We start from the raw sequence: 113,483 nt of genomic DNA on the forward strand, positions 1-113,483 counted from the left end.
CGGGGGGGGGGGTGTGCGGGCCGCGACCTCCACTTCGCTTCGCTCGTTACGGGCGCCGCCACGTCCGGACACCCCCACCCCCGCGCCGCCCCCCTTCTCGCCGTCGCCGTGTGCCGCTTCGGGCGTCTTTCCGTACTCGCCCGCCCTGCGGTTCGTGCGGACCGCTTTCCAGCGGGCCAGGGTGCCGAGGGTGAAGACGGTGAGGACGGCCAGGATCATGGCCTGGCCGATCGCCAGGCCCCAGAACAGGCCGTAGCCGGGGAGGGCGGTGGGTGGGGTGTCGGGCCAGGCGGCGGGGAGGTCGGTGGGGGCCGACATCAGGGAGCGGAGGGCCTGGGGGGTGTGGGTGAAGGTGACGCCCGGGGGCCAGCTGCCGTGGGTGAAGAGGGCGGAGAGGCCTGTGGCCGTCCAGATGAGGACGGCCAGGCTGAGGAGGAGGGCCAGGAGTCCCACCACCAGGCCGTCGGGGATGCCGCCGCCGGCCTGGTGTCGTTCCTTCTGCATGTCTTAGGCCACCGTCGACTGTGGGTCGTTCATCTGCTGTTCGATGAGGATCGCGCGCTGCTCGGTCTCCCATTCGAGTTCCGGGTCGTTGGTGGACGACTCGGTCATCGCGCGGTCGGTGTAGACGAGGGGGCGTTCTCGTTCGGTGATGAGGTGTTTCACCACTTGGACGTTGCCGTTGACGTCCCAGACCGCGATGCCGGGGGTGAGGGTCGGGATGATCTCCACCGCCCAGCGGGGCAGGCCCAGGACGCGGCCGGTGTTGCGGGCCTCGTCGGCTTTCTGGGCGTAGATGGTGCGGGTGGAGGCCATCTTGAGGATGGCCGCGGCTTCCTTCGCCGCCGCGCCGTCGACGACGTCGGAGAGGTGGTGGACCACGGCGACGAAGGACAGGCCGAGGCGGCGGCCGAACTTCAGGAGGCGCTGGAACAGCTGGGCCACGAAGGGGCTGTTGATGATGTGCCAGGCCTCCTCGACGAGGAAGATGCGCTTCTTCCGGTCGGGGCGGATCCAGGTGTGTTCCAGCCACACTCCGACGATCGCCATGAGGATGGGCATGGCGATGGAGTTGCGGTCGATGTGGGACAGGTCGAAGACGATGAGGGGGGCGTCCAGGTCGATGCCGACCGTGGTGGGGCCGTCGAACATGCCGCGCAGGTCGCCGTCGACCAGGCGGTCGAGGACGAGGGCGACGTCCAGGCCCCAGGCCCGTACGTCGTCTATGTCGACGTTCATCGCCTCGGCGGACTCCGCCTCGGGGTGGCGCAGTTGCTCGACGATGTCCGTGAGGATCGGCTGGCGGTCGGTGATGTGCTCGTTGACGTAGGCGTGGGCCACCTTGAGCGCGAAGCCGCTGCGCTCGTCGAGGCCGTGGCCCATGGCCACCTCGATGATGGTGCGGAGGAGGGCGAGCTGGCCGGTGGTGGTGATGGACGGGTCGAGCGGGTTGAGGCGGATGCCGTCGTCGTTGGCGACCGTCGGGTCCAGGCGGATGGGAGTTATCCCCAGCTCCTGGGCGATGAGGTTCCATTCGCCGACGCCGTCCTCGCCCTGGGCGTCGAGGACGACGACCTGCCGGTCGCGGAAGCGGAGCTGGCGCAGGACGTAGGTCTTCTCCAGGGCCGACTTGCCGTTTCCGGATTCGCCCAGGACGAGCCAGTGGGGGGCCGGGAGCTGCTGGCCGTACAGCTGGAAGGGGTCGTAGATGTACCCCTTGCCGCTGTAGACCTCGCGGCCGATGATCACGCCTGAGTCGCCGAGGCCGGGGGCCGCGGTCGGCAGGTAGACGGCCTGGGCCTGGCCCGTGGAGGTGCGGACGGGCAGGCGGGTCGTCTCGACCTTGCCGAAGAGGAAGGCGGTGAAGGCTTCGGTGAGGACGGACAGCGGATCTCGCATCGGTCTGTGCCCCTTCGGCCCTAGCGGCGGATGCCGGTCGCGAACGGCAAGGTGTTCACAAAGGCCCGGTGGTGCTCGCGGTCGCACCACTCCAGCTTCAGGTACGACTTGCCGGCGGAGGCCCTGATCGTGCGCTTGTCCCGGGCCAGGGCCTCGGGGGAGCGCGACGATACGGTGATGTACCCGACGAGGTTGACGCCCGCCGCGCCACTGGCGAGATCTTCACCCCGCTGGTCGAGCCGGCCGTGGGCGGCGAGGTCGCGGGGGTCGACGGTGCGGTTCATCTTGGCCTGCCGGGAGGCCTCCGCCTCGTCGTTGGTCTTCTCCGTCAGCATCCGCTCGATGGCGACCTCCGTGGGCTCCAGGTCCATGGTGACGGCGACCGTGCGGATGACGTCGGGGGTGTGGACCAGGAGCGGGGCGAGGAAGTTGACGCCGACGGGGGTCATCGGCCACTCCTTGACCCAGGCGGTGGCGTGGCACCAGGGGGCGCGGGTGGCGGACTCGCGGGTCTTGGCCTGGAGGTAGGTGGCCTCCATCGCGTCCAGCTCGGCCGGCCAAGCGTTTCGTTTCGTCATGGCCTGGATGTGGTCGATCGGGTGGTCCGGGTCGTACATGGAGTGCACGAGGGACGCGAGGCGGGACTGGCCGAGGGGCTGGCGGACGCGGATGTCGGCCTCGGCGAGGCGGGCGCAGATGTCGGTGAGCTCGCGGGCCATGACGACGGCGAGGCCGGCGTCGCGGTCCAGCTTGCGGGCGCCGGAGGCGTGCCGGGCGGCGCGGGCCATGGCGTTGGCCTCGGCGGCGAGTTCGCGGGTGTAGTGCATGCAGGCGACGAGGTAGGCGCGGTGCTGCTCGCTGGAGGTGGAGACCATCGACTGGAGCTGCTCGTACGACTCCTGGAGCCAGCCGGGGGCGTGGTGGTCGCCGCGCTGGGCGACGTCCTTGGCGTGGGCGTCGGGGTCGGCGGGGAGGGTGCGGGCGAGCATCTGGAGGCGGGTGACGAAGCCGTCCCCGTTGGCGACGTGCTTGAGCAGGGTGCCGAAGCGGTCGACGAGGGCTTCCTGGTCCTCCGAGTCGCGCAGGCCCACGCCCGGGCCCTCGATCTCGATGGCGGCGGTGACGGTGCGCCGGTCGGCGTGCAGCAGGACGGCGATCTCGTCGGGGCCGAAGGGGGCGGCGAGCCAGCCGATGCGGCCGATGCCGGGGGGCGGGCCGACCTCGACCTCGCGGCCGTCGAGGCGGGTGCCTGCCTCGACGGTGCCGGAGCGGTAGGCGGTGCCCCGCTTGAGCATGCGCTTGTAGCTGCGGTTGATCTCGAACCACTTGTAGAAGGTGCGGTGTCTGTACGGGACGTAGACCGCGGCCAGCGCGAGCATCGGGAAGCCCGTGAGGAGGGCGATCCGCAGGGACAGGACGGGGACGATCAGTCCGCTCATCATGCCGAGGAAGGCACCGGCGATGATCAGCGCGATCTCGCCGGTCTCGCGGTTCTTGCCGACGATCGCGTTCGGCCGGGCGCGGCCGATGAGATACGTGCGGCGGGGCGAGACCGGCTGGGACTGGGTCGTCAACGCCCTCCACCTCCTGAGTTCTTGCTGTTGCTGCTACGGCTGGTGTGCGGGGTGCCCGCGGTGGGGCTGCCGCTGCGGGGCGGGGGCGGCGGCGTGGCGGAGCCGCCCGAGGAACCGCCCGTCGAGCCGCCGCGGCTGCTGTGGGCGGCGACGCCTCCGGCGAGCGGGTTGGCGGGGCGGGGCGCGCCGCCGCTCTGGCCGCCGCCGCCGGCGTCGCGGGTGCTGTGGGTCTTGATGCCCTGGGAGACGAGGGAGGCGGGGGAGGAGATGACGGCGGCCGCCGTGTTCTCGCCGGCGCGGTGGAGGCGGTTGTCGCGGGAGGCGACGATCTCGTCGCCGAAGCCGGGGACGAAGCGGTAGATCATGCCCGAGGCGAAGATCGCCAGCAGGATGATCGCGAGGCCGGAGACGACGGCCGAGAAGGCGTTCGGGCCGGTGCCGGAGGACAGGGCGCCGGCGAGTCCGAGGACGATGACGATGACCGGCTTGACCAGGATCACCGCGATCATGATCCCGGCCCAGCGGCGGACGTGGCCCCACATGTTCTTGTCGACGAGCCCCGCGTAGACGACGACGCCGAGCAGCGCGCCGACGTAGAGCAGCACGGCGCGCAGGACGAGTTCGAGGTAGAGCACGCCGGCGGCGAGGACGGTCACCAGGGAGACGATGATCAGCATGATCGGCCCGCCGCCGATGCTGTCGCCCTTCTCCAGGGCCTGTTTGAAGCTGCCGAAGAAGACATCGGTCTGCTGGCCGGTGCCGGAGGCGATGACCTCGGTGATGGCGTCGGTGGCGTTGACGACCGTGTAGAGGATGAGCGGGGTGAAGGCGGACGCGAGGACGGTCAGCCAGAGGAACCCGATGGCCTCGGAGAACGCGGTGGTCAGCGGTACGCCGCGGATGGCGCGCTTGGCGACGGCGAGCAGCCACAGGAGCAGGGTGAGGAAGGTGGCGGCGGCGAAGACGATGGCGTAGCGGCCGAGGAACTGGGTGTTGGTGAAGTCGACTTCGGCGGTCTGCTTGACGGCGCCCGAGAGGGTTTCCACGACCCAGGCGGCGGCGCTGGCGCAGCCGCGGGCGAGGGAGCTCAGGGGGTCGAGCGCGGACGTGGGATCGGTGACCGAGGGGGAGCCGGTGCCGCCCGGGGCCTGGCCCTTCTCGCACAGTTCGCGGGCCTGGCCCACGATGAGCCCGCACGGATTGTTGCTCGCCCCCGGCGAAGGCGTCCCGCTCGGCGTGCTCGTGGGCGTCGGGGTCGGCGCCGCGTACGCGCGGGAGGCGAGGAGGACGAGAGTGGCGGGGACGGCGGCCACGCCCGCGCCCAGTGCGCGGAGCGGGAAGCGTCGGCTAGCGGGCATAGGTGAAGCCTCCGTAACCCTCGACGGCCTTGGCGATGTCGTCCGCGAGCGAGGCGCGGTTGTCGCCGTTGACGGGTGTGGGGCCCTCGACCTGCTCCGAGCCGGTGATCTTCCAGTCGTCGCCGACCCAGCGGAGCTTCTCGGTGAGGGTGAACCACGTCGATGTGACCGGCTTGGTGGAGCCCTCGCCGGCGAGTCCCACGAGCCCGGTGGACCAGACCTCGACGGTGGCGGTGTCGCCGGTGAAGTCCTTGACCTTCGTGCCGACCGGGATGGTGCGGGAGACGAAGGTCAGCCCGCTGGGGGCGGTGCCGTTGGCGTCGAGGCCGACCTCGGTCAGGAACGCGGTGGAGTACGAGGTGTCGAGGTCGCGCACCAGGGCGTCGGCGACCGCCGGGTCGTGGGTGGCCCGGACGATGCTCTCGCGCGGCCCGCGCTGGAACATGTCCACCGAGCCGAGGGCGACGGCGTAGTTCGCCGCCGCGCTCTGCGCGCCCTGCTCGTCGTGTGCGAAGCCCTTCGGGATGTCGCCGTTGCGGCCGGTCACCGGGCGGACGCCGGTGGCCGCGGTGGGGGCGCCGGAGCGTGCGGGGGCGTCGGGGGAGCCGGACTTGGTGTCCGCCGGGTCGCCGTCGCCGCGGTTGGCGAGGGCGATGGCGGCGATCAGGAGGACCACGACGCCGACGACCGCGATGAGCGAGCGGGAGCTGCGGGCGGGCGGGCGGGGGGCGCCGGACTCGGGGAGGCGGGTGCGGGTCTGGCCGTCGTGTTCGTCGCCGAGGCTCATGCGGGGTACGCCCCTTCAGCCGTTCGCGGGTACGACAAAGGCCGTGCTGGCTGCCGCTCGGGTGCGGCGTGGTGACTGGACATCAGGGGACGCGACCTCGGTGGTGAGAAACGGGTTAGACGGCCATCCCGTACACGATGGTGAAGAGCGTCCCCAGGGACCCGATGATGAAGACGCCGGTGAGACCGGCCACGATCAGGCCCTTGCCCTGTTCCGCGCTGAAGGTGTCGCGCAGCGCGGTCGCACCGATGCGCTGCTTGGCGGCTCCCCAGATGGCGATGCCGAGGCAGAGCAGGATGGCCACGGCCATCACGACCTCGATCATCACCTTGGCCTCGGCTCCCAGGCTCCCGAAAGGCCCCCAGTTCGGGGCGATTCCACCGATGATGGTGGTGATGTCGCCCTTCTCGGCCGCCAGGTACATGTAACTCACCGCCCCTGTTGGGTAGTTCGTCGCCCGCGCCGGACGGCATGGGTCGTCGACCTATCTTCGCTGATGAAACCGCTCGCGTGTGACGGCTTGACGGCTCTCTTTACCCGATCACCGCACATCTGACCGATCTGACCGTCTTGACCTGCGACGGTGCGGCCGGTTTGTATGCGGAGACGCGTATGGTCACTCTGTGTATCACGGAGGGTGACTCCGGGCAATGATTGTCGTTGTGGCACCTTTGGGGGCGGCGCCGGAAGGCGCGGGGTCGCCGGAGGGGCCGGAGCGAGGGGGCCGCGCCTAGACTGGCGTGGCGGGGCGTACTGCCAAGATCCGAGGGGTGGTTGACGGTGCGTAAGGCGCGCGGAGCGTGGCTGGTGGCCGGTGGGGCGTTCGGTGTCTGCCTCAGCTTTGTCGCCCTGATCGTCGTCGGGACGTACTCCGCCGCCGCCGGGCTCGTCGGCGGGGCCGGGAACGGCCGGAACGGGACGGTCGCCCTCGCGAAGGGGGCCGTGCCCGCGGCGTACCAGGGTCTGGTGCAGAAGTGGGGCAACCTCTGTCCGGCCATCAATCCCGCGCTGCTGGCCGCGCAGCTCTATCAGGAGAGCGGCTGGAATCCGACCATCGTCTCGCCAGCGAACGCCCGGGGCATCGCCCAGTTCATCCCCGGCACCTGGGCCGGCCACGGCATCGACGGGGACGGCGACGGCGACCGCGACGTGTGGGACCCGGCGGACGCGATCCCCTCGGCCGCCTCGTACGACTGCGAGCTCGCCGGGTACGTGAAGGACGTGCCGGGGGACCCCACGAACAACATGCTCGCCGCGTACAACGCCGGGGCCTACCGGGTCATCAGGTCCGGCGGGGTGCCGCGGATCAGCGAGACGCAGAACTACGTGCGGATCATCCGCTCGCTGGAGAAGAGCTTCGCCCGCCCGGTGGGCCGGGTCGACCCCTCGCGGCAGGCGGCCGGGGCGATCTACTGGGCGCAGCAGAAGCTGGGCACGCCGTATCTGTGGGGCGGTACGGGCACGGCGGCGCAGAACGGCCGGTTCGACTGCTCGGGGCTGACCCAGGCCGCGTACCTGGAGGTCGGGATCGAGCTGCCGCGGGTGGCCAACGACCAGTACAACGCGGGGCCGCACCCCGGGCGGGACGAGCTGCTGCCGGGGGACCTGGTCTTCTTCTCCGACGACCTGAGCAATTCGCGTGCGATCCGGCACGTCGGGATCTACGTGGGCGGCGGCTACATGATCGACGCCCCGCGGACCGGGGCGGTGATCCGCTTCGACCGGATCGACACGCCCGACTACTTCGGGGCGACCCGGGTGACGAAGGACGGGGCGGCCGCGCTGCCGACCGGACTTCCGCAGTAGCCCGGGGCGGCCGGCCTGGCCGGAACTCTCCGTAGGGCCGCGGCCCTGGGCTGCGACGACCCGTCACCTTTCGATAACGTCCTCATGATCTTGGGCGGAGAGCGGAACGCTGCCTTCGGGCGGATCGTTCACCGATCCGACCACTCCGACCACGGGGGCTGGACACCACCCACACACAGCAAGGGGCGGCAGCAGATGGCTGGACTCGCATCGGACGGTTCGAACCCCGATGTCAGCCTGCTCTACGACATCAACGGGCTGGCGAAGGCCGCCCCGCCGTGGTTCGACCGCGTCATGGGCTTCGTGGGCGAGTACGGCATCATGCTCGGCCTCGTCCTCGTCGCGCTCGGCTGCTGGTGGAGCGTCCGCCGCCGCGGCACGCCCGCCGACTCGGTCGCCGGGCTCGCCGCGCTGATCTGGGCCCCGCTCGCGGCCGGCGTCGCGCTGCTGGTGAACATCCCGATCCGCGGGTTCGTCGAACGGCCCCGGCCGTTCAACGACCACCAGGGGCTCGAAGTCCTCGTCGACGGCAAGACCGACTACTCCTTCGTCAGCGACCACGCCACCATGGCGATGGCCGTCGCCGTCGGGATCTTCGTCGCCCACCGCAGGTTCGGCCTCGCCGCCATCGGCCTCGCGCTCACCGAGGCCTTCTGCCGCGTCTACATGGGCGTCCACTACCCGACCGACGTGGTCGGCGGCCTCGCCCTCGGCACCGCCGTCGCGCTGCTCCTCGCGCCGCCCGCGCTCGCCCTGCTCACCCCGGTCGTCTCCGCCGTCGCCCGCTCCCCGCGCGGTGCCCGCCTGGTCCGCTCGCGGCGTGCCGCCGAGCGTCTGGCGGTGGCCGAAACCGTCGGTATGCCGGAGTCACGGCTCGGTTCCGGGGAACGGGACCTCGCCGCCTAGGGCCCCTCAGGATCCGGCGGACGCCAGGTGTTCCGTGGCGTCCGTACGGGCCCGCTCACGTGATCTGCGGGCCGGGCCCGTCCAGCCGCAGCTGCACCGGGCCGTCGCGAACGATCCGCGTTCCGTGGTCTGCGTGTGATGCACGCTCTCCACCGTACTGCGCGTGACGAGCCGCCCCGACCGTCGTTATTCGGACGGGTGGGACCCGGGCGGACCACGGTACGGCGTTGGGGGTTGGCAGGCGATGGCGGTGCGGAACGGATGCTCGGGCGGCGCGTGGGCCGTCGCCGCGGCCCTGCTGGGAACGGTGGCCGCCGGCGGCTGCGCGGCCCCCCAGGACGACGCCGAGCCGGGCGGTGATCCGGCGCGGACGGTACGGGGCGCCGCCGAGGCGCTGGCCCGCGCGGGGTCGTCCCGGACCAGCACCTCCATGGAGATGGCCTCCGGCGGCACCCGCGTCACCATCCGCGGCGAGGGCGGCTACGACTTCCGCCGCCGCACCGGCACGCTCCAGGTGATCCTCCCCAAGGACGCCGCGGGCGAGAGCGAGCACCGGCCCATCACGGAACTCCTGGCGCCCGGCGCGCTCTACATGAAGAACCGGGGCGCCGGCGTCCCCGCCGACAAGTGGGTACGGGTCGACACCACCGCCCTCGACGACGGCAACCTCGTCACCGGCGGCGCCACCGACCCGGCCGCCGCCGCCGAGCTGCTGCGCGGCGCCCGCACGGTGGCGTACCTGGGCGTGGTCGACCTCGCGGGGGTGAAGGTGCGGCACTACCGGGGCGTCACCGACATCGCCGAGGCAGCCCGGCACGCCTCCCCGCAGGTGCGCGGAGCGCTCGCCGCCGCGGCGAAAGGGTTCACCACGGACACGGTGCCCTTCGACGCGTATCTGGACGGGGAGGGGCTGCTGCGGAAGGTCCGCCACCAGTTCAGCTTCAGCAACCAGGGGCGCACGGTCGCGGTCGCGTCGACCACGCTGCTGTACGGGTTCGGCGCGCGGGTGACGGTGACGCTGCCGGACCACGAGGACATCTACGCCGGGAAGATCAAGGTCTGACCGGCCCCGGGGCCGGGCCCCACCGTGGCCATCGCCAAATGGTCCGGACGTGTCATGTGCGGTCCGTAGGGCGCTCCCTACGCTGGGAGACCGACGCCGGCAGGAAGAGGTGAATGCGCATGGCTCCGCCGCCCGCCACCGCGACCACGCTCAGCGATCCCGAGCGCATCGCCCTGGCCGAGATCGAACTGTGCGGTGAGCTGATCATCGCCGCCTCGGCGGCCGCCGAGGAGCGGCTGAGCGCCGACCGCATCGACGAGGTGCTGCGGGTCGGCGCCGGGCGCGCGCACTAGCCCGCGACCGGCGCGCGCCGGACCCCGCGCCCCGCGCCCGTGCTCAGGTGCGCATCATGCGGGCGATGGCCTTGGTGGCCTCCTCGACCTTCGCCTCGATCTCGTCGCCGCCCTTGGTCGCCGCGTCCGCCACGCAGTGGCGCAGGTGCTCCTCCAGGAGCTGGAGCGCGAAGGACTGGAGGGCCTTCGTGGAGGCCGAGACCTGGGTGAGGATGTCGATGCAGTAGACGTCCTCGTCGACCATGCGCTGGAGCCCGCGGATCTGCCCCTCGATGCGGCGCAGCCGCTTGAGGTGCTCGTCCTTCTGCTGGTGGTAGCCGTGCACGCCGTGGTCGTGGTCCGTGCCGGCTGCGGCGCCGACCGAGGGGTCGCCTGCCGGGTCGGTGGTGGCGGCCTCGGGGGTGAGCTGGTCCGCCTCGGTGGTCGTCATCGCGTCCTCCCGTTGTCCAGAAAGGGTGGGTATACCCCTCGTGGGTATATGGTACCGATCGTCGGGGAAACCGTGCGGGCCCCGTGCAGATCACTGTGCCTGATGGAGGACACTGAAGGGACGCCGGTTAGCCGTGGCCGGATGATGCGCCTAGCATCAGCCTGACCGAAACCCAGCACCCCGAGGACCCCACGTGCGATTTCGTCTGACCCCCAGGGAGACGAGCTTCTATGACATGTTCGCCGCGTCCGCGGACAACATCGTCACGGGCGCCAAGCTCCTGATGGAACTGCTCGGAGCGGACGCCTCCGCCCGGGCCGAGATCGCGGAACGGATGCGGGCAGCGGAGCACGCCGGCGACGACGCGACCCACGCCATCTTCCACCAGCTGAACTCCTCGTTCATCACGCCGTTCGACCGCGAGGACATCTACAACCTCGCGTCCTCCCTCGACGACATCATGGACTTCATGGAGGAGGCCGTCGATCTGGTCGTCCTCTACAACGTCGAGGAGCTCCCCAAGGGTGTCGAGCAGCAGATCGAGGTGCTGGCCCGGGCCGCGGAGCTGACCGCCGAGGCGATGCCGAACCTGCGGACGATGGCCAACCTGACCGAGTACTGGATCGAGGTCAACCGGCTGGAGAACCAGGCGGACCAGATCCACCGCAAGCTGCTGGCGACGCTCTTCAACGGCAAGTACGACGCGATCGAGGTGCTGAAGCTCAAGCAGATCGTGGATGTGCTGGAAGAGGCGGCCGACGCCTTCGAGCACGTGGCCAACACCGTGGAGACCATCGCGGTCAAGGAGTCCTGAGCTTCGTGGACACCTTCGCCCTGATCGTGACCATCGGTGTCGCGCTCGGCTTCACGTATACGAACGGCTTCCACGACTCCGCCAACGCCATCGCCACCTCGGTGTCGACCCGGGCGCTGACGCCGCGGGCCGCGCTCGCGATGGCCGCGGTCATGAACCTGGCGGGTGCGTTCCTCGGCAGCGGGGTCGCCAAGACCGTCAGCGAGGGCCTGATCGAGACGCCGCAGGGCGACAAGGGGATGGGCATCCTCTTCGCCGCGCTGGTCGGCGCGATCATCTGGAACCTCGTCACCTGGTACTTCGGTCTGCCGTCCTCCTCCTCGCACGCCCTCTTCGGTGGCATGGTGGGCGCGGCGCTCGCGGGCGGCACGGAGGTGATCTGGTCGGGTGTGCTCGACAAGGTCGTCATCCCCATGTTCGTCTCGCCGGTGATCGGTCTCCTCGCCGGTTACCTGGTCATGTGCGTGATCCTGTGGCTCTTCCGCAAGGCCAACCCGCACAAGGCCAAGCGCGGCTTCCGTATCGCGCAGACCGTCTCGGCGGCCGGCATGGCCCTCGGCCACGGTCTGCAGGACGCGCAGAAGACCATGGGCATCGTGGTGATGGCCCTGGTCATCGCCGATGTGCAGCAGCAGGGCGACGACATCCCGGTCTGGGTGAAGATCGTCTGCGCCATGATGCTCTCGCTCGGCACCTACGCCGGCGGCTGGCGGATCATGCGGACCCTCGGCCGCAAGATCATCGAGCTGGACCCGCCGCAGGGCTTCGCCGCGGAGACCACCGGCGCCTCGATCATGTTCGGCTCGGCGTTCCTCTTCCACGCGCCGATCTCCACCACCCACGTCATCACCTCGGCGATCATGGGTGTGGGCGCCACCAAGCGCGTGAACGCGGTCCGCTGGGGCGTCGCCAAGAACATCGTGCTCGGCTGGTTCATCACCATGCCGGCGGCGGGTCTGGTGGCCGCGCTGAGCTACTACGTCGTGGCGCTGTTCTTCGGCTAGGAACCGCGCGGCACGTGGTTGGGCCCGGCTCCCCTGTGGGGGAGCCGGGCCCTTGTGCGTCATACGGCGGCACCGCCATGCAGCGCCGTACGACGGTCTGTGGGCCGGTCCGGACGCGTGGTCCGGACCGGGTCTGCCCGGAGGCCTATCCGAAGCGGCCGGAGATGTAGTCCTCGGTCGCCTGGACGCTCGGGTTGGAGAAGATGCGCTCGGTGTCGTCCAGCTCGATCAGCTTGCCGGGCTGGCCCACGGCCGCCAGGTTGAAGAAGGCCGTACGGTCCGAGACGCGGGCGGCCTGCTGCATGTTGTGCGTCACGATGACGATCGTGAAGCGCTCCTTGAGCTCGCCGATGAGGTCCTCGATCGCCAGCGTGGAGATCGGGTCGAGCGCCGAGCAGGGCTCGTCCATGAGCAGGACGTCCGGCTCGACCGCGATGGCGCGGGCGATGCACAGGCGCTGCTGCTGGCCGCCGGAGAGGCCGGAGCCCGGCTTGTTGAGGCGGTCCTTGACCTCGTTCCAGAGGTTGGCGCCCTTGAGGGAGCGCTCGACGATCTCGGCGAGTTCGGACTTCTTGTAGCTGCCGTTGAGGCGCAGGCCCGCCGCCACGTTGTCGAAGATCGACATGGTGGGGAAGGGGTTGGGGCGCTGGAAGACCATGCCGACCGTGCGGCGCACCGCGACCGGGTCGACGTTGGCGCCGTACAGGTTCTCGTCGTCCAGCATCACCTTGCCCTCGACGCGGCCGCCGGGGGTGACCTCGTGCATGCGGTTCAGGGTGCGCAGGAAGGTGGACTTGCCGCAGCCGGACGGGCCGATGAAGGCCGTCACGGAGCGGGGCTCGACGGTCATGGAGATGTCGTCGATCGCCTTGTGGTTGCCGTAGTAGGCGGAGAGGCCGCTGACGTCGATTCGCTTGGCCATATCAGTTCACTTCCAGGGTAGCCGCGGTCAGCGGCCGGTCTTGGGGGCCTTCCAGCGGGCGATGCCGCGGGCCACCATGTTGAGGATCATGACGAAGGCGATCAGGACGAGCGCGGCGGCCCAGGCGCGGGCCACGGCGGCGTCGGTGCCGACCGCGTACTGCTCGTACACGTAGAGCGGCAGGGAGGACTGGGCACCTTCGAAGGGGTTCGGGTTGATGAGCTTCGTACCGAACACGAGGAGCAGCACGGGGGCCGTCTCACCGGTGATGCGGGCGACCGCGAGCATGACGCCCGTGGTGATGCCGCCGATCGCGGTGGGCAGGACCACCTTCAGGATCGTGCGCCACTTGGGGACACCGAGGGCGAGGGAGGCCTCGCGCAGCTCGTTGGGGACCAGCTTCAGCATCTCTTCGGTGGAGCGGACGACGACCGGCATCATCAGGATCGCGAGGGCCATCGCGCCGGCGAACCCGGAGGGCCCGAAGCCCAGCATCAGGTTCCAGGTGGCGAGGATGAACAGACCCGCGACGATCGAGGGGATGCCCGTCATGACGTCGACGAAGAAGGTGACGGCCTGGGCCAGCTTCCCGCCGCCGTACTCGACGAGGTAGACCGCGGTCAGCAGCCCGATGGGCGCGGCGATCACCGTCGCGATGGCGACCTGCTCGATGGTGCCGAGCAGCGCGTGGTAGAGACCGCCACCGGCCTCGGCGTCGAGGACGCCGTTCATCGAGTGGCTGAGGAAGTACGGGTCGAGGACTTCCAGGCCCTTGCTGATGGTGACCCAGCCGAGCGAGACCAGCGGGACCACGGCGAGGACGAAGCAGACCCAGACGAGGCTGGTCGCGACGCGGTCCTTGGCCTGGCGGGAGCCCTCCACCTTGGTGGTGATCGCGTAGGTGGCGAGGACGAAGAGCAGAGCGGCGATCAGGCCCCACTGGACCTTGCTGTGCCAGCCGGCGGCGAGGCCGATGCCGCAGCCCGCGGCGATCGAGCCGACGGCGACGGCGGCGGGGGTCCAGCGCGGGAGCCGGGCGTGGGAGAGGGAGCGGCGCGGGCCGACCGCGGCGACCGGACGTTCCTGTATGGCGTGGCTCATGCGTTCGCCCCCGAGTACTCCTTGCGGCGCGCGATGATCATGCGGGCGGCGCCGTTGACCAGCAGGGTGATGACGAAGAGGACGAGACCCGAGGCGATCAGGGCGTCCCGGCCGAACTCGTTGGCCTCGTTGAACTTCGCGGCGATGTTCTGCGCGAAGGTGCCGCCGCCCGGGTCGAGCAGATGGCCCGAGAGGACGAAGCTGGGCGAGAGGACGACGGCCACGGCCATCGTCTCGCCGAGGGCGCGGCCGAGGCCGAGCATCGAGGCGGAGATGATGCCGGAGCGGCCGAAGGGCAGCACCGACATGCGGATGACCTCCCAGCGCGTGGCGCCGAGGGCGAGTGCGGCCTCCTCGTGCATCCGCGGGACCTGGAGGAAGACCTCGCGGGTCACGTTGGTGATGATCGGGAGGATCATGATCGCCAGCAGGATGCCGACGGTGAACAGGTTGCGGGCGACGCCGTCGGCGGACTTGTCGAAGATGTACGTCCAGCCCAGGTACTGGTCGAGCCACTGGTTCAGGCCGCCGAGGTACGGGACGAGGAAGATCGCGCCCCACAGGCCGTAGATGATGCTGGGGACGGCGGCGAGCAGGTCGACCACGTACGCGAGCGGCTTGGCCAGCTTGCGCGGGGCGTAGTGCGAGATGAAGAGCGCGATGCCGATCGCGACGGGCACGGCGATCGCCATGGCGATCACCGAGGACACGACCGTGCCGAAGGCGAGGACCGCGATGCCGAAGACCGGCGGGTTCGCGGCGGGGTTCCACTCGAAGGTCGTGAAGAAGTTGGTGCTGTCCTGCGAGATCGCGAGGACGGCGCGGTACGTGAGGAAGACCGCGATCGCGGCCATGATCACGAGGAGGGTGATGCCGGAGCCGCGGGACAGACCGCTGAAGACGCGGTCCCCGGCGCGGCCCACGCTCTTGGCGCGGCGGCTGCTCCGTATGTCAGGTGTTTCGGGTGATGTGGTGGCCATCTGCTTCTCCGGTCTGCGGGGCCGGTACGGGGGGCGTACGGGCTCCTGGCGGCGGTGCACCGGATGCCGGGTCCGGCCCCTCCACGGGAGGTGAGGGGCCGGACCCGGCCGGGGGTCAGGACAGGGTGGGGACGATCTCGCGGACCTTGGCCGCGATCTCGGCCGGGAGCGGGGCGTAGCCGGCGTCGGAGAGGACCTTCTGGCCCTCCTCGCTGGCGGTGTAGTTCAGGAAGGCCTTCAGGGTCGGCAGGGTCTCCGCCTTGTTGCCCTTGTCGCAGGCGATCTCGTACGTGACCAGGGTGATCGGGTAGGCGCCCTCGGCCTTGGTCGTGTAGTCGAGGGAGAGCGACAGGTCGCTGCCGGTGCCCTTGATCTTGGCGGCGGCGATGGCCTTGGAGGCGTTCTCCGTGGTGGCCGCGACCGGGGCGGCGGCGCCGGTGTTGATGCTGACCGTGGAGATCTTGTTGGCGGTGGCGTAGGAGAGCTCGAAGTAGCCGATGGAGCCCTCGGCGTCCTTGACCGCGGTGGCGACACCGGAGGAGCCGTTGGCGGCCTGGCCACCGGGGGCGGGCCACGACTTCGTCTTCGGGTCGTACTTCCAGTCGGCCTTCGCGGTGGCCGAGAGGTACTTGCCCAGGTTCTGGGTGGTGCCCGACTCGTCCGAGCGGTGGAAGGCCTGGATGGTGGAGTCCGGCAGCTTGGCGCCCGGGTTCAGCTTGGCGATCGCCGGGTCGTTCCACTTGGTGATCTTCGTGTCGAAGATCTTGGCCAGGGTGGGGGCGTCCAGGACGAGGTTGTCCACGCCGTCCAGCTTGTAGCCGATGGCGATGGGGCCGCCGACCATGGGCAGGTTGATGCCCTTGCCGCCCTTGCAGATCTTCTGCGACTCGGCGACCTCTTCGTCCTTGAGGGCGGAGTCGGAGCCGGCGAAGGTGACCTGGCCCTGGTTGAACTTGGTGATGCCACCACCCGAGCCGATGGCCTGGTAGTTGACCTCGACGCCCGAGCAGGCGGCCTGGAAGTTCTTGACCCACAGGTCCATCGCGTTCTTCTGCGCGCTGGAGCCGGCGGCCAGGAGCTGGCCCTTCGCACCCTCGCACTTGACGTTCGACGCGGCGGCGGAGGTCTTGCCACCGTCCTTGGTGGGCTCGTTGTTGTTGTCCGAACCACACGCCGAGAGAACGAGCGCGCCGGAGACGACGAGGGCACCGATCGCGGAGGCGCGAAGCCCGTTTCGCGAAAGCTTCACTTTCGGGTGTTCCTTCCAGAAGCCGCCTGCCTGGACCTTGCTGTCCTGGACGTTGTACGGCGGCGCGTGTCGGAGTGGTGGGTGCGGCACTGTGCTGTGCACCTTGTACGGCCGAAATTAGGCAGAACAGGTGAAGCGGTCGACGGGGGAGGGTGAACGGGAAGTGAACCGTGCCGGAAGTGCGGGTGCGAGATCTCCGGCGGGGCGGCGCCCGCCGCTGTCGATCTTGCCCGGCGGCCCGTGTCGCGCGGCGCCCGTGCCCTTTCGGTGACACCGGCCGTTGCTCCAGTGTCATCGACGGTGCAGGGGAGAACATGATCGACACGCGTGACCCGGAGCGGCGGTCCAGGACGTTCTCTCGCTGCTACATCACCCCGGAGCTCCAGGTGTGGCTCGACACGGGTGGTACGACGGCGGGCTGGCTGCGTGGACGCGTCCCCCTGATCTCGTACGCCCGGATCTCCGCCGACAGACTGGGCGGCGATGCCATCGGCGTCCTCCGCCAGCACCGGAACAACGCCAAGAGCGCGGAGGCACGGGGCTGCGCCGTGGTCCTGCGGTACGAGGACAACAACCTCACGGCGGCGAAGGAGACGGTCCTTCGTCCCGCGTTCCGCCGTATGTGCCAGGACATCGCTCACGGCGCCGAGCGGGAGACGGGGATCCCTGTGCGGGGGTGTGTCAGTGTCGAGCGGGAGCGCGTGTACCGCCTTCGCCCGGACTTCCTCGCCTTCCAGGATGCCCTGGCTCTGGCCGGCGGAGCGGTCTTCATCGAGGGCGGGAACGTACTCGATCTCACCGAGGACGGCGGTCCGGTCCCGGGGACGTCGGAAGGGGACCGGGTCCGCGCTCGTGCGGCCATGAGCCGCGCCGACCGCGCCGAGGAAGGCCGGGTCTACGCGGGACCCCGTCGGTTCGGCTGGCTCGGAGCGTCCGCGACCCCCTACCGGATCGGCAACATGCACCGGGACGCCGAGGAGTGGCCGCACCTGCTGGCCATGATCAAGGCGCGTGCGGCGGGTGGGTCGTGGCGGGGGATCGCCGCCGAGATGAACCGGCGAGGCGTCAGGACCGCAAGGGGAGGCCGGTGGTCCGAGCAGGGAGTGAAGGGGCTGGTCGCCAACCCGGCGTGGTGGGGCGGGCGCATTCTCGACGGTGCGCTTGTCATGGGTGCCGCGACAGGCGAACCCGTGATCGGGGAGTGGGACCACGCCGACGAAGCGCGGGACGGAATCGGCTTCCAGACCTGGAGCGGCATCATGCGAGGGGTGCGCGCGGCGCGCCTCCACCGGGGCGTGGAACGCCCCGGAGAAGCGTCTCGGCAGGCGGTCGGCACGTCCCGGACCTACCTGTTCTCCGGGGTTCTCCGGTGCGGCCGCCGCAACGAATTCGGGGAGGTCTGCCGGTCCAGGCTCTGCGGTAACAAGGCGACCGGCAGGAATCAGAAGTACGGGGACTACTACCGATGTGGCGACCCCAACTGCAAGGGCATCGGCCGACGCGTGGCCCCTGTGGACGAGTTCCTGGTGGGGCTGCTCCTCGACCGTCTCGACGAGCACTTCGCGGACGGAGCGGCCGAGCCGCCCGCATGGCGCGGCACGACGAAGCTGGCCGGGCTTCTTCGGACGCGCGAGGAGGTCGAGTCCGCCGTCGCCACGGGGGAAGCGTCCTGGGGTGATGTTCAGGACCTGCTCCTGCGGCTCGGCCGGAACATCGCGGGCCTGGATGCGGAACGGCAGGAGTACGAGGAAACGTGGGCGAAGGAGAACCTCCTCCGCGGGTGGCGACGCGAACGGTGGGGGCGGATGGGCATGCGCGAGAGGCGTGAGGTGATCGCCCAGGTGTTCGCGTCGGTGCTCGTCCTTCCCGTGCCGGAGGGGACCAGCGACAAGGCCCCCTTCAATCCCTCGCTGCTCATCCCCTCATGGCGCCGGGGGACAACCGGCCCGCTGCCTTCAGAGCCGTGAGGAGCGCGTCGACGAGTTCCTTGTCCCTGTCCCGGGTAAGACGGGCGCGCGCGTCCCGTGGGGAGAGCCAGAGCAACCGTGTGACTTCCCGGTTGGGCTCGAACGAACCGCCGGTGGCCTCGGCTGCCCAGTAGCGGACCTCCTTGCCGTGCTCCTGGACCGTGTAGCGCACGGTGGGCAGTTCGGCACCTAGAACGCATGACCTGCCGGTCTCTTCCCGCACCTCCCGTACGGCTGCCGCTCGCGCTTCCTCTCCGTGCTTCAGCTTCCCTTTCGGATGGGACCAGTCGTTCCACTTCGGACGGAAGATCACCGCGATCTCGACCCCCCGCCCCGACGCCGCCGGGCGCCAGAGGACGCAGCCCGCGGCGAGGATCACGGGACGCCTGCCGTGGTGCGGGACCAGGCGCGCTGGAAGGCGAAGCGGGAGGCTTCGACGTCGTGGCGTTGGTCGGCGTGGAGGACGCCGAGGGCGTAGGCGGTGGCCGGGGCGATGCGGGGGGTGCGGGCGGCGGTGGCGGCGGCCGCGGCGGCTTCGGCGGCGTCGCGGTGGCGGTCGAGGGCGCGGCCGGCTTCGTAGAGGAGCGGGTCGGGTTCGGCGCCGGCGTGCAGGACCTCGCCGGCGTAGCGGTGCAGGCGGAGCAGGGCGCGGGTGTGGTGCCAGGGCGCGTCCTGGTTCTCGCCGGCGGCGAGGGCGAGGGCCTCGGCGTTGTACGGGTGGGCGGCGCGGGTGAGGGGGAGGGCGGCGACCGCGTCGAGGAGGCGGTGTTCGAGGCCGAGGGCGGGGGCGTCCAGGACGTCGAGGGCGGGGGCGGCGCCGGCCGGGCCGAGCGGGACCTCGGAGGCGAGCAGGGCGACGGAGTCCGCGACGGCGTGGAAGCGGGCGGAGCCGAGGGCCTGGAGGGCGGCGGAGTGGGCGCGGGTGCGGGCGAGGGTGAGCTGGCGTTCGAGGAGGGCGCCGGCGCGGGCGGCGCCGACGGTGAGGCCGGGGCCGGTGCTCTCGGTGCGGCGGGCGGCGGGGACCGTCAGGCCGGCGCCGCCGCTCGACAGGCGGGACAGGGCGTCCACGAGCCGGACGAGGCGGGAGGTGCAGGCGTGCTCCAGGGCGAGGGTGCCGGAGAGCCAGGCGAGCTCGGTGCGGAGCTGGTCGGCCCAGGCGGTGTCGAGGAGCGGCCGGAAGGTGTGGAGGGTTCCGCTGATGCGGCGGGCGGCGGCCCGCAGCGTCCGGGTGGCCTCTTCGGCGCCCGCGGTGTCGGCGCCGCTGTCGCCGTGCAGGCGCAGGCCGCGGAGGAAGTCCGCGGCCCGCGCGTGCAGGTAGGGGGTGAGCACCTCGCCGGCCGAGACCTCGGAGGTGATGTCAGGGTTGTGCACGCCGGCGCCTCCGCGCGTCGATGAGCATCTCCTGGACGTGCCGCAGTGGCTGGCCTTCGGGGTCGGTCGCGTGCCGCGTCCAGTTCCCGTCCGGGCCGAGGTGCCAGGAGGAGGTGGTGTCGGACATCCCGGTCTCCATGAGCCGGGTGAGTGCGGCCCGGTGGGCGGGGTCGGAGACCCGTACGAGGGCCTCGATCCGCCGGTCCAGGTTGCGGTGCATCATGTCGGCGCTGCCGAGCCAGACCTCGGGTTCGCCGCCGTTGCCGAAGGCGAAGACCCGGGAGTGTTCCAGGAAGCGCCCGAGGATCGAGCGGACCCGGATGTTGTCGGAGAGGCCTTCGACGCCGGGGCGTACGGCGCAGATGCCGCGGACCCAGATGTCGATGGGGACGCCGGCCTGGGAGGCCCGGTAGCAGGCGTCGATGACGGCTTCGTCGACGAGCGAGTTGACCTTGATCTTGACGTAGGCGGGCCGCCCGGCGCGGTGGTGGGCGACTTCCTTGTTGATGCGGGAGACCAGGCCGTCGCGGAGTGACTTGGGGGCGGTGAGCAGGCGCCGGTAGGTCTCGCGGCGGGAGTAGCCGGAGAGCCGGTTGAACAGGTCGGAGAGGTCGGCGCCGACCTGGGGGTCGGCGGTGAGCAGGCCGAGGTCCTCGTAGAGCCGGGCGGTCTTGGGGTGGTAGTTGCCGGTGCCGACGTGCGAGTAGCGGCGCAGGACCTCGCCCTCCTGGCGTACCACGAGGGACAGCTTGCAGTGGGTCTTGAGGCCGACGAGGCCGTAGACGACGTGGCAGCCGGACTCCTCCAGCTTGCGGGCCCACTTGATGTTGGCCTGTTCGTCGAAGCGGGCCTTGATCTCGACGAGGACGAGGACCTGCTTGCCGGATTCGGCGGCGTCTATGAGGGCGTCGACGATCGGGGAGTCGCCGGAGGTGCGGTACAGCGTCTGCTTGATCGCGAGGACGTCCGGGTCGGCCGCCGCCTGTTCCAGGAAGGCCTGGACGGAGGTGGAGAACGAGTCGTACGGGTGGTGCAGGAGCACGTCACGTTCGCGGACCGCGGCGAAGATGTCGGGCGCGGAGGCGGACTCGACCTCGGCGAGGTCGCGGTGGGTGCCGGCGACGAACTTGGGGTACTTGAGCTCGGGCCGGTCGAGGGAGGCGATGCCGAAGAGGCCGGTGAGGTCGAGCGGGCCGGGCAGCGGGTAGACCTCGGCGTCGGAGATCTTCAGTTCGCGTACGAGGAGGTCGAGGACGTAGGGGTCGATGGACTCCTCGACCTCCAGGCGCACCGGCGGGCCGAAGCGGCGGCGCATGAGTTCCTTCTCCAGGGCCTGGAGCAGGTTCTCGGTGTCGTCCTCCTCGACTTCGAGGTCCTCGTTGCGGGTGACCCGGAACATGTGGTGGGCGAGCACCTCCATGCCGGGGAAGAGCTCCTCCAGGTGCGCGGCGATGACGTCCTCCAGCGGGACGTACCGCTCGGGGGAGGCCTCCAGGAAGCGGGAGAGCAGCGGCGGGACCTTGACGCGGGCGAAGTGGCGGTGGCCGCTGACGGGGTTGCGGACGACGACCGCGAGGTTGAGGGAGAGCCCGGAGATGTACGGGAAGGGGTGCGCGGGGTCCACGGCCAGCGGGGTGAGGACGGGGAAGATCTGCTGCCGGAACAGGGTGAAGAGGCGGGCCTGCTCCTTCTCCGTGAGTTCGGGCCAGCGGATGAGGTGGATGCCCTCGTCGGCGAGGGTGGGGGCGACGTCCTGCTGGTAGCAGGCGGCGTGCCGGGCCATGAGCTCGCGCGAGCGGGTCCAGATGAGGTCGAGGACCTCGCGGGGCTGGAGCCCGGAGGCGGAGCGGGTGGCGACTCCGGTGGCGATGCGGCGCTTGAGGCCGGCGACGCGGACCATGAAGAACTCGTCGAGGTTCGACGCGAAGATCGCGAGGAAGTTCGCCCGTTCGAGGAGGGGGGTCTGGGGGTCCTCGGCGAGTTCGAGCACCCGCTCGTTGAACGCGAGCCAGCTGCGCTCCCGGTCGAGGAAGCGGCCCTGGGGGAGTTCCCCGGCGCTGTCGTCGTCCTCGTACGCGTCGAGGTCGGCGTCCAGATCGGGTTCGAGCTCGCTGGTGGCCGCGCCGTTGACGGCGTGCGGCCGGTGAGCGGCTATGGACCCCAGGGACGGCTGGGCGGATTTCGCGGACGCCTTCGCGGACGGCTGGACCGGGACCTCGGCGGGCTGCTGGCTCATGGTCCCATTCTTCCGCGCGAAGGGCTGGTGGGGCGCGTCGGAGCGGGCCGTGGGGGAGGGAAGTCTCCCTTTGGGAAGAGCGGGCACGGAGCGCTTCATTGCGTGAGCGTCGCAAGCGCGTCTGAATGGCCGGTAACGGGGACGTGTCCTCCGGGAATCGGGGGCGGGGCCGCATGGGCCCCGCCACCTGCGTTTCTGTGGGCGCCGGGGCGCCGCTCGACCGGGGGGCCGGGGCTACGTGTGCCGGGGCTACGGGTGCCGGGTGCGCAGGACGCGGAAGGCGGCCGGGAGCGCGACGGCGGTGACCGTGGCGGTGACGGCCTTGGTGCGCAGCCAGGCCGCCGGGGTGACCGACTGGGTGAGGCCGAGCCGGTAGGTGCCGGACTCGAACGCGCGGGCGACCAGCGGGCCGGCCACGAAGGCGCCGACGAGCAGCGGCAGGAGGACCAGGCCGGTGCCCGCGTACTCCATGGCGATGCGCAGGCGGAGAGAAGGGGGCGGTGTCAACCGCCCCCTTCTTGATTGGAGTTCAGGACTCCGTGCGGTACATCAGGTCGACCTCGTGGGTCCGGAAGCCGAGGCGCTCGTAGACCGTCACGGCGGCCGTGTTGTCGGCGTCCACGTACAGCATCGCCGTCGGCAGGGTCTGGGCCGCGAGGTGCCGCAGGCCGGTCGCGGTCAGGGCCTTGCCGAGGCCGCCGCCCTGCGCGTCGGGCAGCACGCCGACGACGTACACCTCGCCCAGCTGCTCCTCCGCGTGGACCTTGGTCCAGTGGAAGCCGACCAGCCGCCCGTCCTTCTCCGCGAGGAAGAAGCCCTTCGGGTCGAACCACGGCTCGGCCATCCGGTCGTCCAGGTCCCGCTGGGTCAGCGAGCCCTGTTCGGGGTGGTGGGCGAAGGCGGCCGCGTTGACCGCGAGCCAGGCGGTGTCGTCCTGGCCGGGCACGAAGGTGCGGATGGTGACGCCCTCGGGCAGCACCGGCTCCGGGATGTCCAGCGGCACCAGCGGGCGGCGCAGCTGGCGCAGCTCGCGGAACAGGGTCAGGCCGAGGACCTGCGCGAGGTGGCGGGCGGCCGACTTGCCGCCGTGCGCCCACACCCGCAGCCGCTTGCCGGAGGCGTCGAGCAGGGCGCTGCCCAGGGCCCGGCCGTGGCCGCGGCCGCGGTGCGAGGGGTGCACGACCAGCTCGGCCGCGGGGGCCTCGACCGGGTCGGTCTCCTCCAACTGGGCGTAGCCGTACAGCGCGGAGCCGACCGTGAGGAGGAAGTGCCGGACGCCCTCGCGGCGCCCGTGGCGCAGATAGAGCCGGCCCTGCTCGGACACGGCGTGCATGCCGTCGGCGCGGTCGGCGGCCTCCAGGAGGTCGAGGACCGCCGTGACCTGCTCGGGGTTCAGTTCTTCGTAACTGTTGATCTGCCGTCCCGGTTCAAGGGCCGGCGCCGCGTCGGAAGTCATGTGACGAGCCTACGGCGGGTGGGTGTCCCCCCGGGGCAGATCAATGGCAACCAGCTCGTAACCAGCCAACCCCTGTTGCGCTACGCGCGTTGACTCTAGGCTGCGGCTCGCAGGACAGATCGGGATTCAAGGGGAGCGGATGGCAGCGAAGCGGTCGAAGCAGAACAGGGCGGGGCGGCGGATTCTCGTCGCCGGGGCGGGGCTGGCCACCATCGGTGCGCTCGTCGCCGCGATGCCGGCCGGCGCGTCGCAGGACGACGTGAGCGCCTCGGGCGCGTCGTACGGCACCAACGGCAAGGGCTGGGGGCGGATGGTCGATGTCCAGCTGCTCTCCTTCAACGACCTGCACGGCAACCTGGAGCCCCCGGCCGGTTCCTCGGGCCAGGTCGTCCGGACCAACCCGGACGGCACGACCGAGAAGATCGACGCCGGTGGTGTCGAGTACCTGGCGACCCACCTGCGCCAGGCCCGTCAGGGGAATCGTTACTCCATCACGGCCGCGGCCGGTGACCTGATCGGCGCCTCGCCGCTGCTCTCGGGCCTCTTCCACGACGAGCCCACCATCGGCGCGCTCAACAAGCTGGACCTCGACGTCACCTCGGTCGGCAACCACGAGTTCGACGAGGGCGCGCGCGAGCTGGCCCGCATGCAGAACGGCGGCTGTCACCCGACCGCCGGCTGTTTCGTCGAGGGCAAGAAGTTCCAGGGCGCCGACTTCCCGTACCTCGCGGCCAACGTGACGGACGAGAAGACCGGCAAGCCGCTGCTCGACCCGTACTTCATCTGGGAGAAGGACGGCGTCCGGATCGGCTTCATCGGTGTGACCCTGGAGGGCACCCCGAACGTCGTCACCGCCGAGGGCGTCAAGGGCCTGAAGTTCGGCGACGAGGTCGAGACGATCAACAAGTACACGAAGGTCCTGGAGCGCCAGGGCGTCAAGTCCATCGTCGCCCTGGTCCACGAGGGCGGCATGCCGGCCTCGTCCTCGTACAACTACAACTGCGACGGGGACGGCGACGGGGACGGCGAGGGCGTCTCCGGCGCGATCGTCGACATCGCGAAGAACGTCTCGCCGCAGGTCGACGCGCTGGTCACCGGCCACACCCACCAGGCGTACGTGTGCAGCATCCCCGACCCGTCGGGCAAGCCGCGCCTGGTCACCTCCGCGTCCTCGTTCGGCAAGCTGTACACCGACACCACGCTGACCTACGACCGCCGCACCAAGGACATCGTCCGCACCGCGGTCGCCTCGGCCAACCACGTCGTCTCGCGTGACGTCCCGAAGGCCGCGGACATCACCCGGCTGATCGAGGACTGGAAGACGCTGGCCGCCCCGGTCGCCAACCGCCCGCAGGGCTACATCGCCGCCGACATCAACGGCCGCGGCTCCACGGCGTACGAGAAGCCGCTCGGCGACCTGATCGCCGACGCGCAGCTCCAGGGCCTGGCCCCCGCGGACAAGGGCGGCGCCCAGGTCGCCCTCATGAACCCGGGCGGCATCCGCTCCGACCTCGTGTACAAGGCGTCCGGCGCCGAGGGCGACGGCGTGGTGACCTACGGCGAGTCGTTCACCGTGCAGCCGTTCACCAACATGATGAACGTGGTCGACCTGTCCGGCGCGAACCTGATCGCCGCGCTGAAGCAGCAGGTCAGCGGCTCGAACCTGAACTCGGTGAAGATCCTCCAGGTCTCGAAGGGCCTGACGTACACGCTCGACATGACCAAGACGGGCGCGGACCGCGTCGTCGACGGCACGATCAAGCTGAACGGTGCGGCGATCGACCCCGCGAAGACCTACCGCGTCGCGATGAACGAGTTCCTCGCGGGCGGCGGCGACGGCTTCGCGGCGCTCGCGACGGGCACCAACAAGCTGGTCGGCGCGTCGGACCTGGACGTCTTCAACGCCTACCTGGCGGCGAACTCCTCGGCCTCCGCCCCGCTGGCGGTGCCGGCGGCGGACCGGATCACGGTCGTGAAGTAAGCCTGTGCTTTAGGCAGTTGTACGAGAGGGGCGGTGTCCGCTGCGGCGGGCGCCGCCCCTCGGCGTTACCGCTGAACATGTTCGAACCCCCTGTTAGGCTCGTTCGATTCGGAACTTCTGGGGAGGGGTTCAGCACATGGGAACAGGGTGGGGAAGACGGCGGAGAGGCGCGCTCGCGCTCGCCGCGGCGACGGCGGCGCTGGTCGCGCTGACGCCGGTGGGGGCGGGGGTCGCGTACGCCGCGGGCGACGGCCCTCCGGCCGAGCTGGTGATCCCGGCGGAGGAGAAGGCGGATCCGTACGCGTCGATCGTGCGGCCCGGAACGACGGGCTTCCTGCAGGGCGACGCGGCCGGTGAGTTCCGCTGGTACTCCTACGCCGACGGCGGCTCCACGGCGTTCGCGGACGGCGGCGCCCAGATCCACGGCAACGGCACGGACACCTTCGCCCGCGTGGACGAGCGGCTGGGCAAGGTCGTCCTCCAGGACGCCGCCGGCGGCCCCGAGGAGACCCTCGCCATCGGGGCGGGCCGGCACGTCCTCGGACTGGCCGGCCGCACGGTCGTCGCCGAGTCGACGGCGGGCGACGGCACCCTGCACACCTACGCGCTGGTGAACGGCGCCCCGGTCGACCGCCCGGTCACCGGACTGCCGTCCGGCGCCGGGGAGTTCGTGGTGCAGGGAACCGCCCCGAGCGGCTTCCTGCTCTCGTACCGGGTCGACCAGGTGAGCGCCCTCGCGTGGGTCGACCTGTCCGGCGGCACCCCGCGGGTGCGCGAGCTCGGCGACGACCTGAGGTCCGCCTTCGTGCAGGGCGACGACCTGCTCACGGTGACCGCGGGCGGGAAGCTGCGCGTACGGGACCTCGCGGGCGACTGGTCCGCGCCCGCCCGCGAGACCGACTGGACCGGCGACGCCTACCCGGTGGCCGTCCGGGGCGACCGGATCCTGAGCGCGCGCGACGACGCCGACGGGCGCCTGACGCTGCAGTCCCGCCCCTTCGAGGGCGGCGCCCAGACGAAGGTGCTCGACGGCGTGACCCTCATGCCGAGGAGCGGCGGCGGCCCCGTGCTCGCCGTCGTCGACGACAAGCCGGCACTCGCGCGCCCGGTCTACCGCGTCGCGGTGGGTGCCGACGGCGAGTTCGCGGCCACGAAGGTGGCCGTCGTCCCGGCCCGGCGCACGCTCACGCTCGGGGTCACCGCCGCGCAGGGCGTCCTGAACGCCGTCGACGAGGTGCCCCAGGGCGGTGAGCACCGGCTGCGCTCCCTCGCGCTGACGACCGGCGGGCCGCTCGCCGCGGGAGACCGGGTCGACCGGGGTACGGACCCCGAGCGCGACCGGCACTTCGGCGTGCCCACGGGCGACGGGCGGACCGTCTTCCCCAGTGGCTTCAGCCTGTACGCCCTGGAGGCCGGGGCGCAGCTGCCCCCCGTCTACACGGGCGCCTGGGACGTGGGCCCCGGCCCGGCCGTCGGAGCCTCCGGCCGCTATGCCGCCTACACCGACGTGGCCGGTGCGCGACGGGTCTTCGACCTGGACGCCCGGGCGGACGCGACCCCGCCCGGCCTCGTCAAGGGAGCCGCGACCGCCCTGAACGGCGGCACCCTGTGGGCCGCGAACGCCACCCCTGGCGCGCTCGCCGCGATCGACGTCCGCACCAGGGCCACCACCCGGAAGCTGACCGTCGCCGACTGCGTCCTGAAGGACGTCCAGGCGGTCGGCGCCGACGTCTACTGGAAGTGCGACGCGAAGTCCGGTGTCCTGAACACCGTGACCCAGGTGAACACCGCCCTGCCCGCGCACACCTCGGCGCGGCTCGGCGACGGCTACGTCACCCACGAGAAGGACGGGCTGCTCTCCCTGACGCCGCTGCGCGGCGGCGCGACCCGGGAGCTCGGCCGGCCGGCCGACGAGCGGCCCGAGCGCGGCTGGAGCGTCGACCGGTTCGGCGGCCACACCGTCTTCGCCGACGCCCAGCAGCGCCTGCACGTCGTCCCGAGCGGTGTCCCGGCCTCGGACCTGTCCGTGCTCGACTCCGCGCTGCCCGGCGAGGTCTTCGACGTCGAGACCGGCGCCCCCTGGACCGCGAAGTGGTGGCTGTCCAAGCCCGCCGCCTCCTGGACGCTGAGCGTCAAGGACAAGGCCGGGAAGGTCGTCCGGACCCTGCGCGGCGGTGAGACCCGTGGTCTCGTCAAGGCGGTCTGGGACGGGAAGGACGACACCGGGGCGGGGGCGGTCGACGGCTGGTACGCGTACGAGCTCGCCGTCGTGCCCGCCGACGGGGCCGGGAGCGAGCTGCGCCGTGGCGGCGAGACGCTCCTGACGCACGGCGGGCTCGGCGCGTACGAGCCGGTGACGCCGACCCGGATCCTCGACACCCGCAGCGGGCTCGGCGCCCGCAAGGCCCCGCTCTACACCGGCGACACGCTGACCCTCCAGGTCGCGGGCCGTGCCGGGGTGCCGGCGCGCGGGGTCTCGGCGGTCGTGCTGAACGTGACGGCGACGAACGCCTCGGCGTCGACGTACGTGTCGGTGTACCCGTACGGCACGCAGCGCTCCACCGCGTCGAACCTGAACGTGACGGCCGGGCGGACCGCGTCCAACCTGGTGACCGTGCCCGTCAAGGACGGCAAGGTGACGCTGTACAACTTCCGCGGCTCGGTCGACCTGCTCGCGGACGTCGCCGGCTCGTACACGATGAGCGGCCCGGGCGACCGGTTCGCGCCGGTGGCCCCGGCGCGGGTCCTCGACACCCGGAGCGGGCTCGGCGCGCCGAGGGCCAAGGTGGGGCCGGCGAGGACGGTGGACGTGCGGGTCGCGGGCCGGGGCGGGGTGCCGGCGGCCGGGGTGTCGGCGGTGGTCCTGAACGTGACCGCGACCGGGCCCACGGCGGCCGGCTTCGTGTCGGTGTACCCGTACGGGACCCAGCGGACCAGCGCGTCCAACCTGAACACGGCGGCGGGGCAGACCGTCGCCAACGCGGTGATCGTCCCCGTGAGGGACGGCAGGATCACGCTCTACAACCACGCGGGCTCGGTCGACCTGCTGGCCGACGTCTCCGGCTACTTCGGCGCCGGTGCGCAGGGCGCGCTGTTCCACCCGCTGGCTCCGGCCCGGCTCGTGGACACCCGGAAGGCCCTGGGCGGGCGGACGCTCGGTCCGGCGCAGAGCCTGATGCTGCCGGTCGCGGGGATCGGCGGGGTGCCGGCGAGCGGGGCCTCGGCGGTGGTCCTGAACCTGACGGGGACCGGTGCGACGAGGTCGACGTACCTGGCGGCCACGACGGTGCCGGGGACCCCGAAGGTCTCCAGCGTCAACCTGCTGCCGGGGCGGACCGTGCCGAACCTGGTGGTCGTGCCGGTCGTCGACGGGAAGCTGTACCTGTACAACCACGCGGGTTCGACGGACGTGATCGTGGACGTCTTCGGGTACTTCACCGGCTGACGGAGGACCGAGCCGACGGGGTCCGGGAGACGACGGACCCTCACGGGCTATGGCAGGGGCACGTCAACCCCTGCCATAGTGCCGTCCCATGGACCGACGACTGGACCGACGACCGGACCGACTGGACCGGCGACGCTTTCTCGCGGGCGCCGCCGCGGCCTCCGGAGCCCTGCTCCTGGGTGCCCCCTCCGCCCGGGCGGCCACCGCCCTCGGGACGCAGGACTGGATGGCCGCCCACGGCGACCCCACCCCGCTCCAGAGGCTCACGATCCCCGGCACCCACGACTCGGGGGCGCGCTACGGCGGACCCTGGACCGAGTGCCAGAACACCACCATCGCCCAGCAACTGGACAGCGGCATCCGGTTCCTGGACGTACGGTGCCGGGTGACCGGCGGATCGTTCGCGATCCACCACGCGGCCTCCTACCAGAACCTCATGTTCGGCGACGTCCTCGGCGCCTGCTGGGACTTCCTCGCCGCGCACCCCACCGAGACCGTCCTGATGCGGGTCAAGCAGGAGTACTCGTCCGAGTCCGACGCCACCTTCCGCGCGGTCTTCGACGACTACCTCGACAACCGCGGCTGGCGGCCCCTCTTCCGCATCGGGAACGGCGTCCCCACGCTCGGCGAGGCCCGCGGCCGGGTCGTGCTCCTCGCCGACAACGGCGGACTGCCCGGCCTGCGCTGGGCCGACGGCACGTACTTCGACGTGCAGGACGACTACCAGTCCGAACCCTTCGGCAAGTGGCCCAAGGTGCAGGCGCAGTTCCGGAAGGCGGCCACCCAGCCCGGCCGCTTCTACGTCAACTTCGTCTCCACCGCGGCCGGCCTCCCGCCGCGGTGGAACGCCGACCGGCTCAACCCGCAGGTCCACGCCCTGCTCGACGGCGAGGGCGCGGCCTGGAAGGGGCTGGGGATCGTCCCGCTGGACTACCCCAACACCCGCTCAGGACTGGTCGAGTCCCTCATCCGGCACAACTGATCCCTCCGCCGCCGGGGGCGACGGCGGCGGCGGTGTCGGGGCGCCCGGCAGCCGCACCGTCGCCACCGTGCCGCCGCCCTCCGCCGGGGTGAGCGCGACCGTGCCGCCGGCCTGCCCGACCGTGCGGGCCACGATCGACAGGCCGAGCCCCGACCCCGGCAGGCTGCGCGCCGAGGGCGAGCGCCAGAAACGGTCGAAGACGTGCGGCAGCTCGTCCGCCGGGATGCCGGGTCCGTGGTCCCGGACCGTCAGCTCGCCCCGCATCAGGGTCACCTCGACCGTCCCGCGCGGCGGCGAGAACTTCACCGCGTTGTCCAGGACGTTCACCAGCGCCCGCTCCAGAGCCGCCTGCTCCGCCCGTACGTACCAGGGCGCCAGGTCCGTCACGAAGGTCAGCTCCGGGCCCCGCAGCCGCGCCCGGTCCAGCGCCGCGCGCAGGATCGTGTGCAGCGGCACCACCTCCAGCGGGCCGCGGGCCGCCGCGTCCGGCCGGGACAGCTCCTGGAGGTCGCCGATCAGCGCCGCCAGCTCCGCCATCTGCGCCTTCACCGAGGCCATCAGGGCCCGCCGGTCCTCCGGCGGCAGCGGCCGGCCGGTCTGCTCGCTGCGGGCCAGCAGCTCGACGTTGGTCCGCAGCGAGGTCAGCGGCGTGCGCAGCTCGTGGCCGGCGTCCGCGATCAGCTGGGCCTGCCGGTCGCGGGAGGTCGCGAGCGCGGCCGTCATCGCGTTGAAGGACCGGGAGAGCCGTGCGATCTCGTCCTCGCCCTCGACCGGGATCCGGACCGTCAGGTCCTCGGTCGCCGCCACGTGCTCGACCGCCCCGGTCAGCCGGTGCACCGGCTCCAGACCGGTCCGCGCCACCCACAGGCCGGCCGCCCCGGCCCCGACGACGCCGATGCCGGAGACGAGCAGCAGCACCCAGGCCAGCGTGGACATCGAGTTGTCGATCTCGTACGTGGGGCGGGCGACGGAGACCGCGACCGGCTGCGAGATCGGCTGCCGGATCAGGTTCATGGGGTACGTGTAGACCCGCATCTCCGTGCCGTCCGCGGCGTTCGTCGTGTGCAGCGCGGAGGCGAGGTGGCCCTGGGCCACCGCCGTGTCCGCGGCCTGCGCCGGGATCACCGAGCGGCCCGTGGAGCAGAGCACCTCGCCGTCCGTCGACACGATCTGCAGCGTCTGCCCGCCGCGCGGCGCCGGCAGCGGCTGGTTCTGCGTGGTCGTCCCGCAGGAGCTCAGCAGCTTCTGGGCGTCCTGCGGGGTGAGCTGCGCCGAGCGCAGCGAGTCGTCCAGTTCCGCCTCCAGCTGGGCCCGGGTCACGAACCAGCAGGCCACCGAGACCGCCGCGACCGCGACCGCCACCGCGAGCGCGGTGAGGAGCGCGAGCCGGGAACGCAGCGGCCGCGAGCGGAACCAGGTCACCGGGCTGGTCACTCCGCGCCTCCGCCGCGCAGCACGTAGCCGACCCCGCGCACGGTGTGCACGAGGCGCGGCTCGCCGCCCGCCTCGGTCTTGCGGCGCAGGTACATCACGTACACGTCGAGCGAGTTGGAGCTCGGCTCGAAGTCGAAGCCCCACACGGCCTTCAGGATCTGCTCGCGGGTCAGCACCTGCCGCGGGTGCGCGAGGAACAGCTCCAGGAGCGTGAACTCGGTACGGGTCAGCTCCACCGGCCGCCCGCCCCGGCTCACCTCGCGCGTGGTCAGGTCCATCCGCAGGTCCTCGAAGGACAGCACGTCGCCGTCGGGCCGCGGCCCGGCCTGCGGAGCCGCGTACGAGCTGCGGCGCAGCAGGGCGCGGATCCGGGCGAACAGCTCGTCCAGCTCGAAGGGCTTCACCAGGTAGTCGTCGGCGCCCGCGTCGAGCCCGGTGACCCGGTCGCCGACGGTGTCGCGGGCGGTGAGCATGAGGATCGGCACGGTCGAGCCGGACGCCCGGATGCGGCGGGCGGCGGTCAGGCCGTCCATGCGGGGCATCTGGACGTCGAGGACGACGAGATCGGGGGCGTACGTGTTCATCTTGGCGAGCGCGTCGAGCCCGTCGACGGCGTCCTCGGTCGCGTACCCCTCGAACGCGAGGCTGCGGCGCAGCGCCTCCCGCACGGCGGGCTCGTCGTCCACGATGAGGATGCGTTCGGCGCGTTCGGCTTCGTTCTGCTGGCCAGTCATGGGGTCAGCGTCCCATGTGTTCAGGCGGCACCGCCCGAGCGCAGGCTGTCCAGGTCGGCCTTGAGGGTGTCGACCGGGATCGCGAATCCGAGGCCGACGCTGCCGGCCGTGGAACCGCCCGAGGAACTGGGCGAATACATGGCCGAATTGATTCCGATGATCTCGCCGTTCATATTGATCAGCGCGCCGCCGGAATTACCGGGATTGAGCGAGGCGTCGGTCTGGATCGCCTTGTACGTGGTCTTCGAGGAGCCGGTGTCGCCGTTGAACTGCTGCCCGCCGAACTCGAACGGCCACCCCTGGCGCGGGTCCCACTGCTGGCCCTGGCCGCCTTGGCCCTGCCCCTGACCCTGGTCCTGGCCCTGCCCCTGGCCGTCCTCCTTGGCGACGGTCACGTCGCGGTCGAGGGCGGAGACGATGCCGCTGGTGACGGTGCCGGTCAGGCCCTCGGGGGAGCCGATCGCCACGACCTCGTCGCCGACCCGCACCTTGGACGAGTCGCCGAGCGTCGCCGTCTTGAGGCCGGACGCGCCCTCCAGCTTGATCAGCGCCAGGTCCTTGTCCGGGTCCGTGCCGACGACCTTGGCGTCGTAGCTCTTGCCGTCGGAGGTCTGCACCTTGATCGACGAGGCGCCGGAGATGACGTGGTTGTTGGTGACGATCTCGCCGTCGCCGGTGATGATCACGCCGGAGCCGGTGGACTTGCCGGAGGTCGAGCTCGCGGAGATCTCCACGATCGACGGGGAGACGGCCTGGGCGACCCCGGCGACCGTGCCCTTGCTGCTCGCCGACACGTTCGTGCCGCTCACGGAGCCGGCCGCAGAGGCGGTGCCGTCGGAGGTCCAGCGCTCGACGAGGGTCGCGGTGCCGCCGCCGACCGCCGCGGCGGCGATGGCCACGGCCGCCAGCAGGCCGACCCCGCGCTTGGCCCGACGGTGCGGGCCGGGGGCGGGCGCCGGGGAGGCGAACGCGGGCTGCCGCGGGGGCGGCGGCGTGGTGTACCCGCCGGCCGGGGTGTGCCCGCCGGACGGCCAGACGGTGGTGCCCGGCTCGGTGCTGAGGGGCTCCGTCGGGTCGTACGGCGGCCGCGGCGGGTAGTACGGCTGCTGCTGGGGCTGCTGGTTGTCCGTCATGGCTATGACTCTCGGAGCCGTACATGAGAACGGCCTGAGGGCGGGGTGAGAAGCCCGACAGAAGTGTGTATGCCCGATATAAAGACCCGGCGGCGGAGACCGGCGGGTCCGGCTGGGTCCCGTTCGTCCGGGTCCCGTTCGTCCGGGACCTGTTCCTCCGGGACCTGTTCCTCCGGGTCAGGCGCAGCCGCAGGAGCGGCGGACGATCAGCGCCGACGGGAACTGCTTCACCCGCTCGCGGCGCGAGCCCGAGACCCGGATGGAGTCGTCGAGCACCAGGTCCACCGCGGCCCGGGCCATCGCCGGCCGGTCCGAGTAGACCGTGGTCAGCGGCGGGTCGGTCAGCGCCGCCTCCTTGACGTCGTCGAAGCCCGCCACGGCGAGCTCGGTCGGCACGTCGATGCGCAGCTCGCGGGCGGCCCGCAGCACGCCGAAGGCCTGGTCGTCGGTGGAGCAGAAGATGGCCGGCGGCCGGTCGGGACCGGCGAGCAGCTTCAGCGCCACCTGGTAGGCGTCGTAGCGGTTGTACGGCGCCTGGAAGAGCCGGCCCTCGACGGAGAGCCCGGCCTCCTGCATGGCACGCCGCCAGCCCTCCTCGTGGTCGGCGACCGGGTCGCCGACGGCGGGGGTGTTCGGGACGCCGCCCATGCAGGCCACGTACGGGTGCCCGTGCTCCAGGAGGTGCCGGGTGGCGAGCTGGGCGCCGCCGATGTCGTCGGTGACGACGGCGACGTCGTCGATCGCCTCGGGCCGCTCGTGCAGCAGCACCACGCGCGCGTCCCAGGCCTCGATCTCGCTCGCGGCCTGCTCGCTCATGCCCTGGCTGACCAGGATCAGACCGGAGACCCGCATGCCGAGGAAGGCCCGCAGGTAGTGGATCTCGCGCTCGGTGCGGTAGTCGGAGTTGCCGACGAGCACCATCTTCCCGCGCTCGGCGGCGGCCTGCTCGACCGCGTGCGCCATCTCCGCGAAGAAGGGCTGGCGGGCGTCGGGGACGACCATGCCTATGAGATCCGTGCGCCGGGACGCCATCGCCTGGGCCACCCGGTCGGGGCGGTAGCCCAGCTCCTTGATGGCGGCGAGGACACGCTCGCGCGTGGCCGGGGCGACCGGCCGGGGTCCGTTGTTGATGACGTAACTCACGACCGCGGTCGAAGTACCCGCCAGTCGCGCTACGTCATCCCGCGTCACCTTGGCCACGCGCGGCAGTCTACGCGGGGTGACCTACCTACCGGCAGGTCGCGTTGTGGCATACGCCACGTTAACGGTCCTCCACAGGAGTGAGTTCCCGCGCGGCTTCCTTGACGGGTGTCCCGGCCCGGCCCCGGTTCCGGGTGTCCTGCCGGCCCCGGGGGTCCTCGGCGGCGGGGCGTTCCGCCTTCTCGGGGGTGACGAAGCGGTAGCCGACGTTGCGGACGGTGCCGATCAGCGACTCGTGCTCGGGGCCCAGCTTCGCCCGCAGCCGCCGTACGTGGACGTCCACCGTCCGGGTGCCGCCGAAGTAGTCGTAGCCCCAGACCTCCTGGAGGAGCTGGGCGCGGGTGAAGACCCGGCCCGGGTGCTGGGCCAGGTACTTGAGGAGCTCGAACTCCTTGAAGGTCAGGTCCAGGACCCGGCCCTTCAGCTTGGCGCTGTACGTCGCCTCGTCCACCGACAGGTCGCCGTTGCGGATCTCCATCGGGGAGTCGTCCGCGACGATCTGCCGACGGCCCGTCGCGAGCCGCAGCCGGGCCTCGACCTCGGCCGGGCCCGCGGTGTCCAGGAGCACGTCGTCGATGCCCCAGTCGGCGGTGACGGCCGCGAGACCGCCCTCGGTCACGACCAGGATCAGCGGACAGCCGAGCCCCGTGGAGCGCAGCAGCTGGCAGAGCGAGCGGATCTGCGGGAGATCGCGCCGCCCGTCGACGAGGATCACGTCGGCGCCGGGGGTGTCCACCAGCGCGGGGCCCTCGGCGGGGGCCACGCGCACGTTGTGCAGCAGCAGGCCGAGGGCGGGCAGCACCTCGGTCGACGGCTGGAGGGCATTGGTCAGGAGCAGCAGTGAGCTCATCGCGCCCCACCTGCCCGGGTCGTCGTCTTCCGGTCGTGCTGGCTTAGCTCGTCCATGACGTCGGTTCCTCCTCGGTCCCTGCGAGGACGTCTGCGGCACTGCTTTCTGTTCTCACCTGCGGCTCTCGCGCCCTGAGAGCTTTCGGTAATCCATCCGTAACAACGGTCGGAAAACACAAAAGGACCCGGGGGCTGCGTTGCCCGGATCCTCTGGCAAGCAGAATAGCTCACATGAGTTCCGAGGCAGAGGGCCGATTTCACATGGTGGATGTTTCCTCGCTCACTTCCGTCCATGACCGTGAAGCCCGCCGCGTGATGTTGCGTACCGATGACGGTGTCCGGATCGAGGCGTTTTACGAACCGGCCACGGCAAGTGTCACCGATACGGCGGTCGTCGTCGCGCACGGGTTCACCGGCGCGGTCGACCGTCCCGCGCTCCGGCGCGCCGCCCTCGCCCTGCGGGACCACGCGAACGTCGTCACCTTCTCCTTCCGCGGCCACGGCGGCTCCGGCGGCCGCTCGACCGTCGGCGACCGCGAGGTCCTCGACCTGGCGGCGGCCGTCCGCTGGGCCCGTGAGCTCGGGCACACCCGGGTGGTGACGGTCGGCTTCTCCATGGGCGGCTCGGTCGTCCTGCGGCACGCCGCCCTGGAGCGCGGCACCGGCGCGCACACCGACGCCGTCGCCGCCGTCAGCGCCCCCGCCCGCTGGTACTACCGGGGGACGCCCTCGATGCGGCGGGTGCACTGGGTGGTGACCCGGCCGGTCGGCCGGCTCGTCGGGCGCTACGGCCTCGGCACCCGCATCGACAGCGAGGGCTGGGACCCCGTCCCGCTCTCCCCGGTGGAGGCGGTGCCGCTGATCGCGCCGACCCCGCTGCTCATCGTGCACGGCGACCGCGACGCGTACTTCCCGCTCGACCACCCCCGCAGCCTCGTCGCCGCGGCGCCCGAGGGCGCGGCCGAGCTGTGGGTGGAGCGGGGCATGGGCCACGCGGAGAACGCGGCCGGCGAGGAGCTGCTCGCCCGGCTCGGCGGCTGGCTCGCCCGGCCATAGCCCATCATGGGGGGCGGCGCGCACACGAACGAAGGGAGAGCCGCTATGGCAGCGGGAACCATCCGCTACTGGGCCGCGGCCAAGGCGGCCGCCGGTGTGGCCGAGGAGCCGTACGCCGCGCGGACCCTGGCCGAGGCGCTCGACGCGGCCCGCGAGAGGCACCCCGGCGAGCTGGTCCGGGTCCTCCAGCGCTGCTCGTTCCTCATCGACGGCGACCCCGTCGGGACCCGCGCCCACGAGACGGTACGGCTGGCGGAGGGCGGCACGGTCGAGGTGCTCCCCCCGTTCGCAGGAGGGTGAACCGCACACCATGAGCAGTGACCAGCACTATCCGTACGAGCCGCAGCCTCAGCCGCAGGACGGCCAGGGCGGTCAGCCGTACGACCCGCACGTCACCCAGACGTGGGAGGGGCAGACCTGGGACACCCAGTACCAGCCGACGGTGCGGCCCCAGGAGCCCCAGCGGCCCCAGGAGGCGCAGCAGCCCGAGGCTCCCGCGTACGAGACGCCGTACGGGTACGAGTACGCGTACACCTCGGGCGGGCACCCGCTGCCGCCCGAGAGCCCGGCCGGGTACCAGCCGGCGTACGAGGCACCCGTACCCGCGTATGAGGCACCCGTGCCCGCGTACGCGGCGTACGAGGCCGCTCCGGTCCCGGAGGTGATTCCGGTCCCGGTCCCGGACCTCGTCCCGGCCCCCGTCCCGGACGTGCTCTCCGCCGGGCCCGAGGGCCCCGCGTACTCCACCCCCACCATGGGCGGCAACAGCCGGGTCACCGACGCCCAGCGGGCCCGTGCCGAGGGCCGTTCGCCGGTCATCGAGCCCGGGACGCAGCCCGCCGCGCTGACCGCCGTCCTCGGCGTCCTGCTCGCCGTCGGCGCCTCCGTCGGCTCGTACGCGCTGCTCGTCCCGCTGATCCTGCTCCAGGCGGTCACGGCGGCCGGCTGGTTCCGGCTCAACGGCATGTGGCCGGCCCGGCAGGGCATCGCCCTCGCCTTCCTGGGCGGCGTCACCGCCGACGTCGCGCTGCTCGCCGCCGGCCGGGAGAACGCCCCCGCCGCGATCCTCGGCACGCTCGGCGTATGGGTACTGCTCACGCTCGTGCTCCAGCTGCGCAGCCACGCCGATCCGGACGAGCGGATGTACGGCCTGATGGCGACGGTCACCTCGGCGGCCCTCGCGGTCCTGGCCGCCGGGCACCTCGGCGCCGAGCCGGACGCGGTGGTCGTCGGCGGGGCCGCCGTCGCCGCCGCGGTCCTCGCCCGCGCGGTGCCGCTGCCCGGACCGGTCTCCGTGGTCGTGGCGCTGCTCGCGGCGGCCGGTGCCGGCATCGCCGCGGGCGGGCTCACCGACCTCGGCGCCTCGGGCGCGCTGCTCGGCCTGGCGGCCGGGGTGTGCGCGCTGATCGGACTGCGGGTGGCCAGCTACGACTACCCCTCGCGCTTCGTGCACATGACGGCCGGTGTCGCGCTGCCGCTGACGGCCGCCGCGCCCGCCGTCTACCTGCTGGGACGTGCCCTGGCGTAACCGCCGACACAGCCCCGTGGGGGAACCACTCGGCCCCCCGACACGTCGATCTTCGTGTCGGGGGGCCGAAGTCGTCCCGGAACGCCTCAGAGGGAAGGAACACCATGCGAGCACTGCGGATTGTGCTGATCCTGGCCGTCGTGCTCGGAGGCGTCCTGGTCGGAGTGGACCGCCTGGCCGTGTCCTACGCGGAGTCGGAGGCGGCCGACCGGGTGCGCCTCGGGGCCGTGCGGGCGGAGTCCACCGACGTCGACATCAAGGGCTTCCCGTTCCTGACCCAGGCGGCCGGCAAGCGCTTCGACGAGGTCGAGGTGCGGCTGACCGGCGTCCGGGCGACCGCGGGGGGCCACCCGGTGCGCATCGGCGAGCTGACCGCCGACCTGCGCGACGTCACCCTGAACGACGGCTACACGAGCGCCCGCGCGGCCTCCGCCAGCGGCACCGCGCTGATCTCCTACGCGGACCTGGGCGCCGCGTCCGGCCGGGACGTCAAGGTCGCCTACGGCGGCGACGGCAAGCTGAAGGTCACCGGCGGGGTGCGCGTCCTCGGCCGCACGCTCACCCGCAGCGTGCTGTCCACGGTGACCCTGGTGAACGCCGACACCCTCCGGGTGCGGGCCGACGAGGTGCCCGGCGAGGGCATCCCCGGCCTGGAGGACCTGGTGCGCGCCCGCACGGACTTCGACCGCCGGATCGAGGGGCTGCCGCAGGGCATGAAGCTGGCGAAGGTGGAGGCCCGGGCGGACGGCCTCGCGGTGACGGTGACGGGCAAGGACGTGGTCCTGGCAGGCTGAACAGCCACCAAGCCGCACACCACCCCAAACCCCCCGCCTCCCCCCGAATCCCACCCTCCCCGCGACCCGGTGATCACATACTGAGACACCGCTGTCCGATCCGCAGATGGTCAACCGGGACACGTCACCCCACACGTGCCCCGGCCTCTCGTCGCCCTCCTGGCATCCCACATCCCGGACGATCGCGTCTCAAAATACGACACGGCGGTGACACGGCCGCCTGTCCGTCCCTACGATCGAGGGCATGAAGCGACAGGCGGATCTCACGAAGCGGCGGGCAGTAGACCTGTGCCGCGTCGCCGCCATGCTCTGTCGCTCCGTCTGAGCGGGACGCACTGCTCCCGTATTCCTCAGGCCCTACGACGTGACGTCGGGGCCACCCTTGCGCAGCAGCACCACCATCGCCCGCATGCGATGGCGCGTACCCGCACAAACTGCACGAACCGCCGCACACTGCCCCGGAGGAGAACAGCATGGCTCGCAGCGACGTCCTGGTCGACGCCGACTGGGTCGAGGCCCACCTCGACGACCCGCAGGTCGCTCTCGTCGAGGTCGACGAGGACACCTCGGCCTACGAGAAGAACCACATCCGCAACGCCATCCGGATCGACTGGACCAAGGACCTCCAGGACCCGGTCCGCCGTGACTTCATCGACCAGGAGGGCTTCGAGAAGCTCCTCTCGGCCAAGGGCATCGGCAACGACACCACGGTCGTCCTCTACGGCGGCAACAACAACTGGTTCGCCTCGTACGCCTACTGGTACTTCAAGCTCTACGGCCACCAGGACGTGAAGCTCCTCGACGGCGGCCGCAAGAAGTGGGAGCTCGACTCCCGCGACCTGGTCGACGGCTCCGAGGTCCCGAACCGCCCGGCCACCGCGTACAAGGCCCAGCCCCAGGACGCCTCGATCCGCGCCTTCCGCGACGACGTCGTGGCCGCGATCGGCACCCAGAACCTCGTCGACGTACGGTCGCCCGACGAGTTCTCCGGCAAGCTGCTCGCCCCGGCCCACCTCCCGCAGGAGCAGTCGCAGCGCCCGGGCCACGTCCCGTCCGCCCGCAACATCCCGTGGTCGAAGAACGCCAACGACGACGGCACCTTCAAGTCGGACGCGGACCTGAAGGCCCTCTACGAGGCCGAGCAGGTCGACCTGGCGAAGGACACCGTCGCCTACTGCCGCATCGGCGAGCGCTCCGCGCTCACCTGGTTCGTCCTGCACGAGCTGCTCGAGGTCCCGAACGTCAAGAACTACGACGGCTCGTGGACCGAGTACGGCTCCCTCGTCGGCGTGCCGATCGAGCTCGGCGCCAACAAGTAACCCTCCCCAGGACCCCTCGACCGTAAGGATTCCCACCATGTGTGGAGCGCAGCCCGGCGGCCCCGACGCCTCGACGATCAAGCCCGGTGAGACCACCATCCAGGGCTTCGTGACCAAGGACGGCCAGCCCGTCACCGGTTACGTCCGCCTCCTGGACTCGACCGGCGAGTTCACGGCCGAGGTCCCGACCTCCGCCACCGGCCAGTTCCGCTTCTACGCGGCCGAGGGCACCTGGACCGTCCGCGCCCTGGTCCCCGGCGGCACCGCCGACCGCCAGGTCGTGGCCCAGAAGGGCGGCCTCGCCGAGGTCGCGATCGCGGTCTGATCCGCACGCTGAACGGCCGGAGGGCCGTGCCTCCTGGGGGGGTTGGACGCCATCACCAGGACCCGAGGCACGGCCCTTCGGCTTGCCTTCAGGCGTATTCTGAAGGTGTGTACGCACGGCGTCGGCGCGTCTATTTCTGGATGATGGGTGCCTGCCTGGTCCTCTTCGTGGGCGCCTGGGCAGTCGTGCGCCTGTTCTCGATTCCCGTGGCCATCGGCATGTGCGTGGTCGCGATGCTCATCCCCCCGGTCGCCGCGATGACGGCGAACCGGAGAGGGCCCGAGGACCGCTGGTGGGACGATCCCTCGGGGGACAAGAAGTCCGATGAGTGGTGGGACGAGCTGGACGGGAAGAAGAAGGACCCCGATTAAGCCGGGTGGCTTTCGTCAGTAGACGAGGGCCTGCGTCTCGTCCGCCATCGCTTCCTTGACGAAGACCTGCGCGCCCGCGATGCGGATGCCCTTCAGGACGTCCTGTTCCGTGATGTCGCGGCGGGTCGCGCACTGGGTGCACAGGGTGATGCTGCCGGCTGCCAGGATCGAGTCGATCAGGTCCGGCAGGGGGGCGGCGTGCGGGAGGTCGAACTCGGCCGCGCGGCCCGGGAGGGCGAACCACGACGATTCGCCGGTCAGCCAGAGGGAGACCTCCACCCCGCTGGCGACGGCGACGGCCGCCACGGTGAAGGCCTGGGAGCAGCGCTCGGGGGCGTCGGCCCCGGCGGTCACCTTGATCACGAGCTTCTTCGCCATATACCGAACTGTAATGCGAGGTTCCGCAACCTCGGGCGGGTCTCACGTGTCAGCTGGGTGCGCGGGTAACGGAATCCGCGCTTCTAGTCTCGTGGGGGGACTGTTTTGGAAGCGACAGAAGCGGTGGAATCCGCCCAAGAGGGTGGGGCGGTCGCTGCGGACCCGGCGCCCGACCGTGCGCCGGTGCCGGTTTCCGGCGCGACCGTACGGCCGCCGCGCCGTACCGGCCGTACGGTCGCGCTGATCGCCGTCGCCGCCGTCCTCGGCATCGTCGGCGGCACCGCCGTCGGCTACGGCGTCCAGGCCCAGCGCGAGCCCACCGCGCTGCCCGCCCTCAACCAGCCGGACCTCGTCTACCCGGCGAAGCCGCTGCCGAAGGGGCAGGAGCCGGAGCCGCTGTCGGCGGCGCGGGACCGGGGGCTGAGGACGGAGGGCGACCTGCGGAAACTGCTGCTGGCGAGTCCGGCGGGGGCGAAGCGGACCGAGTGGACACCGGCCGACGGCTGGCTCTCGGTCATGGCGTACGCCGAGGACTTCGAGCAGCCCTCGGACGCCTTCGAGTACCTGGTGCGCAACGAGGTCCGCAGGATCGCCAGCACCTCCTGGCGCACCGGCCGGTACAAGACGACGCAGATCAACCTGGTGCAGTTCCGGGACGACAGCGGCCTGTCCGCCGCCGAGCACGCCGACGGCCAGCGCCGGTTCCGGACCGAGGACTCCGGCTACGGGCAGCCGATCAAGGGCAGCGCCGAGGGGCGCACCTACCTCCTGCCCGTGGACCGCAAGGCGGGCTACCTCGACTTCTACGAGGCCCGCGCGGTCTTCCACCGGGGCGACGTCATGGTCGAGATCTTCGTGTCCGACACCAAGAAGATCAGCCAGAAGGAGATCACCTCACTGGCCGAGCGACAGCTGGAGCGCCTGTGAGCGGGGACGAGAACGTGACGGACAGGGTGGAGTCGGTGGAGTCGGTCGACTCGGTCGACTCCGGGGAAGAGGGGAGTGCGCCCGTTCGGCGGAAGCGGGGGCTCTTTCCGTACGTCCTCGGCGGCGTGCTCGTGCTGGGCGTCGCCGGGGCCGGGGTCTACACCGGGGTCACCGTCTCGGCGGCCGAGCGGCACGCGCCCACGATCGGCTGGGAGGCGCCGCAGGCGGCGAGCAAGGACCCCGCGGGCAACACCCGCGACGGGAAGGCGTCGACCCCGCTGAGCAAGCTCCTGCTGCCGGTGCCCGGCGACTACTCCCTCGGCCCCGACATCGACCGCTACGGCAACGACGGCGAACTCGGCGCGACCGACGCCGTCGCCCTGCTGAAGCAGCAGGGCAAGGGGCTCTCCGGCAAGAAGCGCCGGGAGTACGACCGGCGGATCGAGAAGCTGGGCGTCCAGGGCATCGCCGTCCGCTCCTACACCTCGATCGACTCCGACCTCGTGATCGAGGTGCAGGTCATCCGGATGAAGGACAGGCGGTTCGTCAACGAGCTGCACAAGCTGCGCGGCGAGATCGCCGGCCTCCTGGACTTCGCCAAGGGGCCGAAGGTCGAGGGCCACAAGAACGCGGCCTGCTACGTCCTGCCGAGGGACAAGGACGAGGACGACGAGGAGCGCGAGTTCCGGATGGAGGGCATGAGCTGCTCCGCGTACGACTCCGAGTACTTCGTCAGCGCGTTTGCCTACGGCGGCCCGTCCCTCGACCAGTCCGCCGTCGCCGAGCTGGTGAAGAACCAGCTCGACCACATCAAGTCCCCGGGGGAGTACGTATGACCGAGCAGCAGACGGAGGCGCCGGTGCCCACGCCGGAGCCGTCCGCCCCCGAGCCGTCCGCCCCTGAGCCGTCCGCCCCCGCGAAGCCGCGTCGCGTGCTCGCCGCCGTCGCCCGCTGGACCGCCGCCGTCGTGGTGTGCGGCGGGCTCGGTGCCGGGGTCGTCGCCGGGATCACCGCGATGGAGCGCACCGACGTGCCCGGTCTCGCGACCGAGAGTGACGGCCGCTGGGCGTACCCCGCGCTGAGCCTGCCCGCGCTCCCCGAGGGCTCTCCGCGCCCCTTCACCGTCGGGAACGACGCCGAGACCCACCACGCCGACCCGCGCCGGCTGCTCCTGCCCGCTCCGGCGGGCGCCACGGTCGACCCGAAGCTGGACGGGGCCTGGGTGGGCGTGGACCAGTACCTGGCCCTGTACCCGAAGGAGCAGCGCGCGGAGCTCCGGCAGGCCGTCGACGACTCCGCGCTGCGGAACATCGTCGCGCGGGCCTGGACCATGCCGGACGGCACGAGGAGCGCCGTCTACCTGCTGCGGTTCAAGTCCGTGGGCTTCTCCGAGGACTTCAAGGACAACGCGATCGACGCCGGATCGGCGGAGGCCGTTCCCCTGGACGGGGCGCGGGACGTGGAGACCGATCCGCTCGCGACGGAGATCGAGGTCCCGGACACGACGGTGTACGCCGTCGCCGAGAAGAAGCCGTACGGTCCCGAGCAGACCCGCTGGGCGTACATCCAGGCCGGGGACACGCTCGCGCTCGTCGTGCAGTCGCACCAGGGCGGGGCGGCGCACGTGCCCTTCCAGCAGACGGTCACCCTGCAGAACCAGCTCCTCGGCTGATCGCCGCTCCGGGACGGCCGAGACCCACCTCACCGAGAGGGCCGGGCCCCCGCCTACTAAGCTGGGGTCCGGCCCGTTCCGCCTTCACCGCTCATTCGAGGAGCACCAAAGTGATCGTTTTCTTCGAAGTCCTGCTGGCGCTCGTCTGCGTTGCGGTCCTCGCCTTCGCCGGGCTGACCGTGAAGAAGCTGTACCAGGGCCAGCGTTAACCACTCCTTCACAGATCGCCTGAGCTGCTCATGATCGAGATTCCGTCCGACCTCAACCCGGGCCTCGTCCCCCTCGCGTTCCTCCTCGGTACGTGGGAAGGCGCGGGTGTCTCCGACTTCCCCGGCGCCGAGAAGTGCAACTTCGGTCAGTCCGTGACGTTCAGCCACGACGGCCGAGACTTCCTCGAGTACCACTCGCACAGCTGGGTCCTGGACGCGGACGGCAACAAGGTCCGCCCCCTGGAGAGCGAGAGCGGTTACTGGCGCATCGACAAGGACCGCAAGGTCGAGATCGTCATGGTCCGCGACCAGGGCATCGTCGAGGTCTGGTACGGCGAGCTCGCCGACCAGAAGCCGCAGATCGACCTCGCGACCGACGCCGTCGCGCGGACCGCCGCCTCGGGCCCGTACAGCGGTGGCAAGCGTCTGTACGGCTACGTGAAGAGCGACCTCATGTGGGTGGGCGAGAAGGCCACCCCCGAGGTCCCGCTGCGTCCGTACATGTCGGCGCACCTGAAGAAGGTCGTCACCCCCGAGGAGGTCGCCGAGATGGCGCGCAACCTCCCCGACATGCCCGACGACGGCATCGCCTTCTTCAAGTAGGAGTGCCGTGGTGTGCCGCGCCCTCCTACACTGGGGGGCGTGGTGAGCACCGACTGGAAGAGCGACCTGCGGCAGCGCGGCTACCGGCTGACGCCGCAGCGCCAGCTTGTCCTGGAGGCCGTGGACGTGCTGGAGCACGCGACCCCGGACGACATCCTCGTCGAGGTCCGCAGGACCGCCTCCGGCGTCAACATCTCCACCGTCTACCGGACCCTGGAGCTTCTGGAGGAGCTCGGTCTGGTCAGCCACGCCCATCTGGGGCACGGCGCGCCGACCTACCACCTCGCCGACCGGCACCACCATCTGCACCTGGTCTGCCGGGACTGCACCGAGGTCATCGAGGCCGACGTCGAGGTGGCCGCCGACTTCACCGCGAAGCTGCGCGACACCTTCGGTTTCACCACCGACATGAAGCACTTCGCGATCTTCGGGCGGTGCCGGGACTGCACCCGGAAGGCCGCCGACGCCGAGTCGTAGTCTTGGGGGCATGAAGAGCCCCCTGCTGTCCCTGCCCGGCGCGGTCCCCGCCGAGGGCCGTGACGAAGGCGTCGCCGCCCACTACGGCGACCTGTTCCGCGAGCAGCGGACCCTCGCCGACGGCACCGGTTTCGTGGACCTCTCCCACCACGGCGTCATCACCGTCACCGGCGACGACCGGCTGAGCTGGCTGCACCTGCTGCTCACCCAGCACGTCAGCGACCTGCCGCCCGGCCAGGCCACCGAGGCGCTGATCCTCTCCGCGAACGGGCACATCGAGCACGCCCTGTACCTCGTCGACGACGGCGAGACGGTGTGGGCGCACGTCGAGCCCGGCACCCGCGCCGAGCTCGTCGCCTACCTGGAGTCGATGAAGTTCTTCTACCGGGTCGAGGTCGCCGACCGCACCGAGGACTTCGCCGTCGTCCACCTCCCCGCCGGCTCCATCGCCCCCCTCCCCGAGGGCGTGGCCGTGCGCGAGACCGCGTACGGGCGGGACGTCTTCCTGCCCCGCGCCGACCTGGAGGCCTTCGCCGGCTCCCACGGCCCGGCCGCCGGCATCCTCGCGTACGAGGCGCTGCGGGTCGAGGCGCACCGGCCGCGGCTCGGCTTCGAGACCGACCACCGGACCATTCCGCACGAGCTCGGCCTGATCGGCAGCGCCGTCCACCTCCAGAAGGGCTGCTACCGCGGCCAGGAGACCGTCGCCCGCGTGCAGAACCTGGGCAAGCCGCCGCGCCGCCTGGTCTTCCTGCACCTGGACGGCAGCGAGGTGCTGCTGCCCGGGCACGGCACCCCGGTCCGGCTCGCCGCGGACGGCGAGGAGGGCCGCCAGCTGGGCTTCGTCACCAGCTCGGCGCGCCACCACGAGCTGGGGCCGATCGCGCTGGCCCTGGTGAAGCGGAACGTGCCGGTGGATGCCGACCTCGTGGTGGGGACGACGGCGGCGGCGCAGGAGACGGTCGTCGAGCCGTAGCCGCCGGAGCCGGGCGGTCACCCGGGCCGGGCGGTCACCCGGGCCGCGTAGCCGCCGGAGTCGTAGCCGTAGCCGTAGCCGCCGGAGTCGTGACCGTCAGACCTCGATCAGCACCGTGAACGGGCCCTGGTTCGTGAGCGACACGCGCATGTCCGCTCCGAACCTGCCCGTCTCCACGTGGGCGCCCAGCTCCCTCAGCCGGGCCACCACCTCGTCGACGAGGGGCTCGGCGACCGGGCCGGGTGCCGCCGCGTTCCAGGTGGGGCGGCGGCCCTTGCGGGCGTCTCCGTACAGGGTGAACTGGGAGATGACGAGCAGCGGCGCGTTCACGTCGGAGCAGGACTTCTCGTCCTCCAGTACCCGGACGGACCAGAGCTTTCTGGCCAATTGCGCCGCCTTCTCCGGGGTGTCGTCATGGGTCACCCCGACCAGGACGCACAGCCCCTCGCCGACGATCTCTCCGACGGTCTCCCCTGCGACGACGACGTTCGCGCCGTCCACCCTCTGCACCACTGCTCGCATGCGCACCAACCTACCGACCGGCCCGGCGGCCGAAGGATCGAGGGCCGAACGGGTGCAGACCGCCTGCGTCGGCCGGGTCCCGAGTGGCACCATGCGTGTCAGGCGGTGCGGCTCCGCACCGGTCGAGGGGACGAATCTCATGACTGCACCTGGCACCGGGCACACGCCGTCCGGTCCCGTTCCGCTGTTCCGAACCGGCGGCGCCGTCGGGCGACCGCCCGTGCAGCGGAGCGCCGAGCCCGATCTGCCGGAGCGGCCGGATAGCGATCTCGGCGCGCTGCGGCTGCCCGAACTGCGGGCGCTGCGCCGCGACGCGCAGGGCGACGAGGCCGACCTCAGCTACGTACGGCGGATGCTGCAGGGCCGGATCGACATCCTGCGGGCCGAGCTGGCGCGGCGCAGCGACCCCGAGGCGCCGGTCCTGGACCGGCTCTCGGAGATCCTGGCCGACGCGCCGGCGCGGCGCGGCACGGTCGCCCGGTCGGCGCGGCACGTGACGCTGTCGACGCCGCGGAGCGAGGAGTACCGGCGGCTCGCGGCCGAGATGCTGTCCGAGGTCGAGCTGTCCGACCTGTCGGCCCGTACGGACGCCGAGCTGCACACCGCGATGGGGCGGCTCGCCGGGTACGAGCAGCAGGTGTCCCGGCGCCGGTTCGAACTCCAGCGGACCGCCGACGACTGCAGCGCGGAGATCGCCCGCCGGTACCGGGAGGGCGAGGCACAGGTCGACGACCTGCTGGCCTGAGGGCCGGGGCCGGGGCCGTGACCGGGGCCGGGCTCGGGTCGGTGGCTGCCGAAGCCGAAGCCGAAGCCGAAGCCGAAGCCGAAGCCGGAGCCGGAGCCGGAGCCGGAGCCGGAGCCGAAGCCGGGGCGCCCACCCCGTCGATGCCCCCGAAAACCCGGGTGCGGGGCCCGACCGGCCGTGCGTAGGTTGGCCGGATGAGCCTTGAGGTGCGCGCGATCGACGAGTCCGAGTTCGCCGAGTGGCTGCGGACCCTCCGCGTGGGCTTCCTGCGGCCGCCCGTCGTCTCGGACGACGAGGTCGCGGACCGGCTGCCGCACACCGACCTCTCCCGTACCTTCGGCGCCTTCGACCGGGGCCGGATGGTCGCCACCTTCGCCTCCTTCGACCAGGAGCTGAGCACGGTCGGCGGGGCGAACCTGGCGGCGGACGCCGTCAGCGCCGTCACCGTCTCCCCGACCCACCGCAGGCGCGGGCTGCTCAGCCGCATGATGAGGGACGACCTGGCGACGGCGAAGGAACGCGGCGACGCGTGCGCGACGCTGATCGCCGCCGAGTACCCGATCTACGGGCGGTTCGGCTTCGGACCGGCCTCCTCGCTGACCGAGTGGTCCGTCGACGTGACCCGGGCCGGGTTCGACCTCCACCGGCCCGGTCCCGGCGCCGAGGGCGACGACGGCGGGCGGATCGATCTGACCGACGGCGCCGAGATCCGCGCGCAGGGCCCCGCCCTGCACCGCCGGCTGGCGACGCGGCGCGCCGGCATCACCGCGCGCAAGCCCCGCAACTGGGACGTCGGCACCGGCAACAGCTTCCCGAGCAGGCCGTGGACCGAGCCGTTCTACGCGATGTACCGCTCGGCGTCCGGCGAGGTCGAGGGGTACGTGGCGTACACCGCCGACGACAAGTGGAGCGACGGCAACCAGCCGGTCCAGACGGCGACCGTGCGCGATCTGGTCGCGGTCACCCCGGCCGCCGAGCGGGCACTGTGGCGGTTCGTGTGCTCGATCGACTGGATCACCGCCGTGCGCTCCGGCAACCGCGCCCCCGACGACCTGCTGCCGCTGCTGCTGCCCGATCCGCGCGCGGCGCGGGTGGTGTCGCAGACCGACATGCTGTGGCTGCGGATCCTGGACGTGCCGAAGGTGCTGGAGCCGCGCACGTACGCGGCCGAGGGCACCCTCGTCCTCGACGTGCGGGACGCGGCGGGCCTCGCGGGCGGGCGCTACCGCCTGGACACCTCGCCGGAACAGGGCGGCTCCTCCTGCGTGCCGACCGACGCCTCGCCGGACCTGGTCCTGGACGTCGCGGAGCTCGCCCGGCTGGCGCTCGGCGACGAGTCGGTGCTGCGGCTCGCGGCGCTCGGCCGGGTCGAGGAGGCCGCGGCGGGGGCGGCGGCCCGGGCGGACCTGCTGCTGCGGGCCGCGCGGCGGGCGTGGACGATGGACATCTTCTGAGTCTGTGAGTCTGTGAGTCTGTGACTCTCTGGGTCTCTGGGTCTCTGTTCGTGTGTCGGCGTCGGCGTCGGCGTCGGTGACGTGTGACGTGTGTCGTGTGTCGTGTGGGTGAGAGGTGGCGGGCGGCGTGAGTGGGCTGCGTGAGTTGAAGAAGGAGCGGACGCGGCAGGCGCTCTCGGACATCGCCGTCGCGCTCTTCCTGGAGAAGGGCTTCGACGCGGTGTCCGTCGCCGAGATCGCCGCCGCGGCCGAGGTCTCCAAGCCGACCCTCTTCCGCTACTTCCCGGCCAAGGAGGACCTGGTCCTGCACCGGTTCGCGGACCACGAGGACGAGCCGGCCCGGGTGGCCGCCGCCGCCCGCGAGGCCGGTACGGCGCCGCTCGACGCGCTGCGCGACCACGTCCTGGCGGGTCTGGAGCGGCGCGACCCGGTGACGGGCCTCAACGACGACCCGCGGGTCCTCGCCTTCCTGCGCCTGCTGTACGGCACGCCGGCGCTGGTGGCCCGGATGCACGCGTACCAGGGGCGCTCGGAGGAACTGCTGGCCGGCGCGCTGGGCGGGGACGACCCGCTGGCGGCGCGGCTGGCGGCGGCGCAGGTGGTGGCGGTGCTGCGGGTGCTCGCGGAGGAGAACGTACGGCGGATCACGGCCGGGGAGCGGGTCGAGGAGGTGCTGCCGGCGGCGGTGGCGGCGACGCGGCTGGCGTTCGGGAGGCTGGGGGCGGGGCTGCCGTACTGAACGTGACCGATAAAAAAATGTAACCGAGTAACGTTTTCTGGGTATCCTGGACCCATGAAGCCGCTCGACCGTGAACTCCTGAACGAACGCGGCCACCACGAGACCTGCCGCGCCGCCCTCGCCCGGATGACCGAGGACGTCGAGGAACAGGTCGTCACCGGCGAGGACACCGCCGCCTCCGGGGCCGACGCCGAAGCCCTCGGCCACCACCTCCGCAGCCGCGCCAAGGTCTTCCGCGAGCAGCCCCCCGGCCCCCTCTTCTTCGGCCGCCTCGACCGCGAGGACGGCCAGGTGCACCACATCGGCCGCCGCCGCGTCGCCGAGCACCCGGCCGCCCCGCCGCTCGTCGTCGACTGGCGGGCGCCCGTCTCCCGCGCCTACTACCAGGCCGGGCCCCAGGACCCGCAAGGCGTCGTCCGGCGGCGCCGGTTCGGCTGGGCGCCGAACAGCCGGGGCGCCTCCGAGGACCTGACCGCCCTGGAGGACGAAGGGCTGACCGCCGGCGACTCCGGCACCAGCGCGATCCTCACCGGCGAGATCGAACGCCCCCGCGTCGGCCCCATGCGGGACATCGCCGCCACCCTCCAGCCCGAGCAGGACGACCTCGTACGGTCCGGCCCCGGCGACTCGATCTGCGTGCAGGGCGCCCCCGGCACCGGCAAGACCGCCGTCGGCCTGCACCGCGCCGCCTACCTCCTCTACAGCCACCCGCAGCGCCTCAAGCGCTCCGGACTCCTCGTCCTCGGCCCCAACCGCACCTTCCTCTCCTACATCTCCGAGGTGCTGCCCGCACTCGGCGAGACCGGGGTGCGCCAGTCCACCGTCGGGGAGGAGCTGGCACGTCACGAGATCCGCGCCGAGGACGGCGAGGCCGCGGCCCGGGTCAAGCACGACGCCCGCATGGCCGAGGTGCTGCGCGGGGCGCTGTACGCGCGCGTCGACCCGACCGCCGCCGGGGAGCTGGCGGTGCCGGACGGCTCGTACCACTGGCGGCTGCCGGCCGCCGAGATCGCCGCGATCGTCACGGCGGTACGGGAGGAGGCCCCGCCCTACGCCACGGGCCGCGAACGGGTCCGCGCCCGGATCGTCCGGTCCCTCCAACTGCGGGCGGAACGCCGGGCCGGGGTCCTCGGCGCCGCCTGGACCCGCCGCATGGAGCGGGCCCGGCCGGTGACCGCCGCCCTCGACGCGTGCTGGCCGAAGGTGACGCCGGAGGAGGTCCTGGCGGCGTTCCTCACGGATCCGGCGGCGGGCCGAGGCGCCGACCCCGCCGCCGATCCCGTACGCCCGCTGCTCACGGAGGCCGAGCGGGACGCGGTCCGCTGGGCGAAGCCCCCGCGTTCGTACCGCAGTGCCCGCTGGAGCGCCGCGGACCTCGTCCTCCTCGACGAGCTGGCCGGACTGATCGAACGGCCGGAGGGCTACGCGCACATCGTCGTCGACGAGGCGCAGGACCTCTCGCCCATGGAGTGCCGGGCCGTCGGGCGCCGCGCGGACTTCGGTTCCCTGACCGTCCTCGGCGACCTGGCGCAGGGCACCACGCCGTGGGCGGCGCGCGACTGGCGCGAGCAACTGGCCCACCTGGGCAAGCCGGACGCCGAGGTGGTGCCGCTCACCACCGGCTACCGCGTCCCGGCGGCCGTCGTCGCACTCGCCAACCGGCTCCTCCCCGCCCTGGACACGGACGTCCCGCCGGGACGCTCGCTGCGCCCGGGCGGCACGGTGACGGTCCGCCGGGTGACGGACCTCGGGGAGGGCGTGGCCGAGGCGGTCCGGCTGGCGCTGAAGGAGGAGGGCTCGGTGGGCGTCATCGCACCGGACGAACTGGTGGCGGCGTTGCGGGAGTACGGGGCGGGGGCCGCCTCCGCCTCCGACGCCGCTTCCCCCTTCGGCGACCGCGTCTCCCTCGTCCCCGCCTCGCTCGCCAAGGGCCTCGAATACGACCACGTCGTCGTCGCCGAGCCCGCCGCGATCGTGGCGGCCGAACCGCGGGGGCTGCACCGGCTGTACGTGGTTCTCACGCGGGCGGTGTCACGGCTGGACCTGGTGCACCGGGAGCCGTTGCCGGAGCCGCTGGGCCGTAGCGGGCGGTGAGTTGGGCGTACGGCGGGTTCGCCGGTCGGGGGGCCGGCCGGAGCGGCCGGGGCCGGTGAGGAGGAAGAGCTCGCGGATCTCGGGGGCGGTGAGGCCGCTCAGGTCGGTACGGGCGCCGCCGACGAGACGCTGGCCGCCGCCCTTGCCCGCCGTCGAGTAGACGGGGACTCCGGCGGCGGGGGCTTCGAGGTCGCGGCGGGCGGTGCGTTCGGACACTTCCAGTTCGGCGGCGAGGTGGGATGCGGTGACGAGGTCCCTCGTCTGGAGGAAGAGCAGGGCGGCGACGAGTCGGTCGGCTCTCATGCCGCCATTGTCAGCTCGTTCCGGGCGGGCTCGGGCGTACGGAGGAGGGTGAGGGCGAGGCCGAAGGCGGCGACGAGCAGTCCGGCGCCGACGGCGAAGGCGAGGTGGTAGCCGCCGGTGAGGGCTTCGGCGGTGGGGCGGCCGGCGGCGGTGAGGGCTTCGGTGCGGGCGGCGGCGAGGGTGGAGAGGACGGCGATGCCGAGGGCCATGCCGATCTGCTGGGTGGTGTTGAAGAGGCCGGAGGCGAGGCCGGCGTCGGCCTCCTTGGCGCCGGACATGCCGAGCGCGGTCAGGGCGGGCAGGGCGAGTCCGAACCCGGCGCCGAGCAGCATCACGGGCAGCAGGTCGACGGTGTACGAGGCGTGGACGGGGAGGCGGGCGAGGAGGCCGAGCATGCCGATGAGCAGGGCGATGCCGGTGAGCAGGATGTTCCGCTCGCCGAAGCGGGCGATGAGGCGGGCGGAGAGGCCGAGGGAGACGGTGCCGATGGCGACGGCGGCGGGCAGCATGCCGAGGCCGGTCTCGGCGGCGCTGTAGCCGAGGACCTTCTGCATGTGGAGCGCGACGAGGACCTGGAAGGAGAAGAGGGCGGCGACCATCAGCATCTGGACGAGGTTGGCGCCGGCGACGCTGCGGGAGCGGAGGACGCGCAGCGGCATCAGGGGGTCGGCGGCGGTGGCCTGGCGGACGAGGAAGCCGGCGAGGAGGGCGAGGGCGAGGGCGCCGAGGCCGAGGGTGTGGGCGGAGCCGGCCCCGTACTCCTCGATCTTGACGACCGCGTAGATGCCGGTCATGAGGCCGGAGGTGACGAGGAGGGCGCCGAGGAGGTCGGCGCGGCCGCGGGTGGTGGCGGGGCGGTCGGCGGGCAGGGCGGGGAGGGCGGTGAGGAGGGCGGCCAGGCCGATGGGGAGGTTGATGAAGAAGATCCAGTTCCAGGCGAGGGCGTCGGTGAGGACGCCGCCGAGGACCTGGCCGATGGAGGCGCCGGCCGCGCCGGTGAAGGCGAACACGGCGAAGGCCTTGGCGCGTTCGCGGGGTTCGGTGAAGAGGGTGACGAGGATGCCGAGGCTGACGGCGGAGGCCATCGCGCTGCCGACGCCCTGGAGGAAGCGGGCGGCGATCAGGACGCCGGGGGAGGCGGCGAGGCCGGCGAGCACGGAGGCGGCGGTGAAGAGGGCGGTTCCGGCGAGGAACATGCGCTTGCGGCCGAGGAGGTCGCCGAGGCGGCCGGCGAGGAGGAGCAGGGCACCGAAGGCGATGAGGTAGGCGTTGACGATCCAGCTGAGGCCGGCGGGGGAGAAGCCGAGGTCGTTCTGGATGGCGGGCATGGCGACGGTGACGATGCTGCCGTCGAGGATCGTCATCAGCATGCTCGTGGCGAGGACGCCGAGGGCGGTCCAGCGTGAGGTGGGCATGACGGTGTCTCCCTTTCGGGGCGGTGGGGCGGGGGTGGGGCGGCGACAGAAAGAACGCTAGCAGATAGTTCCGTTGCAGACTATCTATCTCGGTCTCGACCCTGGGTACCCTGGATCCATGACCTCCATGGCGCCCACCCGCACCGAGCCGGACCTCTCCTACCTCCTCGACCACACCAGCCATGTCCTGCGCACGCGGATGGCCGCGCGGCTCGGCGAGATCGGGCTGACCGCGCGCATGCACTGCGTGCTGGTCCACGCGCTGGAGGAGGAGCGCACCCAGGCCCAGCTCGCCGAGATCGGCGACATGGACAAGACGACGATGGTGGTCACCGTCGACGCCCTGGAGAAGGCCGGTCTCGCCGAACGCCGCCCGTCCAGCACCGACCGCCGCGCCCGGATCATCGCGGTCACCGAGAAGGGCGCCCAGGTCGCCCGCGAGAGCCAGCGCATCGTCGACTCGGTCCACGAGAACGCCCTCACGTCCCTCCCCCCCAAGGACCGCGAAGCCCTCCTCCACGCCCTCGGCCTCCTGGCCACCGGCCACCTGGAAACCCCGTCGGAGGGCCCGCACAACGCGCGTCGGGCACGGCAGGCGAAGTGACGGGGCCGGCGGCTGCGTGTGACGGAGCGCGACAGCTGTCACCGGGTAGGCCGGTCGGCCTGGGCGAAGCCGCGGGTCGGATCGCGGTAGTTGTCACCGCCTGATCGAGCTACTTGTCACCAGTGCGTGGCTCTCACGCTTGTTGTCACCGTCGGATCCCGGGCGCGATGGCTCCGACCCGCCTCTTGTCCTGTCGCGTTGAAGCTGTCGGATTCTCACGGCTTCTCGTTCGTGCTGTCGGATTCTCACTGTGTCGTGCACTGCGCGACGACGTTTGCCCCCCGCGTGGGGTTTGATCTCATTTTCCTAGTCCGGTTCTCGTCCGTGCTGGAGGCGGTGTCCCGGGTTCGGTCGGCGATCCTGCCTCTATCGCGAACGAGACTTCCGCGAGGCGCCGGGCTGAGTCCGGCACGCGGAGAACGCTTGGAGCGACTCGGTGACCTCGGAACTGCCGGCCTGCTCCGGTCACGCCCCTTCGACACCGATATGCGTGCGGTGATTACGAGGAGCGTCGATCTCGTCGAGCAGGGCGAGCGCGAAGTCGCTGTGGGAGATACGGCTGGCCATGTTGACGCCGGCAACGGAGTACCGGCTTGAGCTCGCTCCGGCATGATCGAAGTCGCCAGCCGGACTGACGACCAACCAATCCAGCGCGGCCACCGAGGCACGCAGCACAGACGTCCCGGTCGCCTGAGCGAGACAGAGAGGCCGGTATTCCTGCGGGAAGCCCGGGGTGTCCATCAACGGCGTCCCGTCGCCGGTCTCCAGTGTTGCCGCAAGGCCGACGACGACCAACCGGCCCACCCCGGCACGCGCCAGCCCGTCAAGGAGAGCGCGGGCGACGGCTGGGAAGAAGACATCGGGCTGGGCGCCAGGGTCGTAGGCGGCCGTGATCGCAGCGTCGTGACCGGCCGCGAGACGGGCGACAGCGTCGCTGTCGGTCACATCACCGGCCAGTACGCGGACTCCCGCACCTTCAAGGTCTTGGTACTTGGCTGGGTTTCGGACGACTGCGGTGACATGGTGCCCGCGGTGGACGGCCTCACCAACAGCCGCCCGTCCAGAGCGCCCGCCTGCCCCGAAAACAATGATCTTGCTCATGGACTACCCCGCCTCGCGTCTCAAGAATCTCTGCCTGCCGACGTGCCTGAGCAAGGTAGCCGCACCCATGGTTACCTCCTGGATACCGCACTACGGTGGCCCTGTGACCAAGCCGCCGCTGGACCCGGAAATGTTCGACCCGCTTTGCCCCTCCGACCTGGTGCCGATCCGCGTAGGGGACAAATGGGCCGGAATGATCATCCAGTGTCTTGAAGGTGGCCCCCGGCGGTTCTCCGAACTGCGGGTCCCGCTGCGGAACATCACCTCCAAGGTGCTCACGCAGTCACTCCGGGCACTGGAACGTGATGGCTTCATCGTCCGAACAGTCCATGCCGGACCTGCCCGGAACGTCCACTACGAACTGACCCCGCTCGGCCGAAGCCTCCTTGGCCTGCTGGATACGGCACGCGCCTGGGCAGAGGCACATCTGGACGAGCTCATCGACGCCCGCGAGACGGCATCGCCCGCCAGCCGCACAAGCTAGTTCAGCGTCGCCGGTCTGCTGCTGCCTCACTCACGGTGATCTCCCTCAGCGCCACGGTCACGCATACGCGACACCTCTCCTGCGGGCTTCCGTGAAAGCCATGTCGTTTGAGAGCGCCGAGCGTCAGCGCTCTCAAATGGCATGGCATCCCAGCAGGTCAACGGCTCGACATCTGCCAGATGCACCGCGACAGGACACCTCTTCAGGTCACCTGTGCCGTGACACGTTAGTTGGAACTGACAGACCAGGCTGGCCTGGCCGCGCGGGCAGCGGCACCGTCCAGGGCTTCAGTACCTGGTCAGCACTGGTCGGCATCATGGTGCCGAGAGCCTTGAAGAGGCCCGACTACTGCTGGCCCTGGACTTCGCCGGAGACCTGGTCGAGGTGGTCTCCCAGCCGCTGAAGCTGTGGTTCGACACGGTGGATAAGCGCCGCAGTCACACCCCGGACTACCTTGCGGTGACCCGGTCCGGAGTCTGGCTGATCGACGTACGCCCGAAGGAACTGATCGATGATAAGCCACCGTTCTCCGCCCCCGGTGTCATAGGAAACCTCAGCAAGATTTCCCGGAAGCGCTGAAGCCAGCATTCTCGCCCGGGCCAGCACCGCCTGGTGGCCCGTGTCGTCTCCCGCGGCGGGATGGCTGCCCAAGAGGCCGTCGAAGTCAACGAGCGCGTCGAGACGGCGGACGCGAGAACGCGGAGTAGTCCTCGTCCTCAGCAGGCATCTCCTCGTCCTCGGACAGGAAAAACACGCCGACGCCAGCCGGATCGAAGGACCGCAGGCCCAGGGCCGAACCGTCTCGCACCCAGAAATTCACGTCGCCGCTGGCCTGGGTCTCCACCGGGTCACAGAAGGTCTCCAACCACGGGACCACATCGGACACGATGTCCGCGAACCCGCATGGTTCGAAGAGCCACAGTCCAACTGCCGGTCCCGACATGCCGCCCCCAGAGCCTCGTGGCCCCGATGCCACCGGGACCCGGTTCTACCAGGTCCCGGCAACAGACACCTGATCATTTGCGGCGCAGCCCAAGCTGAAGATCGATTCCAGCGCCGGAGCGCTCCGGTTCCAACAACCGTGACCAAGTTCCAACTAACGTGTCACGGCTCATCACCACGGCTCGGTCGCGGGCGCTGGCGGTGACAGATGTCGCGAGCAGGTGACAGCTATCGCGCTCCGGCACACTGCGGCCCCGGCGCGCTGTGACGGAACTATTGCAAGCGCCTGCTTGCAATAGTTAGCGCGGGCTGGCAGGGTCGGAGCATGGCATCGCTCAACGTCGGCAATCTTGGTGAGTACCTCCGTGAACAGCGGCGCACCGCGCAGCTGTCGCTGCGGCAGCTCGCCGAGGCCGCGGGCGTGTCGAATCCGTATCTGAGTCAGATCGAGCGAGGGCTGCGCAAGCCGAGCGCCGAGGTGTTGCAGCAGGTCGCCAAGGCGCTGCGGATCTCGGCCGAGACGCTGTACGTGCGCGCCGGGATCCTCGACGAGAAGGAGCGGGACGAGCTGGAGACGCGCGCCGTCATCCTGGCCGATCCCTCGATCAACGAGCGGCAGAAGCAGGTGCTGCTCCAGATCTACGACTCCTTCCGCAAGGAGAACGCCGCCGAGGCCGCGCAGGCCGCCGAGCAGCAGGCGCACCAGTCGCCGCAGCCCACCGAGACGTAAACCTCCGGGAGGACCACGACCATGGCCATCATCGACGAACTCCGTACCCCCCTCTACTTCGCCGCCGGCACCGCCGACCTCGCCGTCCAGCAGGCCCGGAAGGTGCCCGGCCTCATCGAGCAGATCGCCGCCGAGGCCCCCTCGCGGATCGAGGCCGTCAAGAAGACGGACCCGAAGGCGGTGCAGGAGAAGGCGCAGGCGAAGTTCGCCGAGCTCGTGGGCGGTTTCGACACCGACCTGAAGAAGCTGGGCGAGCAGGCTCAGGACCTGGCCCTGCGCGGGGTCGGCGTCGCCGCCGAGTACGCGGTCAAGGCGCGCGAGAAGTACGAGGAGCTCGCCGCGCACGGCGAGGAGACCGTGAAGGCCTGGCGCGGCGAGGTCGCCGACGAGATCGTCGAGATCGCCGTGGTCGTCGAGCCCGAGAACGAGAACGAGAACAAGACCGCGAGCGAGCCCGAGGCCGACGCGCCCAAGCCCGCCCGCAAGACCACCGCCCGCAAGGCGTCCGCCAAGAAGGCCGTGGCCGCCGAAGGAGCCGAGTAGCAACAGGTCCGGGCACCAATCCCCGTGTCCCGTGCGTTGTAGCGGGTACGTTGGCCGCGAGGCGCTCTTTCCACACACCTAGGCGGTGCACAGCATGTTGCGCGACGGATTCGACTCGATTCTGTGGCTGGTGGTCGGGCTGGTCTTCCTCGGCTTCGCCGTCGCCGCGCTCGTCTTCGCCGCCATGGCGCGCGAGGACGCCTACCGCGCGGCGGAGAAGCAGACGAAGAAGTTCTGGCTGATCCTGCTGGGCATCAACCTCGTCCTGAACCTGCTGCTGCCGATCCTCTTCCTCCAGATCGCCGGGCTCATCGCCGCCATCGTCTTCATGGTCGACGTACGCCCCGCGCTCCGCGCGGTCTCCGGCGGTGGCGGTGGCAGGCGCGGCGGCGGTTCCAGCAGCGACGGGCCGTACGGGCCGTACAACGGCGGGCGCTGACCCGCTCGGGCGACGACTCGCTCGGGCGACGACTCGCTCGGGCGCTGACCCGCTCGGGCGGCGACTCGCTCGGGCGACGCCCCGCTCCGACGACGACCCCGTAGAGACAGCAGGCCCCGGGCTCAGCCCCGGGGCCTGTCCCGTTCCAGGGCCAGGACGGCCACGTCGTCCGTGAGCTCGCCGCCGTTCAGCGCGCGCACCTCCGTGACCGCCGCGGCCAGCAGTTCCTCGCCGCGCAGGCCCGCCGCCAGCTGCCGGTTGATCATGTCGACCATCCCGTCCTGGCCGAGCCGCGGCGAACCGGGCCCCGCCGAGCGGCCCTCGATCAGCCCGTCGGTGTACATGAGCAGGCTCCATGACGCGCCCAGCTCCACCTGTCGGCGCGGCCAGCGGGCGCGCGGCAGCAGGCCGAGGGCCGGGCCGCCGTCCTCGTACGGCAGCAGCCGCGCCATGCTCCCGTGCCGGGCGATCAGCGGCGCGGGGTGGCCGGCCAGGCACAGGCCGGCCCGGCGTCCGTCGGGCGCGATGTCGACGGTGCAGAGGGTCGCGAAGATCTCCTCGCTCTCCCGCTCGTGCTCCAGGACCTGCTGCATCGTGGAGAGCAGCTCGTCCCCGCACAGTCCGGCGAAGGTCAGCGCCCGCCAGGCGATCCGCAGCTCCACGCCGAGCGCCGCCTCGTCGGGGCCGTGCCCGCAGACGTCGCCGATCATGGCGTGGACGGTCCCGTCGGGGGTCCGCACGGTGTCGTAGAAGTCGCCGCCGAGCAGCGCCCGGGACCGGCCCGGCCGGTAGCGCGCGGCGAACCGCAGGTCGGAGCCCTCCAGGAGCGGCGTCGGCAGCAGGCCGCGTTCCAGGCGGGCGTTCTCCTGGGCGCGCAGCCGCGACTCGGCCAGCTTGACCTGGACGGCGTCGGCGCGTTTGCGCTCGACGGCGTAGCGGATGGCGCGGCTCAGCAGCCGGCCGTCCAGCTCCTCGCGGAAGAGGTGGTCCTGTGCTCCGACGCGTACCGCTTCGGCCGCGAGCTCGGCGTCCGCGGAGGCGGCGAGGGCGAGGACGGCGTGGCGCGGGGCGAGCCGCAGGATGTGCCGGAGCGGCGCGAGCGGGTCGGCGTCTGCGGTGCGCGGTACGGGCAGGGCGAGGTCGACGAGCACGCAGTGCACGTCGTCGGTGAGCAGCCGCTCGGCCTCGGTGAGGTTGCGGGCGGTGCGGATCCGCAGCCGCGTGCCGGTCGCGTCGAGCAGTTCGGGTACGGCGAGGGCGCCCGCCGGGTCGTCCTCGACGACCAGCAGCGTGAGATCGGTGGCGGTGCCGGGTGCCGGGAGAGAATCGATTCTCTGCCGCGGTACGGGTACGGGCATCGGTCTGGTTTTCCTTCCCTCCCCCCGAGGGCCGGGGACCGACCATAGCGGTAGCGCCCGGCGCCGCGGAATGGCGAGCACGCGGTGGACCGGAGATCGGCGCTGGCATATGCCGCGGATGGGGAGGTAGCCGCCTGCGGGCCGATGAGAAACGTCACTCCTGGGCCGGGGGAGGGCCCCGGGGGCGGGCCGTGGCGCCCGTCACCCCCGGCGTACGCCCCCGGCGGCACGGCTACGGGCGGACCACGCCCAGGATCTCCATCGAGCCGGCCCCCGCGATCGTCACGTTCCGCCCGGGGCGCGGCGCGTGCACGATCGCCCCGTTCCCGACGTACATGCCGATGTGGCTCGCGTCCTTGAAGTAGACGATCAGGTCGCCGGGCCGCATGTCCTCGATCTCGACGTGCGGCAGCAGCCGCCACTGCTCCTGCGAGGTGCGCGGGATCGGGCGGCCGGCGCTGGCCCAGGCGCTCTGGGTGAGCCCCGAGCAGTCGTACGAGCGCGGGCCCTCGGCCCCCCACACGTACGGCTTGCCGATCTGGGCCGTCGCGAACTGCACGGCCCGCTTGCCCTCCGGCGTCGTCGAGTCGCTCAGGCCCTTGAGGACGCCGGTGCCCACCCAGGCGGTCTGCGCCCGGTACTGCTCCTGCTCCTCCAGGCGCAGCAGCCGCGCCCGCTCCTCGGCGGCGAGGGAGGACTCCAGCTTCTTGGCGGCGGCGATCTTGTCGTTGATCTCCTTCTTCGCCTTGGCCTGCTTGATCCGGTTGGCTTCCAGCTTGGTCCAGTTGACGCTGGCGTCCTTGGCGTACGTGGTGAGTTCGCCCTGCGTCCTGGTCATCTCGCCGAGCAGGTCCCGGGTGGCCTTCTGGCCCTCCTTGAGACGGCCCGCGGTGTCGAGGAACATCTGGGGGTCGTCGGTCAGCACGAACTGCGCGCCGTCCGGAAGCCCGCCGTTGCGGTACTGGGCGCGGGCCGCGGCGCCCGCCCTCGCCTTGAGGTCGTCGATCTTCTCGTTGCCGGCGACGATCATGCGGGCCAGCTTCACGATCTCGTCGGACTGCTCGTCCGCCTTCTCCTCGGCCAGGTTGTAGGCGTCGGTGGCGGCGGCGGCCTGGCGGTAGAGGCCGTCGATCTCCTTGCGGACCTCTTCGAGGGTCTTCTTCGGCTGGCCCGGCGGCAGCGGGGCCGCGGCGGCCTGCAGGGTGAGGGCGGGCGAGGCCAGCACCGTCAGGGCGCAGACCACGGTGATCGTGGTGATGGCGTGGCGGCGTCGGTTCACAGGCTCCCCCTCAAGTGACCCATGTCAAGATGTCTCGGTAGGGCTCAATCTGATTTACCGTCAGTAACTTGGTCGTGACCTTGGTGATGGTGCCATGCGCGACACGAAAACGACAGGGGAAAGCGGGCCTGTCGGGTCACTTCCCCCCACGAGGGACGATCGTTTCGCCTGGTGCGTTCCCCGCACGGGCGAAATTCAGCGCGCGTTCGGCGGAGCGTCGCTCAGCCGCGCGGCGCCAGCGCCTCCCACCGCACCGTCACCTCGCCCTGCCGCCACCGGCCCGGACCATCCGTCAGCGGCCAGTCCGCCGCCAGGTCGCGGACCGCGCGGATCCAGCGCTGCCGCGCGCCGAGCGAGGCGTACGGGGCGGCCGCCGCCCACGCCCGGTCGAAGTCCCGCAGGAAGGCGTGCACCGGTTCGCCCGGCACATTGCGGTGGATCAGCGCCTTCGGCAGCCGCTCCGCCAGATCGGAGGGCCGGTCCAGCGAACCGAGCCGGGTGGCGAAGGTCACCGTCCGCGGCCCGCCCCGGCCGAGCGCCACCCACACGTGCCGCCGCCCGATCTCGTCGCAGGTCCCCTCCACCAGCAGCCCCTCGGGCCCGAGCCGCGCGCACAGGCGCTCCCAGACCGCCGCGACCTCGGCCTCGTCGTACTGGCGCAGCACGTTCGCCGCCCGGATCAGGGCCACCTCGCCGGCCACCGGCACCTCGAAACCGCCGTGCCGGAAGGCCAGCCCCTCCCGCTCGTACGGCTTCGCGGCGGCGACCCGGGCCGGCTCGATCTCGACCCCGACGACGGTGACGCGCGGGTCGGCGGTCCGCAGCCGGGCCAGCAGCTCGACGGGCGTCCACGGCGCGGCGCCGTAGCCGAGGTCGACGGCGACGGGGGGCGCGACGGAGCGGCGCAGGGCCGGTCCGTGCACGGCGGCGATCCAGCGGTCCTGGCGGCGCAGACGGTTGGGGTTGGTGGTCCCGCGGGTGATCGTGCCGACGGGGCGGGTGGTGCGGGGGGCCATGGAACGAGCGTACGGGGTGGCGGGAGGCCCGCCTTGCGCCGGCGGGGGCGGGCTGTGAGGGGCGGGGGCGGGCCCGTAATGAATTGGCAAAGCAGGTGGCGCGGCGGAAATGAAACCCCGCATTCCGGTGTTGTGGCCGTTCGGAGGGTGCCCCAGGCTCCCCTCCGAACCATGCCCGATGCCATGCCCGACAGCGGAAGGACCGCCGACGTGAGCCAGTACGTGTCCCGGTTCGCCGGCACCCTGGCGGCGCCGCCCCGGCTCCGGCTTCCCGGCCGGCACCGGACCCCGCGCCGCGTGGCCATGCTCAGTGTCCACACCTCCCCCCTGCATCAGCCGGGCACCGGCGACGCGGGCGGCATGAACGTCTACATCGTGGAGCTGGCCAAGCGGCTGGCCGCGATCAACATCGAGGTCGAGATCTTCACCCGCGCCACCACCGGCGGCCTCGCCCCGGTCGTCGAGCTCGCCCCCGGCGTGCTCGTACGGCACGTGGACGCGGGACCGTACGAGGGGCTGGCCAAGGAAGAGCTGCCGGCCCAGCTGTGCGCCTTCACGCACGGCGTGATGCAGGCCTGGGCGGGCCACCGGCCCGGCCACTACGACCTGGTCCACTCCCACTACTGGCTCTCCGGCCACGTCGGCTGGCTCGCCGCCGAACGCTGGGGCGTCCCGCTCGTCCACGCCATGCACACCATGGCCAAGGTCAAGAACGCGGCGCTCGCGGCGGGCGACACCCCCGAGCCCGCGGCCCGCGTGATCGGCGAGACCCAGATCGTCGAGGCGGCCGACCGGCTGATCGCCAACACGGCCGAGGAGGCGGACGAGCTCGCCCGCTTCTACGAGGCCGACCCGGCCAAGATCGCCGTCGTCCACCCGGGCGTGAACCTGGACCGCTTCCGGCCCGCCGACGGGCGCGCCGCCGCCCGCGCGCGGCTCGGCCTGCCCGCGGACGCCTTCATCCCCGTCTTCGCCGGCCGCATACAGCCGCTGAAGGCCCCCGACATCCTGCTGCGCGCCGCCGCCCTGCTCCTGGAGCGGGACCCGTCGCTGCGCTCGCGCATGGTCGTGCCGGTCGTCGGCGGGCCGAGCGGCAGCGGCCTGGCCAAGCCGGAGGGGCTGCAGAAGCTGGCCGCCAAGCTGGGCATCGGCGACGTCGTCCGCTTCCACCCGCCGGTCGGCCAGGAGCGGCTCGCGGACTGGTTCCGGGCGGCCAGCGTGCTGGTGATGCCCTCGTACAGCGAGTCCTTCGGCCTGGTCGCCATCGAGGCGCAGGCGGCCGGCACCCCGGTCGTCGCGGCCGCGGTGGGCGGTCTGCCCGTGGCCGTACGGGACGACGTCACCGGCTTCCTCGTCCAGGGGCACGATCCGGCCGACTACGCCCGCGCGCTCGGGCGGTTCGCCGACGACCCGGGGCTGACCGCCTCGATGGGCGCGGCGGCGGCCCGGCACGCCGGCTCGTTCGGCTGGGACACGGCGGCCTCCGGGACGGCCGACGTGTACACGGCCGCCATGCACGACCACCGGCTGCGGGAGCAGCGGCGTCGCGTACGCTCGCACCATGGCTGAGGCTGCGGACGTCCGGCGGATCGCCGAGATCGCCGAGATCATGGTGGACACGTTCAAGGACGCGGAACTGGAGTGGGAGTCCCCCGAGGCGGGCTCCTACGTGGTCAAGCTGCCCGGCACCCGCAAGCTGTTCACGACCCTGTCGCTGCGGATCGGCCGCCACTCCCTCTCGCTCAACGCGTTCGTCGTCCGGCACCCGGACGAGAACGAGGCGGCCGTCCACCGCTGGCTCCTGGAGCGCAACCTCAAGCTGTACGGGGTGGGGTACGCGATCGACGCCCTCGGCGACATCTACCTGGCCGGCAAACTGCCGCTGGCCGCCGTCACGCCGCAGGAACTGGACCGATTGCTCGGCTCCGTCCTGGAGGCGGCGGACGGCGACTTCAACACGCTGCTGGAGCTGGGCTTCGCCACGGCGATCCGGCGGGAGTACGACTGGCGGGTGTCGCGCGGCGAGTCGACGCGGAACCTCGACGCGTTCAAGAACCTGACGCGGAAGCCGGCTAACTGACCTTCTCGGGAGCGGGGTTCCCGGCGTTCGGAGCGGTCTCGCTCGGGACGGACTGACTCGGGACGGACTCCGTGACGATGTCGCCCTTGCCCTTGCCCTTGCCGTTGGCCTCGGCGTCCGCGTCGGCGAGGGCCGACCGCAGGCGGGTCTGGTAGCCGACCGCGGCGACGGCGCCGATCACGGCGCAGGCGATCCACAGCACGTCGGGACCGGGCCCGTCGACGATCGAGCCGGCCGCGATCGGCGCGACGAAACCGGCGACGGCCCAGGACATGCCCATCACACCCTGGTAGCGGCCACGGGCGTGCTCCGGGGCGAGCCGGGCGGTGGCGGCGGCGTTGGTGGGGACGTGGACCATCTCGCCGATCGTCCAGACGACGACCGTGGCGGCGAAGGCGACGGAGGAGCCGGCGAGCGCGGTGGCGCCGGTGCCGAGCGCGAAGAGCAGCGAGGAGACGGTCAGCAGCATCGCCGGGGAGCGCTTGTCCGTCACCTTGTTGACGAGGAGTTGGAAGGCGACGATGACGACGCCGTTGACGGCGATGACGACACCGTACGCGGACGGGGCGAGACCCTCGCCGGCCATGGTCAGCGGCAGGCCGATCCAGGGGGCGGTGAAGACCAGGCAGACCAGCAGGTTGAGCAGCACCAGGGTGCGGAACGGCGCGTCGCGCAGGACGGTGAGGATGCCGACCTTCTGCTCGGCGACGGCCTCGCCGGTCGCCGCGTCGACCTTGGCCTCGGGCCGGGTCTCGGGCAGCCGCAGGAAGACGATCAGGGCGCACAGCGCGGTGGCGGCGGCGTCGACGACGAACAGGGTGCGGTAGCCGAGGACGATCGCGGCACCGCCGCCGATGGCGGCGATGGCGAAGCCGAGGTTGAGGGCCCAGTAGTTGAGGGCGTAGGCGCGGCGGACCTCGTGGGCGGGCACCAGGTCGGCGATGGTCGCGTTGATGGAGGGCCGTACGCCCTGCATGGCGACGCCCATCAGGAGGACGACGGTGGCGATGCCCCAGGCGCTGGTGACGAAGGCGAGCAGCAGGGCGCAGCCGGCGGCCGCCAGGTGCATGCTCACCATGGTGGGACGGCGGCCCCAGCGGTCGGTGAGGAAGCCGCCGAGCGGGGAGCCGGCGACGCCACCGAGGCCGTGGAGGGCGACGACGAGTCCGGCGAACCAGGCGGAGTGGCCGAGCTCCTGGGTGAGATAGAGGGAGAGGAAAGTCAGGACGAAAGCCCCGGTCCTGTTGACCAAGGTCGACAGCCAGAGCCACCAGAAGCCCCCCGGAAGTCCCGAGACCGTGGCGCGCGCTGATCGTCTGAGCGAATCGATGGACATGTGAGGCCGCCCCCTGGTGCTGTGTAAGTCCCGCTTTCCGCTAGCGAAACTTACGCATCTCATACGCCGGACGCCAGCGAATTGACGTTGCGCGTCAATCGTCGGGCGTCGTCTAGGCTCGGAGACATGGCCGACGCACCGTACAAGCTGATCCTCCTCCGCCACGGCGAGAGCGAGTGGAACGAGAAGAACCTGTTCACCGGCTGGGTGGACGTGAACCTCACCGCGAAGGGCGAGAAGGAGGCGGCGCGCGGCGGAGAACTGCTGAAGGACGCCGGCCTGCTGCCCGACGTGCTCCACACCTCCCTCCAGAAGCGCGCCATCCGCACGGCGCAGCTCGCCCTCGAAGCGGCCGACCGGCACTGGATCCCGGTCCACCGCTCGTGGCGCCTGAACGAGCGCCACTACGGCGCCCTGCAGGGCAAGGACAAGGCCCAGACGCTCGCCGAGTTCGGCGAGGAGCAGTTCATGCTGTGGCGCCGCTCGTACGACACCCCGCCGCCGGCGCTCGCCGACGACAACGAGTACTCCCAGGCCCACGACGCGCGCTACGCGACGATCCCGCCGGAGCTGCGCCCGCAGACCGAGTGCCTGAAGGACGTCGTGGAGCGCATGCTCCCGTACTGGTACGACGGCGTCGTCCCGGACCTGCTGGCCGGCCGCACGGTCCTGATCGCCGCTCACGGCAACAGCCTGCGCGCCCTGGTCAAGCACCTCGACGGCATCTCGGACGCGGACATCGCGGGCCTGAACATCCCGACGGGCATCCCGCTGGCCTACGAGCTGGACGAGAACTTCAAGCCCCTGAAGCCGGGCGGCACCTACCTGGACCCCGACGCCGCCGCCGCGGCGATCGAGGCCGTGAAGAACCAGGGCAAGAAGTAACCCTGGAGCGCCTCAGCTGACGCGTCGAAGCCCCCCGTTCCGCCGGTTCCTCCGGCGGGCGGGGGGCTTCCGCGTACCCGGGGCTTCCCCAGGTCGTCCCGCGACCGTCCTCGGGCCGTGCCGCGACCGTCCCCGGGCCGTGCCGGGTGCCCACCCGGACTCGGGGCTGGTGTTCCGCTACGAGACGGGTGACGACGGCGCGATCCACCGCCCGGACCAGGTCTTCACGCCGTAGCCGGGGGGTCGTTCGGCCGGACGGGTGAGGGGGAAACCTTCCGCCTTCGGGGCAGCGCACGGGGGGCGGGTGGGAGGAGTAGAGGTGTGCGGGTGGTGACCGGGTCGTTCCGACGACCTCACGCACCCCTTCACGAACCCGCTTCACCCACCCCCTTCGCCACCCCCTCGCGAAAGAGAACTCCTGTGCGTCTCCGGCACTCCCTCGCCGCCGCTTGCGGCGCCCTCGCCCTGACCGCCGTCCTCGCCACGCCCGCCCACGCCGCCACGGGCGACTTCGGCTACGAGGTCGTCGGCCAGAACGGCGAGCCCATCCTCGTCACGCTGCACGACCCGGCGAGCGGGGAGTGCCTCACCCTCCCCGAGGTCGCGGACCCGAACTCCTCCGAGCCGGCCTTCGCCCCGCACAACGACACCGACGCCTACGCGCTCGTCTTCACCGGCCCCGAGTGCACCGGCGCCGAGTGGCGCCTCCGCCCGCACGGCCGCCCCGCCTCGGACCGCCTGAAGCTGCGCTCGGTCGTCTTCCTCCCCGCCGACTGACCGTGACCGGGCCCCCGCCCGGCGGGGGCCCGTAATCGGGTGCCGCCGGCGTGGCCGGTTCGGTTACGGTCCAGGCCATGAGCACGTCACTCCGCCTGGAACCGATCACCCCCGCCAACGTCGACGCCGCCCTTGAGCTGCGCGTACACCCGCATCAGACCAACAACGTCGCCCCCGTCGTCCGCTCGCTCGCCGAGGCATACGCGTACGGGGAGACGGCCTGGCCGCGGCTGGTGTTCGACGGCGAGGAGCTCGTCGGCTTCCTGATGGCCTTCGTCGACATCCAGTGGAACGCGCGGAAGGACCCGGCCGACCGGCGCAGCGGGCTGTGGCGGCTGAACATCGGCGCCGAGAGCCAGGGCAAGGGGTACGGGCGGTTCGCCGTCGACGCCGTGCGCGAGGAGCTCGTGCGGCGCGGGGCGCGCGAGATGTACGTGTGCTGGGAGCCGGGCGAGGACGGGCCCGCGGAGTTCTACCGGCGGCTCGGGTTCCGGGAGACCGGGGAGCGCTCCGGGGGACAGACCGTCGGCGTGCTGGAGATCGGCCCCGGGCAGGAGTGACAGCGGAGCCGGTGCCGGCCCCGCTCGTGAGCCGGCCCCGCGAGCCGTCGGCCCCGGGAGCCCGTCGGCCCCGCGTGGCGCAGGCCCCGCCGGGGCGGGGCCTGCGCCACGCGGTCAGCCGGAGCAGCCCCCGCACTGGCACGGTCCGCCGGACTGGCAGCCGCAGCCGCAGCCCGAGCCGCAGCCGCAGGCGCCGAGGACGGGCAGGAACTCCGCGTCGCGCGGGGTCTCCTGCTGGGGGTCGGTGGTCGGAGCGGATTCGGCCATGGGGTCCCTCCCTGGAAGGCGTACCTCGCCTCCTCCCATTGGATGCCCACCCACCAGGGCGCATCAACGGCGCACTGTTGTGCGACCCTCCGCTCCGTACGGCTTACGCGCCCTCGACCGGCGCTTCCGACTGCTGGAGCTCGTCGGCGTGCTCACCCGTCACCAGGTACACCACGCGCTTCGCCACCGACACCGCGTGGTCCGCGAACCGCTCGTAGTAGCGGCCCAGCAGCGTCACGTCGACGGCGGTCTCGATGCCGTGGCTCCAGCGGTCGTCCATCAGGTGCTGGAAGAGCGTCCGGTGCAGCAGGTCCATCTCGTCGTCGTCCTGCTCCAGCTGGAGCGCCAGGTCGACGTCCTTGGTGATGATGACCTCCGCCGCCTTCGCCATCAGGCGCTGCGCCAGCTGTCCCATCTGCAGGATCGTCGCGTGCAGGTCGTTCGGCACCGCGCGGTCGGGGAAGCGCAGCCGGGCCAGCTTCGCCACGTGCTGGGCCAGGTCGCCCGAGCGCTCCAGGTCGGCGCTCATGCGCAGCGAGGTGACCACGATCCGCAGGTCCGTCGCCACCGGCTGCTGCCGGGCGAGCAGGGCTATCGCCCGGGCCTCCAGGTCGTGCTGGAGGTCGTCGACCCGCTGGTCCGCGGCGATGACGTTCTCCGCCAGCTTCAGGTCCGCGTCCAGCATCGCCGTCGTGGCGCGCCCGATCGCCGACCCGACCAGCCGGGCCATCTCGACCAGGCCCTCGCCGATCGAGTCAAGTTCCTCGTGGTACGCGTCACGCATGGATGTCCCTCTCTACCTCTACGACCGGAATCGGGCTCTACGACCGGAATCGGGTGGGCTCGGACTCCCACGCTTCCACGTTCGGCCCTGTACGCGTCCGGATCCACCCCCTCACATGAATCAGTCCTTGCTCTCAGGTGAACTCTGGGCGACGTGCGGCGCGGTGTCCCCCGGACCAAATGAACCAGCACCGTCCCCATGGTGAACTCTGGGCGACGACTGTTCGAGCAGCCACTCGGACGGCTGGGAGAGTGTCGGCGCTCCCGCATAACCTTGATGCCATGGACGTGAACGCGGCGGTCGCCGCATTGGCAGCTATCGCCGGAGTGTGCACCGGCGTGATCGCCATGCTGGCGTTCCGCTGGAGCGAGCGCGACCAGGCGAGACCCACCCGTACCTCTCTGCACACCGACGCCGTGCTGCCGCCCGGCGTCGACACCGTGCTGTCCGTGCTGCGCTCCTCCGCGGTCGTCCTCGACGAGAGCGACTCGGTGGTCAAGGCCAGCTCGGCGGCGTACGCCCTCGGTCTGGTCCGGGGCGGGAAGCTGGCCGTGGAGCCCATGCTCAACATGGCCCGCGACACCCGCAGGGACGGCGAGATACGGCAGGTCGAGCTCGACCTGCCGCGGCGCGGCACGGGACGCGGCGAGGCCCTCGCCGTCTCCGCCCGGGTCGCCCCGCTGGGTTCGCGCCTGGTCCTGCTGCTCGTCGAGGACCTGACCGAGGCACGCCGCATCGAAGCGGTGCGGCGCGACTTCGTCGCCAACGTGAGCCATGAGCTCAAGACTCCCGTGGGTGCGCTCTCCCTGCTCTCCGAGGCCGTCATGGACGCCTCGGACGACCCCGAGGCGGTCACCCGCTTCGCAGGCCGGATGCAGATCGAGGCCACCCGCCTCACCAACCTCGTACAGGAGCTCATCGACCTCTCCCGGGTGCAGAACGACGACCCGCTGGAGGACTCCGAGCCGGTGCGGGTGGACGAGCTGGTCGCGGAGGCGATCGACCGCTCCCGCCACACCGCGTCCACCAAGCAGATCACCATGGCCTCCGGCGGCACCGCCGACCTGCACGTCTGGGGCAGCCGGGGCCAGCTCGCCGCCGCTCTCGGCAACCTCGTCGAGAACGCCGTCAACTACTCGCCGGCCCGTACGCGGGTCGGCATCGCCGCCCGCCGCGTCGCGGCACCCGGCGGCGACCTGATCGAGATAGCCGTGACCGACCAGGGCATCGGCATCTCGGAGAAGGACCGCGAGCGGGTCTTCGAGCGCTTCTACCGCGTCGACCCGGCCCGCTCCCGTGCCACGGGAGGTACGGGGCTCGGGCTGGCCATCGTCAAGCACGTGGCCGCCTCGCACGGCGGGGAGGTCACGGTCTGGAGCACCGAAGGCCAGGGTTCCACCTTCACCCTGCGGCTGCCCGAGGCGGGCGCCGCGCGGCGGAACCGGGGGTCCGGTGCCGACATCGGACTCGACCCCGACTTCGACCCCGACCTCGATCTCGACTCCGACTTCGATCCCGACTTCGACTCGGAGTTCGACGCCGCGCCCGGCACCGCCGCCTCCGCCTCTCCCACACCCCCGCTCTCATGACCGAACCGCTCCCCGCCCCGGAGGTCCTTCCGTGACCCGAGTGCTTGTCGTCGAGGATGAGGAATCCTTCAGCGACGCCCTGTCCTACATGCTCCGCAAGGAGGGTTTCGAGGTCGCCGTAGCGGCGACCGGGCCCGACGGCCTCGACGAGTTCGAGCGCAACGGGGCGGATCTCGTCCTCCTCGACCTGATGCTGCCGGGGCTGCCCGGCACCGAGGTCTGCCGCCAGCTGCGCGGCCGCTCGAACGTCCCGGTCATCATGGTGACCGCCAAGGACAGTGAGATCGACAAGGTCGTCGGCCTGGAAATAGGAGCCGACGACTACGTGACGAAGCCCTTCTCCTCGCGGGAGCTGGTCGCCCGCATCCGCGCGGTCCTGCGCCGCCGCGGCGAGCCGGAGGAGGTCACCCCGGCGGCCCTGGAGGCCGGCCCGGTCCGCATGGACGTCGACCGCCACGTGGTCACCGTCGGCGGCGGCAAGGTCGACCTGCCCCTGAAGGAGTTCGACCTCCTGGAGATGCTGCTGCGCAACGCGGGCCGCGTGCTGACCCGCATGCAGCTCATCGACCGGGTCTGGGGCGCCGACTACGTGGGCGACACCAAGACCCTCGACGTCCACGTGAAGCGCCTCCGCGCCAAGATCGAGCCCGACCCGGGCGCGCCGCGGTACCTGGTGACGGTGCGCGGCCTGGGCTACAAGTTCGAGCCGTAGAGGGACCCGCGGTCCCGTACCGCACATGAAACCGGCGGTCCCGTACCGCACATGAAACCGGCGGTCCCGTACCGCACACGAAAGGGGCGCCCCCTCCTCACCGGAGGGGGCGCCCCTTTTCGTACAGCTGGACGGTCAGTGACCGGCCGCGTGCGTCGCCTCGCCCGAGGGGGTGGCGGTGCCGGTCGGGGTCGTGGAGGCCGTGGCCGTCGGCGCGGTGGCCGGCGGGGCCGGGACCTCGGACGGGCCGAAGTCCTTGAAGTAGCTGTGGGCCGGGACGACGAAGGCGCTCAGGCCGACGTCACCGGTCTTGCTCAGCTTGAAGACGACCTTCTGGGCGTCGCCGTTCTTGGCTTCGCGCAGGCCGCCCTCGATGACGGCGGAGGCGTTGCCCGGGCCGCCGATGACGACGGAGCCGCCGGCGGGGACGATGATCGGGCCGTTGCCCTCGGCCGCCTTGAGCTTCACGGTGCCGACGGTGCCCGGCAGGGTGATCGAGTCGAGGGTCTGGCGGGTGAGGCCGTTGTTGAAGACCGTCGCGGAGACGACGGCGGGGCCGATCGCACCCGGATCGGGCTGGGTGATCACGAGCGCGTTCTGGACCTTGACGTCGTCCACCGTGACGGCGGCGTTGTCCGGGCGGATGCCGAGCGTCTGTGCGTCGTTGCCGGCACCACAGGCGGACAGCGAGGCGATCGAGATCACGATGGCGGTAGCGGCGACGGCGCCGCGTCGAAGGCTGCGGCTCACGGCTGCGGCATCTCCTAGGACGAACGGACAGGCTAAGGACGAGCTAAAGGTGTGTCAGCGCGCTTAGGTTACCGAGCCGCACTCTCCGTCCCGCACCCGACCCGCCCCCTACGCGTCGCCGGGCTCGCGGAACCGGGTGCGTCACCCCCCGGACCCGGCCCGCTCCGCATGGTCATGAACACGCCGACATGGCCGGATCACGCCCCATTGACCTGTTGTTCACATAAGCGCGGTGATCAATTCGGCCGCCGCCCCCGCATTCCGTCCGCCCGCTCTCGGAACCCGCTCTCGGAAAAACCCCGACCGGCTCCCGGTGATCAATTCGGGATTCGGTCGGTTGAGTACCCTGGATGCCTCCGTACGAGTGGTCGATCCTCGTACGGAGTACGTGAAGAGGGCCACACCGAACCGGGCAAACCGGGGCATCGACCCTCTGTCGAGGCCCCCCGGACGGGTGTAGCGTGCGCGTTTCTCTCCGTCCGCGCAGCGGCTCCGACCTGCGAATACCGCCTTCCGCAAGCCCGCCGCAGCACGTCCGCCGCGCTGTTGTCAAGCCCCGAGATATGCCCTGACCTGCGAAAACGCCATTCAGAAGAAGCCGTTTCCGTGTTACCCTGGATAGCCACGGAAGGGGTACCTGTCACATGACGTTCAAGGTTGGCGACACCGTGGTCTATCCCCATCACGGGGCCGCGCTGATCGAGGCCATCGAAACTCGCCAGATCAAAGGCGTGGACAAGACCTACTTGGTGCTCAAGGTCGCGCAGGGTGACCTGACGGTTCGTGTACCGGCGGACAATGCGGAGTTCGTCGGAGTTCGCGACGTGGTCGGTCAGGATGGACTGGACCGGGTCTTCGAAGTACTGCGCGCGCCGTACGCCGAGGAGCCGACGAACTGGTCTCGTCGTTACAAGGCAAATCTGGAGAAGCTCGCCTCCGGCGACGTCATCAAGGTCGCCGAAGTGGTGCGCGACCTGTGGCGCCGCGAGCGGGAGCGTGGCCTCTCCGCAGGTGAGAAGCGCATGCTCGCCAAGGCTCGCCAGATCCTGGTGAGCGAGCTCGCTCTCGCGGAGAACACCAACGAGGACAAGGCCGAGGCACTCCTCGACGAGGTGCTCGCGTCCTGACGCCTGCGCTCTGACGCTTGGCGTCCAGCCATGCTCATCACCCATGCCGCGGTGCCTGTCGGCGCGCTGTGAATCCCATCGATGAAGTTGTCGATGCCACAGCGCCGTCGCCGGGCACCGCGGCATGTGTGTCTCTCTTCTCCCGACCCCCTGCACCTACCGCACCCACCCGTGCACCTGCACCCGTCCGTGCCGCTTTCGCAAGGCGACGCCCCGACCGTCGTCACGGAAAGGGCCCGGTCGAGGCGTCGCAACAAGCTAGTTGACGCCATACCCACGTCGCCCGCGGAAACAAACCTGCCGGAGTGCAACCGATGTCAGACGAAGCGCGTCCCTCACGTACCGCCGTGGTGATCCCGGCGGCCGGCCGGGGCGTACGCCTCGGCCCGGGCGCCCCCAAGGCGCTCCGCGCGCTGAACGGCACCCCCATCCTCATCCACGCCGTCCGGGCCATGGCCGCCTCCCGCGCCGTCTCCCTCGTCGTGGTCGTGGCCCCGTCCGACGGGGCCGTCGAGGTGAAGAACCTCCTCGACACGCACGCCCTGCCCGAGCGGACCGACTACGTCGTCGTCCCCGGCGGCGACACCCGCCAGGAGTCGGTGCGCCTCGGCCTGGACGCCGTCCCCGAGGAGGTCACCACCGTCCTCGTGCACGACGCCGCCCGCCCGCTGGTCCCGGTCGACACCGTCGACGCCGTGATCGAGGCGGTACGGGACGGGGCCGTGGCCGTCGTCCCCGCGCTGCCCCTCGCCGACACCGTCAAGGAGGTCGAGCCGGCCGAGCGCCCCGGCGGCCCCGAGCAGGTCGTCGCCACCCCGGTCCGCGCCCGCCTGCGCGCCGTCCAGACCCCGCAGGGCTTCGACCGGGCCACGCTCGTCGACGCCCACGCCACCGTCGCCCTCACCGGCGAGGGCGCCACCGACGACGCCGGCATGGTCGAGAAGCTGGGCGCGCCCGTCGTCGTCGTGCCCGGCCACGAAGAGGCCTTCAAGGTGACCCGCCCGCTCGACCTCGTCCTCGCCGAGGCCGTACTCGCCCGCAGGAGGGCCAACGATGGTTTCTGAACCCACCTCCTCCGTCCCCACCCCCTCTGCCCCCACCCCCTCCGTCCCCGCCGCTTCCCTCCCGCTGCCCCGCACCGGCATCGGCACCGACGTGCACGCCTTCGAGAAGGGCCGCGAGCTGTGGTGCGCGGGTCTGCTCTGGGACGAGGCCGCGAGCGACGGCTACGGGCTGGCCGGGCACTCCGACGGTGACGTCGCCGCCCACGCCGCCTGCGACGCGCTCTTCTCCGCCGCCGGTGTCGGCGACCTCGGCGCCCACTTCGGCACCTCCCGCCCCGAGTGGTCCGGCGCCTCCGGCGTCACCCTGCTCGCCGAGGCCGCCCGGATCGTGCGGGCCGCGGGGTACGAGATCGGCAACATCGCCGTCCAGGTCGTCGGCGTCCGCCCCAAGGTCGGCAAGCGCCGCGACGAGGCCCAGAAGGCGCTGAGCGCGGCGGCGGGCGCGCCCGTCTCCGTCTCGGGCACCACCACCGACGGGCTCGGCCTCACCGGGCGGGCCGAGGGCCTGGCCGCCCTCGCGACCGCCCTGGTGTATCCCGTATCGCCCGCACCGGCCCCGGAATCGGCCGCGCAGGCGTAAAAAAGGCGCCCCGCGACCGGGAATCGGGCGCGGGGCACTACCACCCGCCCACTACCCTGGGGTGGTGACCATTCGCCTGTACGACACCAGCGCCCGGCAGATCCGTGACTTCACCCCGCTCACAGCGGGCTGTGTCTCGATCTACCTCTGTGGCGCGACCGTCCAGGCCGCCCCGCACATCGGGCACATCCGCTCGGGGCTGAACTTCGACATCATGCGCCGCTGGTTCGCGTACCGCGGCTACGACGTCACGTTCATCCGCAACGTCACCGACATCGACGACAAGATCATCAACAAGGGTGCCGAACAGGGCCGCCCCTGGTGGTCCATCGGCTACGAGAACGAGCGCGCGTTCAACGCCGGCTACGAGGCGCTCGGCTGCCTCCCGCCGACCTACGAGCCCCGCGCCACCGGCCACGTGCCCGAGATGATCGAGATGATGCGCGGTCTCATCGAGCGCGGTCACGCCTACGAGGCCGACGGCAGCGTCTACTTCGACGTGCGGTCCTTCCCCGGCTACCTGTCCCTGTCCAACCAGGACATCGACGACCTGCGCCAGCCCTCCGAGGAGGGCATCACCGGCAAGCGCGACCCGCGCGACTTCGCCATGTGGAAGGCGACCAAGCCGGGCGAGCCCGACTGGGAGACCCCGTGGGGCCGCGGGCGTCCCGGCTGGCACCTGGAGTGCTCGGCGATGGCCCACAAGTACCTGGGCTCCGCCTTCGACATCCACGGCGGCGGCCTCGACCTGATCTTCCCGCACCACGAGAACGAGATCGCCCAGGCCAAGGCCTTCGGCGACGAGTTCGCGCGGTACTGGGTGCACAACGCCTGGGTCACCATGAGCGGCGAGAAGATGTCGAAGTCGCTCGGCAACTCGGTGCTCGTCTCCGAGATGGTGAAGAACTGGCGCCCGATCGTCCTGCGCTACTACCTGGGCACCCCGCACTACCGCTCGATGATCGAGTACAGCGAGGAGTCCCTGCGCGAGGCCGAGGCGGCGTTCGCCCGTATCGAGGGCTTCGTCCAGCGCGCCACCGAGAAGGCCGGGGCGCCCGTCGCCCCCGCCGCCGAGGTGCCGCCCGCCTTCGCCGAGGCGATGGACGACGACCTGGGCGTGCCGCACGCGCTGGCGATCATCCACACCACGGTCCGCCAGGGCAACAGCGCGCTGGCCGCCGACGACAAGGAAGAGGCCGTCGCCCGCCTCGCCGAGGTGCGCGCCATGCTCGGCGTCCTCGGTCTCGACCCGCTCGACCCGCACTGGGCCGAGGAGTCCGGTGCCGGCGAGGAGCTCCACGGAGTCGTCGACACCCTCGTACGGCTCGTGCTCCAGCAGCGCGAGTCGGCGCGGGAGCGCAAGGACTGGGCGACCGCGGACGCCATCCGCGACCAGCTGAGCCAGTCCGGCCTCGCCATCGAGGACGGAGCCGACGGCCCCCGCTGGACGCTCGGCAACCGCTAGCACGCCGATGATGTGCCGTCCGGGCCCCCGGGCGGCACACTTCAGTTAGCAGACACGTTTTAACAGAGACGTACACAGAGACGTACACAGAGACTTACGCACCGAGTTACGCGCAGAAGACACGCACGTACGCAGCAGGCAGAGGAAACAGGTAGTCATGGCCGGGAACAGCCAGCGCAGGAACCGTCGCACGTCCAACAAGAAGGGCGCGACGGTCGGCAGCGGTGGCCAGCGGCGCAAGGGCCTGGAGGGCAAGGGCCCGACGCCCAAGGCCGAGGACCGCAAGGGCCACAAGGCGTTCCGCGTCTCCAACGCGATGGCCCGCCAGGCCGCCAAGCGCCGCCCCGCCCCCCGCCGCGGCGGCCCCAAGGGCGCCAGCGAGATGGTCGTCGGCCGCAACCCGGTCTTCGAGGCGCTGCGCGACGGCGTGCCCGCCACCACCCTGTACGTGCAGCAGTTCATCGACAACGACGAGCGGGTGCGCGAGGCGCTCCAGCTCGCCGGCGCGCGCGGCAACATCAACCTGATGGAAGCCCCGCGCCCCGAGCTCGACCGCATGACCAACGGGCTGAACCACCAGGGTCTGGTCCTCCAGGTCCCGCCGTACGAGTACGCGCACCCCGAGGACCTCACCGCCGCCGCCTACGACGACGGCGAGGACCCGCTGATCGTCGCCCTCGACGGCGTCACCGACCCGCGCAACCTCGGCGCGATCGTCCGCTCCGTCTCCGCCTTCGGCGGCCACGGCGTGGTCATCCCCGAGCGCCGCGCCGCCGGTATGACGGCCGGTGCCTGGAAGACCTCCGCCGGTACCGCCGCGCGTACCCCGGTCGCCCGGGTCACCAACCTGACCCGCGCCCTGCAGGAGTACAAGAAGGCCGGCATCGCGATCGTCGGCCTCGCCGCCGAGGGCACGCACGAGGTGCAGGACCTGGAGGCGCTGGCCGGACCGGTCGTCATCGTCGTCGGCTCCGAGGGCAAGGGCCTCGGCCGCCTCGTCGGCGAGAACTGCGACTACCTCGTCCGCATCCCGATGCCGGGCGGCGCCGAGTCGCTGAACGCCGGTGTCGCGGCGGGCGTCGTGCTGTACGAGGCGGCCCGCCGCCGGACGCGCTGACCCGCCTCCGCCGGATCGGCTTTCCGGACGCGTGTCCCCCGTACGGGCTGACCCGAACGGGGGACATACCCCGGCAGTGATCTTGACGGGCCTCGGACATTTGCGAGCCGTCAAGGCAGTGTCCTAAACGCACATCACTCGGTTAGATGAGTGTGGACACCAGAACGCCCCGGCCGGGGTTCGACGATCAGCCCGCGCTGAGCATGGTCAAGGTGGATTCCGATCCCGCCCAGGTGATCGTGAACCACGCCAGCTTCCGTGTGCGGCTCGCGCCGGCCCAACAGCCGAGGTTCGCCGCGAACCCGCGTATCGCAGCCCTCGCCGGAGCGGGAGTCGCCGGTGCCGGGGCGGGTGCCGCCCGCCGCCGGCCCGTCGTGTGGACCGGGAGGTCCGCGCCCGGCGCGACCGGACTCCTGCAAGCGGTGCGCGAGTCGTCCGCGGGCCCCGCCGCCGCGGTCTCCACCCTGGACCCGGCGACGCAGACCATCCCGCGCATCGGCGACACGATGCCCACCCCCGTGGTCCCCGCCGCCCCGCTGCTGCCGCCGATGCGGCGCGCCGAGGGGGCGTACGACGAGGGCGCGTACGAGGACGTCTACGCGATCGAGGCCGACGCCCACGACCAGGGCGCCGACCCCGACGCCCGGCCCCCGCACCGGCACGGCGCCGACGCCGTGCGGCACGCCTACTACCCGGGCCGCCGGATGAACCTCGGGGTGGTGCTGCTGCCGCTGCGGGTCTTCCTCGGCTTCATCTCCATCTACGCCGGCATGGGCAAGCTGTGCGACCCCGTCTACTTCGACGGCGGCGAGCGCGGCTCGATGGTCAAGTGGCTCAACTCCCTGCACCCCTGGGCCCTCGCCGAGCCGCTGCGCGACTTCGCCCTCCAGCACCCGGTGGGCGCCGGGCTCACCGTCGCCTTCCTCCAGGTCGTCGTCGGCGTCCTCACCGTCCTCGGCCTCTGGCAGCGGGTCGCCGCCGTGGTCGGCGCGCTGCTGTCCGCGGCGCTGATCCTGACGGTCAGCTGGAAGACGGTCCCCGTCTACGACGCGCCCGACATCATCTTCCTGGCCGCCTGGTCCCCGCTGATCATCGCGGGCGCCCCGGTCTACTCGATCGACGGACGCCTCGCCGGCGAGGCCTGGCGCACCCTCGGGCCGCGCTCCGAACTGTGGGACCTGCGCCGCCGGGTGCTGCGCCGCGGCACGGTCGTCGCCGCGGTCGTCGTCGGGCTCACGCTGCTGGTCGGCTCGATGCTGGGCGGGGCCGTGCGGTCCACGCAACTGGTCACCGTGCCCGGTCCGAACGACGACCCGATCAACCACCTGCCCGGCGAGCCGCTCCCAAAGGAGCCCGACGCCACCGGCCCCTCCCGCAAGCAGCCGAAGAGCCCCGAGCCCTCGGCGACGACCGGGGCGAGCGGCGAGCGCGAGCGGGACGAGAAGACGGCCGAGCCGACCCGGACCAAGGAGCCCCGCCGCGGCGAGCGCACCAGCCCGGCGGCCTCGCAGGGCGGCGGCACCCGCACCCCGAGCCAGTCCCGCACGGCGGCCCCGCCGACCTCCACGGGCTCCGGCTCGGGCTCCGGCGGCTCGGGCGGCACCAGCGGCACGCCGAGCAGCGGCAGCGGCGGCGGCGGCTCCACGGACGGCGGCTCGTCCACGTCGGGGCCGCAGAACCCGATCGGCGGGTTGCTGGGGTGAGCTAGGGATCCCCGTACGGGACAGGTACCCGTACGGGGATACGTACGGGTACGTGTCCCGTACCCGTACAGCGAAGGGGCCGCACCGGTCGAGACGACGGGTGCGGCCCCTTCGGCGTACGTACGGATCCCCCGTCCGTACGTTGGATCCGTACGTACGGGGGGCCTGCCGGCTATGCGTGCGCGGCGAGTTCCTTCGCGGCCTCGGTGAGGTCCTTGGCGGTGTCGATCGCGCGCCAGTAGGCCCCCTGGGGCAGCGGGAAGCCCGCCAGGCGCCGTTCGCGGGCCAGGCGGGGGAACGTGGTGCGCTCGTGGTCGCCGAGGTCCGGCAGCAGCTCGGTGAAGGCGGCGGAGAAGACGTACACGCCCGCGTTGATGAGGTACGGGGACGGCGGCGACTCGATGAAGTCGGTGATGTGGCCGAACGCGTCGGTCTCGACGGCGCCCCAGGGGATGCGGGGGCGGGCCAGGGCGAGGGTCGCGGTGGCGTCGCGCTCCTGGTGGAAGTCGGCCATCTCGCGCAGCGAGAAACGGGTCCAGATGTCGCCGTTGGTGGCGTACCAGGGCTTGTCGGGGTCCGGCAGGTGGGCGGCGGCGTACTTCAGGCCGCCGCCGCGGCCCAGCGGCTCGGACTCGACGACCGTCGTCACCTTGAGCGGCAGGACGGCGCTGCTCAGCCACTCCTGGAGCACCTCGGCGAGGTGTCCGCAGGAGACGACGACGTCGGTCACTCCCTCGGCGGCGAGCCAGGAAAGCTGATGGCCGATGATCGGGGTCCCGGTGCCCGGGATCTCGACCATCGGCTTGGGGCGGTCATCGGTGTACGGGCGCAGCCGCGAGCCCTGGCCGCCCGCCAGGACCACGGCCTGCGTCGGGGAGGTATGCATACCGGGAACGATATGCGTACCGGCGATGCCGGGCTCCCCTCAGCTCGCGCGCATGACGCCGGTCGCGAAGGAGGTGTCGCAGACGGGCCGGGAGAACGACTGGGCGCGGGTCGGGCCGTAGTGGCGGACGGCGGCGGCGCCGAGGGAACGGGCGATGGACATGCAGTGCTTGGCGAGCGACGGGCGGTTCTCCACCTCGCGCTGGAGGTGGGTGAGGGCCGTCCCGGGGTCCTTCTCCTGAAGCTCTGCGAGCAGCTGGTCGCGCAGAATATCCTGCGGGGCACGGGCCTTGGCCCGGGCCGAGACGTCCGTGGACGACGCCAGCAGCTGGGTCCCGGAGCCGTGGCCGGCCCACGGAACGGCGGAGACCGCGAGCGTTCCGGAGAGCACCAGGACGACGGGCAGGACGAGGGCGAGAGAGCGGCCGATTCGGCGGGCAGTGTGCGTCACGCAGGCGAGCGTAGCGGCCGGTAGTGATATGGCGACATTTAGTCACTCTCGCGGGGGATCGTTCGAGGGGTCTTTTCGAATCCGGTGTTGACGTCGGGGGGTGGATGGGGGCCTGAATGCCCAGTTCTGCCGGGGTTTTCGCCGAGTCGGGGATTCATGCGTCCTGTACGCGAACGGCCCCGCCCCCGCAAGCGGGGACGAGGCCGTGAGGACCGCGGGTCGCGTCGGGCGCGGTGCCGGTCGAGTTGGTGGCGGTGGCGGTGGCGGCGTCAGCGACACCGATGGCGTCAGCCGTGTCAGTCGGAGAGGCGCTCGCCGGTCGAGGTCGAGAAGACGTGCAGCTCGGCGGAGCGGGGCACGACCTGGAGGGTGGAGCCCTTCGCCGGGACGTCACGGCCGCCGACGCGGACCACCACGTCCTTGTCCTCGCCGCCGACGCGGGTGGAGCCGTAGACGAAGCCGTCGGAGCCGAGCTCCTCGACCACGTTCACGGTCACGGCCAGGCCGTCCTTGCTGGTGGCGCTCTGCACGTCGAAGTGCTCGGGGCGGACGCCGACGGTGACGGTGGTGTCGCCCTTGGCGGAGGCGGCGGCGATGGCGTCACGGGAGACCGGGACGACGCTGTTGCCGAACTTCACGCCCCCGTCGGTGATCGGGACCTCGATCAGGTTCATGGCGGGGGATCCGATGAAGCCGGCGACGAAGAGGTTGGCGGGCTTGTCGTACATGGTGCGCGGGGTGTCGACCTGCTGGAGCAGACCGTCCTTGAGGACGGCGACACGGTCGCCCATGGTGAGCGCCTCGGTCTGGTCGTGCGTCACGTACACGGTGGTGATGCCGAGGCGGCGCTGGAGGCTCGCGATCTGCGTACGGGTCGAGACACGCAGCTTGGCGTCGAGGTTCGACAGCGGCTCGTCCATGAGGAAGACCTGCGGCTCACGCACGATGGCACGGCCCATGGCCACACGCTGACGCTGACCGCCGGAGAGCGCCTTCGGCTTGCGGTCGAGGTAGTCGGTGAGGTCGAGGATCTTCGCCGCCTCCTCGACCTTCGTGCGGATCTCGCTCTTGTTGACGCCGGCGATCTTCAGGGCGAAGCCCATGTTGTCGGCGACCGTCATGTGCGGGTAGAGCGCGTAGTTCTGGAACACCATGGCGATGTCCCGGTCCTTCGGGGGCAGGTGCGTGACGTCGCGGTCACCGATGCGGATGGCACCGGTGGTGACGTCCTCCAGGCCGGCGAGCATGCGCAGCGAGGTCGACTTGCCACAGCCGGAGGGGCCGACGAGAACGAGGAACTCGCCGTCGGCGATCTCGATCTCCAGCTCGTTGACGGAGGGCTTTTCGGCGCCGGGGTAGACCAGGGTCGCCTTGTCGTAGGTGACGGAAGCCATGGTGATGTGTCCCTTCACCGGCAGGAACGTGCCGGACGATCCGAGTAAAAGGAGGATTGAGGTCTAGTCCACCTGGGTGAACCGCAAGTGACGCTACCTCCCACCACCGGATCTGTCAGCCCTCGGAGCCCGTGAGATTCCCGCCCCTGCCCGGGCGCCGGTTCGTTACACTGCACTGGCTGCCTCCTTAGCTCAGCTGGCCAGAGCACCGCTCTTGTAAAGCGGGGGTCGTCGGTTCGAACCCGACAGGGGGCTCATCGGCAGAGGGCCGGCGCAGGGGCATGCTCCCCTGACGCCGGCCCTTTCGCGTGGTCACATCTTGGGGAGGGGCGTCATGGCTGTGGGGATCGTGTTGCTTGTGTTCGGGGTCGGGGCTGCGGGGTGGGGGGCCATGTTTCTCTTCAATCTGCGTGGGGCGGCGGACAAGGTCACGGCGCGGCGCAACGCCGTGCGGGCCGTGAACGCGGCCCGGTCCATGGATCTCACACTCACGGAGCCGTCCCGGGTCGGTCCCTGGTTCTTCCGTCTCGTCGGCGGCATCGTGCTGCCCGGCGGCCTGTTCCTCGGGTTCATCGGGCTGGCGCTGACGCTCACGGGGTGAGTGGGGGGCGGGGCGGAGGCCGGTCGGGGAGGGTTCCGGCCGGCCTTCGTCGGCTTCAGGCCTCGGTGGCGAGGGTCGATTCGATCTGGGTGACCAGGTCCGTGAGGGTGGCTGTGAAGAGGTCCATCACGGTCAGGGGGACGCCGAAGCGGGAGTTCAGGCGGGCGGCTGTCTTCATGGCCAGGAGGGAGTCGCCGCCCAGGTCGAAGAAGTTCTCGTCCAGGTCCGGGGCGTCGATGCCCAGGAGGGTGGCGACCACCTCCGAGACCTCTGCCGCGACCTCCGAGGTGTGGTTGTGGAGGTGGGGGGTGTGTTCGGGGGGAGCGGGCAGGGCGGTTTTGTCGATCTTGCCGCTGGGGGTGCGGGGGAGGTTCGGGAGGGGGGCCCAGCGGGTGGGGATCAGGTGGGTGGGGAGGTGGGTGGTCAGGGCCGTGCGGATCGTGGCGGGGTTCGCGTGGGCGGGGGTCACGTAGGCCGTGAGCAGGTCGTCGCGGACGACCACCACCGCCTCGTCGACCTCCGGGTGCGCCACGATCGCCGCCTCCACCTCGTGTGGTTCGATCCGGTAGCCGCGGACCTTCAGCTGGTCGTCCGAGCGGCCCGCGTACTCCAGGATGCCGTCGGCGCGGAAGCGGGCCACGTCGCCGGTGCGGTACATCCGGGCGCCCGGCTCGGGCGCGTACGGGTCGGGGAGGAAGCGTTCCGCCGTCTGCCGGGGTGCGGCGCGGTAGCCGCGGGTAACCTGCGTGCCGCCGATCCACAGGTCGCCGAACACGCCGACCGGGACCGGGCGCAGGGCCGTATCCAGGAGGCGGGCGGTCGTGTTCGCCACGGGGGTGCCCACCGGGATCACCTCGTCGGGGATGTCGCCCGCCCTGATCGCGTGCCAGGTGCAGCCGACCGTCGTCTCCGTCGGGCCGTATTCGTTGATGACGCGGGTGGTCGGGGCGTGGGTCTTCCAGCGGGTCAGCATGTGGCCGTGGAGTTGTTCGCCGCCGATGACCAGGTGGTCCGCCGTGTTCTTGATCTCCGTGTCGGTCAGTGCCTGGGTGAGGAGTGCCAGGTGGGACGGGGTCATCTTCAGGAGGCCGAAGCCGCCTTGGGTTGCCGATGCCACCAGGTTCTCCGCGCTGCGTTCCTTCGCGCCGCACGTCACCGGTTCGCCCGCCGCCCACACCGGGAACACCGACGTCACCGGCAGGTCGAAGGCCATCGACGAGTACAGGGGTGCGCCCGTGCCCCGCGTCGAGCGGTAGGTGTCCCGCGCCCACGTCACGTAGTTGACGATGTTGCGGTGCTCCACCTGCACGCCCTTCGGCACCCCCGTCGAGCCCGAGGTGAAGATGACGTAGGCCAATGTGGTGGGGGGGAGTCGCAAGTCGAGGTTGGTGGGCCTGTGTGGGGGGGTTGGCGGGGGGGTCGGGCGGATTGTCTTCGTGGTGGGGAGTGGGTCGTTCGTCACCGCCAGGACGGCTCCTGCCGCCTTCAGCAGTGCCTCGTGGCGGGGGGTCGGGTCCGCCGGGTCCAGGGGGAGGTAGGCCGCGCCCGCCTTGAGGATCGCCAGGAGCGTGGTCAGCAGGGGTGGGGCGCTGCGGAGGGCCACGCCCACCACGTCCTCCGGGCGGACGCCCTCGGCGATCAGGTGGCGGGCCAGGCGGTTCGCGTCTGCGTTGAGTTCGGCGAAGGTGATGGTGCGGCCGTCCGCGTCCACGATCGCCGTCGCGTCGGGGCGGGTGCGGGCTACTCGCTCGATCATCTCGTGGAGGAGGGCGTCCTCGGGGAGTGCGGTCGGGCCCTTCGCGAAGGTGGTCAGGGACTCCCGTTCCGCGTCCGGGAGGAGGTCCAGGGCGGTGAGGGGGAGGTGGGGGGTGGTCGCTGCCGCCGTCAGGAGGGTGCGGAATCTTGAGGTGAGGCGGGTTGCCGTCGTCCGGTCGTACAGGGCCGTCGCGTACTCCAGCTCGCCCGTCACCGTTCCGTCCGGGTGGCGGACCAGGTCCAGGGTCAGGTCGAACTTCGCGGTGCGGCGCGGTACGGGGAGGGGCTCGGCCGTCGTGCCCGCGACGCGGAACGCCGTGCGGGGGGCGGGCGTGTAGGTGAAGGAGGTGTCGAAGAGCGGGTTCTCCGTGAGGGAGCGGTCCGGGGACACGCGGTCCACCACCCGGTCGAACGGCACGTCCTGGTGGTCCACCGCGTCCAGGACGGCCGTCCTCGTCCGGTCGAGGAATTCCGTGAAGGGCGGGTTTCCCGTCGTCCGCGTACGGATGGGGAGTTGGTTCGCGAAGTAGCCGATCGTGGAGGAAAGGGATGGGGTGGGGCGGGCTGCTGCCGGGGTGCCTACGACTATGTCGTCGCCGGGGGCGTGGCGGGACAGCAGGGCCTGGAACGCCGCCAGGTAGACCGTGAAAGGGGTCGCGCCCCGGGTCGCGCCCAGCTCCTCCAGGCGGGCCACCAGGTCGGCGGGGAGGGTGAAGGGGATGGCGTCGCCGTCGGTGTTCCGGGTCTTCGGGCGGGGGTGGTCGGTGGGGAGGCGGGAGCGGTCCAGGCCGGCCAGGGTCCGCTGCCAGTGGTCCAGGTGGGCCTCGCCCTCGGGGGAGGTCAGCCAGGTGTGCTGCCAGGACGCGAACGCCCGGTAGGGGGTGGGGAGTTCGGGGGTGGGTGCTGTGGTCGTGGTCGGGGTCGCCAGTTCTCTGGCCAGGATGTCCAGGGACAGGCCGTCGCAGGCTATGTGGTGGATCGAGATCACCAGGGCGTGGTCGTCCTCGGCCAGGCGGACCAGGTGGGCGCGGAACGGGGGCTCGTCGGCCAGGGCGAACGGGCGCTTCGGCTCGGCCGCCAGCAGTGCCGCGAGTGCGTCGGGCGAGTCGGCCGTGGACGTCGTGAACGGGGCGTCCGGGACCGGGTCCAGGACCGGGGACGGGGCGCCGTCGACCACGGGGAAGCGGGTCCGCAGCGGTTCGTGGCGTTCGAGTACGGCGCGCAGGCGGTCCCGCAGCGCTACCACGTCGAGCGGGCCGCGCAGGCGGACCGCCCACGGTTCCACGTACGCGTCCTGCTCGGGCGCGAGCTGGTGCAGGAACCACAGGGCGCGCTGCCCGAAGGTCGTCGACGGTGTGGGGGGCGGGGAGGGGAGGGGGGTGGGCGTTCGGTGGCGGGGGAGGGCTGCCACAGCCGCCACCGTACGGGCGCGCAGTACGTCCGCCGTGGACGGGGCCGCGCCCGTCGCCTGCCGCAGCGCCGACACCAGCCGGGCCGCGGTGAGCGAGTCCACGCCGAGGGCGACGAGGTCGTCGGACGTGCCCAGGTCGTCCAGGCCGAGGGCCTCCTCGCAGACGCGGACCAGGAGGGCCTCGTCCTCCGTCGCCGGGGCCGTGTACGCGGGCCGGGCGGCGTTCGACGGGGAGGACGGGGCCGGGAGGGCGCCGCGGTCGACCTTGCCGTTGCTGTTGAGCGGGAAGGCGTCCAGGCGGACGTAGTCGGACGGCAGCATGTAGTCGGGGAGCGTGGTGCGCAGGTGGGCCGTCAGGTCCGCCGGCGGGACCTGGTCGCCGGTCAGGTACGCGACCAGGTGCTTGCCGCCCGCCGGTGTCGTCCGGGGGTGGACGACCGCCGCCCGTACCCCGGGATGGGCCGCGAGCCGCGCCTCGATCTCGCCGAGCTCCACCCGGTGGCCGTTGATCTTCACCTGGTGGTCGGCCCGGCCCAGGATCTCCACCCGGCCGTCCGGCAGCACCCGGCCCAGGTCCCCGGTCCGGTAGCGGCGCGCGCCGCCCGGGGCCGGGACGAACGAGGCCGCCGTGAGCGCGGCCCGGCCGACGTACCCGTCCGCGAGGCCGCTGCCCTCGATGTACACCTCGCCGACCAGGCCCGGCGCGGCGGGCGCCCCCGTGTCGTCGAGGACGGTCACGTGCTCGCCCGCGAGCGGCGCCCAGTCGGTCAGCCGCCCGTCCGGTCCGAGCCGGGAGACGGCCGACCAGATGGCCGTCTCCGTCGGGCCGTACAGGTCCCACACGGGTACGCCGGTACGGGCCAGGCGCGCGGCCAGGTCCGGCGGCAGGCCCTCGCCGCCGCACCAGACGCGGAAGCCGGCGGGCGGCGCCCAGCCCGAGTCGAGGAGCAGGCGCCAGGTCGCCGGGGTCGCCTGCATGAGCGTGGCGCCGTCGGCGAGGAGCGCGGCGAGGCGGCCGGGGTCGCTCACGTCGGCGCGGCCGGCGACCACGACCGTGCCGCCGGCGAGCAGCGGCAGGAACAGTTCGACGACCGAGATGTCGAACGCCGCCGTCGTGACCGCCACCAGCACGTCTTCCGCGCCGAGTCCGGGCCGCTCGGCCAGTGCCGTGAGGGTCGCCGACACCGCCGCGTGGCGGACGGCGACGCCCTTGGGACGGCCCGTGGAGCCGGAGGTGTACATGAGGTACGCCAGGCCGGAGGGGGTGGCGAGGGAGGCGGTGGAGGCCAGGGCGGGGGCCTGGGCATGGGCATGGGCAGGGGCCGGGTGGGCGCTCGCCGTCGCCAGCTCGGCCAGGCGCACGGTGCCGGTGCCGGACGGGGCCGTGGTGGCCTCGCCCGTCTCGTCGGTCACCACCAGGGCGGCGCCGGAGTCGGCGAGGACGTACGCGAGGCGGTCCGCCGGGTGGCCAGGGTCCAGCGGCAGGTAGGCGGCGCCCGTCCGCCATACGGCGAGCAGGGCGACGATCAGGTCCGCGCCGCGTTCGACGCACACGCCGACCACGTCGCCGGGGCCGACCCCGCGCGCCGCCAGGCCTCCGGCGACGCGGGCGACCCGCTCGTCCAGCGCGGCGTACGTCAGCGCCCGCGCGGCGTCGCGCACGGCGAGGGCGTCCGGGCGCCGGGCGGCGACGGCGGCGATCCGGTCGGGTACGGGGCGGGAGTCCGTGGCGTCTTCTCGCCGTACCGCGCGGGTGTCCGTGGCGTCCTCTCGCCGTACCGCGTGGGCGTCCATGCCGTCTTCTCGCCGTACTGCGCGGGCGTCCATGCCGTCTCCTCGCTTCACCGCGTGGGCGTCGTGGCCGTGGGTGTCCAGGTGGGTGGTTCGATCACTTCGAGTACGGCGGTGCCGTAGCTGAAGCCGACGCCGCTGCCGCACAGGGCGACGAGGTCGCCGGGGCGTAGCGCTCCGGTCTCCAGGAGGTGGGTCAGGCCGCCGAACTGGTTGGTGGTGCCCATGTGGCCGACCGTGCGGCCCCAGTCCCAGGTGGTGCGTTCCGTGCCGATGCCGAGGCTCTTGCGGAACTCCTGGTCGACCATGTGGGCGCCGATGTTGGGGAACACCCAGCGTGTCACGTCGTCGGGGGTGGCGCCCGCGTCGGTGAGGGCCTCGGTGATGGTGGCCCGTTCGGTCTCCGCCATCGAGCGGAGCATCGGGAGCAGCCGCTTGCGGTGTGCCATGAGGAAGGCGCGCCGGTCGGGGAAGTCCGCGGGGTCGGGCGGGGGCGTCGCCGTGAAGCGGCCGTCGCCCTGGACCGCCGTCGACAGGAGGCGCAGTGGGCCGGGGCCGTGGTGGAGGACGAGCGCCGAGGCGCCGTCGGCGTCCACGCCGCCGGGGTCGAGGCGGTAGCGGTTCACGCCGGGGCCGCCGTGCCGGTCGGCGGTGGTGAGGAGCGCGGCCGTGCCGGGGCCGGCCGCGGTCAGGTAGGCGGCGGAGAGTTGCAGGGCGGCGAGGGCGCCGTTGCAGGACTGGCGTACGTCGACGGTGAACGCGCCGCGCGCGAGGGTCCTGCCCTGCACGTAGGAGGCGGGGACCACGTCGTCGGGGCCCTGCGGGGTGCTGCCCGTGTGGGCGTGCAGGACGATGGCCGCCTCGTCGACGGCGGCCCGGCCGAGGGCGGCGGTGCCGGCCCGGGCGGCCAGGTCGACGGGGTCGGTGTCCTCGGCGGAGGAGACCGACACGTAGTCGTGCGCCTCGGCGAGTTCGGGGTCGTACCGTCCGTCGGCGATCGCCGTCGTGACGTCCTCGGTCCGGCCTGTCGCGAGCGCGCAGGACAGCACATGGATACCGGTCCACCGCATGCTCAACCCCCAGTCTTGGCACCACGGTTGTGGACAGCGGCGCCGACTATAACCCGGCCTCCGGTGGTCGGGGGAAGAGTGTCGATCTTCGCGGAGGGTGTCGGTGGCAGGGTCAACTAGGGCTCTGATATGGCCATTTGAATGCAATGGAGGTCGATCAACGGCTGAAATAGAACGGAGTTGACCTGTTGCCTGCCGTCAGTCGGCGTCGTTACGATCTTCAGCGCTGTGCTCATGACATCTTGCAGGGGAAGGGCGCGCGTGTGCGCTGGGACGAACCGTTCAAGGGGAGCATGTGATGGATGACCAGTCGAAGGACCGGTCCGGAGCACGGCAGACCCTGCGGCAGTCGTTCGCGCCACTCTCGCTGCGCCCGTTCCGGATCCTGTGGACCGGAAACGCGATCTCCGCCATCGGCAGCAGCATGACCCGCATCGCGCTGGTCTTCTCGGTCCTGTCGATCGGCGGCTCCGCCACCGACATCGGCATGGTCATGGCCGGGCAGGTGGGCGCGCAGGTCGTCTTCACCCTGGCCGGCGGTGTGTGGGCCGACCGCCTCCAGCGCCAGTTCGTGATGCTGACCGCCGACCTGATCCGCGCCGGGGCCCAGGCCGTGCTCGCGGTGCTCCTGCTGAGCGGGAACGCGCAGGTCTGGCACCTGATCGTCGGCGGTGTCGTCTTCGGCTCCGCCCAGGCCTTCTTCGGGCCGGCCTCCAGCGGGCTGATCGCCGAGATCGTGCCGCCGGAGCAGCTCCAGCGCGCCAACGCGCTCATGACCTCCTGCTTCAGCTTCTTCAGCGTCGTCAGCCCCGCCCTCGCCGGTGTCGCCATCGCGCTCGTCGGCCCGGGACTCGTCCTCGCGATCGACGCCGTCACCTTCATCGTGAACGCGATCTCGCTCGCGATGCTGAAGCTGGCGCCGCGCAAGGTCCAGGTGTCCGGCTCGTTCTGGGCGGACCTGGGGGAGGGCTGGAAGGAGCTCATCTCCCGCCGCTGGCTCTTCCTCAACATGATCGCGCACGGCTTCCAGAACCTGGCCATCGTCGCGTACTTCGTCCTCGGACCGACCATCGCCGACAAGTCGCTCGGCGGCGCCTCCTCGTGGGGTCTGATCGCCGCCGCGTACGCCGCCGGCTCGATCTCCGGCGGTGTGGTGGCGCTGCGCCTCGACCCGAAGCGCCCACTGATCGCCGGCAACCTGGCGTTCGCGCTGACCGCGCTGCCGCTGCTCGCGCTCGCCGTGCCGATGCCGGTGTGGGCGGTGATGGCGGCCGCGTTCGTCGGCGGCACCGGCGGCATGTTCCTCGACGCCGTCTGGCGGGCCTCGCTCCAGCAGCTGATCCCCGACGAGGTGCTGTCCCGGGTCGACTCGTACGACTGGATGATCTCCACGGTGGCGGCGCCGGTCGGCCTCGCGCTCGTGGGTCCGCTCGCCGCCACCACCAGCAACACGTCGACCCTGCTGATCGCCGCCGTGGCGATCGTCCTCCCGCTCTCCGCCACCGTGCTGATCCCCGGTGTCCGCGCGGTGCGCCGACTGCCCGACGGGCGGACCGTCGGACCGCAGCCGCGGGGCGCGGTGCCCGTGCCGCGGACCGAGCCCGAGCCCGTGGCGGACCGACCGTAAGGAACGAGGAACCATGGCCGACGCGCCGAGCAGATGGATTCGCCGCTACCGGACCGCGCCCGACGCGCCGGTGCAGCTGGTGTGCCTCCCGCACGCCGGCGGGGCCGCCAGCTACTACCGGCCGCTGGCCCTGCCGCTGTTCCCCGAGGTCGAGGTGCTCGCGGTGCAGTACCCGGGCCGCCAGGACCGCTACAACGACCCGTGCATCGACGACTTCGAGGAGCTGACCGAGCGCACCCTCGCCGCCGTACGGCCCGCGATCGACCGGCCGGTGGCGCTGTTCGGGCACAGCATGGGCTCGCTGCTGGCCTTCGAGGTGGCCCGGCGGCTCGAAGCCGAGGGGACCGAGCCGCTCGCGCTGTTCGCCTCGGCCAAACGGCCGCCGTCCCGGCACCACATCGAGCTGCCGCGGCAGGCGACCGACGAGGAACTGATCTCGGAGATCGCCGCGCTGGACGGCACCGAGGAACGGCTCCTGGACAGCGAGGACATGCGGCTGCTGTTCCTGCCCGCGCTGCGCGCGGACTACACGGCGCTCGCCGTCTACCGGCCCACCGACGCCCGGCTCGCCTGCCCGGTCGTGGCCCTGGTCGGCGACGACGACGAGCGGGTCTCCGTGGACGACGCCGCCGCGTGGGAGAACCACACCACGGGCCCGTTCGACCTCAACGTCTTCTCCGGCGGGCACTTCTACCTCAACGACCAGTGGGAGGACGTCGCCGCCGTCATCAAGCGGCGCGCGGCCGACCTGGTGCCGCAGAAGGGCTGACCCGGGACCCGGGACCCGGGACCGGCACCCGGGCGTACGGGAAAGGGCGCGGCGGCGACTTCGCCCCGCGCCCCCTCTCTCGTGCCCTCGCGTACCGCCCCGCTCACTCCGCCCGGCCGAGCACCACCCGTACCGACTCCTCCAGGATCGCGAGCCCCTCGGCCAGTTCCGCGTCGGTGATCGTCAGGGGCGGCAGCAGTTTCACGACCTCGTCGTGCGGTCCCGCGGTCTCCACCAGCAGGCCGCGCGCGGTGGCCTCGTCGGAGACCGCGTCGGCGAGGCCCGGGCCGAGGACGAGGCCGTGGATGAGGCCGCGGCCGCGGGTGGACAGGCCCGCGCCGGGGTGGGCGTGGACGATGCCCCGGAGCGCGTTCGCGACCCACTCGCCCTTGGCACGGGTGGACTTCTCCAGGACGTCGTCGCGCCAGTAGACGCGCAGCGCCTCCGTCGCGGTGACGAACGCCGGGTTCACGCCGCGGAAGGTGCCGCTGTGCGCGCCGGGCCGCCACACGTCGAGCTCGGGGCGGACCAGGAGGAGGGTGAGGGGGAGCCCGTATCCGCCGATGGACTTCGACAGGCAGATCAGGTCGGGGACGACGCCCGCGTCCTCGAAGCTGAAGAAGGCGCCGGTGCGGCCGCAGCCGGCCTGGATGTCGTCGACGATCAGCAGGATGCCGTGCTCCCGGCACAGCTCCGCGAGCGCCCGCAGCCATTCGGTGCTCGCCACGTTCACCCCGCCCTCGGCCTGCACGGTCTCGACGATGACCGCGGCCGGCCGGTCGAGTCCGCTGGCGGGGCCCGCGAGCATGCGGGCCAGGTGCTCGGGGCCGGGGTGGGCGTCGTAGCCGTCGAAGGGCACGGCGGTGGTGCCGGTGAGGGGCAGGCCCGCGGAGCGGCGGTGCAGGGGGTTGCCGGTGACGGTGAGGGCGCCGAGCGTGGCGCCGTGGAAGGAGTTGGTGAAGTGCACGATCTCGGTGCGGCCGGTGACCGTGCGGGCCAGCTTCATGGCCGCCTCGACGGCGTTGGCGCCGCCCGGGCCCGGGAAGAGGACCTTGTGGTCCAGGCCGCGGGGCCGCAGCACCAGCTCGTGGAGGGTCTCCAGGAGCTCGCGCCGGGCCCCGGTGAACATGTCGAGGGCCTGGGTGACGCCGTCGGACTCGATGTAGTCCAGCAACGCCCGTTTCAGGACGGGGTTGTTGTGGCCGTAGTTCAGCGATCCGGCGCCGGCGAAGAAGTCGAGCCAGCCGCGCCCGTCCTCGCCGTACAGGCGGCTTCCGGTGGCGCGGGAGAAGACGACCGGCCAGCGCCTGCTGTAGGACCGCACGCCGGACTCGCGCTGCTCGAAGATGTTCAAGGAAGTCCTTCCCCCGTGAAGAGAGTTCCCCGTGACGCGAGTTCTTCCCCGTGGGCGGGGAGCCTCGCTAGGAGATGTAGGAGTAGTACGAGCGCAGTCCCGGCATCACCAGGCCGCGCGGCAGGCCGGCGACGACCCCGAGCGCGAACAGCAGGTTGTACCGGAGGTTGGTGAGCGGCATGCCGTGGCGGACCGCCGCGATGCCGCGCAGGGCGCTGGCCCGGTCGTGCCAGTCGATGTTGAAGGAGATCGACGCGCTGGGCGAGGTGACCTTGTGGAGCGTGCCGGGCGGCATGTAGAACATGTCGCCCGCCTCGACGTCGCAGGTCAGCACCGTCGCGTCACGGAAGCGCGGGTGCTTGTCCAGGTCGGGGGCCTCCGGGTCGACCGCGGCCCACCGCCAGTTGTACGGGTAGCACTTGGCGCGCTCGGCGTCGGCGACCATGACGAACCGCTTCGACCCCTGGATCTGGAAGAACAGGTTGTGCGTGAGCAGGGTGTCGAAGTGCAGCGGGGTCTGCGCGCGCGAGGGCCCGACGAAGAACTGGGTGAACTGCCACCACCGCTCGCGGAAGAACGGCGGGAAGTACCCGACGGGGAACGGCCCCAGGTCGCGGCGGAGCGCCGGGATCATCGAGAGCAGCGGCACGTCGTGCAGGTAGCCGGGCGGCTCGGCGTCGAGCGTGGGGTCCTCGGCGAGCCGGGCCTCCCACTCGGCGAGCTCCTTGGCGTAGTCGGCGAGCCGGACGACCGAGGTGCGCCCGGCGGAGACGGTGCCGACCTTGAGCTGCACCCGCTGGTCGGGCGCGATCCCGGCGAGGTGGTCGGCGGACCAGGTGGAGACCGCGGGCATGCCGGCGACGGCGCCGCGGATCACCACCGGCTTGCGCCCCTGGTACTCGGCGCGGAACTCGGCGGGGCTCAGCGCGGTCCGCACGTCGACGGAGACGGGTCGGGCCGTTGTCGTCACTGACATCTCCTACTCGTCTGACGCGAGGCGCGGGCGGACGCGGGCAGGGACGACCGGGGGCGGCTGCGCGCGTGTCGTGGTCGTGATCGGTGGCCACCGGGCGGGCGCGGTGTCCGGCGAGGGCGGGTCGCGGCGGGGCCGGCTGACGTCGTGGTCGCGTGCCCCCCTCGCTCCACTCCGGCACCGTCGGACACTACCCGCTGATCGTCGGGTTGGCGAGAGGTGATCTTCCGGTAGGAGCTTTGCGGAGGTCGTCCAACAGGGCCTCCATATAGGGGAGTTCGGTGGCTTTCGGAGAGGGCCGTTTGTTCGCTGAACGGTCAAGATCCAGCAGGCTTGGGCCTGTTGCCCCGGATCCCCCGCTATGGGCCGCTGACCTGCATGGATGGTGGGTCTCTCAAGTGCCTTGAACTGTCTGCGGGTTGGGCTCGTGGGGGCCGGAAAGTCTTGACAGTGCCGGAAGCCGCGATCTAGCTTGAGGCCCGTTGAGCTGCGGGGGAGGCGGTTCGCCGGGGGAGTCCCCGGGGACGTGTCCGAATGGCTCCCGCGGCGAGACGCGTCAGTGGCGCATCCTGCACCGCTCCGGTCGGCAACGACTGTATGGGGGATTTCAGATCTGATGTTCGACGACGAGAACGCCGAATACCTGGTCGTGATCAACGAAGAGGCGCAGTACTCGATCTGGCCCGCGGCCCGCGAGCTGCCGGCCGGCTGGGTGGCGGAGGGCGGACCCCGCTCCCGTACCGAGTGCCTCGACCACATCGAACTGGTCTGGACCGACATGCGCCCGAAGAGCGTGCGCGAGGCCCTGGAAAATACCGGATCTCTTAGCGGACAGGGGAGTCGAATGGTTCTCTCACAGCTTGTGGACGCCGATGAACTGAAGGCCATGTCGCCGGAGGAGCTGCGCGAGATGCTGGCCAGCCTCGACGACGACGTGATCTACGGCGAGGACGGCGACGTCATCGAGCCCAACCCCGGTGGCGAAACGGTTTAGCGCATCGTGCGGGACCGGGCGGGGCCATCCGTCCGGTTCACCGCCCGGTCCGTTCGCCCTGCTCGGTTGACCTGAACGAAACGCCATTTGTCGCCCCCCAGGTGCGGCACTACGGGGAGTGGCAATGACGTCTGGTGCCCTGAGTTCTGTTTCCGCTGTCGTCGAGCACGTCTTCGACCGCTATCCGCAGGTCGCCAGACGGGCGGGCCGTCATGACTTCGACGGGCGGCTGCCCGAGGTCGCGCCCGACTCGCCCGCCGTCCTCGACGGCCTGCTGGCCGCCGTGACCGGGCACCTCGACGCCCTGCCACGGGACGCCGACCCGGAGCTCCGGGCCGACCTCGGCACGGCGGCGCGGGTCCTCACCGACGAGCGGTTCCGGATCACCGGAGCGGGCCGGACCCACCGCGGGCCCGACGCCTGGCTGGCCGAGACCGACCTCCACATCTACCTGCGCGGGGAGTACGCGCCGCTCGACGAGCGGATCGGCGCGCTCTCCCGCCACCTCGGCGCGCTGCCGGACTTCCTCGCGGCCACCGCGAGCACGCTCGGCCGCACCCTGCCGGCCGGCGAACGGATCGGCGGCGTCGAGAACGCCCGCGCCCGGGCGGTGTCCGTACGGAACCTGGTCACCCGACTCGTCGCCACACGGCCCGAGTTGGCGGACGGTCCGCTCATGGAGCGGGCCGGGCGGGCGAGCGCCGCGTTCACCGGCTTCGCGGACGCCGTCGCGGCCACCCAGCCGGCCCGGGCGGTCCTCGGACCCGAGCTGCTCGCCGCCTACCTGGAGGCCGCCGAAGGCGTCGACACCCCGGTGGACGAGCTGCTCGCCGAGGCGGAGGCCGAGGTCCGCAACCTCACCGCCCGCCTCGACGCGCTCTCCGCCCGCCTCGGGGCGAGCACCCGGCAGGAGCTGTACGGCCTGCTGAGCGCCCGCCTCCCGGAGGGCTCCGTGACCGGCACGCTGGCGCGGATCATCGACCGGCTGCACGGCTTCTGGGCCGAGCAGGACGTCGTGACCCTGACCGGAACGCAGCGGCTCGACATCCGACCCGTACGCGATCTGTCGACGTCCGCCGTGGTCGTCTTCGACACGGGCGGCCCGCTGGAGAAGGTGCCGCAGCCGCATGTGCTGCACGTCCCGGAGCCGCGCGATCCCGCCGCGCTCCGCGACTACCTGAACGAGCCGATGCTCGAGATGATCGCGGTGCACGAGGTCCTGCCCGGGCACTTCCTGCACCACGAGGCGACCCCCGGGCACGCGGGCCTGATCCGCCGCTGCGTGCCCTGGTTCCCCGGGGTCACCGAGGGCTGGGCGCACTACACCGAGGAGCTGGCGATCGAGCGCGGTCTCGCCGAGGACCGTCCGCTCGTCGAGGTGGCCGCGCTGCGGTTCGCCCTGGAGGCCGCCACCCGCCTGCTCGTCTTCCTCTCCGTCCACGCGGGGCGGAGCAAGTTCGGTGCCGCCGCCGCCGAGGCCGCCACGCTCTGCGCGTGGTCGCCGGAGCGCGCCGGCCGCGAGGTGCTGGCCACGGCCGCGCAGCCGGCCCGCGCCATGTACACGCTCGGAAAACTGCACATCAGGCGGTGGCGGGAGCTCTCCGGCGCGGGGGCCCCGGCCGCCGGGCCGAAGGCCTTCCACGACCGCCTGGTGCGGGCCGGCAGCGCGCCGCTCTCCGTCGTCCGGCAGTACTGCCTCGACGACAGGAGCGACGGGAGCCACGGCGGCGACAGCGGCGACAGCCGCGACAGCCGCTCCGGCCACCCCAGCAACGACAGCAGCGTCTCTCACGCAACCGCATCCTGACCTACTGAAGGAGAACCTGTGACCGAGGTGACGGCCGAAGTCATGCCCGCCGAGGCATTCCCCGCGGACTACTGGGTCACCATCCCCGGTGGACCCTTCATCATGGGTTCCGACGAGCTGAGGGAGGACGGCAAGCCCCGTGCCGCCGCCCCCGAACACCGCGTCGACGTACCGGAGTTCCGCATCGCCAAGCGCCCGGTGACCGTCGCGGACTTCCGCAGGTTCGTCGAGGCGACCGGCCATGTGACCGACGCCGAGAAGGCCGGCAAGAGCTGGGTGTGGATCGGCGACCCGGCCGTGATCATCCCGGACCAGGACTACCTGTGGAAGGCGATCGACGGCGCGACCTGGCGCACCCCGCGCGGCGTGGGTTCCACCGTGGAGGGCAAGGACGACCACCCGGTCACCCACGTCAGCTACGCGGACTGCATCGCGTACACCGAGTGGACCGGCACCCGGCTGCCCAACGAGGCCGAGTGGGAGAAGTGCGCGCGCGGCACCGACGGGCGCCGTTTCCCATGGGGCGACGAGGAGCCGACCGCCGAGCACTGCAACCACACGATGGTCGTCGCCGACACCAGCCCGGTCGGCGCGTTCCCGAAGGCGGCCGGCCCGTACGGCGTCGAGGACATCACGGGCAACGTGTGGGAGATCATGTCCAACGGCTTCCACCACTACCCGTTCGACGAGAACAAGCCCCGCCGGGTCATCAAGACGCGGGCCGGCACCATCCCGCTGGGCGTGATCCGCGGCGGCTCCTTCTACAACAACCACGACCCCCGTGGCTGCCTGGCGTGGGTGCGGATCTACAACCTGCCGGACTACAGCTGCTACGACATGGGGTTCCGTGTCGCCGCCCGCTGAGACCGGCGGCGCCGGTCACCCGGGACACCCGGAGCACCCGGACGCCCCGGCGCGGGCGGCCCGGGTGGACCGGACGCTGCTCGACCGCGCGGACGCGCTGCTGCGGGACCTGCCGAGGACCCGGGTGGTGCGGCTGCCGCACCCCGGGATCCGGCTCTACGCCAAGATGGAGTCGGAGAACCGCACCGGCAGCGCCAAGGACCGGGCCGCGATCTGGATCCTGCGCGAGGCCGTACGCCGCGGGGACATCACCCGGGACACCACGGTCGTCGAGTCGTCCTCCGGCAACTTCGCGCTCTCCCTGGCCTCGTTCCTGAACGAGCTCGGCGTGCCGTTCGTGCCGGTCCTCGACCCGAACGTCAACGCGGCCACCGAGCGGACGCTGCGCCGCCTGTGCGCGCGGGTCGAGAAGGTCACCGAGCCGGACGGCACCGGCGGCTACCTGCTCAGCCGGCTCGACCGGGTGGCCCGGCTGCGCGCCGAACTGCCGGACGTGTACTGGCCCGACCAGTACGCCAACCCGGACGGGGCGCGCGGGCACTACGAGCTGACCGCGGGCGAGCTGCTGGCCGACGTCGGCCGGATCGACTACCTGTTCGTGGGCGTCGGCACCGGTGCGACGGTCAACGGCCTGTCGCACCGGCTCGGCAAGGAACAGCCGGACGCCCTGGTGATCGCCGTCGACGTCGAGGGCTCGGCGATCTTCGGCGCCCCGCCGGCCCGCCGGCTCATCCCGGGCATCGGGTCCAGCATCCGCCCGCCGCTGGTCGACGCGGCGTGGATCGGCAAGGTGGTCGTGCTGTCCGAGCGGGACGAGGTGGCTGGCTGCCGGGCGCTGCTGCAGGACCACGGCATCTACGCGGGCGGCTCGACCGGCTGCGTGTACGCCGCGATCACCCGCCACTTCGAGGGGCACAGCGGCCCGGAGCCCGTGGTGGCGTTCCTGTGCGCCGACAACGGCGAACCGTACGCCGAGACGGTCTACGCGGACGACTGGGTCGCCGCACACCTGACACCGGTCGCAACCAAGGGAGCATGAGCGTGACGACGAGCGTCTGGACGCCACCGCCGGCCGACGAGGCCGCACTGGCCGACTGGCTGCGGGTCCGTGAGCCGGTCGAGCAGGCCCCCGGCGGCGGGGGCTGGCACGTCTTCGGCTACCAGGAGGTCAAGGAGGTCCTCGCCGACCACGGCGCGTTCTCCAACGCCGTGGTGCGGCCGGTGTCCGACGACTCGCCCATGCGCCTGTACCGCAAGGGCAACCTGACCTGGATGGACCCGCCCCGGCACCGCAACCTGCGGGCGCTGGTCAGCCAGGCCTTCACCCCGCGGTACGTCGCCGACCTGGAGCCGATGGTCCACGAGACCGTCGACACGATCCTGGCCGGCGTCCGGGGCCGCGACGAGGTGTCCTTCGTCCGGGAGTTCGCCTCGCCGGTCGTGGCCACCGTCATCGCGCGGATGCTCGGCATCCCCGGCGGCGGGCTCAAGCTCTTCCAGGAGTGGTCGCAGGCGCTGCTCGCGCTCGCCGACCCGGGCGCCGAGCAGAACGGTCTGCAGACGGTGCTCACCAAGACGCAGATCGCCGAGGCGTTCCTGCACCGCTTCGTCGCCAAGCGGCGGGCCGCCCCCGCCGACGACCTGACCAGCGCGCTCATCGCGGCCGAGGTGGACGGCGAGCGGCTCGGCGACGAGGAGATCGCCGGGCTGATCGCCCTGCTGATGTCCACCGGGCAGGCCGCCACCCTCACCCTCGTGAACTCGATGATCGTGCTGGCCCGGCACCCGGAGTCGCAGGCCCTGCTGCGGTCCCGGCCCGACCTGCTGCACCAGACCATCGACGAGGTCATGCGCTACCGCTCCGAGACCACCCGGGTGGACCGCAAGACCACCCGCGCCGTGGTGGTCGGCGGGCACGAGATCCCCGCCGGGCAGACGGTGTCGGTGTGGATCGCGGCCGCCAACCGCGACCCGCGGGTCTTCGACCGTCCGGCGGTCTTCGACATCGAGCGCAAGCCCAACCCGCACATCGCGTTCGGCCACGGCATCCACTACTGCCTGGGCGCGCCGCTCGCGCGGGTGGAGATCCGGATCGCGCTGGCCAAGCTGCTCGACGCCACGACGGGCTTCACGATCGACCCGGCGGGCACCCGGCTGCTCGACCCCCGGCTCATGTTCGGCGCGAGCGAGGCGGCCGTTCGGTTCGACTGGAAGGAAGCCCGATGACGGGGAGGAGCGGGTCGACCGGGTTCGGCCCCGGCGGCCTGGTCGCCCGGCTCGCCGAGCACGCCCTGGGCACCCCCGGGAAGGTGGCGCTGTCGGTCGCGCCGGTCGGCGGGGGAGACCGGGTCGACCTGTCGTACGCGGAGCTGACGGCGCGCTCGCGTGCCGTCGCCCGCGCGCTCGCGGAGCGGGGGGTGCGGCCCGGCGAGCGGGTGCTGCTGCTGTTCCCGACGGCGCCCGAGTTCGCGCCCGCGTTCCTCGGCTGTCTCGCCGCCGGTGTGATCGCCGTGCCCGTGCCGCTGCCGCTCGACGAGAGCGCCCAGCGGCGCGTGCGGAACGTGGCGCGGGACTGCGAGGTCTCGCTGGTCGTGTCGCTGTCCTTCGTACGGGACTTCGTCCTGGCCGGTGAGGACCCGGAGCTGCGCGCGTTCGCGGAGGCGCACGACTGGCTGCTCGCCGACGAGGTCGGCGCGGCCGGCGGGGGCGACGGCTACGACGACGGGGCCGGGCTGCCCGTCGCGGGCGCCGACGACATCGCGTTCCTCCAGTACACCTCGGGCTCCACCAGCACCCCGCGCGGTGTCGTCGTCACGCACGGCGCGCTGATGCACAACGAGGCCGCCATCCAGCGCTCGTTCGGGGTACGGCCGGACTCCACGATCGTCAGCTGGCTGCCGCTCCACCACGACATGGGCCTCATCGGCGCGATGCTCCAGCCGCTGTACACCGGGGCCCGGGGCGTCATCCTCGACCCGCTGTCCTTCCTGCGGAGCCCCGCGAGCTGGCTGCGGACCATCAGCGAGGAGGGCGCCGACATCAGCGGCGGGCCCAACTTCGCGTACGACCTGTGCGTCCGCAAGGTCACCGAGGAGGAGCGGGCCGGGCTCGACCTGTCCCGCTGGCGGGTGGCGTTCAACGGCGCCGCCCAGGTCTACCCGCGCACCCTGCGGGCCTTCTCCGAGGCCTTCCGTGACACCGGCTTCCGTGCCGAGGCGCACCTGCCCTGCTACGGCCTCGCCGAGTCGACGCTCCTCGTGACCACCGTGGCCCCCGGGGTCTCCCGCACCTTCGACGACGGCCGGGAGCTCACCGCGTACCGGCTGCCCGAGCACGCCGACGTACGGGTCGTCGACCGCGAGTCCGGCGCCGAACTGGCCGCCGGGGAGGTCGGCGAGATCGCCGTCGCGGGCGGCAGCAACGGCACCGGCTACTGGGGACGGGAGCCCTTCGGGGAGTTCCTGCGCACCGGCGACCTCGGCTTCCGCGACGGCGACGAGCTGTTCGTCGTCGGGCGCAGCAAGGACCTGATCGTCCAGCGCGGGCGCAACATCTACCCCGAGGACCTGGAGGCCGACGCGGGCGTCTGCGACCCCGACGTCCGGCCCGGCCGCACCGCCGTGTTCGGTGTGGAGAACGAGCCCGCGGCGGGAGGCGTAGGAGCCGAGGGCCCCGGCGACGGTGACGAGTCGGTCGTGGTGTGCCAGGAGGTGCAGCCGCGGACCGCGCCCGCCCGGTACGGCGAGATCGCCGCCCGGGTGCGGGCCACGCTGTCCCGGATCCACGGCGTCACCGCGCGCACGGTCCTGCTCGTGCCGCCCGGCACCATCACCAAGACGTCCAGCGGCAAGGTCCAGCGGTACGCGGCCCGGCAGCGGCACCTCGCGGGCGAGCTGCCCGTGCTGCTCGCCGACACCCTCACCGGCCGCGGCTCCTCGCTCACCGAGCGGCTGGCCGGCGCCCCGCTGACGGCCGCGCTCTGCGCCCACATCGGGGAACTCCTCGGCCTGTCCGAGGCTCCCGCGCCCGACGCGTCCCTCGCCGACCTCGGCGCCGACTCGCTCACCGCCGTGCGGATCCGGCAGGACCTCGCGGACGCGCTCGGCGTCGAGCTGGCGCCGACGGTCGCGCTCCGCGCGGGCTCGATCGGCGAACTCGCCGCGCTCGCCGAGGCGGCCGGAGCGACCCCCTCGCCCGGAGCGGCCGGAGCGGCCGGAGCGGCCGGAGCGGCCGACCCGACCGCACCCGGTCAGGAGAAGGCGCCCGGAGGCTACGAACTCAACGCCTCCCAGCGCGCGTTGTGGTTCCTGCACCGCGCCGCGCCCGGCGGCGACTACAACGTGACCCGTGCGTTCCGCGTGACCGGCACCGTCGAGCCCGAGGCGTTCCGTGCCGCGCTCGTCGCCGTCGCCGACCGGCACCCGAGCCTGCGCCTGGCGCTCACCACCCGCGACGGAGCCCCGCACGCGGAGGTCCGCGACCGGTCCGGCGCCGACGTGGAGACCGTCGACGCCCGCGGGTGGGACGCGGAGCGCGAGGGCGACTGGTACCGGGAGTTCGCGACCCGCCCCTTCGACCTGGCCACCGGCACCCCGCTGCGCGCCGCGCTGCTGCGCCGCGACGGCGACTGGCTGTTCGCCCTGTCGCTGCACCACCTCGTGTGCGACGTGTCGTCCTTCGCGCTGGTCGTCGCCGACCTGGCCGCCGCGCTCGACGGGGAGACCCTGGCCCCCTCCGTGGTGCCCGCCCCGGCGCCCGAGCCCGACCACGGCGCCTTCTGGCGCGCCGAGCTCGACGGCGAACTCCCCACCCTGACCCTGCCGAACCTCGGCACGAGCGCGCCCGAGGCGCCCGCGCCCGGCGCGCCCGCGACGCCCGCCGCCCGCGAGTCGCTGGCCTTCTCCGTGCCCGCCGCGCCGCTGGCCGCGTACGCCCGCGCGCACGGGCTGACCCTGCACAACCTGCTGCTCGCCGCCTACCAGGTGCTGCTGCACCGCCTGTCCGGCCAGGCCGACCTGCTCGTGGGCGTCCCCTACGCGGGGCGCACCGACCGGGCCCGCGCCGACTGGGTGGGTTACCTGGTCAACGTGGTGCCGGTCCGCTCGGCGTACAGCGCGCTGACGCCGTTCGGCGCGTTCGCCGCCGCCACCCACCGGCATGTCCTCGACGTCCTCGACCACGCGGACCAGCCGCTGTCGGAGATCGTGCGGACGGTCAACCCCGACCGCGACTCGGCGACGGCCACCGTCTTCCAGGCCATGTTCACCTGCTACACCGGCTCGCTGCCCGGCGCGGCGGCCGTGGTGACGGGCGACGAGCGGGCCGCGCTGCCGGCCGGGGCCGCGACCCTGCACGGCCACCGGGTCCCCGACCACACCACGCAGTCCGACCTCGGGCTCAACGTGGCCGTCCGCGACGACGTGCTGGACTTCCAGCTCCAGTACGACGACGCCCGCGTCACCCGCGCGCAGGCCGAGCTGGTGGCCCGCACGCTGCCGACGCTGCTCGGCGGGATCGGCGCGGACGGCGACGGGCCGCTGCCGCTGCTCACTCCGGACGAGGCCGCGGTGCTCCTCGCGCGGGCCGTCGGCCCCGACGTACCGAGGCCGGAGAACTACCTCGACTCGTTCGAGCGCTGGGCCGACCGCACCCCGGACGCGATCGCCGTCGACGACGGCACGGTCACGCTGACCTACGCCGAGCTCGACGCCCGCGCCAACCACGCGGCCGAGCGGCTGCGGGCGGCCGGGGTGGCCACGGACCGTACCGTCGTGATGAGCGCGGACCGCTCGGCCGACTACCTGGTCGCGCTGGTCGCCCTGCACAAGGCCGACGGCGCCTATGTGCCGATCAGCCCGCGCGAGGCGCCGCTGCGCGCCGAGGCGATGGTCGAGGCGGTACGGCCGGCCGCGATCATCGCGACCCCGTCGGGCCGCCATCTCTTCGGCGACCGCCCGGTGTTCGACCTGGCCGAGCTGGTCTCCGGCAGCAGCACCACGCGCCCGCCGCGGCTCTGCCACGAGCACGCCACCTCGACGATCATCCACACCTCCGGCTCCACCGGGGTGCCGAAGGCGGCCGTCTCCACGAACTACGGCGTCACCAACCACATGTGGCAGATGGCGGAGCACTTCGCGCTCACCGAGCACGACTGCGTCGCCCAGACCGCCCCGGTGTCCTTCGACATCTCGGTGTGGCAGCTGCTGACCCCGATCATGATCGGCGGCCGGGTGCGGATCGTGCCCGAGCCGGACTCGCAGTCGCCCGCGAGCCTGCTGAAGGCCGTCGCGGACGGCGGCGTGACCATGCTGGAGCTGGTGCCGTCCAACATCGTGGCCCTGCTCGACGCCGGACTCGCCGCGCGCCCGGGCGCGCTGCGCGTGATGCTGTCCACGGGCGAGTCGCTGACCCAGGACGTGCTGCGGCGCTGGGTGCGCGAACTGCCCGAGATCCCCGTGCACAACGCGTACGGGCCCGCCGAGTGCACCGACGACGTCACGGCGGGGCTCTGCGGCTCCGGCCCCGACGGGCCGCTGACCACGGCGGTCGGCCTGCCGCTCGCCAACACCACGGTCCACGTCCTCGACGAGCACCTCCAGCCCGTGCCGGCCGGCGTGGTCGGCCTGCTGTACGTCGGCGGCGGGGCGGTCGGGCGCGGCTACCGCGGCAACCCGCGGCGCACCGCCGAGATGTTCGTGCCCGACCCGTACGCGGCCGGGCCCGGCGGGCGCCTGTACCGGACCGGCGACCTGGGGCGGGTGAACGCCGACGGGGACCTGGAGTTCCTGGGCCGCGCCGACACCCAGATCAAGATCCGCGGCCAGCGGATCGAGGTCGGCGAGGTCGAGTCCGCGCTGCGCCGCTGCCCCGGCGTCGTCGAGGCCGCGGTGAAGGTGCACACCGGGCCCGCGGGCGCCTCGCTCGTCGGCTACGTGTCGCGGCCCGGCGGCCCCGAGGGCCCGGCGGCGGTCCTCGGCCTCGACGAGGACGAGCTGTTCCGCGCCGTGCTCGCCGAACGCCTGCCCCGGCACATGATCCCCACGATCATCGCCGAACTCGGCCGGCTGCCCCGCTCCAAGAACGGCAAGGTCGACTACCGGTCGCTGGAGTTCACCGCGCCGGAGACGACCCGGGCCGGCGCCGGACTCGACGACCCGCTCGCCGCGACCGTCCGCTCCCTGTGGGCGGAGCTCCTCGAACGCGACGAGGTCGGCTGGGACGACAGCTTCTTCCAGCTCGGCGGCCACTCGCTGCTCGCCCTCACCATGATCGACCGGGTCGCCGCGCTGCTCGGCGTACGCCTCCAGGTCGACGCCGTGTTCGCCCGGCCCCGGCTGCGGGACTTCGTCGCCGCCGTCCGCGAGGCCGACCCGGCGACCGCCCGGCACACCGCCGAGCGGACCCCCGCCGACCCGGCCCTGCCGGTGCCCGCGAGCGCCGCGCAGCAGCGCTTCTGGTTCCTGCGCGAGATGGACCCCGACTCGCCGACGTACAACATGCCCGGCGTGCTGCGGCTGCGCGGCGACCTGGACGAGGACGCGCTGGAGACGGCGCTGCGCGACACGCTCGCCGCGCACCCCGTGCTGCTCGCCCGCTTCGCCACCGACGGCGGCGAGCTGACCTGGACGGCGCGCCCGGCGGAGGAGTTCGCGCTCGACCGCCTGGACCTGCGCGGCCCCGTGGCCGAGCTGGGCGACGAGGTGTTCGACCGGCTCGTCGCCGACGAGGCGGCGGTCGTCGCGGACCTGCGGCGCGAGCTGCCCTTCCGGGCACTGCTCGCCCGCCTCGGCGAACGCGACTGGGGCCTCTTCGTCTGCATCGACCACATCGCGTGCGACGGCTGGTCCCTCACCGTCTTCCTGAGCGACCTCGCCGACCGCTACAACGGGCTGAAGCCCCCGGCGACGGGATACGGCTTCGCGGACTACTGCCACGACGAACGCTCCTGGTGGGAGAACCGCGACCGGACCGAACTCGCGGCGCTCTGGCAGGACGTGTCGGGCCGCCGGGCCGTGCTCGCGCCGCTGCCGGACCGGGCCGCGCCGCCCGCCCCGGACGAGGAGGAGGCCGGCAAGCACACCGACGTCCTCGACGCCGGACTCGGCGAAGCCGTGCGGGAGCTGGCCGGACGCGCCGGCGTCACCCCGTACATGGTGTTCGCGACCGCGCTGGCCGCGCTCGCCCACAGCGGGTCGGACGAGCGGGAGCTGGTCATGCTGGGCACGCTCATCGCCCAGCGCGACCGGCCCGAGTGGCGGCAGGTCGTCGGCCCGCTCCTGAACGTCTCCGTGCTGGCCGTGGAGCTGTCCCCGGCCGACCCGGCGACCGACGCCCTCGCCGCCGTACGCGCCGGGGCGCTGCGCGCCTACCGGTGCGCCAACGTGCCCTTCCAGGAACTGGTGCCGCTGCTGACGCCGACACCCGACGGGGACGGCTCCCCGTTCGACGTGATGCTCGTGATGCAGCCGCCCGGCAGCCCCGTCGAGCTGGCCGGCCTGGAGGTCGAGCCGACCGACCTGGACGCCGCGTCCGCCCCGTACCCGCTGCTCGTCGACATCGAGGAGCGGGACTGCGGCGGCTACCAGGTGTCCTACCGCTACCGGACGAGCAGGTTCGACGCGGCCGGCGTCGCCGAACTCGCCGACCGGGTGCGCACCACGGTCCGCGCACTGGTCCAGGACGGTGCCGCACCCCTCGCCGAGCTGGTTCCCGCGGGCACCGCGGCCGAAAGGAGCTGAACATGACCGAGCCGGTCGTGCGTCCCCTGCTGTCGCGGTTCGCCGCATCCCTCGAACGGGACCCCGGCGCGCCCGCCGTGGTGGCCGACGGGGTCACCACCAGCTACGCCGCGCTCGACGCCACGGCCCGCGGGCACGCGGCGGCGCTGCGGGCCGCCGGTGCCGGGCCCGAGACGATGGTCGCGCTCGTCGCCGACCGGGGGCCCGGGTACGTCGCGATGATGCTCGGCACGCTGCTCGCCGGTGCCGCGTTCGTCCCCGTGGAGCCCAGCGTCCCGGTCGGGCGCGCCCACCAGATGTGCGCCGGGGCCGACGTACGGATCCTGCTCGTCGCCCCGGGGCACGAGGAGTTCGCCGCCGCGATCGCGGGCGGCCTCGACCCGGCGCCGGCGGTGCTCGTCGCCGGGGAGGGGGAGGGCGGGCTGCTTCCCGACGGGGCCGTGACCGAGGCCGGGGCAGGGGCCGTGACCGGAGCCGTGGCCGCGTCCGCCGCCGTGGCCGAGCGGCCTCGGGACGGGCTCGCGTACGTGATCTTCACGTCCGGGTCGACCGGCACGCCCAAGGGCGCGATGGTCCAGGACGGCGGCATGGACAACCACATCGCCGCCAAGATCGTCGACCTCGGCCTGGGCCCGGCCGACTCCATCGGCCTCACCGCCCCGCTCTCCTTCGACATCTCGGTGTGGCAGACGCTGACCTCGCTCACCGTCGGCGCCCGCGTCGCCGTCGCCTCGCCGCGGAACATCGCCGAGCCCGCCGAACTCGTCGCCTGGGTGCGGCGGCACGGCGTCACCGTCCTGGAGATCGTCCCGTCCTTCCTCGCCGTGCTCACCGCGCAGCTCGACGACGAGATGCGCGCCGGACTGTCCTCGCTGCGCTACCTCGTCGCCACCGGCGAGGCGCTGCCCGGCGCCGTCGCCACCCGCTGGTACGAGCACTGCCCGGACATCCCGATCGTCAACGCCTACGGCCCCACCGAGTGCTCCGACGACGTCACCCACCACATGGTGAGCGCCGAGGAGAGCGCATCCCGCGCCTGGCCGTCGATCGGCCGCGAGGTCCTCAACACGCGCCTGTACGTGGTCGACGCGGACGGGCGCGAACTGCCCGACGGCACCGAGGGCGAACTCCTCGTCGGCGGCGACGGCGTCGGCCGCGGCTACATCGGCGACCCCGTGCGCACCGCGCTCACCTTCGTCCCCGACCACCTGTCCGGCACGCCCGGCGCCCGCCTGTACCGCACCGCCGACCGCGCGAGCCGCGCAGCCGACGGCACGATCGACTTCCACGGGCGCCGCGACCGCCAGGTGAAGATCCGCGGCCACCGGGTCGAACTCGGCGACGTGGAAGCCCAGTTGCTGCGCGTCCCCGAGGTGCAGTCCGCGGCCTGCGTGTACACCGGCGGGCGGCTGCGGGCGTTCGTGACGCTGAACGCCGAGGCCGACGTCCTCACCGCCGTACGCGCCCTCGCCCCCGCCTACCTCGTCCCGCACGAGGTGACCGTCCTCGACCGGCTCCCGGTCAACACCTCCGGGAAGATCGCCTACCGGGCGCTGGAGGACCTGCCGTCCGCCGAAGTCCCGGTGGAGAACCACCCCGCCGAGTCCTCGGCCGTCGCCGCCACCCTGGACACCGTGCGCGCCCTGTTCGCCGAGACCCTGGGCGTGGCGGCCGTCGGACCGGACGACGACTTCTTCATCTCCGGCGGCGACTCGCTGACGGCGATGACCCTGGTCTCCACCGCCCGCGCCCGCTTCGACGCCGAGGGCACCTCCCTGCGCCTGTTCCTGTCCCGGCCGACCGCCCGCGGTCTGCTCGCCGCGGTCGAGGCGGCGGAACCCGTCGCCCCGCCCGAGGACACCGGCCCGCCCGGCACCCTCTCCTCCGGGCAGGAGCGGCTGTGGTTCTTCGAGCAGCTGCACCGCAAGAAGGCGCCCAACCTGCTGATCCTCTCGCTCGACCTGCGCGGGCGGCTCGACCGGGACGCGCTGCGCCACGCGCTGGCCGCGATCGTCGCCCGGCACGAGCCGCTGCGGACCGTCTTCACCCAGGAACGCGGCATCCCCAAGGCGGTCGTCCGGCCCACGGCCGAGATCGTCCTGGAGGAGGGCACGACGGGCGACTTCGCGATCTCCGCCCGCACGCCCGAACCGCCCCTGACCACCGCCCGCCTCGAACGCGTCGCGGATGACCACCACGTGCTGACGTTCGCGATGCACCACCTCGTGGCCGACGGCTGGTCCCTCGAAGTGCTCAAGCGGGACATCGCCGAGTACTACGAGCGGTACCTCGCCGGCGACACCGAAGTGCCCCTGCCCCGCACCTCGTTCTCCCGCTACGTGGACGCCGAACGGAGCTGGCTGGCGGGACCGGACGCCGAGGAGTGCACCCGGTACTGGACCGGACAGCTGGAGGGCGCGCCGCCCGCGATCGACCTGCCGCTCGACCGCCCGCGCCCCGCCAAGCCGGCCTTCGTCACCGACCACGTGGTCACCCACCTCACGGCCGAGGAGACCGCCGCGCTCGCGGCGACGGCCCGCGCCCATGGCGCCACCCCGTTCATGGCGGTGCTCGCCGCCTCGTACGTCGTGCTCCGCGACGCCACCGCCACCACCGACCTGGTGCTCGGCATCGACGCCGTCAACCGCTCGTGGCCGGGCAGCGAGGAGCTGATCGGCACCTTCGTGAACCAGCTGCCGGTCCGCTTCGCGCCCGGCACCGCCCCGACCTTCGGCGAACTCCTCGACCTGGCGCGGGTGCGGGTGCTGGGCGCGCAGGAGAACGACCGGCTGCCCTTCCACAAGCTGGTCGCGGCCGTGAACCCGCCGCGCCAGGCGGGCCGCTTCCCGCTGTTCCAGGTCAAGGTCACCCACCAGGGCGCCTGGCGCACCGGGATGGCCCTGAAGGACCTGGAGGTCGTGCCGCGCGAACTGGCCGACCCCGTCATGGACCTGGACCTGATGATCGACGTCTCCGGCGAGAACGACCGGCTGCGCCTGGAGGTCCTGTTCTGGCCGGAGGTGCTCGACGCGCCCACGGTCGGCGGCTGGACGACGGCGCTCGCCGAGGTGCTGCGGGCCGGCGCGGCGAACCCCCACGCGGTACTGGCACTCGGTGAGAGGTGAGGAAGATGTCCACTCAGGATCAGGTCGCCGCGGTCTGGCGTGACGTGCTGGAGCTGGAGACGGTCCCCGTAGACGAGGACTTCTTCGAACTGGGCGGCCACTCCATGCTCGCCGTGCAGGCGCTGTACCGGCTCTCCGAACTCACCGGCGTCGAGCTGGAGCTGGCGGACTTCTTCGAGCTCGGCACGATCGAGGAGATCGCCGCCGAGCTGGACCGCCTCATCGCCGAACGGCCCACCGCCGAACCGGTCTTCGAGGGAGAGCTGTGACCGCACGGGACCTGCTGCGCCGCCTGGACGACCTCGGCGTGACGCTCACCCTCGCCGACGACCGGCTGCGCTTCCGCGGCCGGGGCGAGACGCCACCGCCGGAGCTGCTGGCCGAGATGAAGCGGCACCGGGACGAACTGGTCGACCTGGTCGGCCGCCGTGAGCGGCTGACCTGGCCCCCGGTGTCCGCGGGGGACACCGGGCCGCTGACCGCCGCCCAGCGCTCGCTCTGGGCCACCACCTACTTCGCCGAGGACGGCACGTACAACCTGTGCGCGGCCCTGCGGCTGCGCGGCCCCCTCGACCGCGACGCGTTCACCGCCGCGCTCCGCGACCTCCACGACCGGCACCCGTCGCTGCGCACCTTCTTCCCGGTGACGGGCGGCGAACCCCGGCAGCGGGTCCTGCCCTCCGTGGAACCCCCGCTCCTCGTGACCGACGCGCCCGACCTGGACGCGTGCGCCGCCGAGTGCGCGCGCCTGGCCGACGAACCACTGGCCCTGGACACGGCACCGCCGGTGGTGATGCGGCTGTTCAGGATCGGTGCCGGTGCCGGTGCCGGTGCCGGGGACGGGACTGGGGTCGGTGCCGAGGCCGGTGCCGGTGCGGAGGCCGCTACCGAGACCGGGGCCGGTACCGACCCCGCCGACGATGCCCACGACGACCACGTCTTCTTCTTCGTCCTCCACCACGTCATCGCCGACGGCTCCTCCTTCGACCCGCTCCTCGACGACCTGGCGCGCTGCTACGCGAGCCGGGTCGCGGGGGAGGAGCCGGCGCCCGCCGCCGCCTCCGTCGCCATGGTCGACTACGCCCGCTGGGAGGCCGACCGGCTCGCCTACGCGGACCTCTCCGCCGCCCGCCGCTACTGGCGCGAGCGGCTCGACGACGCCTCGCTGGGGGCGCTGCCGCTGCCGCCGCCGCGCGACGGGGCCGTGCCGGAGCGCGGCCGGGCGCTCCAGGCCGTCGTCCCGGCCGAGACCACCGCCGCGCTGCGGCTGCTCGCCGAGCGGAGCCGGGCGAGCCTGTTCACCGTGGTCTCCACCGGCGTGGCCGTCGCGCTGTCCCGGTTCACCGGCCGCGAGGACCTCGTGGTCGGCATGCCGACCTCCCGCCGTGACCGGACCGGTCTTGAGCGGGTCGTGGGCCTGCTGCTCGACATGGTGCCGGTGCGCCTGGACGCCACCGCCACCGCGCCGTTCACCGAGCTGGTCCGCCGCACCAGGACCGCCGTCCTCGGGGCCGTACGCCACGCGCCGGTACCGGACGGGGTGGCGGGGTCGGGCGCCACGTTCAACGTCATCGTGACCGACCTCGGCGCCGCCCCGCCCGCGCCCGCCTTCCCCGGGCTCACGATCGAGCCCGTCGAGGTCGAGCAGGTCGGCGCCAAGTACGACCTGAACTTCCTGGTCCGCGACGACGGCGACACGCTCACCGTCGAGATCGAGGCGGACCGGCGGGCGGTCGCCGACGCGGACGCCGCCGCCATCGGTGCGACCGTCGTCGCCGTGCTCACCGCCGCCGCGGCCGACCCGTCCGCCCCGGTCGCGACGCTCGCCGCCGGTGCCTTCGGGGTGGCCGCGCCGGGGGCCGTCGCCGCACCCGACCGGGTGCCGCGCGCCGACGAGTCGCTGACTGGGCGCCTCGCCGAGCAGGCCCGCGCGCGCGGGGAGGCGATCGCCGTCACCGCGCCCGAGGGCGCCCTGTCGTACGCGGAGCTCCAGGCCCGGGTCGAGGCGACGGCGGGCGGGCTGCGGGCCCGGGGCATCGGCGCCGGGCAGGTCGTCGCGGTGTCGCTGCCGCGCGGCCTGGACCTGGTCGTCGCGATCCTCGGCGTGATGGCCTCGGGCGCCGCCTCGCTCGTGCTCCACGAGTCATGGCCCACCGCGCGGGTGACCGACGTCCTCGACGACTCGGGCGCCCGCCTCACGGTCACCGAGGACGCCACGGTCCCGGGCGTCCGCGCCACTCTCGCCGAACTTGCCTTGGGGCAGGCGCCGTTGGCGCCGGTGCCGGCGCACGCCGCCGCGTACGTGATCTACACCTCCGGGTCCACCGGCCGCCCCAAGGGCGTACGGGTCACCCACCACAACGTGCTCAGCCTCCTCGACGCCACCGCCGGCGGCTACGGCCTCGGCCCGGACGACGTGTGGACCCTCTTCCACGCCTGCTCGTTCGACGTCTCCATGTACGAGATGTTCGGCTGCCTGCTGCACGGCGGGAAGCTGGTCGTCGTCCCGCGCCTGACGACCTGGGAGCCGGAGGAGTTCGCCGAACTCTGCGCCCGCGAGCGGGTCACGGTGCTCAGCCAGACGCCGTCCGCGCTCACCGTGATGCTCCCCGCGCTCGCCGCCCGCCCCGACTCCACCGCCCACATCCGGTATGTGCTGTTCGCGGGCGAGGCCCTCGACCGGCGGCTCGTCGAGCGCTGGTACGAGGAGATCGGCGACCGGACCCAGCTCGTCAACATGTACGGGATCACCGAGACGACCGTGCACGCCTCCTGGCGCCTGCTGCGCCCCGAGGACGTACGGACCGCCGAGTCGGACATCGGCACCCCGCTGCCCGGCACCGCCCTGCACGTCCTGCACGACGACGGCGTGCCGGTCGCCGACCGCTGCGTCGGCGAGATCTACGTCGGCGGCCCGCAGGTCAGCGACGGCTACCTCGGCCGTCCCCGGGAGACCGCCCTGCGGTTCCTGCCGGACCCCTTCACCGACGTGCCCGGCGCCCGCATGTACCGCTCCGGCGACCTCGCCCGGCGCAACGGCACCACCCTCGCCTACCTCGGCCGCCGCGACCGGCAGGTGCAGGTCAACGGCTTCCGGGTGGAGCTCGCCGAGATCGAGGCCGCGCTCTCGGCCCGGCCCGGCGTCGACGCCGCCGGCGCGGCCGTCACCACCGACGACAGCGGCGCCCACCTGGTGGCCGTCGTCGTCCCCGCCGCCGGAGCCGCGCCCGAACCGGCCGAACTCCTCGCCGCCGTGCGCACCACCCTGCCCCGCTACATGGTGCCCCGCACCGTCGTCGTCGTGGACGCGCTGCCGCTCACCACCAACGGCAAGCTGGACCGTACGGCCGTGGTCGCCGCCGCGTCCGCCGCCCCGGCCGGCGCGCCCACGGCCCCCGGGACCGGCGCCCTGCCCGTCGGCGTGCGGGAGACCGTGCTGCTCGACCTGTTCCGCGAGGTCCTGGGCGACCCCACCGTCGGCACCGGCACCGACTTCTTCGACGCGGGCGGCGACTCCATGCGCGCCATCCGCCTGGTCGGCCTCGCGAAGGACCGGGGCCTCGGCCTCACCGTGCAGGACGTGTACGCCGCGCCGACCGTCGCCACCCTCGCGCCGCTGGCCGCCGAGGGCGCCGAGACGCCCGCCGCACGCGAGCCGTTCGCACTGCTCCCGGCCCCCTCCGCAGGGCAGGCCGCGGCCCCCGTGGTCTTCCCGCCGGACGTCGTCGACGCCTTCCCGATGACCGCCCTGCAGTCCGGGATGATCTACCACCAGGAGATGGCGCCCGGCGCCCGCGTCTACCACATCATGCTCAGCTACCGGGTGCGCGGAGCGATGGACCCGGCCGCGTTCCGGGCCGCCGCGCAGGCCGTCACCGACGCGCATCCGATCCTGCGCACCAGCTTCGACCTCGCCAACGCGCTGGGCCCCGTGCAGCGCGTGCACAGCGGGGTCACCGTGCCGGTCGAGTTCGAGGACCTGACCCGGCTCGGCGCCGACGCGCAGCGGGAGCGGATCCGGCAGGTCGTGGCGCGCGAGACCGCCACCGACTTCGACCTGTCCGCGCCGCCGCTGCTCCGGCTCGTCGTGCTCACCACCTCGGCCGACGACTACCAGCTGATCTTCACCCACCACCACGCCATCCTCGACGGCTGGTCGGTCAACATCTTCTTCGAGGACCTCCAGGCCCAGTACCAGGCGCTGCTCGCCACCGGCACGGCCCCGCCGCTGCCCCGCCCGCGCACGTCGTTCGGCGACTACGTGGCCCTGGAGCAGCGGGCCGTGGCCGACGCGGGGCACCGGGAGTTCTGGGCGGGCCGCACGGCCGGCAAGGCCCGGCTGGTCGCCCCGGACCGCGCGGGCGCGCCCGTGATGCGCCAGCACCACGCGCACTTCACCGGGCAGCTCGACGCGCTGCGCGCCACCGCGGCGCGGCTCGGCGTGCCGCTGAAGGCGCTGCTCGCCGCCTCGCACCTGCGGGTCGTGTCCTGGCTGACCGGCGCCGACTCCGTGGGCACCAGCATGGTCGTCGCCTGCCGCCCCGAGACGCAGGACTCCGACCGGGTCCTCGGCCTCTTCCTCAACCAGCTCCCGCTGCGGGTCGCGCTCGAAGGGCAGACCTGGGCGGAACTGGCGGCACGCGCGCACGAGGAGGAGCAGGAGGTCATCCGGCACCGCTGGTACCCGAACGCCGCCATCCAGAGCGCGTACGGGCCGGAGCCGATGTTCGACTCCAGCTTCAACTTCACCGACTACCACAACACCCGGCGGATGGTCCGGGACGGCGCTCTCCAGCTGCTCGACGCGGACGAGCTGGAATCCACCCACTACGCGTACAGCTCGGCCTTCACCGTCGACGTCCGCACCCAGGAGCTGCGGCTCCTCATGGAGTACGACGCGGCGGCACTGCCCGAGAGCACGCTGGTCCTCGCGGCCGAGGCGCACCGCCGGGCGCTCGCCGCGATCGTCGCCGACCCCGACCGCCCGTTCCGCGACACGGAGCTGCCCGGGATCGCGGACCTGGCCCGGCTGATGGCGTCGGGAACGACGGCCACCGCGCCCGTGGCCCCCGCCGCGGTGGCGCCGCTGGTCCCGGCCCCGCGCCCCGAGCCCGTACCCCTGCCCACGTCCGCCACCGCGTCCGGCTCGGCCCTGGAGGCGGACGTGCGGGCCGTGTGGACCGAGGTCCTGGGCGTCCGGGACCTCGACGCCACGACCTCGTTCTTCGACGCGGGCGGCGACTCGCTCACGGCGATGCAGGTGGTCAGCCGGCTCCGCGCCCGCCACGGTGCCCTGTCCATGCGGACGTTCATGGCGGCGCCGACCGTCGCGGGCCTCGCCGCGGCCCTCGGCGGCGGCACCGCTCCGAAGGCCGCCCCGGCTCTCGCGACGACGGCGGCGGACACCCCGGCCCGCCACCCGCTCTCCCTCGCGCAACGCCAGATGTGGGAGATCGCCGGCCAGCTGCCCGGAGTCGGACTGTTCGGGATGGCGGGTGCGCTGAGTGCCGACGGGCCGCTCGAACTGCCGGTCCTGGAGCGCACCTTCGCCGAGCTCGCCGCCCGGCACGAGGCGCTGCGCACCCGGATCGAGGACACCGCCGACGGCCCCGTGCAGGTGGTCGAGGAGCGGGTCACGGTCGTCGTCGACGTGAACGACCTGAGTGCGGAGGCGCATCCGGCGCGGGCCTGCGAGAAGCTG

96 protein-coding genes, 1 tRNA gene and 3 pseudogenes (2 of these 100 only partly in view) are annotated in these 113,483 nt (G+C 72.3%); 59 read left to right on the forward strand and 41 right to left on the reverse strand.

Annotation, left to right across the window (positions count from 1 at the left end):
- The 6 genes and pseudogenes from ACZ3ZE_RS34495 to ACZ3ZE_RS34520 all read right to left on the reverse strand — a co-directional run.
- A pseudogene (locus tag ACZ3ZE_RS34495) lies at positions 1 to 504 on the reverse strand (type IV secretory system conjugative DNA transfer family protein); it reaches 1,126 nt to the left of the window's first position.
- Positions 505 to 507: 3 nt separating this feature from the next.
- Positions 508 to 1,899 carry an ATP-binding protein gene (locus ACZ3ZE_RS34500; protein ID WP_361180200.1) on the reverse strand — a complete coding sequence of 464 codons (1,392 nt, stop codon included), beginning with the start codon at positions 1,897 to 1,899 and terminating at the stop codon, positions 508 to 510.
- Between the two features lie 20 nt (positions 1,900 to 1,919).
- Positions 1,920 to 3,473 carry an SCO6880 family protein gene (locus ACZ3ZE_RS34505; protein WP_361628636.1) on the reverse strand — a complete coding sequence of 518 codons (1,554 nt, stop codon included), beginning with the start codon at positions 3,471 to 3,473 and terminating at the stop codon, positions 1,920 to 1,922.
- Positions 3,470 to 4,831, reverse strand: a complete 1,362-nt coding sequence (locus ACZ3ZE_RS34510) for a hypothetical protein (RefSeq protein WP_361180206.1) — start codon at positions 4,829 to 4,831, stop codon at positions 3,470 to 3,472. The genes ACZ3ZE_RS34505 and ACZ3ZE_RS34510 overlap by 4 nt, the downstream gene beginning before the upstream one ends.
- Positions 4,821 to 5,618 (reverse strand): DUF8175 domain-containg protein, encoded by a 798-nt coding sequence (locus ACZ3ZE_RS34515; protein WP_361180208.1) that lies wholly within the window; start codon positions 5,616 to 5,618, stop codon positions 4,821 to 4,823. Before ACZ3ZE_RS34515 ends, ACZ3ZE_RS34510 begins: the two co-directional genes overlap by 11 nt.
- Positions 5,619 to 5,733: 115 nt before the next feature.
- The gene (locus tag ACZ3ZE_RS34520) at positions 5,734 to 6,042 is read right to left on the reverse strand and encodes a hypothetical protein (protein ID WP_046908545.1); all 309 of its coding nucleotides are present in this window, start codon (positions 6,040 to 6,042) and stop codon (positions 5,734 to 5,736) included.
- 350 nt (positions 6,043 to 6,392) lie between these two features.
- Here ACZ3ZE_RS34520 and ACZ3ZE_RS34525 point away from each other — a divergent pair, with 350 nt between their 5' ends.
- The 4 genes from ACZ3ZE_RS34525 to ACZ3ZE_RS34540 all read left to right on the forward strand — a co-directional run bounded on the left by ACZ3ZE_RS34525 (position 6,393) and on the right by ACZ3ZE_RS34540 (position 9,686).
- A complete protein-coding gene (locus ACZ3ZE_RS34525; protein WP_361180210.1) occupies positions 6,393 to 7,424 on the forward strand; it encodes a C40 family peptidase in 1,032 nt (343 codons plus the stop codon).
- Positions 7,425 to 7,619: 195 nt separating this feature from the next.
- Entirely contained in the window at positions 7,620 to 8,330 is a 711-nt protein-coding gene (locus ACZ3ZE_RS34530) for a phosphatase PAP2 family protein (protein ID WP_361628633.1), read from the forward strand.
- A gap of 244 nt (positions 8,331 to 8,574) precedes the next feature.
- Positions 8,575 to 9,393, forward strand: a complete 819-nt coding sequence (locus tag ACZ3ZE_RS34535) for an SCO4651 family lipoprotein (RefSeq protein ID WP_361164784.1) — start codon at positions 8,575 to 8,577, stop codon at positions 9,391 to 9,393.
- A 113-nt stretch (positions 9,394 to 9,506) separates the two neighbouring features.
- Positions 9,507 to 9,686, forward strand: a complete 180-nt coding sequence (locus tag ACZ3ZE_RS34540) for a hypothetical protein (protein WP_361164787.1) — start codon at positions 9,507 to 9,509, stop codon at positions 9,684 to 9,686.
- A gap of 43 nt (positions 9,687 to 9,729) precedes the next feature.
- On the opposite strand, the gene ACZ3ZE_RS34545 is transcribed toward ACZ3ZE_RS34540, so the two are convergent.
- Positions 9,730 to 10,116 (reverse strand): metal-sensitive transcriptional regulator, encoded by a 387-nt coding sequence (locus ACZ3ZE_RS34545; RefSeq protein ID WP_361164790.1) that lies wholly within the window; start codon positions 10,114 to 10,116, stop codon positions 9,730 to 9,732.
- 193 nt (positions 10,117 to 10,309) lie between these two features.
- Here ACZ3ZE_RS34545 and ACZ3ZE_RS34550 point away from each other — a divergent pair, with 193 nt between their 5' ends.
- Positions 10,310 to 10,930, forward strand: a complete 621-nt coding sequence (locus ACZ3ZE_RS34550; protein ID WP_132911618.1) for a DUF47 domain-containing protein — start codon at positions 10,310 to 10,312, stop codon at positions 10,928 to 10,930.
- Between the two features lie 5 nt (positions 10,931 to 10,935).
- Positions 10,936 to 11,934 (forward strand): inorganic phosphate transporter, encoded by a 999-nt coding sequence (locus ACZ3ZE_RS34555; RefSeq protein WP_361164794.1) that lies wholly within the window; start codon positions 10,936 to 10,938, stop codon positions 11,932 to 11,934.
- 145 nt (positions 11,935 to 12,079) lie between these two features.
- Here ACZ3ZE_RS34555 and pstB read toward each other — a convergent pair whose 3' ends face one another.
- From pstB to pstS, 4 genes are all read right to left on the reverse strand, one after another.
- The gene (gene pstB / locus ACZ3ZE_RS34560) at positions 12,080 to 12,856 is read right to left on the reverse strand and encodes a phosphate ABC transporter ATP-binding protein PstB (RefSeq protein WP_361164796.1); all 777 of its coding nucleotides are present in this window, start codon (positions 12,854 to 12,856) and stop codon (positions 12,080 to 12,082) included.
- A 27-nt stretch (positions 12,857 to 12,883) separates the two neighbouring features.
- Positions 12,884 to 13,957: a phosphate ABC transporter permease PstA gene (gene pstA / locus ACZ3ZE_RS34565; protein WP_361164799.1), complete on the reverse strand. Its 1,074-nt coding sequence runs from the start codon at positions 13,955 to 13,957 to the stop codon at positions 12,884 to 12,886.
- Positions 13,954 to 14,937: a phosphate ABC transporter permease subunit PstC gene (gene pstC / locus ACZ3ZE_RS34570; RefSeq protein WP_361164802.1), complete on the reverse strand. Its 984-nt coding sequence runs from the start codon at positions 14,935 to 14,937 to the stop codon at positions 13,954 to 13,956. The genes pstA and pstC overlap by 4 nt, the downstream gene beginning before the upstream one ends.
- A 115-nt stretch (positions 14,938 to 15,052) precedes the next feature.
- Positions 15,053 to 16,186, reverse strand: a complete 1,134-nt coding sequence (gene pstS, locus ACZ3ZE_RS34575; protein ID WP_361164805.1) for a phosphate ABC transporter substrate-binding protein PstS — start codon at positions 16,184 to 16,186, stop codon at positions 15,053 to 15,055.
- A gap of 170 nt (positions 16,187 to 16,356) precedes the next feature.
- Between pstS and ACZ3ZE_RS34580 the strand changes: the two genes are divergently transcribed.
- Complete coding sequence (locus ACZ3ZE_RS34580; RefSeq protein ID WP_467261844.1) at positions 16,357 to 18,153, forward strand: recombinase family protein; 1,797 nt, start codon at positions 16,357 to 16,359, stop codon at positions 18,151 to 18,153.
- On the opposite strand, the gene ACZ3ZE_RS34585 is transcribed toward ACZ3ZE_RS34580, so the two are convergent.
- The 5 genes from ACZ3ZE_RS34585 to mshD all read right to left on the reverse strand — a co-directional run bounded on the left by ACZ3ZE_RS34585 (position 18,101) and on the right by mshD (position 23,216).
- Positions 18,101 to 18,532, reverse strand: coding sequence for an NUDIX hydrolase (locus tag ACZ3ZE_RS34585; RefSeq protein ID WP_361628627.1), 432 nt, complete (start codon positions 18,530 to 18,532; stop codon positions 18,101 to 18,103). The two genes, ACZ3ZE_RS34580 and ACZ3ZE_RS34585, sit on opposite strands and share 53 nt — an antisense overlap.
- Positions 18,529 to 19,524 (reverse strand): CHAD domain-containing protein, encoded by a 996-nt coding sequence (locus tag ACZ3ZE_RS34590; RefSeq protein ID WP_361164814.1) that lies wholly within the window; start codon positions 19,522 to 19,524, stop codon positions 18,529 to 18,531. The genes ACZ3ZE_RS34585 and ACZ3ZE_RS34590 overlap by 4 nt, the downstream gene beginning before the upstream one ends.
- Positions 19,511 to 21,760: an RNA degradosome polyphosphate kinase gene (locus tag ACZ3ZE_RS34595; protein WP_361628624.1), complete on the reverse strand. Its 2,250-nt coding sequence runs from the start codon at positions 21,758 to 21,760 to the stop codon at positions 19,511 to 19,513. Before ACZ3ZE_RS34595 ends, ACZ3ZE_RS34590 begins: the two co-directional genes overlap by 14 nt.
- Positions 21,761 to 22,009: 249 nt before the next feature.
- Positions 22,010 to 22,267, reverse strand: a complete 258-nt coding sequence (locus tag ACZ3ZE_RS34600) for a hypothetical protein (protein ID WP_467261846.1) — start codon at positions 22,265 to 22,267, stop codon at positions 22,010 to 22,012.
- Between the two features lie 22 nt (positions 22,268 to 22,289).
- Positions 22,290 to 23,216, reverse strand: a complete 927-nt coding sequence (gene mshD, locus ACZ3ZE_RS34605; protein WP_361164823.1) for a mycothiol synthase — start codon at positions 23,214 to 23,216, stop codon at positions 22,290 to 22,292.
- A gap of 139 nt (positions 23,217 to 23,355) precedes the next feature.
- Between mshD and ACZ3ZE_RS34610 the strand changes: the two genes are divergently transcribed.
- The 3 genes from ACZ3ZE_RS34610 (at position 23,356) to ACZ3ZE_RS34620 (ending at position 29,624) form a co-directional block, all read left to right on the forward strand.
- Positions 23,356 to 25,197: a bifunctional metallophosphatase/5'-nucleotidase gene (locus ACZ3ZE_RS34610; protein WP_361164826.1), complete on the forward strand. Its 1,842-nt coding sequence runs from the start codon at positions 23,356 to 23,358 to the stop codon at positions 25,195 to 25,197.
- A gap of 136 nt (positions 25,198 to 25,333) precedes the next feature.
- The gene (locus tag ACZ3ZE_RS34615) at positions 25,334 to 28,642 is read left to right on the forward strand and encodes a FlgD immunoglobulin-like domain containing protein (RefSeq protein ID WP_467261848.1); all 3,309 of its coding nucleotides are present in this window, start codon (positions 25,334 to 25,336) and stop codon (positions 28,640 to 28,642) included.
- A gap of 88 nt (positions 28,643 to 28,730) precedes the next feature.
- On the forward strand, positions 28,731 to 29,624 hold the full coding sequence (locus tag ACZ3ZE_RS34620) for a phosphatidylinositol-specific phospholipase C (RefSeq protein WP_361164832.1): 894 nt from the start codon (positions 28,731 to 28,733) through the stop codon (positions 29,622 to 29,624).
- On the opposite strand, the gene ACZ3ZE_RS34625 is transcribed toward ACZ3ZE_RS34620, so the two are convergent.
- The 5 genes from ACZ3ZE_RS34625 to ACZ3ZE_RS34645 form a co-directional block, all read right to left on the reverse strand.
- A complete protein-coding gene (locus ACZ3ZE_RS34625) occupies positions 29,589 to 31,058 on the reverse strand; it encodes a sensor histidine kinase (protein WP_467261850.1) in 1,470 nt (489 codons plus the stop codon). The two genes, ACZ3ZE_RS34620 and ACZ3ZE_RS34625, sit on opposite strands and share 36 nt — an antisense overlap.
- A complete protein-coding gene (locus ACZ3ZE_RS34630; protein WP_361164838.1) occupies positions 31,055 to 31,792 on the reverse strand; it encodes a response regulator transcription factor in 738 nt (245 codons plus the stop codon). Before ACZ3ZE_RS34630 ends, ACZ3ZE_RS34625 begins: the two co-directional genes overlap by 4 nt.
- Positions 31,793 to 31,812: 20 nt before the next feature.
- Positions 31,813 to 32,925 carry a S1C family serine protease gene (locus ACZ3ZE_RS34635; RefSeq protein WP_361164841.1) on the reverse strand — a complete coding sequence of 371 codons (1,113 nt, stop codon included), beginning with the start codon at positions 32,923 to 32,925 and terminating at the stop codon, positions 31,813 to 31,815.
- A gap of 177 nt (positions 32,926 to 33,102) precedes the next feature.
- Positions 33,103 to 34,125, reverse strand: coding sequence for a LacI family DNA-binding transcriptional regulator (locus ACZ3ZE_RS34640; RefSeq protein WP_361164844.1), 1,023 nt, complete (start codon positions 34,123 to 34,125; stop codon positions 33,103 to 33,105).
- A gap of 61 nt (positions 34,126 to 34,186) precedes the next feature.
- A complete protein-coding gene (locus tag ACZ3ZE_RS34645) occupies positions 34,187 to 34,975 on the reverse strand; it encodes a response regulator transcription factor (protein WP_467261852.1) in 789 nt (262 codons plus the stop codon).
- 230 nt (positions 34,976 to 35,205) lie between these two features.
- Here ACZ3ZE_RS34645 and ACZ3ZE_RS34650 point away from each other — a divergent pair, with 230 nt between their 5' ends.
- The 8 genes from ACZ3ZE_RS34650 to ACZ3ZE_RS34685 all read left to right on the forward strand — a co-directional run bounded on the left by ACZ3ZE_RS34650 (position 35,206) and on the right by ACZ3ZE_RS34685 (position 40,367).
- Positions 35,206 to 36,030: an alpha/beta hydrolase gene (locus ACZ3ZE_RS34650; RefSeq protein ID WP_442305818.1), complete on the forward strand. Its 825-nt coding sequence runs from the start codon at positions 35,206 to 35,208 to the stop codon at positions 36,028 to 36,030.
- 45 nt (positions 36,031 to 36,075) lie between these two features.
- Positions 36,076 to 36,330, forward strand: a complete 255-nt coding sequence (locus tag ACZ3ZE_RS34655; protein ID WP_046908573.1) for a MoaD/ThiS family protein — start codon at positions 36,076 to 36,078, stop codon at positions 36,328 to 36,330.
- Between the two features lie 10 nt (positions 36,331 to 36,340).
- Positions 36,341 to 37,558, forward strand: a complete 1,218-nt coding sequence (locus ACZ3ZE_RS34660) for a hypothetical protein (protein ID WP_361164851.1) — start codon at positions 36,341 to 36,343, stop codon at positions 37,556 to 37,558.
- 104 nt (positions 37,559 to 37,662) lie between these two features.
- The gene (locus tag ACZ3ZE_RS34665; protein WP_361164854.1) at positions 37,663 to 38,352 is read left to right on the forward strand and encodes an LmeA family phospholipid-binding protein; all 690 of its coding nucleotides are present in this window, start codon (positions 37,663 to 37,665) and stop codon (positions 38,350 to 38,352) included.
- Between the two features lie 244 nt (positions 38,353 to 38,596).
- Entirely contained in the window at positions 38,597 to 38,677 is an 81-nt protein-coding gene (locus tag ACZ3ZE_RS34670; RefSeq protein ID WP_350497993.1) for a putative leader peptide, read from the forward strand.
- A 148-nt stretch (positions 38,678 to 38,825) separates the two neighbouring features.
- On the forward strand, positions 38,826 to 39,671 hold the full coding sequence (locus ACZ3ZE_RS34675; protein ID WP_361164857.1) for a sulfurtransferase: 846 nt from the start codon (positions 38,826 to 38,828) through the stop codon (positions 39,669 to 39,671).
- Positions 39,672 to 39,708: 37 nt separating this feature from the next.
- Positions 39,709 to 39,996 (forward strand): DUF1416 domain-containing protein, encoded by a 288-nt coding sequence (locus tag ACZ3ZE_RS34680; RefSeq protein ID WP_046908577.1) that lies wholly within the window; start codon positions 39,709 to 39,711, stop codon positions 39,994 to 39,996.
- A gap of 107 nt (positions 39,997 to 40,103) precedes the next feature.
- Positions 40,104 to 40,367: a DUF3099 domain-containing protein gene (locus tag ACZ3ZE_RS34685; RefSeq protein ID WP_361164861.1), complete on the forward strand. Its 264-nt coding sequence runs from the start codon at positions 40,104 to 40,106 to the stop codon at positions 40,365 to 40,367.
- A 15-nt stretch (positions 40,368 to 40,382) separates the two neighbouring features.
- Here ACZ3ZE_RS34685 and ACZ3ZE_RS34690 read toward each other — a convergent pair whose 3' ends face one another.
- Positions 40,383 to 40,745 carry a DsrE family protein gene (locus ACZ3ZE_RS34690; RefSeq protein ID WP_363292692.1) on the reverse strand — a complete coding sequence of 121 codons (363 nt, stop codon included), beginning with the start codon at positions 40,743 to 40,745 and terminating at the stop codon, positions 40,383 to 40,385.
- Positions 40,746 to 40,928: 183 nt separating this feature from the next.
- On the opposite strand from ACZ3ZE_RS34690, the gene ACZ3ZE_RS34695 reads away from it, so the two are divergent.
- The 6 genes from ACZ3ZE_RS34695 to ygfZ all read left to right on the forward strand — a co-directional run bounded on the left by ACZ3ZE_RS34695 (position 40,929) and on the right by ygfZ (position 45,609).
- Positions 40,929 to 41,672, forward strand: a complete 744-nt coding sequence (locus ACZ3ZE_RS34695; RefSeq protein WP_361164867.1) for a hypothetical protein — start codon at positions 40,929 to 40,931, stop codon at positions 41,670 to 41,672.
- Between the two features lie 14 nt (positions 41,673 to 41,686).
- Positions 41,687 to 42,508: a hypothetical protein gene (locus ACZ3ZE_RS34700; protein WP_467261853.1), complete on the forward strand. Its 822-nt coding sequence runs from the start codon at positions 41,687 to 41,689 to the stop codon at positions 42,506 to 42,508.
- A complete protein-coding gene (locus ACZ3ZE_RS34705; protein ID WP_361164874.1) occupies positions 42,505 to 43,344 on the forward strand; it encodes a hypothetical protein in 840 nt (279 codons plus the stop codon). The genes ACZ3ZE_RS34700 and ACZ3ZE_RS34705 overlap by 4 nt, the downstream gene beginning before the upstream one ends.
- 239 nt (positions 43,345 to 43,583) lie before the next feature.
- Entirely contained in the window at positions 43,584 to 44,156 is a 573-nt protein-coding gene (locus ACZ3ZE_RS34710) for a heme-binding beta-barrel domain-containing protein (protein WP_361164876.1), read from the forward strand.
- A gap of 39 nt (positions 44,157 to 44,195) precedes the next feature.
- Positions 44,196 to 44,633 (forward strand): Fur family transcriptional regulator, encoded by a 438-nt coding sequence (locus tag ACZ3ZE_RS34715; RefSeq protein WP_361164879.1) that lies wholly within the window; start codon positions 44,196 to 44,198, stop codon positions 44,631 to 44,633.
- Between the two features lie 10 nt (positions 44,634 to 44,643).
- Complete coding sequence (gene ygfZ / locus ACZ3ZE_RS34720; protein ID WP_361164882.1) at positions 44,644 to 45,609, forward strand: CAF17-like 4Fe-4S cluster assembly/insertion protein YgfZ; 966 nt, start codon at positions 44,644 to 44,646, stop codon at positions 45,607 to 45,609.
- A gap of 96 nt (positions 45,610 to 45,705) precedes the next feature.
- Here the strand turns inward: ygfZ and dtd are convergent, their stop codons facing one another.
- Entirely contained in the window at positions 45,706 to 46,131 is a 426-nt protein-coding gene (gene dtd, locus ACZ3ZE_RS34725; RefSeq protein WP_361164885.1) for a D-aminoacyl-tRNA deacylase, read from the reverse strand.
- Positions 46,132 to 46,270: 139 nt separating this feature from the next.
- Here dtd and ACZ3ZE_RS34730 point away from each other — a divergent pair, with 139 nt between their 5' ends.
- The 4 genes from ACZ3ZE_RS34730 to ACZ3ZE_RS34745 all read left to right on the forward strand — a co-directional run bounded on the left by ACZ3ZE_RS34730 (position 46,271) and on the right by ACZ3ZE_RS34745 (position 51,163).
- Entirely contained in the window at positions 46,271 to 46,876 is a 606-nt protein-coding gene (locus ACZ3ZE_RS34730) for an RsiG family protein (RefSeq protein WP_361164888.1), read from the forward strand.
- Positions 46,877 to 47,070: 194 nt separating this feature from the next.
- Positions 47,071 to 48,330, forward strand: coding sequence for a GNAT family N-acetyltransferase (locus ACZ3ZE_RS34735; RefSeq protein WP_361164891.1), 1,260 nt, complete (start codon positions 47,071 to 47,073; stop codon positions 48,328 to 48,330).
- Between the two features lie 127 nt (positions 48,331 to 48,457).
- A complete protein-coding gene (locus ACZ3ZE_RS34740) occupies positions 48,458 to 49,069 on the forward strand; it encodes a TetR/AcrR family transcriptional regulator (protein WP_361164894.1) in 612 nt (203 codons plus the stop codon).
- 54 nt (positions 49,070 to 49,123) lie between these two features.
- The gene (locus ACZ3ZE_RS34745; protein ID WP_467261854.1) at positions 49,124 to 51,163 is read left to right on the forward strand and encodes a HelD family protein; all 2,040 of its coding nucleotides are present in this window, start codon (positions 49,124 to 49,126) and stop codon (positions 51,161 to 51,163) included.
- 30 nt (positions 51,164 to 51,193) lie between these two features.
- Here ACZ3ZE_RS34745 and ACZ3ZE_RS34750 read toward each other — a convergent pair.
- Both ACZ3ZE_RS34750 and ACZ3ZE_RS34755 read right to left on the reverse strand, forming a co-directional pair.
- Positions 51,194 to 51,466: pseudogene (locus tag ACZ3ZE_RS34750) on the reverse strand (helix-turn-helix transcriptional regulator); the annotation flags it as partial.
- Positions 51,463 to 52,881 carry an MFS transporter gene (locus tag ACZ3ZE_RS34755; RefSeq protein ID WP_467261855.1) on the reverse strand — a complete coding sequence of 473 codons (1,419 nt, stop codon included), beginning with the start codon at positions 52,879 to 52,881 and terminating at the stop codon, positions 51,463 to 51,465. The gene ACZ3ZE_RS34755 and the pseudogene ACZ3ZE_RS34750, both read right to left, overlap by 4 nt.
- Positions 52,882 to 52,999: 118 nt before the next feature.
- Here ACZ3ZE_RS34755 and ACZ3ZE_RS34760 point away from each other — a divergent pair, with 118 nt between their 5' ends.
- Entirely contained in the window at positions 53,000 to 53,485 is a 486-nt protein-coding gene (locus ACZ3ZE_RS34760) for a MarR family winged helix-turn-helix transcriptional regulator (protein ID WP_361164903.1), read from the forward strand.
- Positions 53,486 to 53,950: 465 nt separating this feature from the next.
- On the opposite strand, the gene ACZ3ZE_RS34765 is transcribed toward ACZ3ZE_RS34760, so the two are convergent.
- Entirely contained in the window at positions 53,951 to 54,586 is a 636-nt protein-coding gene (locus ACZ3ZE_RS34765) for an NAD(P)-dependent oxidoreductase (protein ID WP_467261857.1), read from the reverse strand.
- A gap of 67 nt (positions 54,587 to 54,653) precedes the next feature.
- Here ACZ3ZE_RS34765 and ACZ3ZE_RS34770 point away from each other — a divergent pair, with 67 nt between their 5' ends.
- Positions 54,654 to 55,070, forward strand: a complete 417-nt coding sequence (locus ACZ3ZE_RS34770; RefSeq protein ID WP_361628646.1) for a winged helix-turn-helix transcriptional regulator — start codon at positions 54,654 to 54,656, stop codon at positions 55,068 to 55,070.
- A gap of 345 nt (positions 55,071 to 55,415) precedes the next feature.
- On the opposite strand, the pseudogene ACZ3ZE_RS34775 reads toward ACZ3ZE_RS34770, so the two are convergent.
- Positions 55,416 to 56,013: pseudogene (locus ACZ3ZE_RS34775) on the reverse strand (DUF6368 family protein).
- A 324-nt stretch (positions 56,014 to 56,337) separates the two neighbouring features.
- Here ACZ3ZE_RS34775 and ACZ3ZE_RS34780 point away from each other — a divergent pair.
- The 3 genes from ACZ3ZE_RS34780 (at position 56,338) to ACZ3ZE_RS34790 (ending at position 57,724) form a co-directional block, all read left to right on the forward strand.
- The gene (locus ACZ3ZE_RS34780) at positions 56,338 to 56,742 is read left to right on the forward strand and encodes a helix-turn-helix domain-containing protein (protein WP_046908590.1); all 405 of its coding nucleotides are present in this window, start codon (positions 56,338 to 56,340) and stop codon (positions 56,740 to 56,742) included.
- Between the two features lie 21 nt (positions 56,743 to 56,763).
- Positions 56,764 to 57,285, forward strand: a complete 522-nt coding sequence (locus tag ACZ3ZE_RS34785; RefSeq protein WP_361164913.1) for a hypothetical protein — start codon at positions 56,764 to 56,766, stop codon at positions 57,283 to 57,285.
- Between the two features lie 94 nt (positions 57,286 to 57,379).
- Positions 57,380 to 57,724 carry a DUF2516 family protein gene (locus ACZ3ZE_RS34790; RefSeq protein ID WP_361164916.1) on the forward strand — a complete coding sequence of 115 codons (345 nt, stop codon included), beginning with the start codon at positions 57,380 to 57,382 and terminating at the stop codon, positions 57,722 to 57,724.
- A 122-nt stretch (positions 57,725 to 57,846) separates the two neighbouring features.
- Here the strand turns inward: ACZ3ZE_RS34790 and ACZ3ZE_RS34795 are convergent, their stop codons facing one another.
- The 3 genes from ACZ3ZE_RS34795 to ACZ3ZE_RS34805 all read right to left on the reverse strand — a co-directional run bounded on the left by ACZ3ZE_RS34795 (position 57,847) and on the right by ACZ3ZE_RS34805 (position 61,377).
- Complete coding sequence (locus ACZ3ZE_RS34795; protein WP_361164919.1) at positions 57,847 to 59,082, reverse strand: PP2C family protein-serine/threonine phosphatase; 1,236 nt, start codon at positions 59,080 to 59,082, stop codon at positions 57,847 to 57,849.
- A gap of 232 nt (positions 59,083 to 59,314) precedes the next feature.
- The gene (locus ACZ3ZE_RS34800; protein ID WP_361164922.1) at positions 59,315 to 60,361 is read right to left on the reverse strand and encodes a C40 family peptidase; all 1,047 of its coding nucleotides are present in this window, start codon (positions 60,359 to 60,361) and stop codon (positions 59,315 to 59,317) included.
- Between the two features lie 221 nt (positions 60,362 to 60,582).
- On the reverse strand, positions 60,583 to 61,377 hold the full coding sequence (locus ACZ3ZE_RS34805; protein WP_361164925.1) for a class I SAM-dependent methyltransferase: 795 nt from the start codon (positions 61,375 to 61,377) through the stop codon (positions 60,583 to 60,585).
- Positions 61,378 to 61,587: 210 nt separating this feature from the next.
- Between ACZ3ZE_RS34805 and mshA the strand changes: the two genes are divergently transcribed.
- Entirely contained in the window at positions 61,588 to 62,946 is a 1,359-nt protein-coding gene (gene mshA / locus ACZ3ZE_RS34810; protein ID WP_361164928.1) for a D-inositol-3-phosphate glycosyltransferase, read from the forward strand.
- Positions 62,939 to 63,457 (forward strand): type III secretion system chaperone family protein, encoded by a 519-nt coding sequence (locus tag ACZ3ZE_RS34815; RefSeq protein ID WP_361164931.1) that lies wholly within the window; start codon positions 62,939 to 62,941, stop codon positions 63,455 to 63,457. Before mshA ends, ACZ3ZE_RS34815 begins: the two co-directional genes overlap by 8 nt.
- Here ACZ3ZE_RS34815 and ACZ3ZE_RS34820 read toward each other — a convergent pair.
- On the reverse strand, positions 63,450 to 64,793 hold the full coding sequence (locus tag ACZ3ZE_RS34820; protein ID WP_442304646.1) for an MDR family MFS transporter: 1,344 nt from the start codon (positions 64,791 to 64,793) through the stop codon (positions 63,450 to 63,452). The two genes, ACZ3ZE_RS34815 and ACZ3ZE_RS34820, sit on opposite strands and share 8 nt — an antisense overlap.
- A gap of 126 nt (positions 64,794 to 64,919) precedes the next feature.
- Between ACZ3ZE_RS34820 and ACZ3ZE_RS34825 the strand changes: the two genes are divergently transcribed.
- From ACZ3ZE_RS34825 to ACZ3ZE_RS34835, 3 genes are all read left to right on the forward strand, one after another.
- Positions 64,920 to 65,678 (forward strand): phosphoglyceromutase, encoded by a 759-nt coding sequence (locus ACZ3ZE_RS34825; protein WP_329422633.1) that lies wholly within the window; start codon positions 64,920 to 64,922, stop codon positions 65,676 to 65,678.
- 420 nt (positions 65,679 to 66,098) lie between these two features.
- Positions 66,099 to 66,455, forward strand: coding sequence for a hypothetical protein (locus tag ACZ3ZE_RS34830; RefSeq protein ID WP_361164936.1), 357 nt, complete (start codon positions 66,099 to 66,101; stop codon positions 66,453 to 66,455).
- Between the two features lie 77 nt (positions 66,456 to 66,532).
- Positions 66,533 to 67,015, forward strand: a complete 483-nt coding sequence (locus ACZ3ZE_RS34835) for a GNAT family N-acetyltransferase (RefSeq protein ID WP_361164939.1) — start codon at positions 66,533 to 66,535, stop codon at positions 67,013 to 67,015.
- A 114-nt stretch (positions 67,016 to 67,129) separates the two neighbouring features.
- Here ACZ3ZE_RS34835 and ACZ3ZE_RS34840 read toward each other — a convergent pair whose 3' ends face one another.
- Both ACZ3ZE_RS34840 and phoU read right to left on the reverse strand, forming a co-directional pair.
- The gene (locus ACZ3ZE_RS34840) at positions 67,130 to 67,282 is read right to left on the reverse strand and encodes a hypothetical protein (protein WP_165590947.1); all 153 of its coding nucleotides are present in this window, start codon (positions 67,280 to 67,282) and stop codon (positions 67,130 to 67,132) included.
- A gap of 103 nt (positions 67,283 to 67,385) precedes the next feature.
- Positions 67,386 to 68,066: a phosphate signaling complex protein PhoU gene (gene phoU, locus ACZ3ZE_RS34845; protein ID WP_361164942.1), complete on the reverse strand. Its 681-nt coding sequence runs from the start codon at positions 68,064 to 68,066 to the stop codon at positions 67,386 to 67,388.
- 281 nt (positions 68,067 to 68,347) lie between these two features.
- Here phoU and ACZ3ZE_RS34850 point away from each other — a divergent pair, with 281 nt between their 5' ends.
- Positions 68,348 to 69,655, forward strand: a complete 1,308-nt coding sequence (locus ACZ3ZE_RS34850) for a sensor histidine kinase (RefSeq protein ID WP_467261859.1) — start codon at positions 68,348 to 68,350, stop codon at positions 69,653 to 69,655.
- Positions 69,656 to 69,686: 31 nt separating this feature from the next.
- Positions 69,687 to 70,367, forward strand: a complete 681-nt coding sequence (gene phoP, locus ACZ3ZE_RS34855) for a two-component system response regulator PhoP (RefSeq protein ID WP_188271409.1) — start codon at positions 69,687 to 69,689, stop codon at positions 70,365 to 70,367.
- 135 nt (positions 70,368 to 70,502) lie between these two features.
- Here the strand turns inward: phoP and ACZ3ZE_RS34860 are convergent, their stop codons facing one another.
- The gene (locus ACZ3ZE_RS34860; RefSeq protein ID WP_361621010.1) at positions 70,503 to 71,117 is read right to left on the reverse strand and encodes a DUF461 domain-containing protein; all 615 of its coding nucleotides are present in this window, start codon (positions 71,115 to 71,117) and stop codon (positions 70,503 to 70,505) included.
- Positions 71,118 to 71,761: 644 nt separating this feature from the next.
- On the opposite strand from ACZ3ZE_RS34860, the gene ACZ3ZE_RS34865 reads away from it, so the two are divergent.
- From ACZ3ZE_RS34865 to ACZ3ZE_RS34890, 6 genes are all read left to right on the forward strand, one after another.
- Positions 71,762 to 72,244 carry a CarD family transcriptional regulator gene (locus ACZ3ZE_RS34865; RefSeq protein WP_003953493.1) on the forward strand — a complete coding sequence of 161 codons (483 nt, stop codon included), beginning with the start codon at positions 71,762 to 71,764 and terminating at the stop codon, positions 72,242 to 72,244.
- A gap of 314 nt (positions 72,245 to 72,558) precedes the next feature.
- On the forward strand, positions 72,559 to 73,308 hold the full coding sequence (gene ispD / locus ACZ3ZE_RS34870; protein WP_361164948.1) for a 2-C-methyl-D-erythritol 4-phosphate cytidylyltransferase: 750 nt from the start codon (positions 72,559 to 72,561) through the stop codon (positions 73,306 to 73,308).
- On the forward strand, positions 73,298 to 73,888 hold the full coding sequence (gene ispF / locus ACZ3ZE_RS34875; RefSeq protein WP_467261861.1) for a 2-C-methyl-D-erythritol 2,4-cyclodiphosphate synthase: 591 nt from the start codon (positions 73,298 to 73,300) through the stop codon (positions 73,886 to 73,888). Before ispD ends, ispF begins: the two co-directional genes overlap by 11 nt.
- A gap of 64 nt (positions 73,889 to 73,952) precedes the next feature.
- Entirely contained in the window at positions 73,953 to 75,353 is a 1,401-nt protein-coding gene (gene cysS / locus ACZ3ZE_RS34880; protein WP_361164953.1) for a cysteine--tRNA ligase, read from the forward strand.
- A gap of 157 nt (positions 75,354 to 75,510) precedes the next feature.
- Positions 75,511 to 76,470 (forward strand): 23S rRNA (guanosine(2251)-2'-O)-methyltransferase RlmB, encoded by a 960-nt coding sequence (gene rlmB, locus ACZ3ZE_RS34885; RefSeq protein ID WP_361164955.1) that lies wholly within the window; start codon positions 75,511 to 75,513, stop codon positions 76,468 to 76,470.
- 146 nt (positions 76,471 to 76,616) lie between these two features.
- Positions 76,617 to 78,173 carry a DoxX family membrane protein gene (locus ACZ3ZE_RS34890; protein WP_361164958.1) on the forward strand — a complete coding sequence of 519 codons (1,557 nt, stop codon included), beginning with the start codon at positions 76,617 to 76,619 and terminating at the stop codon, positions 78,171 to 78,173.
- A 172-nt stretch (positions 78,174 to 78,345) separates the two neighbouring features.
- On the opposite strand, the gene ACZ3ZE_RS34895 is transcribed toward ACZ3ZE_RS34890, so the two are convergent.
- The 3 genes from ACZ3ZE_RS34895 to ACZ3ZE_RS34905 all read right to left on the reverse strand — a co-directional run bounded on the left by ACZ3ZE_RS34895 (position 78,346) and on the right by ACZ3ZE_RS34905 (position 80,903).
- Positions 78,346 to 79,059 (reverse strand): nucleotidyltransferase family protein, encoded by a 714-nt coding sequence (locus tag ACZ3ZE_RS34895; protein WP_361164960.1) that lies wholly within the window; start codon positions 79,057 to 79,059, stop codon positions 78,346 to 78,348.
- A 39-nt stretch (positions 79,060 to 79,098) separates the two neighbouring features.
- Entirely contained in the window at positions 79,099 to 79,509 is a 411-nt protein-coding gene (locus ACZ3ZE_RS34900) for a hypothetical protein (protein WP_361164963.1), read from the reverse strand.
- Positions 79,510 to 79,805: 296 nt separating this feature from the next.
- Positions 79,806 to 80,903: an ABC transporter ATP-binding protein gene (locus ACZ3ZE_RS34905; RefSeq protein ID WP_361164966.1), complete on the reverse strand. Its 1,098-nt coding sequence runs from the start codon at positions 80,901 to 80,903 to the stop codon at positions 79,806 to 79,808.
- 181 nt (positions 80,904 to 81,084) lie between these two features.
- Between ACZ3ZE_RS34905 and ACZ3ZE_RS34910 the strand changes: the two genes are divergently transcribed.
- Both ACZ3ZE_RS34910 and ACZ3ZE_RS34915 read left to right on the forward strand, forming a co-directional pair.
- Positions 81,085 to 81,158 (forward strand) — tRNA-Thr (locus ACZ3ZE_RS34910).
- Positions 81,159 to 81,294: 136 nt separating this feature from the next.
- Positions 81,295 to 81,504: a hypothetical protein gene (locus tag ACZ3ZE_RS34915; protein WP_467261863.1), complete on the forward strand. Its 210-nt coding sequence runs from the start codon at positions 81,295 to 81,297 to the stop codon at positions 81,502 to 81,504.
- 55 nt (positions 81,505 to 81,559) lie between these two features.
- Here the strand turns inward: ACZ3ZE_RS34915 and ACZ3ZE_RS34920 are convergent, their stop codons facing one another.
- Positions 81,560 to 86,497 (reverse strand): amino acid adenylation domain-containing protein, encoded by a 4,938-nt coding sequence (locus ACZ3ZE_RS34920; RefSeq protein ID WP_467261865.1) that lies wholly within the window; start codon positions 86,495 to 86,497, stop codon positions 81,560 to 81,562.
- A 14-nt stretch (positions 86,498 to 86,511) separates the two neighbouring features.
- Positions 86,512 to 87,531, reverse strand: a complete 1,020-nt coding sequence (locus ACZ3ZE_RS34925) for a ketoacyl-ACP synthase III family protein (RefSeq protein ID WP_361164975.1) — start codon at positions 87,529 to 87,531, stop codon at positions 86,512 to 86,514.
- 298 nt (positions 87,532 to 87,829) lie between these two features.
- Here ACZ3ZE_RS34925 and ACZ3ZE_RS34930 point away from each other — a divergent pair, with 298 nt between their 5' ends.
- Both ACZ3ZE_RS34930 and ACZ3ZE_RS34935 read left to right on the forward strand, forming a co-directional pair.
- Complete coding sequence (locus tag ACZ3ZE_RS34930) at positions 87,830 to 89,158, forward strand: MFS transporter (RefSeq protein ID WP_361164978.1); 1,329 nt, start codon at positions 87,830 to 87,832, stop codon at positions 89,156 to 89,158.
- 13 nt (positions 89,159 to 89,171) lie between these two features.
- A complete protein-coding gene (locus ACZ3ZE_RS34935) occupies positions 89,172 to 89,927 on the forward strand; it encodes a thioesterase II family protein (RefSeq protein ID WP_361164981.1) in 756 nt (251 codons plus the stop codon).
- A gap of 103 nt (positions 89,928 to 90,030) precedes the next feature.
- Here the strand turns inward: ACZ3ZE_RS34935 and ectB are convergent, their stop codons facing one another.
- Together ectB and ACZ3ZE_RS34945 are read right to left on the reverse strand one after the other, a co-directional pair.
- Positions 90,031 to 91,281 (reverse strand): diaminobutyrate--2-oxoglutarate transaminase, encoded by a 1,251-nt coding sequence (gene ectB / locus ACZ3ZE_RS34940; RefSeq protein WP_361164984.1) that lies wholly within the window; start codon positions 91,279 to 91,281, stop codon positions 90,031 to 90,033.
- Positions 91,282 to 91,348: 67 nt separating this feature from the next.
- The gene (locus ACZ3ZE_RS34945; RefSeq protein ID WP_361164987.1) at positions 91,349 to 92,251 is read right to left on the reverse strand and encodes a cupin-like domain-containing protein; all 903 of its coding nucleotides are present in this window, start codon (positions 92,249 to 92,251) and stop codon (positions 91,349 to 91,351) included.
- Positions 92,252 to 92,870: 619 nt separating this feature from the next.
- Here ACZ3ZE_RS34945 and ACZ3ZE_RS34950 point away from each other — a divergent pair.
- From ACZ3ZE_RS34950 to ACZ3ZE_RS34990, 9 genes are all read left to right on the forward strand, one after another.
- Entirely contained in the window at positions 92,871 to 93,248 is a 378-nt protein-coding gene (locus tag ACZ3ZE_RS34950) for an MbtH family protein (RefSeq protein ID WP_361164989.1), read from the forward strand.
- A 124-nt stretch (positions 93,249 to 93,372) separates the two neighbouring features.
- The gene (locus ACZ3ZE_RS34955) at positions 93,373 to 95,055 is read left to right on the forward strand and encodes a DUF885 family protein (protein WP_361164992.1); all 1,683 of its coding nucleotides are present in this window, start codon (positions 93,373 to 93,375) and stop codon (positions 95,053 to 95,055) included.
- 18 nt (positions 95,056 to 95,073) lie between these two features.
- The gene (locus ACZ3ZE_RS34960) at positions 95,074 to 95,919 is read left to right on the forward strand and encodes a formylglycine-generating enzyme family protein (RefSeq protein ID WP_361164994.1); all 846 of its coding nucleotides are present in this window, start codon (positions 95,074 to 95,076) and stop codon (positions 95,917 to 95,919) included.
- Entirely contained in the window at positions 95,903 to 96,958 is a 1,056-nt protein-coding gene (locus ACZ3ZE_RS34965; protein ID WP_361164997.1) for a pyridoxal-phosphate dependent enzyme, read from the forward strand. Before ACZ3ZE_RS34960 ends, ACZ3ZE_RS34965 begins: the two co-directional genes overlap by 17 nt.
- 2 nt (positions 96,959 to 96,960) lie before the next feature.
- Positions 96,961 to 98,145, forward strand: a complete 1,185-nt coding sequence (locus ACZ3ZE_RS34970; RefSeq protein WP_361165000.1) for a cytochrome P450 — start codon at positions 96,961 to 96,963, stop codon at positions 98,143 to 98,145.
- Complete coding sequence (locus ACZ3ZE_RS34975; RefSeq protein WP_467261867.1) at positions 98,142 to 104,657, forward strand: amino acid adenylation domain-containing protein; 6,516 nt, start codon at positions 98,142 to 98,144, stop codon at positions 104,655 to 104,657. Before ACZ3ZE_RS34970 ends, ACZ3ZE_RS34975 begins: the two co-directional genes overlap by 4 nt.
- A 2-nt stretch (positions 104,658 to 104,659) precedes the next feature.
- Positions 104,660 to 107,782 (forward strand): amino acid adenylation domain-containing protein, encoded by a 3,123-nt coding sequence (locus ACZ3ZE_RS34980; protein WP_467261869.1) that lies wholly within the window; start codon positions 104,660 to 104,662, stop codon positions 107,780 to 107,782.
- 5 nt (positions 107,783 to 107,787) lie between these two features.
- Complete coding sequence (locus tag ACZ3ZE_RS34985; RefSeq protein ID WP_361165009.1) at positions 107,788 to 108,051, forward strand: phosphopantetheine-binding protein; 264 nt, start codon at positions 107,788 to 107,790, stop codon at positions 108,049 to 108,051.
- Positions 108,048 to 113,483: the 5' portion of an amino acid adenylation domain-containing protein gene (locus ACZ3ZE_RS34990; protein ID WP_467261871.1), read on the forward strand. Its footprint extends 1,035 nt past the window's final position; the window shows 5,436 of its 6,471 coding nt (coding positions 1-5,436); its start codon is at positions 108,048 to 108,050; its stop codon lies beyond the right edge, outside the window. The genes ACZ3ZE_RS34985 and ACZ3ZE_RS34990 overlap by 4 nt, the downstream gene beginning before the upstream one ends.

The sequence above is a fragment of the Streptomyces sp. NPDC023157 genome (assembly GCF_055560575.1).

Bases quoted from the DNA above. Each gene is read 5' to 3' on its own strand.
- ACZ3ZE_RS34920 (WP_467261865.1), bottom strand. From the start codon at position 86,497: ATGGACGCCCGCGCAGTACGGCGAGAAGACGGCATGGACGCCCACGCG.
- ACZ3ZE_RS34545 (WP_361164790.1), bottom strand. From the start codon at position 10,116: ATGACGACCACCGAGGCGGACCAGCTCACCCCCGAGGCCGCCACCACC.
- ACZ3ZE_RS34690 (WP_363292692.1), bottom strand. From the start codon at position 40,745: ATGGCGAAGAAGCTCGTGATCAAGGTGACCGCCGGGGCCGACGCCCCC.
- ACZ3ZE_RS34770 (WP_361628646.1), top strand. From the start codon at position 54,654: ATGGTTACCTCCTGGATACCGCACTACGGTGGCCCTGTGACCAAGCCG.
- ACZ3ZE_RS34745 (WP_467261854.1), top strand. From the start codon at position 49,124: ATGAAGCCGCTCGACCGTGAACTCCTGAACGAACGCGGCCACCACGAG.
- ACZ3ZE_RS34915 (WP_467261863.1), top strand. From the start codon at position 81,295: ATGTTTCTCTTCAATCTGCGTGGGGCGGCGGACAAGGTCACGGCGCGG.
- ACZ3ZE_RS34710 (WP_361164876.1), top strand. From the start codon at position 43,584: ATGATCGAGATTCCGTCCGACCTCAACCCGGGCCTCGTCCCCCTCGCG.
- phoU (WP_361164942.1), bottom strand. From the start codon at position 68,066: ATGCGTGACGCGTACCACGAGGAACTTGACTCGATCGGCGAGGGCCTG.
- ACZ3ZE_RS34840 (WP_165590947.1), bottom strand. From the start codon at position 67,282: ATGGCCGAATCCGCTCCGACCACCGACCCCCAGCAGGAGACCCCGCGC.
- ACZ3ZE_RS34825 (WP_329422633.1), top strand. From the start codon at position 64,920: ATGGCCGACGCACCGTACAAGCTGATCCTCCTCCGCCACGGCGAGAGC.
- ACZ3ZE_RS34765 (WP_467261857.1), bottom strand. From the start codon at position 54,586: ATGAGCAAGATCATTGTTTTCGGGGCAGGCGGGCGCTCTGGACGGGCG.
- ACZ3ZE_RS34500 (WP_361180200.1), bottom strand. From the start codon at position 1,899: ATGCGAGATCCGCTGTCCGTCCTCACCGAAGCCTTCACCGCCTTCCTC.
- ACZ3ZE_RS34820 (WP_442304646.1), bottom strand. From the start codon at position 64,793: ATGTCCATCGATTCGCTCAGACGATCAGCGCGCGCCACGGTCTCGGGA.
- dtd (WP_361164885.1), bottom strand. From the start codon at position 46,131: ATGCGAGCAGTGGTGCAGAGGGTGGACGGCGCGAACGTCGTCGTCGCA.
- ACZ3ZE_RS34865 (WP_003953493.1), top strand. From the start codon at position 71,762: ATGACGTTCAAGGTTGGCGACACCGTGGTCTATCCCCATCACGGGGCC.
- ACZ3ZE_RS34670 (WP_350497993.1), top strand. From the start codon at position 38,597: ATGAAGCGACAGGCGGATCTCACGAAGCGGCGGGCAGTAGACCTGTGC.
- pstA (WP_361164799.1), bottom strand. From the start codon at position 13,957: ATGAGCCACGCCATACAGGAACGTCCGGTCGCCGCGGTCGGCCCGCGC.
- ACZ3ZE_RS34515 (WP_361180208.1), bottom strand. From the start codon at position 5,618: ATGAGCCTCGGCGACGAACACGACGGCCAGACCCGCACCCGCCTCCCC.
- ACZ3ZE_RS34645 (WP_467261852.1), bottom strand. From the start codon at position 34,975: ATGAGCTCACTGCTGCTCCTGACCAATGCCCTCCAGCCGTCGACCGAG.
- ACZ3ZE_RS34615 (WP_467261848.1), top strand. From the start codon at position 25,334: ATGGGAACAGGGTGGGGAAGACGGCGGAGAGGCGCGCTCGCGCTCGCC.
- ACZ3ZE_RS34780 (WP_046908590.1), top strand. From the start codon at position 56,338: ATGGCATCGCTCAACGTCGGCAATCTTGGTGAGTACCTCCGTGAACAG.
- ACZ3ZE_RS34520 (WP_046908545.1), bottom strand. From the start codon at position 6,042: ATGTACCTGGCGGCCGAGAAGGGCGACATCACCACCATCATCGGTGGA.
- ACZ3ZE_RS34980 (WP_467261869.1), top strand. From the start codon at position 104,660: ATGACCGAGCCGGTCGTGCGTCCCCTGCTGTCGCGGTTCGCCGCATCC.
- ACZ3ZE_RS34650 (WP_442305818.1), top strand. From the start codon at position 35,206: ATGAGTTCCGAGGCAGAGGGCCGATTTCACATGGTGGATGTTTCCTCG.
- ACZ3ZE_RS34630 (WP_361164838.1), bottom strand. From the start codon at position 31,792: ATGACTGGCCAGCAGAACGAAGCCGAACGCGCCGAACGCATCCTCATC.
- ACZ3ZE_RS34540 (WP_361164787.1), top strand. From the start codon at position 9,507: ATGCGCATGGCTCCGCCGCCCGCCACCGCGACCACGCTCAGCGATCCC.
- ACZ3ZE_RS34665 (WP_361164854.1), top strand. From the start codon at position 37,663: ATGCGAGCACTGCGGATTGTGCTGATCCTGGCCGTCGTGCTCGGAGGC.
- ACZ3ZE_RS34730 (WP_361164888.1), top strand. From the start codon at position 46,271: ATGACTGCACCTGGCACCGGGCACACGCCGTCCGGTCCCGTTCCGCTG.
- ACZ3ZE_RS34895 (WP_361164960.1), bottom strand. From the start codon at position 79,059: ATGCATACCTCCCCGACGCAGGCCGTGGTCCTGGCGGGCGGCCAGGGC.
- ACZ3ZE_RS34655 (WP_046908573.1), top strand. From the start codon at position 36,076: ATGGCAGCGGGAACCATCCGCTACTGGGCCGCGGCCAAGGCGGCCGCC.
- pstC (WP_361164802.1), bottom strand. From the start codon at position 14,937: ATGGCCACCACATCACCCGAAACACCTGACATACGGAGCAGCCGCCGC.
- ACZ3ZE_RS34905 (WP_361164966.1), bottom strand. From the start codon at position 80,903: ATGGCTTCCGTCACCTACGACAAGGCGACCCTGGTCTACCCCGGCGCC.
- ACZ3ZE_RS34785 (WP_361164913.1), top strand. From the start codon at position 56,764: ATGGCCATCATCGACGAACTCCGTACCCCCCTCTACTTCGCCGCCGGC.
- ACZ3ZE_RS34950 (WP_361164989.1), top strand. From the start codon at position 92,871: ATGTTCGACGACGAGAACGCCGAATACCTGGTCGTGATCAACGAAGAG.
- ACZ3ZE_RS34535 (WP_361164784.1), top strand. From the start codon at position 8,575: ATGGCGGTGCGGAACGGATGCTCGGGCGGCGCGTGGGCCGTCGCCGCG.
- ACZ3ZE_RS34805 (WP_361164925.1), bottom strand. From the start codon at position 61,377: ATGGCCCCCCGCACCACCCGCCCCGTCGGCACGATCACCCGCGGGACC.
- ACZ3ZE_RS34790 (WP_361164916.1), top strand. From the start codon at position 57,380: ATGTTGCGCGACGGATTCGACTCGATTCTGTGGCTGGTGGTCGGGCTG.
- ACZ3ZE_RS34530 (WP_361628633.1), top strand. From the start codon at position 7,620: ATGGCTGGACTCGCATCGGACGGTTCGAACCCCGATGTCAGCCTGCTC.
- ACZ3ZE_RS34675 (WP_361164857.1), top strand. From the start codon at position 38,826: ATGGCTCGCAGCGACGTCCTGGTCGACGCCGACTGGGTCGAGGCCCAC.
- ispD (WP_361164948.1), top strand. From the start codon at position 72,559: ATGTCAGACGAAGCGCGTCCCTCACGTACCGCCGTGGTGATCCCGGCG.
- pstB (WP_361164796.1), bottom strand. From the start codon at position 12,856: ATGGCCAAGCGAATCGACGTCAGCGGCCTCTCCGCCTACTACGGCAAC.
- ACZ3ZE_RS34955 (WP_361164992.1), top strand. From the start codon at position 93,373: ATGACGTCTGGTGCCCTGAGTTCTGTTTCCGCTGTCGTCGAGCACGTC.
- ACZ3ZE_RS34815 (WP_361164931.1), top strand. From the start codon at position 62,939: ATGGCTGAGGCTGCGGACGTCCGGCGGATCGCCGAGATCGCCGAGATC.
- mshD (WP_361164823.1), bottom strand. From the start codon at position 23,216: ATGACTTCCGACGCGGCGCCGGCCCTTGAACCGGGACGGCAGATCAAC.
- ACZ3ZE_RS34985 (WP_361165009.1), top strand. From the start codon at position 107,788: ATGTCCACTCAGGATCAGGTCGCCGCGGTCTGGCGTGACGTGCTGGAG.
- ACZ3ZE_RS34935 (WP_361164981.1), top strand. From the start codon at position 89,172: ATGGCCGACGCGCCGAGCAGATGGATTCGCCGCTACCGGACCGCGCCC.
- ACZ3ZE_RS34930 (WP_361164978.1), top strand. From the start codon at position 87,830: ATGGATGACCAGTCGAAGGACCGGTCCGGAGCACGGCAGACCCTGCGG.
- ACZ3ZE_RS34760 (WP_361164903.1), top strand. From the start codon at position 53,000: ATGACCTCCATGGCGCCCACCCGCACCGAGCCGGACCTCTCCTACCTC.
- ACZ3ZE_RS34610 (WP_361164826.1), top strand. From the start codon at position 23,356: ATGGCAGCGAAGCGGTCGAAGCAGAACAGGGCGGGGCGGCGGATTCTC.
- ACZ3ZE_RS34680 (WP_046908577.1), top strand. From the start codon at position 39,709: ATGTGTGGAGCGCAGCCCGGCGGCCCCGACGCCTCGACGATCAAGCCC.
- rlmB (WP_361164955.1), top strand. From the start codon at position 75,511: ATGGCCGGGAACAGCCAGCGCAGGAACCGTCGCACGTCCAACAAGAAG.
- ACZ3ZE_RS34660 (WP_361164851.1), top strand. From the start codon at position 36,341: ATGAGCAGTGACCAGCACTATCCGTACGAGCCGCAGCCTCAGCCGCAG.
- ACZ3ZE_RS34795 (WP_361164919.1), bottom strand. From the start codon at position 59,082: ATGCCCGTACCCGTACCGCGGCAGAGAATCGATTCTCTCCCGGCACCC.
- ACZ3ZE_RS34510 (WP_361180206.1), bottom strand. From the start codon at position 4,831: ATGCCCGCTAGCCGACGCTTCCCGCTCCGCGCACTGGGCGCGGGCGTG.
- ACZ3ZE_RS34620 (WP_361164832.1), top strand. From the start codon at position 28,731: ATGGACCGACGACTGGACCGACGACCGGACCGACTGGACCGGCGACGC.
- ACZ3ZE_RS34635 (WP_361164841.1), bottom strand. From the start codon at position 32,925: ATGACGGACAACCAGCAGCCCCAGCAGCAGCCGTACTACCCGCCGCGG.
- ACZ3ZE_RS34975 (WP_467261867.1), top strand. From the start codon at position 98,142: ATGACGGGGAGGAGCGGGTCGACCGGGTTCGGCCCCGGCGGCCTGGTC.
- ACZ3ZE_RS34755 (WP_467261855.1), bottom strand. From the start codon at position 52,881: ATGCCCACCTCACGCTGGACCGCCCTCGGCGTCCTCGCCACGAGCATG.
- ACZ3ZE_RS34850 (WP_467261859.1), top strand. From the start codon at position 68,348: ATGGACGTGAACGCGGCGGTCGCCGCATTGGCAGCTATCGCCGGAGTG.
- ACZ3ZE_RS34595 (WP_361628624.1), bottom strand. From the start codon at position 21,760: ATGAGCCAGCAGCCCGCCGAGGTCCCGGTCCAGCCGTCCGCGAAGGCG.
- ACZ3ZE_RS34835 (WP_361164939.1), top strand. From the start codon at position 66,533: ATGAGCACGTCACTCCGCCTGGAACCGATCACCCCCGCCAACGTCGAC.
- ACZ3ZE_RS34925 (WP_361164975.1), bottom strand. From the start codon at position 87,531: ATGCGGTGGACCGGTATCCATGTGCTGTCCTGCGCGCTCGCGACAGGC.
- ACZ3ZE_RS34890 (WP_361164958.1), top strand. From the start codon at position 76,617: ATGAGTGTGGACACCAGAACGCCCCGGCCGGGGTTCGACGATCAGCCC.
- ACZ3ZE_RS34735 (WP_361164891.1), top strand. From the start codon at position 47,071: ATGAGCCTTGAGGTGCGCGCGATCGACGAGTCCGAGTTCGCCGAGTGG.
- ispF (WP_467261861.1), top strand. From the start codon at position 73,298: ATGGTTTCTGAACCCACCTCCTCCGTCCCCACCCCCTCTGCCCCCACC.
- ygfZ (WP_361164882.1), top strand. From the start codon at position 44,644: ATGAAGAGCCCCCTGCTGTCCCTGCCCGGCGCGGTCCCCGCCGAGGGC.
- ACZ3ZE_RS34705 (WP_361164874.1), top strand. From the start codon at position 42,505: ATGACCGAGCAGCAGACGGAGGCGCCGGTGCCCACGCCGGAGCCGTCC.